Source organism: Fibrella musci, assembly GCF_041321105.1.
GTDB lineage: Bacteria > Bacteroidota > Bacteroidia > Cytophagales > Spirosomataceae > Fibrella > Fibrella musci.
The window spans coordinates 345,825-461,167 of record NZ_JBGGWD010000007.1 but is presented as its reverse complement, the minus strand read 5'-3'; the positions used below and the strand labels follow the sequence as shown (position 1 = coordinate 461,167).

The window sequence follows — 115,343 nt, the reverse complement described above, 5'->3', positions numbered from 1 at the left end:
GGTGCCCGGCTCCGTAGTTACCTCGTTTGGTTCGGCCACAGCCAGCGCACCCGGCCTGTTGTGGGACCTGTCGAGCCTGCCCGCCTCTGCTACGGTCACCATGACCTATCAGGCCAGCCTGACGGCCGAAGGGGTGCTGTTCAACTATGCAACTATTCCGGGGTCAAGCACGACGTCGGTTTGCCTCACGGTGCCCATTCATCTGTGCGCCGGTGTGCCGTTTGAGTTCGAACTGTCGGCTCCGGCCAGCTTCTCGGCTTACCAGTGGAGCCGCAACGGGCAACCCATTCCGGGGGCTACCAGCGCCACCCTCAGCGTGACGGCGGCAGGCGAATACAGCGTAGCGGCGATCAACTCGGGCGGGTGTTCTGATGGCTCCTGCTGCCCGTTCGTGATCGTCGAAGATCCATTGCCCAGCCTCTCGGCCGTGACGCAGTCGGCACGTTGCGTAGGAACGACACCGCAAAATGACGCCGCCATAACGCTGGTCAGCAGCAATAGCGCCGCCGTTACTTACAATGTCAGCCTGGGTAGTAGTTTCACGGCCACCGTACCGTTGTTCAGTTCGCCACAACCGTTATCGGCCGTGGTGGGTGGTATACTGGTCGCGAATCAACCCAACCCGGCCACCCCCACCGACTATACGGTTCGCGTGTATTCAGCGAACGGCTGCTTTACCGATACCGTCGTTACCCTGCAACCAACGGTCTGTGCCTGTCCACCACCGCGCTGCGCGCCGATTGTCGTACGAAAAACCAAAACGGGTGGCGTAGCCGTGCGGCCATAGCCATAAGTTCGTAAACGGTAGTTAGAACAGGCGGGCGATCCAGTGACTGGATTGCCCGCTTTGGTGTGTAGGCAGTAACTTTCCGTCAAAAAAAAGCTATATGCGACGATCGTTGCCGCTACTCGTTAGCCTGCTGCTGATTCAACTGTTTTCCGGAGCGCAGGCGCAAATGATAAACCAGACCACGAAAGACTGGATCCAACTATCGGGCGACCCGGTTCCGTTGACGAGCGGAGTAATTTCCAGCTTCAACCATTACAATAAACAACTGCTGGGTACGTCTTACGAAGACAGCACCTTTCAGGCAGGTAATATCCGGTTTTATGGCAAGGTCCCCGGCACCCGCCTTGACTCGCTGATTGGGGTACCGGTGCGGCATGATCTGTTGACCCAGCAACTCGAAATTCTGGCCGGCCCCAACAACATTCGGGTGGCACAGGCTCCGCAGGTGCGGCAGTTTACGATCAATAACCGCAAGCTACAGGCAGCTACATATTACGTCAACGTCCGCGAGTTTCGGGGCGAAGCCGACGTGCTGCTGGGCTTTTTTGAAGTGCTGACCACGGGCCGGGCCACGCTGCTGCGGTATCCGTCGGCCATTATCCGCAAGAGCGATTACAACGTGGCGCTTAGTGTTGGCAACAAAGACGATGCGCTGGAGCTGAAGCAGGCCTGGTACGTGGCGAAGGGACCCAAAGCCGTTTTGTTTACGCCTGGTAAACGAGGCATCCTCAGTCTGTTTGCCGACAAAGAAGCCGAGATGACAACGTACCTGAAAACGCAAAAACCCGACCTGAAAAGTCGGGCGGGGCTAACGGCTACCGTGGCCTATTACAATTCGTTATAATGTACAATGAATAATGAATGTACAATGAATAATGTACGATGTACAATGAATAATGTACAATGCACAATGGTCCTGTTCCAAAGTGGGCTTGCGCCAGCGGTACGTGACAGCCCCATTGTACATTATTCATTGTACATCGTACATTATTTACTCTGATCTAATTCCTCTTCGAAATTTCGTCGCGGATTTTGGCAGCGCGTTCGTATTCTTCGTTGCCAAGGGCTTCGTCGAGCATGCGTTGCAGCTCATCGACGGTCATGTCTTTCAACTGCTCACCAAACGCGCGGGGTGAACGGCTCGACGCGCGCACCAGCTCTTCCTGGTCCTCATCTTCCTCTTCCGACGTAGCCGTGATGCCCGCTTCTGACAGGATCGACTCGTAGGTGTAGATCGACACGCCAAACCGGATACCGATGGCGATGGCATCCGACGGGCGGGCGTCGACGACCGTTTCTTGAACGCCGTCTGAGCAAACGATGCGTGCGAAGAAAATGCCTTCCCGCAGGTCGGAGATAACGATTTCGCGAACCGTGAAGCCGAAATTTTTGGCGAATTGCTTGAAGAGATCGTGTGTCATTGGCCGGTTGGGCACAATTTTCTCGATCTCGATGGCGATGGCCTGCGCTTCAAACATACCGATGATGATGGGCAAGCGACGATTGCCATATTCTTCACCCAGTACCAATGCAAACGAACCCGACTGCGACTGGCTGGGCGACAAGCCTAATATTTCTAATTTAATCTTTTCCACGTCGCAAAATTAACCGTTGTGACGTTCGTTTGTTCACGGTAGAATAAGAAGTTCAGGGTTCAACGCCCAAGGTTCAACGGTTTAGGTTTGCAAGCCCGCCTAATTACGTTGAACCTTGGGCGTTGAACCTTGAACTTCTTATTTCACCTTCACCAGCAGCGTCACAATGTTGGCTGTCAGGCCGGTACTGCGGAGGTAATGGCCGTAGCGCAGTTCAAGCGACTGCCAGGGCCGGATACCCAACACACCGCCGGGGGGAGCCATGCGAATGCCCGTGCCGACAAATTGCGTGGAAATGTTGCCGATATCGTAGTCGCTGGTATGATACAGCAACTTCGGATCATGCTGCCCGTAAGGCCGGAAATAGTTGACCGCCGTTTGCGTATGAAACCGGTAAAACGGACTGATCGACAGGAAGGCCGTGAGTTTAATAGGCACTTCCACATTCGCCGTATGCGCCACCATGCCCCAATCATCGACGTAGAACCGGTAGAATGTGCGCAAAATGGCGTGGTCGCCCTGAAAATAATTGGCCCGGATACTTACCGGGAATTTCAACCGGGTGCCAGGCAGCCGTTCGGTCGTAACGGTGCCGTCGGTGAAATAAACGCGGTGAAACGGCGTGCTGAGTAATCCCTGCTGAAACGACGGCTCGAACGTACCCAGCACCTGCAACCGCTTGTTAATCACCTGCGACACCGACAGCGCCAGATTGAACGTCTGCCGGGGTTTGCTGTCGACCCGCGTCCGGTCGCTGTGGGAGCCGGAACCGTAGTACGAGGGGCGCAGTTCGGCGGGCAGAATAGCGTCGTAGGTGTCGAGAAAGGCGCTGGCGCGCACACTCACTTCCCGGTTGCGGTCGGCCGAGAGCTTGGCAAACTGCGCCGTAAACCCGTGCGACCGGTAATCGTATTCCGTCGAATACGCATAGCTGAAGCCCTTCGTCACGCGGGTGGTTGGATTGAACACCCGCCACGAGACCGACGGGTAAATGTGCACATCGCTACGCGAAGCTCCCGAAAAAACGGGGTCGATGTTATCCGACGAGGCCGAGGTATAATAGTCGATGTTGGCGTCGATATTCAGGTAATGCTGCCGCCCTTTCCGGTCCACGGCCGACAACGTCAGGTCGAATGAGTTGGCAACGTCGGTCAGTTTCTCGGTGCCAATACCGCCCGTGATGGCGGAGTTGTTGCCGTCCTGATGGTAGTAGCTCGACACAAAATTGATTTCTTCCAGCTTCAACCCGCGGCTTTCATACGGAGCCGTTGTGGGCGTGGTTTTCGTGGCGGGAGTAGCCCGGCGCGGTGCTGCGCCGTTGGCCGGGCCAATGCTGTTCTCGTAATAAATGGGACCGCCAGAGCGGGTGGTGTCGCGTTTGACCTGCGCCCAGCCCGTGGTGAGGGCCAGCAGGGTAGCTACGGTGAGTACGACTTTTTTCATGGTAGGTTGTCAGGTACGTCGTAATGGGCTAGTTGCAGCCGCAGCCCCCGCTACTTTTGCCGCCGCTGGCACCCGAAGGCCCTTCCCGGTAGAGATAGAAACTGCTCTCGAACTTCTCTGATTTGCGGTTAGCGAGTTCCATTTCCGAGTCGTTGAGGCGGTTTTTCTGGTATTCTTTCACCGTAACGCAACTGGTGGCCGTGAGCGAAAGCGCCGCGCCGAACCCGAGCGCAAGCAGTCTGTTTGTGTTCCTGTTCATGCGGTTAGTCTGATATTTTTTGACGTAAACAGCCGGTCGTGATCGTCGATCACAATGCAGCCGATGTTGGGCAGTTGGTCGATCAGGTGCAGCCCAACCTGCGGGCCCATCACCATAATGGGCGTAGCCAGTGCGTCGGCCAGTTCGGCATTGGGCGCAATGATGGTTACGCTTTTCAGGCCCGTCACCGGGTAGCCCGTGCGCGGATCGATGGTGTGGCTGTACCGTTTGCCGCCGATAAGCACGTATTTCTCGTAATCGCCCGACGTAGCCACGGCATAACCGCTGATGCTGAGTCGGGAAAAGGCCGTCTGCCGCGCATTGGGGTCAGCGATGCCGATGGTCCACGGTTGGCCGTTGGGTTGGGTGCCCCAGGCGGTAAGGTCGCCCGATGCATTCACCACCCCCGACTGAACACCTAGCTGTTGCATCACGTACCTGGCGCGCTCGGCGGCATACCCTTTACCAATACCCCCGAAGCCGATGCGCATACCCGATTCGACCAGCATGACGCTCTGCTCCGCCGCATCGAGCCGTACTTTGCGGTAGTCGATGAGTTGCACCGACTGACGTACCTGTTCGGGGTCGGGCAGGGCATCCATCGTTGTGTCGAAGTTCCAGAGCCGTTTATCGATGCCGCCATAGGTAATGTCAAACGCGCCCTGCGTCAGGCTCGACAGCTTCAGCGACCGCTCGATCAGCGCAAACACCTCGGCATCGACCACCACCGGCGCAATCCCGGCCATCGCGTTGATCTGATTGGTTTGGCTATCAGGCCGGAACGTCGTGAGCAGCGCTTCAATGCGGCTTACCTCGGCAATGGCCGCATCAATGGCGGCTTCTGCGCTGGCGCGCCCGTCAGGTACGTTGTCGGTTACGGCGCTGAACTCGAATCGGTTGCCCATGAGCCGCAGCACTTTTTTGTGCAGCCGCCCGGCCGAATCAGTGAGCAGTGGGGGCAGCGTCGATGTCATTGACGAGGGATTGCAGCGTCAGCGAAGCCGGATAGCCCGACCAGTTGCGTAGGACCTTGCCATCGGCATCGAGCAGCACCGTCAGCGGAAACTGACCGTCGGGGTTATAGCGTTCAGCCAGACTCTCGTTGTGGGCGGTTTGCTCGGGACTGAGTTGGTTTTTCTTCGCCCGTGGGAAATCGGCCCGGAGCAAAACCAAGTGTTTGTCGGCATAGGTCGTGAACGCCTCCGATTCGTAAATCTCTTTTTTCAGCTTGATGCAGGGCCCGCACCAGTCGGAACCCGAGAAATAGAGCAGAATCAGTTTGTGGCCCGCTTTGGCGTCGACCTTTGCCTGCTCCATGTTGGTTTGCCACAGCGGGGCGAAGCGCGGCGCTGTCAGCAGGTTCAGAAAAAGCGTGAGTGCAAGTACGGTTTTCATGGTTGGTTAGCTGTATACCACCAGCGTTTTGCCGTCGGTAAGGGTTTTATAAGCGGTAATGCCCCGGCCCGCCAAGCTATTTTTCGCAGACCCGTCGAGGTTGAAACGCGCACCGTGTGCTGTGCAGTAAAACTCCGTACTGTTGAGAATAACCTGCCGCTTGGGTTCGTGGCTACAGGTTTGCGTGACGGCCGCGAAAGCCGTCGATGAAATCCGGCCCACGGTGATCCCGCTGCGTTGGATATAACCACCCACTCGCGACAGCGCCGACTCGTTGGCTAGTGTCAGGGTGAGTAGCGGGTTTTTGACGCCCAGAATATCCGATGTGCTGCCCGTGGCGCTCACCGGCGTCGCTACGGTGGTGCTTGTGCCACCCCCCACGGCTTGCCCATCCTTGGTCAGGGTTAATGCATCCACGTAGGTGTCTTCCTCGTGAACGCAGGAGGTAAGAATGGCCATCAGCGCCGCCCCCCGAAACCCCATGTTTTTAAGAAACGTATATCGATTCATACTTACCAGGTTTGTAATCAATTATACGTAGGAAAAGGGTAGGGTGTTGCAGGGATTAGGTACTAAATAAAAAGGCCACCGCTACGAGCGGTGGCCTTTTCGTTCAAACCTTATAGGCCTAGGCGGCCCCGTTCAAAACCTATAAGGTTTAGAAAAATAGCCTTACAACGCCTGTACTGCTTTGGTCAGGCGGGGCAGCACCTCGAACACATCGCCCACGATACCGTAGTCGGCCGATTTGAAGAATGGCGCTTCGGGATCTTTGTTGATCACCACAATCACCTTCGATGAGTTGACGCCCGCCAGGTGCTGAATGGCTCCAGAGATACCCGCCGCGATGTACAGATTGGGGCTGACTTTGATGCCCGTTTGGCCCACGTGCTCGTGGTGAGGACGCCAGTCGAGGTCAGAAACAGGCTTCGAGCAGGCCGTAGCGGCGTGCAGAGCCTTAGCCAGATCTTCCACGATGCCCCAGTTTTCGGGCCCTTTCAGACCGCGCCCGGCCGATACCACCAGGTCGGCTTCGGGCAGCAGAATGTCGCCCGTTGCTTTTTCGGTGTTGGTTACTTTCAGCACGAAGTCGCCGTCATTCAGGGTGGGGGAGAAGGCCTCCACCTGCGCCGAAGCCTCGGTTTCTTCGGGCGTGATCGTGTTCTTCTTGATTGCCAGGATTTTTACGTCGGCTTTCAATTCGTTGAACGCAAATGCTTTACCCGTATAAATACTCGTTTTTACGCGGAAGCCATTGCTCAGATCGGGCAGGTCGATCACGTTGGGCGCCAGGCCCGCTTTGAGCTTACCAGCCAGCCGGGCGGCCATGGCATCGCCCAGCGACGACTTGGCCAGCACCACGACCTTCGCGCCTTCCTGTTGTGCGGCGGCGGCCACCACCGAAGCGTAGGCCATGCCGTTCACTTCGTTCAGCTTGTTGTCGGCAGCGTGCAGCACCTTGGTGGCACCAAAGCGGCCCGCCGTGGCGAGTTCGCCCTGATCGGCCGCGCCGATCACGACGGCCGTTGCCGACGTACCCAGCATGCCGGCTACTTTTGATCCGTAAAAAATGGCCTCCTGTGAGGACTTCTTGAGCTTCCCTTCGTCGAGCTCAGCAAAGATTAAGACAGACATATGTTTTCTTGAGAGTAGGTGTAGGAATGGATAATGTACAATGCACAATGTATAATGCACAGTAAGTTGGGATTCGTTAGGTACGTTCCCAAGCGAAGCCATTGTGCATTATACATCGTGCATTGTACATTATTCATTCAGTTTAGATCACTTTCGCTTCGGTGCGCAGGAGCTGGATGAGCTTCTCGGCCTCGTCGGCGGGAATCATCTTAACGGCACCGCGCGGTGCGGGTAGTTCGTAGCTGGCCACGGCGGTGAGCGAGTCGGTTCCGGCGGGCTGCACCACTTTCAGCGGCTTGGTCCGGGCAGTCATGATGCCGCGCATGTTCGGGATTTTCCATTCGGCGATGGGCTCCTGACAGCCGAGTACCAGCGGCAATTGCGCTTCGATGTCTTCCTTACCCCCTTCAATTTCGCGGGTCATCTTGGCGGTGCTACCGTCTACGTCGAGCCGCATAACGGGCGAAATCGACGGGATGCCCAGCATTTCACCCACGATGCCGTGTACCTGACCGCCGTTGTAGTCGATCGATTCACGACCCATCAGAATGAGGTCATATTGCGTTTCTTTGGCGGCAGCGGCAATCTGTTCGGCCACAAAATAGGCGTCGGTCGGCTCGGCGTTGACCCGGATGGCGTCGTCGGCCCCGATGGCGAGACACTTGCGGATGACCGGCTCGGCATCGGCTTCCCCTACGTTGAACACCGTCACGGAAGCGCCCAGCTTCTCTTTCAACTCGACGGCCCGCGCCAGCGCGTAGTCGTCGTAGGGCCCGGTGATAAACTGCACCCCCGCCTTGTTGAACTTCGTGTTATTATCAGTGAAAGTAATTTTGGTCGTCGTGTCGGGCACGCTCGTCACGCACACTAAGATTTTCATGCGGATTCTGGTTTTTTGTGTTGAGGTGATGGGAACCGCAGCGGCGGACCGTGCGGATGACGTAGATTTTTGGGATGATCGCGGATTTTAGATGACTATGATCAATTCATTCGACTCATTTACGCCGTCCTAATCCCGGAAATTCACGTCATCTGCGGGCCAATTCACCTTTTGACTCGGCGAAATTAAACAGGTCTTTCAAATAATAGTATGCATGCATACTAATTTTTTAACAATTATGAATCAGGATCGGATCCAACAACTCCTTCAATTTGTACAGGAAGAACCCGGCGAACCCTTTAATGTTTACGCCCTGGGTATGGAATACCTGGCCGAGAACCCGGCGCAGGCCCAGCACTATTTCGAGCGGCTACTGACCGATCACCCGCAGTATCTGCCCACCTACTACCACGCTGCCCAACTCTACGTCGAGCTGGGCAACCGCTCCAAAGCCGCCGAGCTCTACGATTTCGGTCTGATGCTGGCCAAACAGCAAGGCGACCAGAAAACCTTCGACGAGCTCAACCGTGCCTACCGCAACTTCCAGGATGAAGAAGAGGAGTTGTAAAGAGTGAACGAGCGAAAGCGTGAAAGCGGCTGACGCTAACTAAATAGATGCGTCAGCCGCTTTCACGCTTTCGCTCGTTCACTCTTTAACTTCGCCCGCATGAAGATCACACGCATTACTCTTTACCAATACAATATCCCGCTGAAAGCGCCCATTGCCATTTCGCTGGGCATCATCGACGCGGCGCGGAACCTGCTGGTGCAGATCGACACCGACGAAGGCCTGACTGGCTGGGGCGAAGGCTCGCCGTTCTGGATGATCGTGGGCGAAACGCAGGCGTCGGGCTGGGCGGCGGCGGCTGACCTGTCGCGGCTGCTGCTGGGGCGCGATCCGCTCGATCTGGAAGGTTGTTTGCAGTCGATGCTGCGGTATCTGCCCGGCCACCCCACCACGCGCTCGGCCTTTGACATGGCACTGTACGATCTGGCCGCCAAACGGGCTAACATGCCTCTCTATCAGTTTCTGGGTGGCAGCAATCGCCCGCTCGTTACCGACGAAACCATCTACATCAACGACCCCGACCGCATGGCCGACGATGCCCGCCGCATTGCCGCCAACGGTGCCGAAGCCATCAAAATCAAAGTGGGCACCACTGCTCAGGCCGACCTCGACCGGCTGGCCTCCATCCGGCAGGTGATTCCCTACGAACTGCCCATTCGCCTCGACGCCAATCAGGGTTGGGACGTACCCACGGCCCGTACCGTGTTGCAGGCCGTCGGCGACTGGAACGTGCAATACTGTGAGCAACCCCTGCGCCGCACCGATGTGGCGGGACTTCGTCACCTGCGGCAGCGCGTCAACGTACCCATCATGGCCGACGAAGCCGTTTTCGACGCTACCGACGCGCTGCGGCTCGTGCGCGAAGAGGCCGTCGATTACCTCAATATCAAGCTCTCGAAAAGCGGCGGTATCTGGGAGGCGTTGAAGATCAATGCCATTGCCGAGGCGGCGGGTATGGCCTGCATGATTGGCTGTATGTCGGAGTCGCGACTGGCGCTCACGGCGAAAGCGCATGTTGCGGCCGCCCGCCAGAACATCCGTTTCTGCGATCTCGACGCCTGTTTCGAACACGCCGAAGACCCGGTGCAGGGCGGTATCATGTACAACGGCTACCAGATCACGATCCCCGACGTACCTGGCATCGGTGCCGACGTCAACCCGGCGTTTCTGGCAAACTGTGTAAAGAGCGAAATCGAATTATGAATTAGGAAATAGGCAATATGAAATAAAGAAGTGTGCGTTGCGAATGACGAACTGGTAGCGCTAATTCATAACGCACATTCCTTCGTTCATAAGCCTGCGTACCCATGCCCATCTCCATCACCACCACCCAAACCGACGACGATCTGCGGGGCTTGCTGGCCTTGCAACAGCGCAATCAGGTACGTAACGTGCCGCCCGAATTGCAGCAACAACAGGGCTTCGTAACGCTTGTCTACTCCTTTGAGCAGATGAAACGGATGCATGAGGCCGCCCCCAGCGTGATTGCTAAAGACGGCGATGAGGTGGTAGGCTACGCCATCACGGCCGTGCCTCAGGTACGTCCCTTTGTGCCGGAACTGGGTACGTTGTTCGACCTGATCGATAGCCTCGACTACGAGGGTAAGCCATTGGGTACGTACCCGTATTATGTGGTGGGGCAGGTGTGCGTTGCCAGCGGCTACCGGGGGCAAGGCCTTTTCGACGCCATGTATGCTCACCACAAAACGCTCTATCAGGCTCAGTTCCGGCTGTTTATCACCGACATTTCGGCGCGTAACGCCCGCTCATTGCGCGCTCACGAACGCGTAGGCTTCCGCTCCATCCATACCTTCCACGAACCCGCCGCTAATGAAATTTGGCACGTCGTGGTGTGGGACTGGCATCATTGAGTGAATGCGCGATTGGGTGAATGAGTGAAGGGGGCTGACGCGTCTATTATGCCCATGTCAGTCTTTTCGCTCATTCACCCAATCGCGCATTCACTCAATACCCTCCTACGTATAATTCGTAATCGACTTTACGTATTGCGAAGGTGTTTGGCCGGTGACGGTGCGGAACTGCCGGTTGAAGTTGGACAGCGTACGGAAACCGCTCTCGTAGCAGATTTGGGAAATAGACAAATCGCTGTTGGTGAGTAGCTTACAGGCGTGGCCGATCCGTACTTCCGACACGAAGTCGACAAACGTTTTGTTGGTGCGCGTCTTGAAATAACGGCAAAAAGCCGAGGGCGTCAGGCCAGCCACGTCGGCCACATCTTCCAGTTTGATGGTGTCGTGAAAATGCGTGAGCACGTAGGTATGCACGGCCTGCATCCGCCGATACGCCAACGTCGAAGCGCTGTTTTCGTCGGTGTCGGCGGGCTTCATCGGGTTCACGTAATTGGCGTTCGTGATAAACTCCGTGTCGTTGGCGTGCGAGAGCGTGTCGAGCAGCGACAGAAACGACAATACCCGCCGGAAATTGGCCGGCTGTTTCAGAAGGGCCCGCATCGCGGCGGCGGTTTGATCGTGAGTCGCGCCCGACCAGCAGATACCCCGTCGGCTGTCGGTCAGGAGGCGCCGGAGCTGCACCATTTCGGGGTGGTTGAAAAAGTCGGCCCCGAGGCAGTCGTCAGTGAAATAAATAACCAATCCGCGCGTCAGCAGGCCCGACGATGGGTCGAAATAGGGCTGATCGCTGCGCCAGAGGTGGGGCAGATCCGGGCCCAGCATCACCAGGTCGCCGGGACCAAACGGGCGGATCGAATCACCAATAAATCGGGTGCCCGTGCCTTCCTCCACCAGAAAGAGCTGGTAGTGCGGGTGGAAGTGCCAGTTAGGGTCGAAATGAGATTCGACCAGCTCTTTCACGATAAATGAACCGATGGTCGATTCAAGATCTTTACGCAGGGCAGACTTCATATGCAGAGCAAGCTAAACGGTAACAAAAAGGCGAAAAACGGCTCGATTTAAGCGCAAATTAGCCGACTATGACGATCAAATTGGTGAGTAGCGGCGAAAATACAGTCAATATTAGCTAATCTGTACCTAACTGTCATCATCCTGAAGTAGTAGATTTGTGAAATCATTCCTTGAAAGAACAATACTTTCAGGAAAACACATTCGCTATGAATCAGCTCGGCATGAACCTCTTCATCTGGACAATGACGATGGACGAGGACCTCTCCGATACGCTGGCGTTTCTGGCCGATACCGGCTTTGATTTCGTCGAAATGCCCGTTGGCACCACTCCCGGTGCATCACCCGATCTGGCCAAATGGCAACGGCTGGGACAGCAGGCCGCCCGTTTGGGGCTGGGCGTGCAAACCTGCTCGCTGCTGCCGCCCGACCTCTGCCTCATTAGCCCCGATGCGGCCACGCGCCGGGCGGGGATAACGTACCTGAAACAGGTTGTCGATTGCTCGGTGGCAGCCGGGTCGCGTATCCTGATGGGGCCGTTGTTTGCCGGGTTCAAGGCGTTTGCCGGTCGGCCCGCCACAGCCGACGAATGGGCGTGGTCGGTCGAGAGCATGCGGGCGGTTGCCGAACACGCGCACGAACAGGGCGTGACCCTGGCTATCGAATCGTTGAACCGCTTTGAGACGTACCTGCTCACCTGCGCGGCTGATACCCGCCGCTACATCGAGGCCGTTGACCACCCCGCCTGCCGGGCTGCGTTCGACACGTTTCACGCCAACATTGAGGAAAAGAGCGTAAGCGCGGCCATCCACACGCTGGCGCCCTATCTGGTTCACGTGCAGCTCTCCGAAAACGACCGCTCGACACCGGGACAGGGACAGATCGACTTCAAGACGGTGCTGGGTACGTTGGCTGACGTCGACTACGAAGGCCCGATTGCCATCGAAGCCTTTGGCCCGAACCCGCCCGAACTGGCTGCTGCCACGCATATCTTCCGCCCGATGTTTACCTCCCCCGAGCAACTGGCGCGGGATGGGTACGAATTCATTGTAGAGACGCAATCCCTTGCGTCTCAGCGCCGAGTGGTTTTCTAGGCGACAACAACACAATTCTGAACCTCTGTATCAAAAAGCCCTTTAGCGCTGAGACACAATCCCTTGCGTCTCTACTCTACAGTACATTATGAAAATCAATATCGCCATTGTAGGCCTCGGATTTGGGGCCGAATTCATTCCCATTTATCAACGGCACCCCAACGCCAACATGTACGCAATCTGCCAGCGTAACGTCGAGAATCTCAATAAAATCGGCGATATGTATAGTATCGAAAAGCGGTACAGCGATTACGACGAACTCCTGGCCGACCCCAACGTCGACGCGGTGCACATCAACTCGCCCATTCCCAACCACGCCGAACAAAGCCTGAAAGCCTTGCGGGCGGGCAAACACGTGGCCTGCACGGTGCCGATGGCAACGACCGTGGAGGAGTGCCTGGAAATTGTGAAAACCACGCGCGAAACGGGCAAAAAATACATGATGATGGAGACCGTCGTGTATGCCCGTGAGTTTCTGTTCGTGAAAGAATTGTATGAAAAAGGCGAGCTCGGGAAGGTACAGTTTCTGAAGGCCTCGCATCAGCAGGACATGGACGGTTGGCCCGACTATTGGCCCGGCCTGCCCCCGATGCACTACGCCACGCACTGCGTTGGGCCGGTGGCTGGGTTGTTGCGCCTCGAAGCCGAATACGTATCGTGTTTTGGGTCGGGCACCATCCGCCCCGAACTGGCGGCCATTCATAACTCGCCGTTTGCGGTGGAATCGGCGCATATCAAGTTTAAAGACAGCGATTTGTCGGCCTACGTCTACCGGTCGCTGTTCGACGTGGCGCGGCAGTACCGCGAAAGCTTTGAGGTGTATGGCGACAAGAAGTCGTTTGAGTGGCCGCTGATCGAAGACGAGCAGCCGGTGATTCATACGGCCAAAAAGCCCGAGCCGGAAATCCCCGAACACGTAACCGTGCCCGACTACGCGCACCTGCTGCCTGAAGCCATTCAACGCTTCACGACCAAAGGTGTTTACGATGCCGATGAGTCGCAGCACCTGTCGTTTACGCAAGGTGGTGGCCACGGTGGCTCACACCCGCACATGGTCCACGAGTTTCTGACGGCCCTCGTGGAAGACCGCGACCCGTTCCCTAACGCGGCCCAATCGGCCAACTGGACGAGCGTGGGAATTCTGGCACACCAGTCGGCGCTGAAAGGCGGCGAACTGATTCGCCTGCCCGATTTTAATGCATAACCAGCCGCCGGGTCGGGGTATCGAATGCCCCGGCCCGGCGTAGCTGACGGCGGCCCGCTACCGACTGCGTACGCCTGCTTCCTATTGGCTCCTCTCTTACAGTAAAAACAATGACTACATCCATGAATCGTGCTCTGTTAGTAACGGCGTTGGTAACGCTGACGCTGACGAATTGCCGCCGTACACCAACGCAGGTTATGCGGGATGTGGACGGCAAGACGACCACCAGCAAGGCAACCCGGCTGGATGGCTCCCGGCGGGATGGGCCTCGGCGTACGGAGATTCTGTTCCTCGGCGATAATGGCCACCACCGGCCGGTCGAACGGGTGCCGCAACTGATGGCTGCCCTGGGCGACCGGGGCATCAACATTACCTATACCGATCAGCTCAACGACCTCAACCCCGACAACCTGTCGAAATACGACGGGCTGCTCATCTTCGCCAACTGGGATAGCATCCCGAAACCGCAGGAGCGGGCGTTGCTCGATTTTGTGGCATCGGGCAAAGGGCTGATTCCCGTGCACTGTGCGTCGTTCTGCTTCCGCAACTCGGCCGAATACGTCGATAAAGTGGTGGGTGGGCAGTTCTGGCGGCACCGCATGGACACCATCCAGACCCGCACGGTCGACGCCAACAGCGAGATTATGGCCGGCCTGCCGCCCATCAAAGCCTACGACGAAACGTACCTGCACACGCACCTGCAACCCGACAACCACGTGCTGGCGGTGCGCGACATTAAGGCTGATCAGGCCAAAGACAAGCCTGGCCAGAAAGACGAACCCTACACCTGGACACGTACCTACGGCAAAGGCCGCGTTTTCTACACGGCTTATGGCCACGACGAACGTACCTGGAGCCAGCCGGGTTTCCAGCAGTTGCTCGAACGGGGCATTCTGTGGTCGGTTGGCGATGCGGTGAAAAAACTGCACGATGACCTGAAACCGCAGGCGTTTGCCTACAAAGAGGCGAAACTGCCTAACTACGAAAAACGGCCCGGTGTGCAACTGGAGCAGTTGCCCCTCTCGCCCGAAGAGTCGATGAAGCACATTCAGGTGCCCGCCGACTTTTCGCTGAGTTTGTTTGCGCATGAGCCCAACGTGATGCACCCCATCGCCATGACCTGGGACGACCGGGGTCGGCTCTACGTGCTGATCACCAAAGATTACCCCAATGAGCGCAAGCCGGAGGGCGGGTCGGACTCGATTGTCATGTGCGAAGACACCAATGGCGATGGCAAGGCCGATAAGTTCACCAATTACGCCGACGGCCTGAGCATCCCGACGGGTATGGTGTGGGCCAATGGGGGGCTGATTGTCTCGCAGGCGCCGCACATGCTCTTTCTGCGCGATACCAACGGCGACGACCGCGTCGACGAAAAGAAAATCCTGTTCACGGGTTTCGGTACGTTCGATACGCACGCTGGACCCAGCAACCTGCACTACGGTTTCGACAACTGGATCTGGGGTAGCGTGGGTTACTCAGGGTTCAAAGGGAAAGGTACGGCCGATAAAGACAGCCTTCAGTTTGGACAGGCGCTGTTCCGGTTCCGCCCCGATGGCTCGCACGTCGAGTTCATGACCGGTACGTCCAACAACACCTGGGGCATGGGCTTCAACGAGACGGGCGATGTGTTTGGCTCAACGGCCAACAACTCGCACGGCTGGTACATGGCCATCCCGAACCGCGACTATAACGCCCGGCAGGGCAGTGTGCCGGGTGGCCGCAGCACCGACACGCACAAAGACATGAAGCCCATCACCGAGAAGGTGCGACAGGTCGACGTGTTTGGTGGCTTCACGGCGGCGGCGGGGCATAACTTCTATACGGCGCGGGCATTCCCCAAAGCCTACTGGAATGAGATCGCCTTCGTGAGCGAGCCTACGGGCCACATCGTGCACCAGAACCGGATGAAGAAAACCGGCACTGACTACGAAGACGTGGAACCCACCGCCGGGCAGGGCTTCAACCTGATGGCCGGGGCCGATGAGTGGTTTGCGCCGGTGTTTGCGCAGGTAGGTCCCGATGGGGCCGTCTGGGTGGCCGACTGGTATAGCTACATCATTCAGCACAATCCGGTGCCGCAGGGCTTCAAAAATGGCTCAGGTAACGCCTACGAAACTGACCTGCGCGATTTCACCCACGGCCGTATCTACCGCGTTGGCTACAACAAAGCGCCCAATCAGGTAACGCCCACCTTGAGCGTGAATGACCCGGCGGGGCTGGTGGCGGCACTGTCCAACACTAACCAGTTCTGGCGGATGAAAGCCCAGCGGCTGTTGGTGGAGCGGGGTAACAAAGACGTAGTGCCGCAGCTGTGGGCCGTCGCCAACAACCCGACCGTCGATGAGATCGGCATCAACGCGCCGGCCATTCACGCCCTCTGGACGTTGCACGGGCTGGGTGCCATTACGCCATCTGACCTTGAAAAAGCCCTGAAACACCCCTGTGCGCACGTCAGAAAAACGGCTGTGCAGGTGATGCCGCGCGATGCTGCCGGTGCCAACATGCTGCTGGCGCGCAATACGCTGAACGATGGCGAACCGCTGGTGGTGCTGCAATCCCTGCTGGCCCTGAGCGAAGCCCCCGTTTCGCCAGCCATCGACGACGCCGTGCTGACCCGCCTGCGCCAGACCACCGCCAACGACGACCGCTGGTTGCCCGATGCCTTTGCCTGTGCGCTTAACCGCAACGGAGCGGCCCTGTTGCGCCAGTGGTTGGGCAGCATCAAAGAGTCGGGTGGAACCCATACGCAGCAACACGATCATAGCGCGATGGATCATAGCCAGCATATGGCGACAGCGCAAACGGCTTCGACGCAAAGCGGACCGGCAATGGTTGCCAATACGCAACGGGCCGAGGGCATCGATCTGGTTGTTGATCGGGTTTCGATGCAGCCTAGCTCGCCATTGGTTCGCGAGGCCGCCCGCACGACCATCTACATTCGGAATCAGGGCAGTGTGGCCTTGCCCAAAGGAACGGCCGTGCCGCTGACAATGCGCTTTCAGGCTAAAGACGCCAACAATAAGCAGAAAATCGACTACGTCAGCTATACCTTCACCGATGGCATCGCTCCCGGCGAAACCGTCGGCATTAGCCGGGTCAATAACGGTCCCTGGGTGGGCGATCTGGCTCTGAGTGGCGAACGCGCGGGCGACTATACCCTGGCAATTACCATCGATAAAGAGCAGAAGCTATCGGAGAGTAACGTCAGAAATAACATGTACACGGCCACGATGACCGTTAAGGCACCGGCGCAGCTGAAGACGGTGGCGCTGGAGCGGGCGGCCCGTGCCTATGCCTCGACCGCCTCGCCCGACTCGATTGCGGCCATGTTGACGAAAGCAACGACTCTCGGTGAAGATAATGCCAATGCCCTGGTAAAAGGCCTGTCGGAAGGCTACGACTACCGGCAGCGCCGGAAAGCGAACCCCGCTACAGGTACGTTGCTGGCCAGTGTGGCAGAAGGAATTCCGGCCGACGCCCGCCCGCGGATGAACCGCCTGCTTGAAGCCTGGGGCCTGCGCGACGCCAACGCCGACCTTGATCCCAACGCGCAGATCGTTCGCCTGAAAACCGTGCGCGAAGAAATGCGCTTCGACCAGACGAGCTTTACGGTGAAGGCTGGTAAGCAGGTGGTGATCGTACTGGAAAACCCCGACGCCATGCAACACAATCTGGTGGTGGGCAAACCGAAGTCACTGGAACGTATCGGTAAACTGGCCGACGACATGATCACGGCCAAAGACGGTGCCGAGCGGAACTACGTACCCAGCACCCCCGACGTGCTGGCGGCAACGGCGCTGGTAAACCCCTCACAGACGGTTCGGCTGACGTTTAAAGCCCCCGATCAACCCGGTGAATATCCCTACCTCTGTACCTTCCCCGGCCACTGGCGCCTGATGAAAGGCATCATGAAAGTAGAGAAAGACGGCGCTGCATCGGCTGCCAAGTAAGACTGCTGTTTCAGTACCTTGAATTGACCACGCCGCTCACCCTGACCAACGGTCACGATGTAAACGCCGACTAGAAACTGGCTTAGATCAAGCTGGTGCGAGAGCCGCTTCTCAACGAGGCGGCTCTCTGTCGTTTAAGTGATTTATGGGTTAGTTGTCGCTAAGTCGCCCGATTGCAGCGGGTCTTCCATCAACAAAAGTGTAGCAGCCAAATGGCATACAGGGGCGTACCTGGCACGCTACTAAGAGGAGTGCCAGGCTGACTGGAAAGAGTATGGTAGTAGCCAGCCTGATAAGGCCTCGACACAGAGAAGTCAGTGGTCCATTCCCTAACTCTTTCGATCCAAATAAGGTCTATTGGCGTAATGTAGATAGCTGCCCGGCACATCGTCGTGTGGCTTAACTCAAACAAACGTTATGCCTTATATTCAGACCAATGATTCGCGCTTTGGCGAGCCGGTAAGCATCTTTTATCAAGATTGGGGCGGTGCCTCAGCTACCTCAACGACGTCGGCAACAGGTACGTTGTCGGCTCCGGCCAGCACGCAACCGACGGTGCTGCTTATTCATGGATGGCCCCTGAGCCACGAGATGTGGGACTACCAGATGACCGCCTTAGCCGAACAGGGTATTCGTGTGGTGGCGTATGACCGGCGCGGATTTGGTAAATCATCGAAGCCCTGGGGTGGATATGACTACGACACACTGACCGACGACCTCAAAGCGGTTATCGACGAACTGAACCTCGACAATATCGTACTGGTCGGCTTCTCGATGGGTGGTGGCGAAGTGGTCCGGTATTTCAGCCGTCATGGTGGGGCCAAAGTGTCCAAAGCGGTATTGATCAGCGCCGTAACGCCGTTCCTGCTTCAGACCGACGACAACCCGGATGGCGTGGATAAAGATACGTTCGACACGATGGTTGAAAACCTGCGTTCCGACCGGGCCGATTTCCTGCAAACCTTCGGCAAGCAATTCTATGGCGTGGGCATGCTCAGCAAGCCCGTTAGCCAGGCTCATCTGGACGGCGACTTTATGCGCACGTACCTAGCCTCGCCCAAAGCGACGATCGAATGTGTACGCTCGTTCTCGGAAACCGATTTCCGCGACGAAATGCGGAGCATCACGGTCCCCACGCTGATCATCCACGGTGACGCCGACAAAACGGTGCCCATCGAATCATCGGGTGAGAAATCAGCCGAATTGCTGCCTACAGCTATCTACAAGGTGTATGACGGTGCCCCCCACGGCCTGTTCGTTACCGAGAAAGACATGCTCACGCAGGATCTGCTTTCGTTCGTGCTGGAGTCATCGTATCAGGCTGCGCCTGCCGGCGAGGTGACCTACTAGGCTGCGCGTTCACAACAAAAGCCGGGGCTTAACAAGCATGTCTTGTTAAGCCCCGGCTTTTGTTGTTAGGTGCTTGTTTAAGCGTTGCTCATCGTTCTGGCACTTACCAGGGCGCTTTGAGGGAAGCGGATTTTAAATTCGCTACCTTCGCCCACTTCGCTGTTGAGTTCGAGGCGCCAGTTATGGGCTTCGATAATGCGTTGGACATAGCTCAGGCCCAGCCCAAACCCTTTGACACTCAGCTGGTGATGTTCGCCAACGCGGAAGAAGGGTTTAAATATTTTCTGCTGAAGGTGCTTTGGAATACCCACCCCCCGGTCGATAACCGATACCATCAGCCCCGTTGCGTCCGATTCGGTATGAATGGTCAGTTCGGGTTCGCCGGGGCTGTATTTGATGGCATTGTCGAGGAGGTTGTGCAGCACATTGGTCAGGTGCAGGCGGTCGGCCATGAGCACATGCCGGGTAGCGTGCAAACTGATCTTCAGATAGGGGCCGTGCCGTTCCGAAATGGATTGAATCAGCGTGTGAATGTCAATCGTGTCGAGCGTCAACGTCAGCCGGTTCCGGTCGGCCCGGGCAAGGCTCAGCATTACGTCTACCTGTAGCTGTAAGCGCTCGGTTTCTTCCTGAATGATGTGGACGTATTTGTCCATCCGCTCGGGCGACGATTTGCCGAAGGGGGTCGCCAGAATGTCGGCCGCCATTTTAATGGCCGAAATGGGCGTCTGAAATTCGTGGACGATGGTGTCCAGAACTTCTTTATGAATATACGGGACGTTGTGATCGTGGGCGTTGATCCAGACGAAGTAGCCCAGAATGCTGATCACCAGTGCAATCGGTGACCAAACGAGCCACCCCAACCGAAATGAGGCCGGGCCGAAACGGTCGAGCAGGAGAAAAGCTACAACGATCGCTAATCCATAATACCAGTTACGCTGGGCATAGGTAGCAACATTCTTCATAGGCAACCATACAATACGATAGCACGGATTGAATAAAGCGTGATAATCTGTTACGGGCGGCTGTATCTGTAAAGGTATAGATAATTGCTACATACAAATTGGTGTACACAGGCTATACAAAGAAAAAGCCCGCTGTGGCGGGCTAAAAATGCATATATATTCATTTATTTATCTTACGACGCTTCGGGCGTGGCTTCAGCGGGCTTAGACTCAACGGCAGGAGTCGGCTTTTTCGCCGCAGTCGAGCGGGTCGATGTGCCTCCTGACGGCTTCTTGGCTGGTGTTGCCGACTTGGTTGGGGTCGTGGCGGGCAGGGCCACGGCTTTAGGCGTAGTGGTGGCTGCTGCTGCTTTTTCGTCTTTCTTCGCCTGACTACGGGTGGCGTTTTTGGCAGCCTTAACCGCGTTTTTCTCCGCCTTGCCCTCGTCTTTTTTCACCTTCTTGGCTACTTTTTTCTCGGCTTTTTTAGTTGCTTTGGCTTTGGCCTTTTCTGCCTTACCCATCAGCTTCCCGAGGCGCTTTGCCAGTTTATCGGCCGATTTTTCGATGGCCTTCTTTACTTTCTTCGCCGCATCGCCCGTATCGCCGAGGGTTGCTTCGAGTGCATTGATGATACCCTCAGCAATGGAGTGCTTCTGAGCTTGTTTTTCGGTATTTTTTGCCATGGTTGTGTTAGAAAAAAATCTACAAAGAAATAGGCAATTTTCAGCAGAAACAAAAGCCTAATGTTAAGTTTTTGTTATGCTTTCGACGAATCGATAGCAGATAATGCCGGCTGTAACGGCTATGTTGAGTGAGTGCTTGGTGCCATACTGTGGGATCTCAAGAACCAGATCGGCCCGCTGAATCACGCTGTCACGTACGCCTGTCACCTCGTTACCGAACACAAAGGCGTAGCGTTTGTTTGGCTCCGGTATGAAATCGGGGAGCAATACGCGTTGTTCGGCCTGTTCTACGGCTACCACCACGTACCCATTGGCCTGAAGGTCAGCTACCAGCGTGTCGACATCCGGGGCGTGTTCCCAGGCTACCGACTCGGTGGCACCCAACGCCGTCTTGGTAATATCGCGGTGGGGGGGCGTGCCGGTAATGCCCGCCAGATAGAGCTTTTCGGCCCGGAAGGCGTCGGCCGTGCGAAATACCGACCCCACATTGTTCAAACTGCGGATATCATCGAGGATCAGGCAGTACGGAAATTTCTCGGTGGCTCTGAAATCGTCGACCGACAGCCGATTCAGTTCGTCGAGCGCTAGTTTGCGAATCATGGGGGTAAAGATAGCACGGGGCTGGGGGCACGGGGCAAAGTGTTGTTAACAGAACTCTCCATGCCTCGTGCCCCAAGCCCTATGCCCCACACTACCACACCGCCCGGCGGAAGGCTTCGGGGCGACGTACCCAGATGCCCGTGCCGTCCTGTTCGATCAGGCCATCCTGTTTAAACTCGCTCAGCAATCGAATCAGCGACTCGGTTGCCGTGCCTACCACCGCCGCCAGGTCATCGCGGGAGAGGCGAATGGGTTCGTTGGGGTGCTGATTTTGCAGGCGGAGTAGTGTATCGGCTACGCGGCGGCGCAACGACCCGTAGGCCATCCCCAGCAATTGCTCTTCGCGGTCGCTGATGCGTCCCGCCAGCAGCCGAATCAGCTCCCGGCCCAGATCAGGGCTGGTGAGCAGTAACTGCCGGAACTCGTCGCTGGGTACGTAGATAAGCTCACTGTCTTCGAGCGTCACGGCCGAATCGGTGTAATCGGTTTCTTCGAGCAGCGCTACGTACCCAAAAAAATCGCCAGCCTGATACAGCCCTGTAATGAGTTCCTTGCCGTCGGGATTCGTGCGGGTGGTTTTCACCTTGCCCACTTTCAGGTAATAGAGGCGGGTTGGTCCATCGCCTTCGGCGTAGATATACTGCCGCTTTCGGATGGGGTGGGGTTTCCGGTTGGCGATCAGGTCTTCGAGCTTGATGTGTTCGACGGGCGTGTCGGCCGCGCCCGACGGAGCACCCAGTGTGCGAAAGCGGTTCAGACGCCCTTCGATGGCCCGTAGCAGTTCTGATTCGTCGAAGGGTTTGGTCAGGTAGTCGTCGGCGCCCAGTTCCATCCCTTTCCGAAAATCGTTGCGTTCGGTTTTGGCCGTTAGAAAGATAAACGGGATACCCGCCAGCTGCGGGTTTTTGTTGAATATCTGTAAGACGCCATAGCCATCGAGTACCGGCATCATGATGTCGCAAATGACCAGGTCGGGGCGGGTAGCTAGTGCGGCTTCTACGCCGATTTTGCCGTTTTCGGCAGCCAGCACCGTATAGCCAGACAGGGTCAGAATCTCGGCCGTGTTGTCGCGAATAATGTCGTTATCCTCAATGAGCAAGATGGTTTCCATGAGGCTGAAGGCTAAAAAGAGGTTGAGTGAGGTTCTGTGGTGCCATTGGTGGGGATCGTCAGGGTAACGGTGGTGCCTTTGCCCAGTTCGCTATGCAGGCCAATCTGCCCGCCCATCAGGTCGACGTATTTGCCGACAATATGCAGGCCCAGACCGGTGCCAGGTACGTTCACGACGTTTTTGGCGCGAAAAAACCGCTCGAAGAGGTGCTCCTGATCGTCGGGCGGAATGCCCACGCCTTCGTCCTGTACTGTCAGGGTCAGGTACCCGTCGGCGCAGCTGGCCTCGACGTGCACGGTCGCGCCTTCGCCCGAATACTTCACGGCGTTGGACAGCAGGTTCACCAGTATTTTCCGCAGCAGCGATGAGTCGATCCAGATCGGATTGAGGCACTGAAGTGTCGCCTGGATCGTTTGACCCGCTTTACGCAGGCCATCGAGACTATTAATGGTTTCGTCCACCAGCACCGACAAGGCGACCTGCGCCGGGTGGGCTTCGATCTTGCCTTCTTCCAGCCGCCCCAGCGATAAAAACTCTTCGAGAATGTCGTTAAGCTGGTTGACCGACGCCCGGATGCGGTCGAGGTGTTTCTGGCGGTTGGCCTGTTGGGTCGTGTCGGGGTATTTTTCGATCAGCGCGGCCGAGGTGAGCACGGCCGTCAGCGGTGTACGGAACTCGTGCGACGCCATCGACACGAAGCGCGATTTCAGCTCGCCCAGCTCCCGCTCGGCGGCCAGGGCGGTAGCCAGTTCGTCTTTCGACTGTTCGAGCTGAGTCAGCGTGTCGAGCAGCGCCTGGGTACGTTCGGCCACGGTTTGTTCGAGGCTGGCGTTGAGCCGTTCGATGCGGTTTTTCTGCTCGATCAGGGCGCGTTCGGCTTCGCGCTTGTAGGTAATGTCGATGATGTAGGCGACCGAATACAGCTCGTTTTCGAGCCGGAAGTAGCTTAGACTGATTTCGACGGGAAACACCGTGCCGTCGCGGCGGCGGGCGTGGAGGTCGCGGTTATGACCCATGGCCCGCACCGACGGGTTCTGATTGAACGAGTGCCGCAGTTTCTCGTGGTAATGACTGACTTCACTTGGTACCAGTACCTCGATTGGTTGCCCAACCAGTTCGTCGCCGGCATAATCGAACAACTGCCGCGCCAGGTCATTCACCGACACAATATCTCCCCGTTGATTGGCCACAATAATGGCTACGGTGGCGTTGGTAAAAACGGCCTCGTAGCGCTGTCGGCTGTGCTGTAAAGCCAATTCCGTTTGCTGTAAACGGTCGGCCAGTGCGGGTGGATTCGGGTCGGGATTCATCTACGGTTTGCTCAGACGACTGCCAGCAAAGGTAGCGTACTTAAACGGGCCACGCGTTGGGTTTCGCCTTCCACAAACAAGTTTCGTATCCAGTTGTGAGGTTGTGGTAACATCATCAGCAGATCAGCCTGCCGCGCCTGCGCCGCGTGCAACAGCGTTTCGTATAGCAACTGACCAGACGTATCGGTATCGGGCAGCACCGTGAGCGTGTGCCCCTGCCGTTCCAGCAGGGTTCGCAACTGCGCAATTCGATGGGCAACGGCGGGGGTGTCGGTTTCGTCGTGTACGCACAACCCGTGAACCGTGCAGCCAAACCGGCGGGCAAATGTCAGGGCGGCTTCGAGCGTCAGGGCGTCGGGTGGCGTGTCGATACTGATGGCGAGGGCGGCATTTTCGACGCTCGTCAGTGGTGAGTCTGGTGGTAGCAGTAAAAGCGGTACCCGCGTTTCGGCCACCATGTCGGTTGCCACGCTGCCCATCAGTTGCGCACTTTGCGGAGCCGATCCTACTGTCGCCATCACCAGCAGTTCGGCCTGTTCGGCGATGGCGACGTCGTTGATGACCGTGCGGGTGTAGCCCTCGCGGGCCATGCAGCGAATGGGGAGATCGGGGCCGATTTGCCCATGAAGTTGGTGGGCCAGCTCGCGCAGGGCATGAAGGCTGCTATCGTGCATCGCCTGGCTGCTCAACGGAAAGTCGCCTGTCTCGGCCGGGTTGGTTGGCCAGAACCGGTAGGCGTTGAGCAGGATGAGTTCACACTGCCACGATTGCGCCAGCCGGGCGGCGGTCTGCGCGGCCTGATTCGCCGGGTGTGAAAAATCGGTCGCCAGAACGATGGATTTCATAAGGGACTGTTTTACAGTAGGTTGTAAGCAATCAGCACGACGTGAATCAGGAAGCTAATGGCAAACCCACCGAAGACGTAGCGAACGGGCAGCGCCGACAGAATCGGGATCAGCACGCCGAGGAAGCTCAGAAAGGCCACTAGAAAATGCCAGTCGGGTGCGCCGGTGCTCGAGATGAGCAGCAGCAGCGTGGGCGTCAGCAGACAGCCCTGCACCAGCGCCGCCGTAGCCGACCAGCCAAAGCGGTTGAAGTCAGCTTTTTCCAGAAAAGCGTCGAGCGCTGAAGGGGCATGCGTTTCGGTGGTCGATGAGGCGGTCAGAGGAGCAAGCGATTCCATAACAAGCAGGTGTTTTGTGTTCGAATTGATACCCCAAAACAAGCTTGTTCCTACGCCGTCCGGGCTGACGGTCCTCAGGTACGTTCCTGAGTTTCGTCAGGTACGTTGCCCGGCCCTGCACAGGCTGTCGAGGTCAGGTACGTGGCGCGTTCCGGTGCGGGATCGCTGCAACTAATCGCCCAAATCTGGGCCGAATTGGCTAAATTTGTGTAAACTACTTTAGTCAGCCTTAGTGAAAACTGCCGCCTCTGCCAAGCCCGTAAAACCTGCCAAAGAAACTCCGCTCAACAAGCAGTACAACATCATCAAAGCCAAATACCCCGGTGCTTTGCTGCTGTTTCGGGTGGGCGATTTCTACGAAACGTTTGGCGAAGATGCCGTGAAAGCCAGCAAGATTCTGGGTATCACGCTCACCAAACGCAACAACGGTGGGTCCAACGAAGAACTGGCCGGTTTCCCGCACCATTCGCTCGACACGCACCTGCCCAAACTGGTGCGGGCGGGTGAGCGCGTCGCCATCTGCGATCAGCTCGAAGACCCGGCGATGGCCAAAGGCATCGTGAAGCGCGGCGTCACGGAGCTGGTAACGCCCGGCGTGTCGTTCAACGACAACGTGCTCGATACCCGCCGCAACAACTACCTGGCCGCCGTGCATTTTGGCAAAGGCAGTGCCGGACAGGCCGACGATGCCTTCGGCGTGGCGTTTCTGGATATTTCGACGGGCGAATTTCTGGCCTCGCAGGGTAACGCCGCTTATATCGACAAGCTGTTGCAAAGTTTCAACCCGGCCGAGGTGCTCTATTGCAAGCGCAACCGTTCGGAGTTTGGCGCGCTCTTCGGTGACAAGTTTCACACCTACACGCTCGAAGACTGGGCCTTTACCTACGACTTCGCCTATAATTACCTCAGGCAGCATTTTCAGACCACGTCGCTCAAAGGATTCGGCATCGAGGGGCTGCCCGACGGCATTGTGGCGGCGGGAGTAATCCTGCATTACCTCAACGAGACCGAACACAAAGACCTTCAGCACATTCAGCGCGTTACGCGGCTGGAAGAAGACCGGTATGTCTGGCTCGACCGGTTCACGATCCGCAACCTCGAACTGGTATCGTCGCAGCAGGAAGGCGGCGTGCCGCTGATCCAGATTCTCGATCAGACGGTCACGCCGATGGGCGCGCGCCTGCTGCGGAAGTGGCTCATGCTGCCGCTGAAAGACCGCGCCCTGATTGATGAACGGCTCAATCTGGTAGCGCTGCTGCACGACGACCCCGACCTGCTTGAGACTATGCTCACGCACCTGAAGCAGATTGGTGATCTGGAGCGGCTGGTCTCGAAAGTGGCGGTGCGGCGCATCAGTCCCCGCGAAATGGTGCAGTTGAAACGCTCGCTGCAACACGTGCTGCCGATCAAGGAAATGCTGATCACGGCCCTCAGTCAGCACGCCGACGCTCCCTCGCTGAAGAAATACGCCGACCAGCTCAACCCGCTTTCGTTCCTGCTCGACCGTATCGAGGCCGAACTGCGCGACGACGCGCCGGTGCTGTCGACCCAGGGCAACATGATCCGGACGGGCGTGAACTCCGACCTTGACGAGCTGCATAAACTGGCTTATTCGGGTAAAGAATACCTGGCCAAGTTGCAGGACCGGGAGATCGAGCGCACGGGCATCAGCTCGCTCAAGATTTCGTATAACAAGGTGTTTGGCTATTACCTCGAAGTGACCAACGCCCACAAAAACCGCGTACCCGACGACTGGATTCGGAAGCAGACCCTGGTGAACGCCGAGCGCTACATCACGCCTGAACTGAAGGAATATGAAGACAAGATTCTGACCGCCGAAGAGCAGATTTTCAGCATTGAGTCGCGGATGTTTAGTGAACTGGTAACTGCTACGGGCGAATATGTGGCCGCCATTCAGCAGAATGCCCGCGTAATTTCGGTGCTCGACGTGCTTTCGTCGTTCGCCAAAGTGGCTGTGAAGAACAGGTACGTTCGGCCGATGCTCAACGACGGGAAAGCACTGTCGATCAAAGACGGGCGCCATGCCGTGATCGAGCAGCAGCTGCCCCCCGGCGAACCCTACGTACCCAACGATGTGTACCTCGACGACGAAACGCAACAAATCATCGTCATTACCGGGCCCAACATGGCGGGGAAATCGGCCCTGTTGCGGCAGGTGGCGCTGATTGTGCTGATGGCGCAGGCGGGCAGTTTCGTGCCTGCTTCCTCGGCTGAACTAGGGTTGGTCGATAAAATTTTCACGCGGGTGGGAGCCTCGGATAACCTGTCGCGCGGCGAAAGCACATTCATGGTCGAGATGACCGAGACGGCCAGTATCCTCAACAACCTGAGCGAGCGCAGCCTGGTACTGATGGACGAAATCGGGCGCGGTACCAGCACCTACGATGGCGTTTCCATCGCCTGGGCCATTACCGAATACCTGCACAATACCGACTGCCGCCCCAAAACGCTGTTCGCCACTCACTACCATGAACTAAACGAACTCGCCGCTGATCTGCCCCGTATCCGCAACTTCAATGTGGCGGTGAAAGAAGTAGGGAACAAGGTTATTTTCCTGCGAAAGCTGCGCGAGGGCGGCTCCGAACACTCCTTCGGGATTCACGTGGCGCAGATGGCCGGTATGCCCGGTAGCGTGGTGAAACGGGCCGCTGTGATTCTGAAACAACTGGAGGCGTCGCATCAGCGGGAAGGCAACAAAGAGGCGATCCGGGAAGCGAGCCAGCCTACCGAACGTGAGTTGGCCTTGCGCATCATCGAAGCGGGTGACCCCAAATCGGAAGCCATCAAAGACAAACTTCGCAGCATCGACGTTAACCGCCTTACGCCCATCGAGGCGCTACTGAAACTGAACGAGTTATTAACTATGTTGGCGTAATATCGACCAATAATGGCTAGCCTGATGAACCAATCGTTCCACCCCCAATACATTACCGACGAGCAGGGCCATCGAGTCTCTGTTGTGGTACCCATCCAGCAATGGCAGGCTATGCTCGACGAACTGGAAGAACTCGATGATATTCGGCTTTACGATGAAGTAAAAGCCAGAAACGAGCCAACCATCACGCTGGCTGATTATAAACGACAGCGAAAGCATCCCAATGGCTGAGTACACCATTGTTTTGACTCGTACCGCCCAGAAACAGCTAGACAAACTGCCTACTGTAACGGCGGATCTATTGCTGGCGGCCATTGAATTGCTGGCGAGTGATCCACGGCCAGATGGCTGTAAAAAACTGAAAGGCCGATTGGGTTATCGCATTCGAAAAGGTGACTACCGGATTCTGTACGACATTCAGGATTCAGTGCTCATCGTTAACGTAATTGCCATTGGCCATCGACGGGACATTTACGAGTAGGTATTGGTAAGTGAGTGCGTATACAGGTAAACTTACGCCCATCGAGGCGCTGCTGAAACTGAACGAGTTATTAACGATGCTGGCGTGAACAGTTCCGGACAAAACTAGCGTAATGAATAGGTAAAGGTGTTGGTAATCAGAGTGGGTAGATAGAATAAGTAGGCGTTTTTGGTGATTTGTATCTTTCAAGTCAACTTTTTAGATTCGCCTCCTTCACCTAAACACTATCAATTTCATGAAAACAGCCTTCCTTTCCGTATCGCTGCTCTTATTCGCTTGCTTAAATGTTACTGCGCAGACCACACCCACGGCTACCGACATCCTTACTAATTACATAAAAGCAATCGGTGGGCAACAGGCATTACTGAACGTCCGTGACATTGCCTCACAGGCAACCATGGCTTTAGGGAATGCTGCCATGCAGGTAGCGATCAAAAAGAAAGCGCCCAGACAGGCGACAACGGTGGTAACCAATCCTAAAGGAGAAATTTTATTTCAACAGGTCTCAGATGGCAAACGAATTGCAGAGGGACCTCCCCAGAAGATTGTGGTTGTGACTAACTCGTTCGTACCTGTACGATTGATCAACGAAAGCCTTTTTCCGGAACTACTCTATACCGAGGCGGGCGTTAAATCGGCTTACGCGGGTAAAGAAACTGTCAACGGAAAAGAAGTACACAAACTGACTCACGCACTGGCCGACGGATCGAGCTGGAGCACCTTCTTCGACGTGGCAACCGGTTTGAAAGTGCAGGTGGTAACGCCCGTCGCTACGGGTCAGGATATTATGCAATTAGCTGATTATCGGGACGTTGGCGGTGTGAAATTTCCATTTTCGGTGAAGCTCGCCAGCGGCCCTTAGGTAACCTACGATCGCATCGCGATCAATCAAGGCATAAGCGACGCATCGTTCACGATTAAGTAAGCCGCACGATTCCTGCCATAAAGAGGCATATTACTCACCGCAGCCAACGTACCTGAGAGGATCATTGGCTGCGGTTGTTTCGTTAAGCCGATCGATATGGGTTGAGAGGGGGCGTGGTAAAAGAGCCCCGCGGCAGTGAGTATGTTTTGTGGCTTGTGGGGAAGCTTGCACCAAACAACTTGCCGTTATGCTAAGTTGATTATAGGCAATATTAAGTCGATGGTTAAACCCTCGGCTTAACAGCCTGTCAAACCGACAAACAATCGCGTTTGACCGCGGATAAACAACATAGCCATGAAAACGAATCAACGTTTTGTCGCTCTTGCCCTGTTGGCGGCCTTTATGACTAGTTCATTTGCCAACGCCCAGGAAAATCAGAGCATATTTAAGCGTAAGTGGAACCCCGAAGCCAAAGGCACAGCCATCGGTGCTGGTGTAGGCGGTGTAGCCGGGGCCATCATTCATAAACGAGACCGCAAGGTAGGGGCCGGTGTTGGCCTTGCCGTTGGTGCTGCTGCCGGGTATGGTGTCGGTAAAATTATCAGCAACAAACAAAAACGGGCTGCGGCTGCTGCCCGCGCTGCCGAGCAACGCGAATATGCGGCCCGCACAGCGCCGGCTCGCCAGGTAAGCACTGGCGCCAGTTCGCGTTCGGTCGCTCGCAAGGCCACTGTACCGGCGGCGGTTGCTGCACCGGTAGTGTCGCAGCAAGCACTGGCTGAAACTGAAATGACCCCCGCCGAAATGACGGCTAGCCTGACCCGTAACGGGTACTTGCTCAACACGTCATTTGGCGAGCCCAATACGGCCTATCCTGAGTCGGAGTATCGCCGTAAGAGCTGGTAATCGACCGGCTGATCTGTTCTCCCGCAAGGCCATTTAGCCTTGCGGGCTATTTCCATCACCAATTCAACACACAGTTATGAAAACGATCATCCCTATGCTGGCCCTGGTGGCCACGCTGGCTTCTTGTGCCAAATCGGGCGAACCTGCCAACGTGCAGGCACTCAATCAACAGTTTGTGCAGGCCTGGAACAGTAAAGAAACGGATAAGGTCATCGGCATGCTCGACGACAACGTACAGTTTGCCCAAGGCGAAACCCGGTTTTCGGGTAAATCGGAAGTCGGTGAAAAGTGGGTACGTGCCACTATCAACACCATCAGTGATTTGCGCCTGAGCCCGCGTAGCAGTGTAGCCGACTCCCAAATCGCCTACGAAGCAGGTACGTTCACAGTCGATGTATTGCCTGAAGTGGCCGGTGAACCCCGCGGCGTTGGCGAAGGCAACGTGATGTTACTCTGGAAAAAAGCCGCCGACGAAAGCTGGAAACTCAGCTACGCCCAACTGGAAGATTTGCCGGTGAGGGTGAAATAAATAAAAGAGTTCAATGTGTAACGGCCAAGGTTCAATGTAGTTGACGCTATAGTATTACGCGTCAGCCACGTTGAACCTTGGCCGTTACACATTGAACGCATACTTATGCTGCCCGCAGGCCGCTCCAGTCCTTCCCGAAGCGGAACGTAGTCATGGGTAGGGGCGTGAAGAACGACGAGTAGTCGTCGGGGCGGGAAAGCAGTTCTTTGTAAAGCAGCACCCGGAAGAGGTAATAACGTGTTTCGCGGGGGAGCTTCAGCTGATAATAATCGCAGTGAGCCTGTTTCTGCAACTGCCGTTTAACGTACCCAGGCCCGACATTATAAGCGGCAGCGACCAGCGACCACGAGCCGAACAGGTCATACAGTTTGCGGAGGTACTTACAGGCGGCGATGGTCGCTTTTTTTGCGTTAAAGCGTTCGTCGGTGCGGCCACCTACCCGCAGGCCAAGCTCGCGTGCCGTGCCGGGCATCAGCTGCCAGTAGCCACCCGCGCCTTTCGACGACACAGCCTTCGCCTTCAGGCCACTTTCGGCCAGCGGGATATACCGGAAATCGGGTGGGATATCATACGCTTTCAACGTGGAGTCGATCAGCGGGAAAAAGGCGTCGGCGCGTTCGCGCAGGTCGCCAAGGCTAGCCGTGTGGGGCCGAAACAACGTAAAGACGTGTTTCCAGCGCGATAGCACATCGGCGTTGTCGAGCGGCATGGTTTCGCCGCAAAAATTCACATCTAAAAGCGGAAACTCAACGTCGTTGGGGGCTGTGCTCAACAGGACCGGTTGCAAGGCAGAAAGCCGTTCGGGCTGTTCGTTCTGAATCTTTTTTGGCGCAAGAGGTGCGTGGGTGATTTTCGTTGCCGCAATCGCTGCGGGGCGAATCATGGCCATCAACAAAGAGAAGCCAACTCGTTTAATCAAAGCATTTCAAACTTGGTGATAAAAAGACAACGCCCTATCAGGCCTGATTAGTGCGTTGATACTCAACCAACTGGTTAGTATACGCTAGAGAGCCGCACAAAAAATGCCGCCAAAACGGCCCTTACAGGCCGTGTGGCGGCATTTTCACCGTGTGTTAAAAAAACTTATTGTTTCGGCTTCTCAAAGATCGATTCGTCGACGGCAGGGTTGGCTTCGAAGGCCGTCAGCTTCACCGTGGCGGCCTGCCCCATCGCTTCCGTTTTGGCCCGGTAGGGGAGGGTCAGCGCACCGGCTTTCCGGTAGTCGTCATAGGCGATGTTGGTATCGATGGTTTGGCCCATCGCGCTTACTTTACCCTTCCGGCCTGTAATCAGGTACGTTGTCGGATCGACATAGACCGTTGCCGGGTTGCCCTGAATTGTAGTCGTCAGCGCATACACCGACTGTCCGTCAACAGTCTCTTTGCCCACTAGGTCAATCTTATCGCCTTTGGCCGATGCCGTTGCCAGTTCAAGGCCCGGCAGCATCATGTTGTCGGTGACCATCTTCAGTTGCGCGGCCGGAATGTCTCGGGGCGCCTCGGACCCCTGTTTCACCCAGCCCGTTTCACCTTTGGTCACGACCGTGATGTTGTTGCCCATCATGTTCATGTTGATGCGGGCGGCTTTGTCGAAAATAACCGTGGCCGTGGCGTCGATGCTCTGGCCGGGTGCAATGGTTGATTGCGTATATTTCGCTGATTTGAATGCCTTAAGCGCCTCCTGACCGCCCAGCGCGGCAATGTGTTTGCTAACGATTTCGCTCGCCGTTTGCGCGAATGCGCCTACCGACAGCAGCACCGACCCCGCCAGAACGGAGGTCAGCGTAAACAAGTGTTTCTTCATGAAATTGGTTTATTGGACGTTGACGGTTGGACAAGAGGCCGTAACCACGCGGTGCCCATTAACTAACGTCTGGTATTCTACGAAATTACTCGACTTTACGTACAATGGTCATGGCCGACGCGACAATACTCGACAGGTCGCCGAAATTGGCGGGCAAAATCAGCGTGTTGGTTGCCTTGGCCAGGTTGCCAAATTGCGCCACAGCCTGCTCGGCCACGCGTAGCTGCACGGCGCTGGCACCACCTTCTGCCTGAATGGCGAGGGCAATCTTCTGAATACTTTCGGCGGTGGCATCGGCTACCGATTTAATAGCTTCGGCTTGCCCGGCAGCTTCGTTGATCTGCCGCAGCCGTACCCCTTCCGACTCCAGCACCACTTTCTGCTTCTGTCCCTCGGCCACATTAATTGCCGATTGCTTTTGCCCTTCCGACTCCAGAATGACGGCCCGCTTCTCGCGCTCGGCCTGCATCTGCTTTTCCATGGCGTTGAGTACCGTCTGGGGCGGCGTGATATTCTTGATCTCATAACGCAGCACCTTTACCCCCCAGCCAATGGCGGCTTCGTCGATAGCGGCCACCACGGCCTGATTGATGGTCGTGCGCTCCTCGAACGTCTTGTCGAGCTCGATTTTACCCATCTCACTCCGCATGGTCGTCTGCGATAGCTGACTCACGGCAAACCGGTAGTCGCTGATACCGTACGACGCTTTCTGCGGGTCGATGATTTGGATGAAAATGACGCCATCGACACGTACCTGCACGTTGTCGCGGGTGATACAGATCTGCTCAGGAATATCCAGCGCCGTCTCTTTCAGGCTGTGTTTGTAGGCGACCCGATCCACGAACGGGATGATAAAATTGACGCCCGGCTGCAAAACGGCGAAGAATTTGCCCAGCCGCTCGACCACATACGCATTTTGCTGCGGTACCACTTTGACCGTCGAAAACACAACGACGAGCGCCAGTACAACGAGGGTAATAAAGAAGTAGCTCATGGAAAGCTGTTTGTTTAGGTTGACGGCGTAAACATAGACAGTGTAGCAGCAAGGAAAAATGAGCTAGGTTGAAAGGTAGGCCCGTCTGTGTAAGCGGTTAATCGGTGCGCATGAGCGGGCGGAAAATAGCGATCTCAGATCAGCTATTGTACCGATTAGATTTATTCTTTCTTTTGTCCGGTGATATATAAATAGTCTTATGAATCGACTTTACGTACTACTGCTGTTGAGTTTAGCCCCTTTGCTCACATTAGGGCAGGGCAAAAAGACTGCCATCACCGCTGACTTTCTGGGAAATACGATGGTTGGTGCCAATGTGCATCGCAATGTCGGTAAGGTGGTTAACTACATCGGCAGGCAGACAGGCTTCTACAGCGCCAGCCTGGGGCTTGGGTACGTTGTGGATGGGCTGTTTACACTGCCGCATGGGCTAACGGTCAATCTGGGTGCCAAAAGTAGCTATGGCGAAATCGGATATGCGGGTACGTACTTTTTTCGGTTTAGCAAGGAGGCCGAGGCGGTACCAGTTAGTACCAACAATGGCATACCCCTATGTGGGTGCGTAACGAAAGAAGCTGGCCCCAGCGAACGCCTTTATTTACCGGCCCTGCACCTGGGGTATCGGTATCAGGCAACCGGTGGGTTTGTCTTCCGGTTGTACGGGGCTGTAGGTATGACCAACAGTCGATTTTATGAAACGTTTCCCCGTGTGATGCCAGGTCTGTCAGCTGGTTGGTCGTTCTGATTACCTACGTGAAAACGGTCTTCAGCTTCTTTTCCAGGTCGGTTTCCAGTTTGAGCAGGCCTTCCTGATTGGGCAGGTACGTTAGCGCACGGTGATGGCGCAGGTCGAAGGGGATGTCGGCCACTGACTGCGTAATCGGGATGACGATTTTGCCCAATGTATGCGCCACGCCGGTTTCGTAGAAGACGTTGGGGTTCCGATCGGTGAAGTCGGTAATAACGGCGTGTGACGTAAAAATCAGGTCGAACACGTCCTGAATCAGAATGCTGTTTTCCCAGATGTCGTCGGCACGTTTGCACACGATGCCGAGCCGTTCACACACATTGCGGATAGCCTGATACGTACCGGCAAAGCGCCCCTCAAACGGCATCATCACCGACAGCACGTTGGTCTCGACGGCTTTATCGGGAATCTGAAACACATCGGGTACAAACCGGATCACTCGCTCAGGAATGGAACGGCGGTGCGTCGACACGAAATCGGTAACCACCTCGCGGGCTACCAGTTCAGCCTGTCGGATGGTGGGTTGGGCGGCCCTCGTTTTGCGATCGGCTATGTACTCGTCAAGAGTATCGAGGTGCTGCGGATTCAGGCTGATGAGTTTGAGCAGCACTTGCAGGCTGTTGCCATCGTAGTCGTCATCGTCAAAATCGAGGCTTCGCAGCAAGCGCGGATGATCTTCGATCAGATCGAGGCTGTCGGTGAGGTAAGCCAGTTTATACCAATCCATTTTGGTAAACTGCTCACGGACGAAATCGTGCAGGGCAAATAGGCGCTGCGTCTGTAGTTTCGTAGGTACAAACATACCGGGCTGGGTAAAGCTATATATTTCAAATGTGATATATTTTACAATTATATAATATAGTTGTGATATAAAGAAAAAGGGTTTGATGTTTGTCGTTTACCGTTTGACGTTGCCCGCGGAGTCCACACTAGTGAGAAACCGAGCAACGTCAAACGGTAAACGACAAACATCAAACCCTTCGCCTGCTTTACAATTGCCTCGAAATCACGAGTTTCTGAATTTCACTGGTGCCTTCGCCGATGGTGCACAGTTTGGCATCGCGGTAGAATTTTTCGACGGGAAAATCTTTGATATACCCGTAACCGCCCAGAATTTGCACGGCTTCGTTGGCCACACGCACCGCCGCTTCCGACGCAAATAATTTGGCCATCGCCGATACTTTCGTCACCGACTGATGGTTGTTTTTCAATTCAGACGCCTGCTCGATCAATAAGCGGCTGGCTTCGATATCGGTAGCCATATCAGCCAGCTTGAACGAGATACCTTGGAAATTGAAAATCGGCTGGCCGAATTGTTGGCGTTCGCGGGCATAGGCTAACGCCGCTTCGTAGGCACCCTGCGCAATGCCGAGGCTGAGGGCGGCAATGGAAATACGGCCACCGTCCAGAATTTTCAGCGACTGCACAAAGCCGTCACCCACCTCGCCCAGCCGTTGGCTGTCGGCAATACGGCAATCTTCGAAGATCATTTCGGCGGTTTCGGAAGCTCGCATACCGAGCTTATTTTCCTTTTTTCCACCTCTAAAACCCGGCGTGCCGCGTTCGACCACGAAAGCCGTGGCATTGCGGGGCGTGTTGGGCTCACCCGTGCGGGCAATCACAACGGCCACATCGCCCGACCGGCCGTGCGTAATGAAGTTTTTGGCTCCGTTCAGCAGCCAGTCGCCGTTGTCGAGCCGGACGGCGCGGGTGCGCATGTTGCCGGCGTCGGAACCCGTGTTGGGTTCGGTAAGGCCCCAGGCTCCCAGGTGTTGGCCTGTAGCCAGCCGGGGCAGGTACGTTTCCTTCTGCGCCTCGTTGCCAAACATCAGGATGTGATTGGTGCAGAGTGAATTGTGGGCAGCCATTGAGAGGCCAACGGCCCCATCTACTTTGGAGAGCTCCACAATGGCGGCCACGTACTCGTGGTAGCCGAGCCCCGCCCCGCCATATTGTTCTGGCACGAGCATACCCATCAGGCCGAGTTCGCCTAATTGATGGAAGACATCGACGGGAAAATGCTGGGTTTCGTCCCATTCGCTTACGTGTGGGGCAATGGCGCGCTGGGCGAAATCACGAACGGATTCACGAATCAACTGTACCGTGTCTGGTGAGTGAGTGGCCAATGGGTTTTGGACAATTTCAGTGGTCATAGGGCTGGTTTTCAAAAACCTAGTTATTGATGAAGAATCGGATAAGGTATATAGTATTAACGGAATTCAAAAGCCGTTGTTTTTGAAGGGCCTTTGGCAAAAAACAGGCCAGATGGTTAAAAATGTATTGTTCAGAATTATATAGTTTATTCCTTAAAAAATTCCATATTTAGTATGCCTTACCAGATTTAAACCGATTGCAATCGGTTCCATAAAAAAATGCTATAGGCCATTAAATCAGTGGCTTTTCAGGCAGAATAGGGCGATTCCCAAAAACATCTATTTTTGTAGCCGCTAGATGGTCATACCAAAAAAGTACAAAATCAGGTGTGGCCAGAACAGACATTGCAAGTCAATACGATATAATTCGTCTATATGAAAATAGCTGTAGTAGGTACGGGGTATGTGGGGCTGGTTACAGGCACCTGCTTCGCCGAAACCGGTAACCAGGTAACCTGCGTCGACATCGACGAACGTAAGGTTGAAAAACTCAACAATCGCATTATCCCCATTTATGAACCGGGTCTTGACGTACTGTTCTACCGCAACGTGGAAGAGGGGCGTCTCAAGTTCACGACGAATCTGGTAGAAGGGATCAAAGGTGCCGAGGTGATTTTCCTGGCCCTGCCCACGCCTCCGGGTGAAGATGGCTCGGCCGATCTGAAATACATTCTAGGGGTTGCCAACGACCTCGGTCCGATTCTGGAGCAGTATGCGGTTATCGTCGATAAGAGCACGGTGCCCGTTGGTACGGCTGAGAAAGTACACGCCGGGATTGCCAAAAACGCGAAGGTCGATTTCGACGTAGTATCAAACCCCGAATTCCTGCGGGAGGGTGTGGCCGTGGAAGATTTCATGAAGCCCGACCGCGTGGTCATCGGCACGAAGTCAGACAAAGCGAAGGCTGTTATGAACCGGTTGTACGCGCCGCTGGTGCGTCAGGGTAACCCCGTGATTTTCATGGATGAGCGCTCTGCCGAGATGACCAAATACGCCGCCAACGCGTTTCTGGCAACCAAGATTACGTTCATGAACGAAATCGCCAACCTGTGTGAGAAAGTAGGCGCCAACGTCGACGATATCCGCAAGGGCATCGGTACTGATAGCCGCATCGGCAAGCGTTTTCTGTTTGCCGGGATCGGATATGGTGGTAGCTGCTTCCCTAAAGACGTGCAGGCGCTGGCCAAAACGGCGCAGGAATATGACTATGATTTCCGGGTGCTGAAATCGGTCATGGACGTAAACGCCGGGCAGAAGAAGCGGCTGTTGCCCGTGATCAAGCAGCATTTTGGTGGCGACCTGAAAGGCAAAACCATTGCGATCTGGGGCCTGGCCTTCAAACCCTACACCGACGATATTCGGGAAGCACCTGCGCTCGATAACATCCGCGATCTGCTGGCTGAAGGTGCCAAAATCACGGCGTATGACCCCGAAGCGATGGAAAACGTGCGCAATATCCTGGGGAATCAGGTCACGTTTGCGCACACATCCTACGCTGCCCTCGATGACGCCGATGCGCTGGTGATCATGACCGAGTGGCCGATGTTCCGCACGCCGGAATTTGAGAAGATGAACCTGTTGCTCAAAAACAAAGTCATCTTCGACGGGCGTAATGTGTACGAACTCGATCAGATGCGCGAACTGGGCTATACGTACTATTCGATTGGCCGCGAAGCCGTAACGCATTAATTGGTAACGCAAAGGCGCGAAGGTTTCGCAACGATCGCGAGGAGAGATTAACTACTTATCTTCGCGACGTTAGCGCTATCCTTTGCGCCTTTTCGTACAAAAAACAGAACCATGAAACGAGTTTTAATTACTGGTGGGGCGGGGTTCCTGGGGTCGCACCTGTGTGATCGCTTTATCAAAGAGGGCTACCACGTGATCGCGATGGATAACCTCATCACGGGCGACATGCGGAACATCGAACACCTGTTCAAGCTGCCCAACTTCGAGTTTTATCACCACGACGTGTCGAAGTTCATCCACGTACCTGGCGAACTTGACTACATCCTGCACTTTGCCTCACCCGCCAGCCCGATTGATTACCTGAAAATTCCGATTCAGACACTGAAAGTGGGGTCACTGGGTATTCACAACTGCCTGGGTCTGGCTCGGGTGAAGAAAGCCCGCGTGCTGATTGCGTCGACGTCGGAAGTCTACGGTGACCCGAACGTACACCCCCAAAATGAAGATTACTGGGGTAACGTAAACCCGGTTGGGCCACGTGGCGTATACGACGAAGCTAAGCGTTTCCAAGAAGCCATGACAATGGCCTACCATACGTACCACGGCCTGGAAACCCGTATCGTTCGGATCTTCAACACTTACGGCCCCCGGATGCGCCTCAACGACGGCCGGGTACTGCCCGCCTTCATCGGACAAGCGTTGCGCGGTGAGGATCTGACGGTGTTTGGTGACGGCTCGCAAACGCGCTCGTTCTGCTACGTCGATGACCTCGTTGAGGGGATTTATCGGCTGCTCCTGAGCGACTATGCTTATCCGGTCAACGTGGGTAACCCCGCCGAGATCACGATCAAAGAGTTTGGCGAAGAGATTATCAAGCTGACAGGTACGTCGCAGAAGCTGGTATGCAAGCCCCTGCCGACCGACGATCCCAAACAACGCCGCCCTGACATTACGCGGGCGAAAGAACTGCTGGGCTGGGAGCCGAAAGTATCGCGGGAAGAAGGTCTGAAGATCACGTATGAGTACTTCAAGAGCCTGCCCGAAGAAGAGTTGTATGCGGCTGCTTACAACCGGGAATTTGTAAAAAAATAAGTAGCTATTGCGCCGATATCTATCTTTACGGCCGGTAAGGTCTACACGGACGATCCGGTGAGCCTACCCTTTAGCTGTCTTTAAAAACCTGCAAGCCTCTCGTTTGCAGGTTTTTTGTTGGTAATTCTAAACGCAAAGGCCGCCAAGGGTACGCGAAGAGCGCAAAGAACATAGTTACAGTTAGCAACCAGTACTATATTCTTCGCGCTCTTCGCGTACCCTTGGCGGCCTTTGCGTTCACTACTACACGGCGAGGATGTCTTTCTCTTTGGCTACGAAGGTTTCGTCGACGCGGGCGATGAAAGCATCGGTGAGCTTCTGCACGCGCTCTTCGCCCTGCTTCACGGCGTCTTCCGACACGCCTTCCTTCGTCAGTTTCCGAATGGCGTCGTTGGTGTCTTTCCGGATGTTACGCACGTTGACCTTGGCCACCTCGATCTCCTGCTTCACGCGCTTCACCAGATCGCGGCGGCGCTCTTCCGTCAGGGGCGGCACGCTCAGCCGAATCAGTTCGCCATCGTTCATGGGAGCGAGGCCAATGTTGCTGTTGCGAATGGCCTTCTCGATTTCACCGATCAGCTTTCGTTCGAACGGCTTGATGGCGATCGTGCGGGCGTCGGGTGTCGTGACCGAAGCCACGTTGCTGATGGGCGACAGCACCCCGTAGTATTCGACCTGAATGCCGCCAAGCATATCGGGCGATGCTTTTCCCGCCCGGATTTTGTTCAGTTCGATCGACAAATGCTTGAGCGCCTTTTCCATCGTCTCCTTCGCATCGTCAAGATATAACTCAATCTCTTCCATTTTTCTTTAAGTCTGGAAAGTCTTCTCTAAGTCTAGAAAGTCATTCGAAGGATAGTGCGGAGTCTGGAAAGTCGCTACTAGATAGTGAAAAGACGACTTTCCAGACTCCGCACTTGTGACTCTTATTCTGGTAAATCGACGGTGATTAACGTACCTACGTCTTCGCCCTGCGCGAGCCGGAGCAGACTACCGGTTTCGTTCATGTTGAAGACAATGATGGGCAGGTTGTTTTCCTGACAGAGCGTAAAGGCGGTGAGGTCCATCACGCTCAGCTTCTTTTCGTAAACATCCTGGAAGGTAATGTGCGTGTAGCGGGTGGCGGTCTTGTCTTTTACCGGGTCGGCCGTGTAGACGCCATCGACTTTGGTCCCTTTCAGCACCACGTCGGCTTCGATCTCGTTGGCGCGCAGGGCGGCGGTGCTGTCGGTGGTGAAGTAGGGGTTACCCGTACCGGCTCCGAAAATGACGATACGCCCTTTTTCAAGGTGCCGAATCGCCCGCCGACGCACGTAAGGTTCGCAGATTTGCTCCATCTTGATGGCCGACATCACGCGGGTGTACATGCCCTGCTTTTCGAAGGCACTTTGCAGGGCCATGGCGTTGATGACCGTCGCGAGCATACCCATGTAGTCGCCCTGCACCCGGTCGATACCCGAGCGCTCGCCCGATACGCCCCGGAAGATGTTACCACCTCCAATGACCACGGCGACCTGCACGCCCATATCAACAACCTGCTTAATTTCTTTGGCATAACGCTCCAGAATAACAGGGTCGATGTTGTAGCCATTAGGGCCAGCGAGCGCCTCGCCACTCAGCTTGAGCAGAATGCGTTTATATTTTAGTGGATCAGCCATATTACGGGGTTATCCGTGAAGAATTTTTTGCGGGGGCAAAGATAGAAGAAAGGGCCAAACGGATAATCCGGTAGCGCGCAAACGTACCTGTACTTTCCCGAAAAAGGCCTGAATGACCCACCATGTCTGATAAGCGCTATTTAAGTGATTTTTAAAACTGCAGCAGCACCTGACCTTTCTCGACCTTAATGGCCTGTACGGTGCCGTCGCCGGGGGCTTTGATCACGTTTTCCATTTTCATCGCTTCCAGAATCAGCACGGTGTCGCCCTTGCTGACCGTGTCGCCGGGCTGCACCGATATACCCACGATGAGGCCGGGCATCGGAGCCTTGATGTCGTTAACCTTGCTGGCGGCGGCGTTGCTGAAAGCAGGCGCATTAGCGATTAAATAAAATGGCGGTTACTGAACTAACTTGGCCCACTTTGATTTCGGCTGTGCTTTTGTCAATGTCGCCTTCGTACATAACGTCATTATACGTGTACGTACCCGAGTAGCCAACTGCGACTACCCATACGTACCATTTGTTATCTATATTGGCCTTGTAGGCTGCTTTGCCTTGTAAGTCAGTGACCAATTGAGCAAACGAAGTGTCTTTGCGACTACCAGTGAAGTAACTGCCAACCGTACCCAAAACGCTGACATGTATTCCCTGCAAAGGTTTACGGCTTTCGTCCACAACCAACATATCGATTTCTGTTGGTCCTACCTCCGGTTGAGGCGAGTTGTGTTTGCAGGCTGCTAGCAACACAAGCAGACCCATTACCCAACTCATGGTTTTCATAAAGTTTTGCCTTGATGACTGCCTGCTTTGGTAGATTGATCAGTATCCCACTAAAGCAGGCAGTCAATGATATTAACGAATCAAAACGATTTTTCCTGTCAGGATGCGCTTGTTGCTGACGCTGCGGACCACGAACGTACCTGAGTCTTGTCCCCGCATCGAGATTGGCTTATTATGCGTTTGACTTGCGCCCATCACCTTATTCGTGTACACCACCCGGCCCTGTAAATCCACGACCGTCAATTGAGCAACTTCCTGCGCGTCCAGTTGGAAAGTGCTGAATCACAAACGTGACCTGACTTTACCTATGATTAAGCGCCTAAGTCGTGGACTTAACGTCCCGATTTAGCGGCTTATCGGCACATACTAAAACTGCACCAGCACCTGCCCTTTCTCAACGCGAGCTCCTTTTTCGACCTTGATAGCCTGTACGGTGCCGTCGCCGGGGGCTTTGATCACGTTTTCCATTTTCATCGCTTCCAGAATCAGCACGGTGTCGCCCTTGCTGACCGTGTCGCCGGGCTGCACCGATATACCCACGATGAGGCCGGGCATCGGGGCTTTGATGTCGTTGACTTTGTTGGCGGCGGCGTTACTCATGCCCATTTTTTCGAGCAGCAGGTCGAAGCGGTCTTTCACCTGCACCTCATGGATGTTGCCGTTGATTTTCAGCCGAACGGTTTTCGTCGTTGCATCGATCGCCACAACCTCCACCGAATACGACTGATTGTCGCGGATAATGTGGTAGGTACGTTCGTTCAGCTTCGACAGGTCCCAGTTAAAAGGCTGGTCGTTGAGCGTAATGCCCGACGGGCTTAGGTCGATACGAACCGGTTCGGCGTTGTTGACGGAAGCAGTATACATGCGTTGTACGAGGTTCAAGGGCCAAAGTTGGCGTTGCAAGTAACAATGCCTTTAGCAATGTAGGGCAACCTTTGACCTTGGAATTGAACAGACAACTTATTTCTTGTTCACCAGATAAATGCCCAACAGGCTGATGGTGAGGCCAGCATATTGCTGGATATAGATGGTCTCGCCGTCGAAGAGACCCCACACGATCGCTACGACGGGGATCAGGTACGTTACCGAGGCGGCAAACACGCCCGATGCCAATTGAATAACCCGGTTGAACAGCACAGACGATACGCCCGACGCCATACCACCCAGAAACAGGATGGCACCCAGCGGAATTAGGGTATCGGTCTGCTGAGCGCGGCTCAGGAAATCGGTCGAGAGCAGGCTGATTCCCGCCACCGGGCCAATAAAGGCAAAGGTCCACGGAATGGCGACCAACGCGGGCAGGTGAGCCAGATACTTGGCAATCAGGTTGGTGTTGATCCCATACATGACCGTCGCCAGCATGACCAGCAGGGCGTACCCGTTGATCGAAAATGAGCCACTTCCGCCAAAAAAGACGAGAATCATGGAGCCGATAAAGCCCAACAAAATGCCCCAGACCTGATTGGCCCGAAACGTCTGTCCAAACACCAACGTACCCAGCAGCAACACAAACAAGGGGCTGAGGGAATTGAGCGTACCGGACAGGGCACTGCTGATGTGCGCCCCCGCTTCGGCAAAGAGAAAAGCAGGAAGCAGGTAACCCACCACGCCCGACACTAACAGCGCGACCCAGCGTTGGCGCAAGGCATCACGGACGTCGGGACGACGACTTTGAGTCAGTATCAGCGGCAGAAAAAACAGAAAGGCGAAGAAGATGCGGCCCGACGCAATCTGCTCCGAACTGAAGACCGCCAGCGCCTTCTTCATCATAATAAACGAACTCCCCCAGATCAGCGCAATGGTCGTCAGCAGCACCCACGCCAGCAGCGGACGCTTCTCTGTTTTGATGGTCGGCTCGTGAATCGTGGTGGTGGACATGGAAAGGGTTAGTGAATGCACAATGTATAATGAACGATGCACAATGGCGGGCCTATCGACTTATCGCTTAGGCGTCTATAACTGGGCGTTAGTGGTATGCCACCGAACCATCGTGCATCGTTCATTATACATTGTACATTTCCTCGTAGGCCTCGCTCACTTCATGCAGAATGCTCAATACCTCGTCGTGCGTGTCGACCAGCACCAGGCGGGTGCGGAAGGGCTTGAAATCGGGCAGGCCTTTGAAATAGTTGGCGTAATGGCGGCGCATCTCCACGATCCCCACGCGCGGGCCTTTCCAGCGCACCGAGAAATCGAGGTGTTTGCGGCAGGCTTCGATCCGATCCTGTACCGTTGGCGCAGGGCGGTGTTGGCCGGTGGCGATGTAATGCTTGATTTCGTTGAAAATCCACGGGTAGCCGATGCTTGCGCGGCCAATCATCACGCCATCGACGCCATACCGGTTTTTGTACTCCACCGCTTTTTCGGGCGAATCAATATCGCCGTTGCCGAAGATCGGGATCGTGATGCGCGGATTTTCTTTCACCCGGCCAATCAACGTCCAGTCGGCGTCGCCTTTGTAGAGTTGGGCGCGGGTACGTCCGTGAATGGTCAGGGCTTGAATACCGATGTCCTGCAACCGTTCGGCGACTTCCAGAATATTCTTGGTACCATCGTCCCAGCCGAGGCGGGTTTTTACCGTGACGGGCAGGTGCGTGGCGTCGACGACGGCCTTGGTCATCTGCACCATCTTCGGAATGTCCTGCAACAGCGCGGCACCGGCACCCCGGCACGCTACCTGTTTCACAGGGCAGCCGTAATTAATGTCGATGAGGTCGGGATTGGCGCGGGTGGCAATTTTGGCGCATTCGCCCATCGTCTGCACGTCGGAGCCAAACAGTTGAATGCCAATGGGCCGCTCGTATTCGAATATGTCGAGTTTCTGCACGCTTTTCGCCGCATCCCGAATCAATCCCTCCGATGAGATGAACTCGGTATACATCAAATCGGCGCCGTTTTCTTTACAAACCGCGCGGAATGGCGGGTCGCTGACATCCTCCATGGGCGCCAGCAACAACGGAAAATCGCTTAGTTCAATTGGGCCAATCTTTACCATAATCGCTGAATGTACAATGAGCAATGCGGTCCGCCGCTGCGGTACGATGCATAATGGCGTAACGCGAGACAGTATCGTTGTGGCTAACTGGTCATTGTGCATCATACCGCAGCGGCGGACCGCATCATTCATTGTACATTAATTCCACGAAATTAGTTTTTGGACGATTCGTAGATCGAACGCCCTGTGTGGTTCGCCGTGTCAGAAACAGACTGTAAATTTACCGGATATTATGACTGACCTGAACGCTTCGTATCGACTAACTCCCGAGCCGCAACCCCTGCGGTCGTTGCTTTTACTCATCGGTTTCATTTTGTTGGGCGGTGCTGTGGGCGGCGCGCTGGCGGTAGCGATTCTGGGTGTAGCCTCGGCAACGAGTGGTGGCGAGGTGACTATGATGGACGTCTTGCAGGCGCCCAACACCGTACCCAATGGCTGGTGGTGGCTGATGGCCGTGCAGTCGGTCAGTCACGTGTGCACATTTCTGCTACCGGCGTTGCTCTACTGGAAACTAATCGACCGGCGCGAGTTGGGGGCGTTAAGCTTTCGTCCAGCCAATCAGGTTAATCCGTTAAGCTGGCCGCTGGTAGTGGTGCTGGGCATCGCGTTTATGCCGTTCAATGGGCTGCTAATCGAATGGAATCAGCACATCAGCCTGCCCGATGCGCTGAAGCCCCTTGAGCAATGGATGCGTGAAAAGGAAGATCAGGCCGCCGAACTGACTAAATTTCTGACTGATTTCCGCACCGTACCGCAGCTACTCCTGGCGATCATCGTGATTGGGGTGCTGCCCGCCATCGGCGAAGAAGTGCTGTTTCGGGGTGTACTCCAGCGGAAATTCATTGTCTGGACGGGCAACATTCACGCAGGCATCTGGCTGGCCGCAGCAGTGTTCAGCGCCATTCACGTGCAGTTCTACGGCTTTGTGCCCCGCATGTTGCTGGGGGCTCTGTTCGGCTATCTGTATGTGTGGTCGGGCAATTTGTGGGTGCCCATTCTGGCTCACTTTGTGAACAACGGTTTCACGGTGTTCATGTACTTTTTGTACCAGAACAATTACACCAGCCTGAACGTAGACGATACCGAATCGGTACCGGCTACAATGGCGATTGCCTCGTTGCTGGTGTCGGTAATTTTGCTGGTTGTTTTCCGAAAACAAAACGGCAGTCGGCAGCCAATTGAGTTATAGGCAGTAGGGAATCGGCGCTGAAGCACTTACCCGTAAAACAGATCAGAACGCCGCAGCCGACTGATACGCACGAATTGTATGAATAAAGATTGGGAGAAGGTACTAACCACGAAACTGCCTCATCAGGCGGCGCTAGCCAAAGCGAAGCTGGCCGAGCAGGACATCGACGCGGTGATTATCAATAAACAGAGTAGTGCATATCCGATGTTCGGCATGCACGAAGTATACGTACCTGTAAAAAACGCCATCATCGCCCGCCTGATTATCGAGCATGAGACAACAAATAGCTAGCATGTCCAACCTGCAACAACGCGTGATCGCCGCGATTGTTGGAGTGGCCACCATCTTGTTTTGCCTGTATTACAGCGTTTACACCTTTGCGCTGCTCTTTCTGGTAATCAGCGCCCTGACGCAGATCGAATTCTACAAACTACTGGGTCTCGACGGCAATCAGCCGCTCACCTATTACGGCACGGTGGTGGGCTGCCTTATCAGCGTGCTGACGTTTCTGGTTGAAACGGGGATCGTGCAGGAGTCGGCCTATTACCTCATCAGTCCGGCGTCGTCGATGATTTTTCTGATCAAGCTGTACAAGAAGAAAGACATGAAGCCCTTCACCAACATCGGCTTCACCTTCCTGGGTATCATCTACGTGGGCGTGCCGTTTGCGCTGCTGAATGTATTGGCCCTGCGCACGGGTGTTTACCAGCCTAACGTGGTGCTGGGTTGCCTGCTGCTGCTGTGGGCGTCGGACATCGGTGCCTATTTCGCCGGTACTAAGTTTGGTCGCCGCAAGCTGTTTGAGCGGGTTTCGCCTAAAAAATCGTGGGAGGGCAGCATCGGTGGTGCCGTCGCGGCCGGGATCGTAGCGCTTGGCCTGACGGTCTACGCCAACGAATTGCCCGCCTGGCAATGGTACTGCATCGGGGCCATCATCGTGGTGACGGGTACGTATGGCGATCTGGTCGAATCGCTGTTCAAGCGCAGCATTGCCATCAAAGATTCGGGCACGAGCATCCCCGGTCACGGCGGCTTCTTGGACCGTTTCGACGGGCTTTTGCTGGCTGCTCCGTTTATCCTAACATTCCTTAAATTGTTCGCTTAAACCACCGTTTGCAACCGCAGGTACGTTTACTTTGTTAAGGTGTAGTTGGTCTGAAGGGCTGAAAACGAAGGCCTAATGCCCATTTAATGGCGCTGATCGACAACCAGACTATTATTGCAACGCTCGACAGGTCTGTGGGGTCTTGCTGTTACTTATGAATCAATCGATTGCACGCTATATAGGTTGTTTACTGCTGCTACTGAGCCTGCTGGGTACGTTCTCCGACGCCCTCGCGCAGGGGCAGGACAGCCAGATTACCTTCACGGGGATCATTACGGGCGGTAAAAACAGCGAACCCCTGCCGCTGGCCCGCATCTTTATCCCCCGCGCTGGCAAGGGTGTGCTGTCGGCCTCCAACGGTTATTTTGCCCTGCCCGTTTACCCCGGCGATAGCGTGATTTTTAGCTACGTGGGCTACAAAACGCAGTACCACATTATTCCGCGCCGCCTTACCGAACAAACCTATTCGGCCGTTGTTGCTTTGCAGGAAGACGTAAAGCTGCTGTCGGAAGTGAAAGTTTATCCGTACCCGACGGAAGAGTTATTCAAGCAGGCGCTCATCAACATGAAACTGCCCGATCAGAAAGACCGGGATGCATTGGCCAAGAACACCGATGCGCAGGCGCTATTGCGCGCCTCAGCGGCTACGCCCATGGGAGCGCTTTCGAACCACCAGTACTTCATGAATCAGCAGTTTCTGGGTCGGGAGTCGTTTGCCAATCGGGGTTCGGTCACTACTTTCCCGTTCCTGAACCCATTTGCGTGGGCCAACTTTATCAAGTCGGTGAAGCGGGGCGATTTCAACACGAAGGAGTACCGGCAGGGCCTGAACAACGCGCCGCCGGAGAACATCCGGCGCGACGACATTATGAAGAACTAGGCTGTCTGCCGATTCATCTTCTGATCGTCTCTATTCCACGTAGTCCAACTCTTTGCCGTAGGTCTCTTCGAGCGTAGTCAGCGACCAGGCGGCGAGGCCGAAACAAACCGCACCGACAAGCGCGGCGGCTCCCAACGGCCCTAGAGCAGGAACGGTTTTCAGCGATTGATAAGCCGGAATCGACAGCAGTGTCGTTGCCCGTACATTATTGGCGACAGAAGTAGTGGCCGTAGCCCGCAGGTTGGTACCGAAGCTTTCGGCCGTTACGGTCAGGAACATGGCGATATAGCCAATGCCGAAGCCGAGCAGGCCGCAGACGAGGTAAAATAGCGCCGCCGAGCCAATGAGCCCCGACAGGTAGACGATCACGAAGACACCTGTAAAGGCCATCATCCAGCCAATAGCCCCCCGCCGCGACTTCAGCCACTGACTGAATACCCCGCTGAACAGATCGCCCGCCACCATGCCGATGTAGGTGTACATCACGCATTTGCCGGGAATGATGGCCTCCGTGATCCCCAACGCTTTGCCAAACTCATTGCCAAACGTGGCTAGCAGCCCGATCACAAAGTAGGTAGGGAGCGAAATGCCCATGCAGCGCAGATAGCGCAGAAACCGATCGCGGTTTGCGAAGAAAGCGCCGAAGTTACCCCGCCGGACAGTCGTTTGCTGCACCTGCCGGAACATGCCCGATTCGAACACGCTCACGCGAAGCAGCAACAAGACCAGCCCCAGCCCGCCGCCAATCAGGTACGTTAGCCGCCAGTTACCCGACGCGCTCACGGTCAGGAAAGCCGCCACGGCACCCAGCAATCCAACCCCGGCGACGACACTCGTGCCATAACCGCGCAACTGTCGGGGCAGGATTTCGCTCACCAGTGTAATGCCTGCACCCAGTTCGCCCGCCAGCCCGAGCCCCGCCAGGAACCGCAGCCACGCATAGGTGTCGGCCGACTGAACGTACCCACAGGCGATATTGGCCAGCGAGTAGGTGATGATCGAACCAAACAGCACCGATAACCGGCCTCGTTTATCGCCCAGAATGCCCCATAGAATGCCGCCCAGCAGCAAACCCGCCTGCTGAAAATTGTAGATGCGCCCTCCAATGAGCGAAATATCCTTCTCGCTCAATCCCAACTCGGTCAGGCTGGGAACCCGCACGATGTTGAACAGCAACAGGTCGTAGACGTCGACAAAATAGCCAAGCGCCGCCACCAATACGGGCAGGCTCAGCACGGTGCGTAGGGGAGAGATCTGCATAGAAAGGGGGAAATAACGAATGCACAATGTACGATGAACAATGTATAATGGGCTGACGCGTGGGTATTCCTGCGTCAGCCCATTATACATTGTTCATCGTACATTGTGCATTCAGTACGGTACGCTACATATTAATCGCCCGGTTGTCGGTAGCGGCCAGACAGGCCTCTTTGAAGGCTTCAGTATAGGTCGGGTGGGCGTGCGACATCCGGCTGATGTCTTCAGCGGAAGCGCGGTACTCCATCGCCACAACGGCTTCGCCTATGATGTCGGCGGCGCGGGGGCCAATGATATGCACACCCAGGATCTCGTCGGTCTCTTTGTGGGCCAGCACTTTCACCAGGCCATCAACATCCATCGACGCCCGGGCGCGGCCCAGCGCTTTGAACGGGAATGTACCCAGCTTATAAGGCACGGCCTTGGTTTTCAGCTCCTCTTCGGTATAGCCTACCGCCGCCACTTCGGGCCAGGTGTAGACCACATTCGGAATGAGCACGTAATTGACGTGGGGCTTCTGCCCGGCGATGGTTTCGGCAATGAATACGCCTTCTTCTTCGGCTTTGTGGGCCAGCATCGCGCCCCGGATCACGTCGCCCAGCGCGTAGATATGCGGTACTTTTGTCCGCAGGTGGTCATCTACCTCGACTTTGCCCCGCTGATCGGTCGCCAGGCCAGCCGCTTCCAGATTCAGGCCATCCGTGTAAGGCCGACGGCCTACTGATACCAGGCAATAGTCGCCCGTCAGGGTAATTTGCTCGCCTTTCGGCGTATCAACGCTCACGACTACCTCGTTACCCGTATTCTCGACTTTCGTGACTTTGTGATTGAAGTAGAAGTCGGCACCCAGCTTTTTCACGGCTTTCTGCAACTCTTTCCCCATCGTCTTGTCCATGGTCGGAATCATCGAATCGGCAAACTCAACGAACGAGACTTTGGCCCCAATCCGCGCGTAAACCGATCCGAGTTCGGCCCCGATAACCCCCGCGCCAATGATGATCAGGTGCTTGGGAACCTCAGGCAGCTTCAACGCTTCGGTGCTGGTGATGACGCGCTGTTTGTCGATCGGCATCGAGGGGAACGAAAGCGGCTTTGACCCCGTAGCGATCACGATGTTTTTCCCACTGATCGTCTCCTCACCGCTGCCGTCCGACTTCACGATTTTCACCGTATTGGCATCGACAAACGAGCCCATGCCGTAATAGGTATCGATCTTATTTTTCTTCATCAGGAAGGCAATGCCCTTCGTCGTCTGATCGACCACGTCCTGCTTCCGCTTAATCATCTGCGGCAGATCGACGGCCAGTTGATCGAGCTTGATGCCGTGCTCGGCAAACGTGTGGCTGGCGTTGTAAAAATGCTCCGATGAGTCGAGCAGGGCTTTGGAGGGGATACATCCCACGTTGAGGCAGGTGCCGCCCAGGGCGTTGTATTTCTCGATGATGGCTGTTTTCAGCCCAAGTTGAGCGCAACGGATGGCGCCCGTGTAGCCGCCCGGCCCCGAGCCGATGACAATAACGTCGTATGCTTGCATGGAATTCTGAATTGTCTCGTACGAATTGACGCGTGAAGTAACGTCCTGTTTGACAACAGTAATAGCGTTATAAAAATTTTCTCACGCTTTAGGCCGCTTAAACGTGGCCAGGATATGTGACGTGGCTGAGCCGCTGTCGAACACGCCGACACTTTTGGTCTCGATGGGAACGAGCGATATCAACTCCCAGCCTTGCTCGCCGAAGCCATTTAGCTTATCCTGAAAGTCGCCTAGTTCATCCATTTGGAAGCGAAACGATAGGTATTCCCACATAGTCATAAAACAGTTTGACGTTTGAAGTTTGTCGTTTAAAGTTATGGCCATAGCGTAGGCAACAACGTTAAACGACAAACCCCAAACGTCAAACTGGTAATTTAAATGCCCAACAAAATACGGGTCGGATCTTCGAGCAGTTGCTTCACGCGAACCAGGAAGCTAACCGATTCTTTGCCGTCGATGATGCGGTGGTCATAGCTGAGGGCTACGTACATGATCGGCCGAACAACGATCTCGCCATTCACGACAACGGCCCGCTCCACGATGTTGTGCATCCCCAGAATGGCCGACTGCGGCGCGTTGATGATCGGCGTTGAGAGCATCGACCCGAAAATGCCGCCGTTGGTGATCGTAAACGTACCCCCCTGCATCTGTTCGATGGTCAGCTTGTTGTCACGCGCCAAACCCGCGAGCCGGATGATTTCCTTCTCGATACCGTCGAAGGATAGCTGCTCGGCGTTGCGAATGACGGGTACCACCAGACCGCGTTCCGACGACACCGCGATTGAAATGTCGCAGAAATCGTTGTACACCATCTGATCGCCGTCGATCATGGCGTTCACCGCCGGGAACTCCTGCAACGCGATGCAGACCGCCTTGGTGAAGAACGACATGAAGCCGAGGCCCACGGCGTGCTTCTCTTTAAACTTGTCTTTGTACTTGGCGCGCAGATCCATGATCGGCTTCATGTCGACCTCGTTGAAGGTCGTCAGCATGGCCGTTTCGTTTTTCACGGCAACCAGGCGGCGGGCAATCGTTTTCCGCAACGAGGTCATTTTCTCGCGGCGCTGGGTACGTTGGCCGGTACGGTCCGGCGATCCGGCAGCGCTCGGAGTTTGAGGCGCGGGAGCTGGCGCTGCTGGCTTCGTTGGGGGGGCGGGCTGAGCCGGAGCCGGTTGCGGAGCAGGCGCGGTGCTTGCCTTTTGGGCGTCTTCTTTCGTGATCCGGCCACCAACGCCAGTACCAGCTACCTGCGCGGGTTCAACGCCTTTTTCGGCCAGAATTTTGGCGGCAGCGGGCGACGGGTAATTGGCGGCGTAGCTACCATTGCTGCTGCCGTTAGCGGCCTGTGGCTGGGCAGCCGGGGCGGCTGGTGCCGACGTACCTGACGGCTGAGCTGCCCCCGTTGACGCACTGGCTTCGATGCGGGCAATGGTCGCGCCGATGGGCAGTGTCTGGCCAGCTTCGGCGACAATGCGCAACGTACCTGCGGCTTCGGCGGGTAACTCAAACGTGGCTTTATCCGACTCCAGTTCGCAGAGGGTTTCGTCCATCGACACGCTGTCGCCGTCTTTTTTGCTCCAGGCGGCAATGGTCACTTCGGTGATCGACTCACCAACAGCCGGAATTTTTACTTCGATGGTGCTGGCAGCCGTTGAGGACTGCGTTGGTGCAGCGGCCGGTTCGGCCACGGCCTGTACGGCAGGCTGCGGCTCGTCGGCTGGTTTCGCCGGGGCCGGTTCCGCTTTGGCTGGTTCAGCCTTGGGGGCGTCTGCCGCCGGGGCTGAGGGGGCGGCGCCTGCGGCATCGATGGTGCAGATGGTCGCGCCAATGGGCAGCACATCGCCGGCCTGCGCCATAATGTGCAGCACACCTTCGGCTTCCGCCGGTAGTTCAAACGATGCTTTGTCGGAATCGAGCGTGCAAAGCACTTCGTCGACCTTCACCGAGTCGCCCTCTTTCTTCAACCATTCGCCTACCGTTACCTCCGTGATTGACTCACCTACAGCGGGCACTTTTACTTCAATAGCAGCCATTTTATGTGTTTGGAAGGGTTTTCAGTGGTCCGTTTTCAGTTGCGTTGGGCTTCCTGATCGCACCGTTGCCGAACAATGTGTTTTCGTTAATAAGCGAAACAACAAAATTCCTCCTGTAACAGGCAAGCGCAGCGGGAAAAAACACAACTGAAAACAGACCGCTAAAAACTGAACAACTCGTTTTATTCAAAAGCTTTCGCAACTAACTCGTTCTGCTCCTGCGTGTGCACTTTCGCAAAGCCGGTAGCGGGCGACGAAGCCGACTCACGACCGATGTAGCGGAGGTTACGCTCCCGCATCCGGCGCAGCATAAACGACCAGTAACCCATGTTTTCCGGCTCTTCCTGCACCCATACCAGCTCGGGCTTCTTGTATTGGCTCAGGGCGGCGTCGAGCTGCTTCACCGGAATCGGATACAGTTGCTCCATCCGAACGATCGCCACGTCGTCGCGCTTGTCGGCCTGTTGCTTGTCGAGCAGATCGTAGTAGACCTTGCCCGAGCAAAGCAGTACGCGCTTCACCTTTTTGGGGTCGGCGTAGGTATCGCCGATCACTTCGCGGAACGTACCTGAGGTCAGCTCGTCGATTGACGAAATGGCCTGCGGATGGCGCAGCAGCGATTTGGGCGACATGATCACCAACGGCTTACGGAACTCCCAAGCCAGTTGCCGACGCATCGCGTGGAAGATGTTGGCCGGTGTAGTGATGTTGGCCACCACCATGTTGTTTTCGGCGCAAAGTTGCAGGTAACGTTCGGGGCGGGCGTTTGAGTGCTCGGGGCCCTGGCCTTCGTAGCCGTGGGGCAACAGCATCACCACGCCGTTCTGAATACCCCACTTCGATTCACCCGCCGCAATGAACTGATCAATCATAACCTGGGCGCCGTTGGCAAAGTCGCCAAACTGCGCTTCCCAGATCACCAGCGCGTGCGGCGCGGCCATCGAGTACCCATATTCAAAACCCAGCACGCCGTATTCCGACAGCAGCGAGTTGTAAATCTGGATGGGCAGCTGCCCCTCCTGAATGTGGTTGAGGGGCGTATAGAGTTTGTTGTTGGTCGAGTCGTGCAACACGGCGTGGCGGTGGGAGAACGTACCCCGCTGCACATCCTGTCCGCTCAACCGGACCACTTTATTTTCAAGCAGAATCGAGCCGTAAGCCATCTGCTCCGCCACCGACCAGTTGACCATCTTCGTGTCGAAGATCATCTTCTTGCGGTCAGCCAGCAGCTTTTCGATCTGCTTCAGCGGCTTGAACCCTTCGGGAACCGTTACCAGCGCCTGCCCGATTTTCTCGATCGTCTCGGGCGAAATACCCGTTTGCGGCGATTGATCGAAGTCTTCCGGCTTAGCATAACGCAGGGCCGCCCATTGCTGATCGAGACGCAGCGGTTTGTAGGGCAAACCAGGTTTCTGCTTCACCATGTCGAGGCGATCCTGCAGGAGCTTCTTGAACTCCGCATCCATCCGGCCGGCCAGTTCGGCGTCCACGTCGCCGCGCTCAATCAGCAGTTTGCTGTACAGTTCGCGGGGGTTGTTGTGCTTCTCGATGACCGAGTACATCGTCGGTTGCGTAAACTTCGGCTCATCCGACTCATTGTGGCCGTACCGACGGTAGCATACCATATCGATAAACACGTCGCGCTTGAACATCTCGCGGAATTCAACGGCCAGTTTGGCGCAGAAAATTACCGCCTCGGGGTCGTCGCCGTTGACGTGAAAAATCGGTGCGTCGATGATCTTGGCCACGTCGGAACAATAGATCGACGAGCGGGCGTCATCGAAGTCGGTGGTGAAGCCAACCTGGTTGTTGATCACAAAATGCAACGTACCCCCGGTCTGGTAGCCGGGCAGTTTGGCCATCTGCGTTACCTCATACACAATACCCTGACCAGCCACGGCTGCGTCGCCGTGAATGAGAATCGGCATGATCTTGGCAAAATCACCGGCGTATTCTTCGTCGGCCTGCGCCCGCACAAACCCTTCGACGACCGGGTTAACGGCCTCCAGGTGCGACGGGTTCGGGGCCAGCTTCACGCTGATTTCCTTGCCCGCGGGCGTCTTGGTCAGGCTTGAGTAGCCAAGGTGGTATTTTACGTCGCCATCGCCGTGTACCTGCGACGGCACGCTGCCTTCGAACCCATCAAAAATGGCTTCGTAGGATTTACCCAGAATGTTGGTCAGCACGTTGAGCCGACCCCGGTGGGCCATCCCGATCATCACTTCCTCAACGCCCAGATCGGCCGCGCGGCTTATAATGGCATCAAGGGCGGGAATGGTCGTTTCGCCGCCTTCGAGCGAGAAACGCTTTTGGCCTAGGTATTTGGTGTGCAGGAAGTTCTCGAAAATACTCGCTTCATTCAGCTTTTCCAGAATCCGCTTTTTCTCGGCGGGCGTGGGGCTAAACGTCAGCGCTTCTTTTTCGATCTTGTTCCGCAGCCAGTTTTTAACGTCGATCTCGCGGATATACATGTACTCGAAGCCAATGCGGCCTGCGTAGATGGTTTCCAGCGACTCCATGATTTTACGCAGGGTGGCGGCACCAATACCGAGTAGCTTTCCGGCTTCAAACGTAGTGTCCAGATCGGCTTCCGACAGCGCGTAGTCGGCCAGACTTAGGCGGGGGTTACGGTCCTTACGTTGACCAATCGGGTTTGTTTTCGCCAAGAGGTGCCCGCGTGACCGATACGCTTTGATCAGGCTGGCGACTGATACTTCCTTTTCACTGTGTTTGGCATCAACGGGTACGGTTTGAGCGGCAGAGGCCACGCCGTTGGTGCCATTACCGTTCCCGTTGGCGGCATGTTCGCCATAGGCTAACGAGAACTCAAAGCCTTTAAAAAACTGCTGCCAACTGGTGTCGACCGAGGCGGGATCCTGCTTATACGACTGGTATAGCTGGTCGATATAAGCCGCATCGGAGTTGGCTACATATGAATACTGGTCCATGATTGGTTGCAACGCGCTGTTTAACCGACAAAGGTAAGGTAAAGCCTACGAATGGGTGGATACAACACTTGTTTTTATCCAACTTATGATCGGCACGAAGGCCTTTTTACGCATACAACCCTATTTAGGTGGAATTAGTTAGTAAGTGGCCCGCTGTTCTGGGCGATTCCTGCAATGACCGACAGGGGTTAAACGTTAACGAGTTTGATGCGACCAGATAAGGCCGGTAACGCTTTCGCACTGAGCTAATTCGTCAGGTTAATCTAGCCGTTGGGTAGATAAGCTAAGCGAATAGTGCAGAATAGGAACGTTATTCTGGCCCAAATTTGGCGTACTTAGCCGCTGTTCGTCCGACTATATGAAACAACTCTTCATACTGCTGTTGCTGCTTTACTCAACAACAGGTTGTGAGCCGTTCAATTTAGAGCGCAAAAATTTTGCTGATTGCAAGGCGCCTTCGGCCACCGTTGCCACCACCATCAACCGGCTTCAGGTCAACGTTACGCTGACCAACCCCAACCAGGAGTTCCGCACGGTCGAATGGGATTTTGGCGACGGCCGCAGCCTGCCACAGACCGGCACAAAAGCGGCTTATCTGTACGAACGCCCCGGCACCTATACCGTGCGGGCCAAACTCACCACACTGTGCAGCCAGACCGCCACGTCGTCGCGTACGGTCAACGTTACCGAATAAAAAGGGGGCTGCCCGTCGGAACCGACTAGCAACGTACCCACATCTACTCCCACGAACTGTTCGTCACTATGCCATCATCCTTACTTTATTCGGGCTTACTGCTGTTTGCTGCCTGTCTGATCGCGCTGGGCGCGTCGGCGCAGGGGCGGGTCAGCAATGTCCGTATGCGTGCCCTTAATCAACAGTCGATCGAGGTGTTGTATGACTTGCGGAATAGCCAGCCTACTGATTCGGTCTATATGCGTCTGCAGCGCCGCAACGGAAAGCTGATTGTACCCAGCCGGGCCTATGTCAGCGGCGACACGGGCATGCGGCAGACCGACGGGCGCGACCGGCGCATTGTCTGGAATCTGCGCCGCAACGGCTATACCCTGCGTGAAGAGTTGCGGGCGCTGGTGTTTGTGAAGCAACTGGGACTGCATGGAAACCCCATCATCGCCGACGTACCTGAGAAACGGACCAAAGAACCGCGTCGTCGGCCCGTCGAGCCCGATACCGTCTCCGCCGAGAATCGCCCGTATCGCGGCCCTGGTTGGGCCCTATTGTCGGCACTGGCGCCGGGTATCGGGAATATATTCGTGCAAACGCCCCGGCCCAAGGTGGGGTTGCGACCGCTTGTCACGGTGGCAGCTTATGGCCTGCTGATCTACGGGGCCGGGCAACAGGGTGAAGCCGCGCAGGCCTACGAAAACTACGAACTGTCGGGTAGCAATGACGTGGGCGAACCGTTCTACCAGCAAGCCAACGCGGCCCATCAGCGTTATTATATTGCCACACGGGCCGCCGCCGCGATCTGGGTTGCCGACATTGCTCTCACGGTACTGCGGGGTATCAAAAACCAGCGAGCCGACAAGCGTGGTCAGGCGGTGAGCGTCAATCTGTCGTATCAGGCCAACGTACCTGTTGCCGTTGTGCGTTATTCTTTTTAGCCATCATGCGTACGCTACTTTCTTTAAGCTACTTTCTGCTGATCACCGCCGTCGCCGTAGGGCAGAAAGCGCCCATTGTTTCGTCGGCCAGTAACTGGGCTGTGCTGGTCATCACACCCACTGATACCGTTGCCAAAGCCGGTAGCGAGGCGGTGGCGTCTGGTAAAACCAAATCGTCGAAAGCCACCCGGAATAAGGCAAAAACCACCACACCTTTACCGGCTCCGGTTGCCCCGGCCCCGGCTACCGAGCCGGTAAAGGTTGCGGAGACATCGGTGCCGGAGAAAACCCCCGCCGAACGTACCCCGCTGCCCAAACCATCTGCGGCGCCCAAAGGGACGTCGCGGTCGTTTCTGGAAACGTTTGCCGATAACCACAATGGCTGGCTGACAGGTCGCCGCAACGGTTTTGAACTCGAACTGGCCGACGACAACAGCTACTACATCCGCAGCCAGCGGCCCGTTGATAACGGGCAGAGTCTGGCCCGGCCCGGCCGCAGTTATATTAAACTGCCCGATAATCTGAACCTGAACCGGGCCGATACCTTCACGGTGTCAGTAGAAATGGTGATGCCGCCGGGTATCGCTCCCGATGCCGGTCTGCTCATCGGGGTGAAAGACACAAGCAATTACTGCCAGTTTCGGCTGCTTGATAAAAACAAAGTAGCGCTCTATACCCGCGTCAACGGTACATCACAGGCGGGGTACATGGCAGGCAAACCTACGCTGGCCAAGGTGCCCATCGATGTCAAGCGCAACACGCTGACGATCCGCCGAACGGGCGACCAACTGCACTTTTATATCAACGGGCGTGAGGTCGAAGACAGCCCGCATCCATTCAAGCCCTTTAAAGGCAATGGCGTCGGGTTCATCAGCTACGCCAATGCCGTAAAATTCCAGTACCTGACCGTGCAGTTAGGGAAATAGGTTCAAAGTCCAAGCGATCCGCCGCTCCGGGTCCAACATTGTCCCCAATTCTATTCCCTGATTCGGTCGCCGTTGCGGTCGATGTCGTAGCTGTTCCCGTTGATGCTGACGCGCGCCCGGCCGTCGTTATAGACTTCGATGGCGTCGTAAACGGGGAGCACCATCCAGCGTCCCTTGCGCCATAGGCCCCATTGCCCATCTTTTTTGGCGGGCCGCTCGCCATATTGCCCTACGTCGTTCAGTAATTCGTCGTATGGCTGATCACGCGGCGAGGTCGTTGTCGATGGGCGTACCGGTTCATTGGCGCGTGTATCCGGCACGGGGGTTGCATTCGTTGTCCGGCGTTTCTTCTTCGGACGGCGACTAGCGCGTTCATCCGGCTGGGTACGTTCTGCGCGCGCCACTGAGTCGACCCGATCGGTGGTCGCCTGCTTCTCTTCGCTCGGCGATTTTCCACTTTTTATCAGGAAAATGACGAAGCCAATGAGCCCGCCCGCAATCAACAAAGCAAAGAGCATGTCGCGCAGGCCGGTGGACCCCGCAGGTTGGGGAGGCGTCGGTGCTGCAACCGGCGGCGGTGGGAGCGGAGCGGTAGTAGCGACCGCCGGTTGCTTCGGGTTGTTTTCCCACCAGACGAGGTGCCGCCAGTCGGTCGAGGTGAGTTTGTCGCGCAGGGTTGCTCCGGTCGGCTCGGTTTCGGATGCGTAAAAATTGTCGCGCAGGTATGCCAGTACGGCTTCGGCCAGTTTGGCCTCGTCGTAATCGATAGTGCGAAACAGGGTGCGAATCACCGCTGCCGGAATATGTTCCTTATAATCGTCTAAACTATGACGCACCTTTTGGCGCATCACCTCGGCAGCATCGGGCGTAGAAACTGGCGGAGGCGTCGGCTCGGTCGAACGCGTGGGCGCAACGGGCTGAACCGGATGCGGTGTCGATTCGGCGTCGGGAAGCTGGGCCAGGATACGGGGCACCCATTGTTCCGTCACAAACGACCGCGATAGCCCCAACCGCTCGGCTTCAAGCGCAAAACCGCCAATCTGCACGTCGGAAAGTCGTTTTTGCGTATCGGTGGCAATTTTTCGGATGACCGCCTGTAAATCCAGAATTTTGCTGAACTGCGCGTTGAGTGGGCGAGCCACGTCGTCTACCAGCCGCAGGAAATCGGTGATACCCAGGTCGCGCGCTTCGGTGGGCAGTCCGGTCCGGTTCCATTGCCAGTCGGCGATGTTGCCTTCGTGTAAAACCAGTTCGTTCTTGATGCGTTCGCGTAATTCGTCCAGCGACATAGGTATAATGGGGCCGTCAAGCGGAGGCAATCGGGTTGCCCGACCGTTTGGCTACGAAGGTAACGCGCAATCGGGCGTTTTGCCGTGAATCGCGGCCTGCATTACGCAGAATATGCCTGTCTGACTAGAAACTTGCCCCTGGGTACAAGTACGAGCAACCGGGTTATCGACCAAAGGCTGCACACGTTATGGCCTGACTAGTTATCAGACGGTAGCTGTAGTCAGGAACCGTTTGGGAAGCCCGATAGTTAACCCGGTTGACGATTTATACGCATTGCATGAAACAACAGCTACTGATTTGGTTGTTACTTGCCCCACTCTGCTCAGTTGGACAAACTACCGATACCCTTCAACGCCCGCCGCAACTCGACGCATCGGACCTGGCCAAACGCTGGTTTGGTATCAAGCTCGTTCCCGGCAACGACTCAACGCTCTCGAAACCCCAATGGGCCGTGTTGCCCTCGCTCAACTACCAGCCGGCTACCGGCGTGGCAGTCGGCGCCATTTTGACGACCTCTTTTTACCCGGCTCAAGCACCCCGTACCCGGCTCTCGACGGCGCATTTATACGCGGGTTATTCGCAGTTTAATCAGGTATTGGTCACGGCGATCAGCAACCTCTGGACGCGCGGCCATCGGTTCAATATTCAGGGCGACTGGCGTTTCTACAATTTCCCGACAACCACCTACGGCCTGGGCAATCAGACCCAACTGTCTGATGCCAGTAATCTGGATTACAACCACATCCGATTTTACCAGATGGTGTACCGGGCCATTGCCCGCGATTACATGGTCGGGGTGGGTTATTTGCTCGACTACCATTTCGACATAAAAAACACTAGCCTCACCGGCCAACCCACGGATTATGAGCGATACGGCCGCCAGGTACGTTCCACCTCGTCGGGTCTGGCGGTAGGGCTGCTGCGTGACCGCCGCGATAACCTGAACAACCCCACGGGCGGTTCGTATTTTCTGTTCCAGTATCGGCACTACGATACCTGGCTGGGCAGTAATGTCGACTACGATGCCATTTGGCTCGATTACCGCCGCTACGTACCGCTGGGAGGGCGTCTGGAAAAACAACTGGCGTTCTGGGGGTTCAACTGGACGACGTTTGGTAAAGGGGTGCCGTACCTCGACCTGCCCAGCACGGGCTGGGACACCTATAACAATAGCGGACGGGGCTACGCGATGGGGCGGTTCCGCGGTCCAGCCCTGGTCTATGTCGAAGCCGAATACCGAACCGAACTGACGGATAACGGCCTTTTGGGTGCGGTGTTGTTTGCCAATGCCCAGACGGTGCATAACTGGTTTGGCGATCCGCTCAAAACTACGCAGGAAACCGCAGCGCTCCACGCGACCAAAATCTGGCCAGGGGTTGGTGGTGGGCTCCGGGTGAAAGTCAATAAAAACGCCCGCACCAATCTGGCCATCGACTATGGCTTTGGTGCGGGCGGTTCGCATGGGCTGTATTTTAACCTCAACGAGGTGTTTTAGCGAATACGGATGCTGGCTTGGGCCTCGTCGGTCTCGCCTTGCCCGTAGCCATTACCCGGTGCAGAGCCAACTACGGGCTCGATCACGTCGGCAATCTGAGCCTTCAACTCACCTGCTGCTGTTGGCTTCCACAAAAGTTTGAGGGTAGCCACTCCACCCGCCGGGATAGTGGGAATCAAACCGTTCAGCATTTGGCTATCCACTACCTGCCAGCCCGTTTGCGAAGCGGGGGCTAGTACACCGTTGGGGAGCTGTACCCGAACAATGACCGATGTGGCTCGAAGGCCCCCCTGATTGCGTACGGTCAATGTGGTCGTCACGACTTCTTGTTGGGCTACATCGACCAGTAACTTGTCGAGTGAAAGCTGAAGGCTTAGAGCTACGGCTGCTGGGTTAGGCGTGGGTTGGCTGCTTCGCAACTGTGGAAGCGGCACCTGATTGGGGTTGGCCGATACAACCCACAGATCACTGGTCTGATCAGCGGTGCGGATATCTGCTATGGCTATGTCGTCTTGCCCATCACCAGTTCCCGAATTGGGCTGGCTGTCGGGGTCGGGGGTTTGAGTAGCGGCTATTTGTACGGCTGTCGCTAACGTACCTGGACTGGTCACGTTGGCCTGAAAAACGTACGTTTGGCTACTCTGAGCTGGCACCGTACCTGCTGGAATGCTCACCAAACCATTGCTGTATGTGACCCCCGCCGAGCCACCCGGCGCAAATTGCAGACCCGCTGGCAATCGGCTCTGCAATTGAACGCCGGTGGCTTCGTCGGGCCCCTCATTGGTCGCATTAATGGAGAAACTGACAAGATCGCCAAGCTTCGGCGTGCGGTTGCTGACAGCCATTGCCAAGGCTAGATCGGCCTTGCCTGAACCGACCGTTACGACGCCGTTACCCGATGCCGTACCCGGCCCACAGGCATTAGCTAGAGTGGCGAGGGAATAGGTGGTCGTGGTGGTTGGGACAACCGATAGTGAGTAGGGGCTCTGCACGATCCCCCCCACAGTTTGCCCATTGCTCAGGGTTACCGACCAGGGGGCAGCCCCCGAAAACGTAATTGGTAACACGGCCGTCTGGCCGGCGTTGACCAGCGCACTACCCGTAAGGGTTGCGGCCGTTGGCTCCCCGATGCGAATATCGACCGGATCCGACTCCGCAGTGCAACCATCCTGTTGCTGAACTAGTACGTACCGCCCCGACTGCGTTGCGTAGTATTGATTATCAGGCGCGTTAGGAATCACGACTCCGTTCCGCTTCCATTGGAGTGGGGTAGTATACACGTCGGCACGGAGCAGAATGGCGGCATTGGCACAGCGGTCCGGCGTTGATGAATATAACGTAACCACTGGTTTTGGTAGAGCACCCGTCTGGATGTAAACACCTTTTGATACGCCTGAGCAGGTTCCGTTGGTCATACTAAGGCTGTAAAGGCCTGTGGTAGTGGCTGTTAGGGCTGAATAGGTCGCTCCCGTGATGGGTACGTTATCTTTCAACCACTGAAAGGAGTAACTACCGTCATTGCCGCCCGACTGATACAGGTAATTGTAGGCACAAGCTTGATTGAGGCCGCTTGCCGTTTTGACGAGTGGGACAATGGCCGTCGAAAAAGTGAATGACTGCGTTGCAGAGGTGGTTGCGCAATTACCATTGTAGTCAACCCGAACGGTATAATCGCCACTGCTCGATACGGGATAGTTAGAATAAATTGCGCCCGGGATATCAATTCCATTGCGCTGCCACTGCAGTGATAGTCCGTAACCGCGTTCGGCGTACAGTGATCGGCTTTCGCCTGGGCAAAGCTTTCGGGCACCATCGTACGAAATGATAACCGGGAGTTGTGTGCCTAGCTTTCGAACCAGCGTATTGGAGACGGTCTGGCAGTTTCCAAGCTGCACGACCGCGTAAAAGACGCCTTCACCCTGAACGAATACTGATGATTGTGTAGCGCCATTGATTGCCACTCCATTCTTGTACCATTGAATAGCTGTGTAGCTGCCACTGTTATCAAGGTAGATATATGAGCCTTGATTGGCTGAGCAGACAACGGTGTCCCTAGCACTAGAAAAGTAAATTGACGCCGTAATCGAAGTCCCAAACTCGTAGTACGAGTACGACGATCCGGCCTCGGAAGCACAGCCGCCATCCTGCATTTGTGCCGAGTAGCGACCGGTCTGCGTGGCGCTATACGTCGACGATGTAGCCCCGCTGATGACGGCGCCATCTCGCTTCCATTGGTACGTGGCGTTGTCTCCAATGTACGTTGTGCGAAGGGCTACCCGCTGTCCGGCACATTGCGGTGTTACCGACGAACTGCTTGATATAAAGAAACTTGCTGATGACGAGTGGGAGACCTGATAGTTGCCTGTCCTGACAGAACAGGCACCATTTGTTACTGTACAGGAATAGAAGCCGGCTTGCGTGGTCGTAAGCGAAGCCGAGGTGGCGCCGTCAAGCAGGATGCTATCTTTAGCCCAGCGGTATTGTAGCGGTATATCTGTAATTGGGCTATAATCGGTCGATCTCGCCAGTACAGTTAGCGTAGCCCGAGCACCGAGGCAAACTACGCCCATACCGTTATTATCCGCTCGGTCTCTGATGAAAGCGGAGTCAATGTTGCCAATGATTAGTGGATCGCTTGCAGTCGAAGCTACTTCCGGGTTTGTTGATAGCACCTTTACCCGGTAACCCGTGCCATAGGATAAGGCGTCGTATCCCATGGGCAGAGTGGCCGAAATAGGACTGCTACTTCCCCGGCCAATCAGGCGCTGAGTAGTAAAATCGCCCGCTCCATCAGACACCCATACTTCGTAGCTGTTAGATGAATTAAACGTACCTGAGGTAGTAAAACTAATCGAGAGTTCACTACCGGCGCAGAGCGTCCGGCTGGATACATTTGTTACCGTTATTGTAGGGATCGTGTAGGGAATGGCAAAGGCATCGGTTGTCCAGATACCCCGGCCAACGGTAGCCGCTGCCAATTTGCCATCGGTGGGACGATGCCGTAACTGGTTAACCCGCAACGCTGGTAATCCATCCGAAAAGGCCCAAGTGGGGTTGGCCGCCGTGATGGTGGTAGTTGTCCAGAGTCCCAAATCTGTTCCTAGCAGTACCTGCTGCCGGTTCTGGGGATTAAACAGGGCCGATCTGACAGGTATGTCTGGCAGGCCATGGCTGATCAAGTCTTTACCTTGCCAGTTGGCGCCCCCATCGGCCGTATACCAGACCGACTGCACCCCAAAGTTGGAGAAGGTTACGAGTAGCTCGCTGGTGCTGGCACCAATGTCAATGCACGATACCGATACCTGTCCAAAGGCTCCATCGTCGATGCGTGTGCTGGTGGGCGTTGGCTGGTTTAGGCTGGTTAGTTTATATAGCTTGCCACCCGTGCAGCCCACAAATAACGTCGATCCATCAGGGCTCAATTTCAGGTACGTAGGCTGATCCTTCTGGTCTGCCAGCGTGATCGTTGTGCTGACAGGGGTAGCGCCGACGCCCGTTGTTCGGCGGATGATTGAGCGGTTGTTTTCCTGCGTACAGACATACAGGGTGTTGGCCTGGCTATCGTAATCAGCCACAAACGAATTGTAATTGAAAGAGGGCAGCGTCTGAAACGTATTACCGTTAAAAATGTATAGACTCGAATACCCGCTGATTAGTTGAATCGATGGTTCATCTGTATCGATATAAGGAACACTCAGGCTGGATGTGCTTAGGAAGTAGTTGCCGACCTTGCCAATACCGGCGGAGTTTGTTGTAGTAAAGCCCATCGGCTGCAAATTGGCGAGGAAGTAGTTATTGCCGGGGCTGTTCTTCATCGCCAGCGAATAAGATAGGGCGGCCCGCAACCCTTCAGAACGGGTCGCGGACGTTGGGTTAGTTACCGCCGGGCTTCCTGCTGCTGGTAAGTAATAGATCGCTTGACGGGCTATATCCACCAAGTCATCACTGCTGGGTAAAAAATAAGTAGCTGTCTGGTTATATAACGTATTACCGGCTCCATTGATCATCATCCAGTTAGCGCCCCCATCAGTGCTTCTAAAGAGCCCGCCGCCACCAGCAAAGACAACGTCAGCGCGGGTAGGGTGAGCCGTGAGTGTCATGTAGCGATAGCCATTGCCCTCAGTAAAGTGACCGCCCCAACTGAACGTCGGGATGGGTACATTGGTCCAGGTAGCACCTGCATCGGTGCTCTTCTTGAACCAGCTAATGTCCTGCTCATAGCGGGTCGAATTATACTGTCTGGAAACAGCGTAGAGCACCTGTCCCGCCCCGTTCGTCGACTGGACCAAGGTCAGTTCGGAGCGCTCACCTGTTGTGCCAGGCGGGGTAATTTCCGTCCAGGCGGTGGCTTCAACATTGGTCGATTTGAAGACGCGACTGGGCCAGAAGCTAGCGTAGAGTATGCCATCTGAGGCAATCTCCAGATCACTCACCAAGTCATTATAAGAATTGCCCGTTGCTGTACCGAAGCCAATGCCTTGGTTTGGAGCAAGTATGTTTTGCCAGCTTGCTCCCCCATCTGTCGACTTAATTACCCCGTAGCGCGAAGCAACAAACACATGCCCACTGTTATTGACAATAATGCGCGAGACATAGTCAAAGGAACGGCTGAGGCTGGGTGAATTATCATTTGGAACTGTGCTGCTAAGTCGGCTCCAGGTCTGCCCGCCGTCAGTGGTTTTCCAGATACCGGCACCTATCGTGTAGTTCGTGTCACCAGTGCCAGCATACATAATCTGAGAGTTAGACGGATCTGTTGCCAGTGCACCGACTACATAAGCCGCTATATCGTTATTAACCGGTGTCCATAGGCTGGCTGGGTTGGTGATGTCGTTATTATACCACAACCCACCTACGGCCAACCCAGCCCACACTTTCTTCTTGGCCGGGTCGTTCGGGTCTGCTAATACTACACGGGCATCATACGAATTGTTGGGGCCGCGCTCCTGCCAGGTGATATTAGGAATCCCCCCCTGATTCGGCAACGTACCCAGCCTGCGGTCGTTTGTCAGTTTTTCGCGGGCTTGCGTAATCCGTTCGTAGGGCACTGTCCCTGTGGCCGGGTCAATCATCCGCCGTTGTTCCTCGGCCAACTGCCGCTGGACCGTGTCGCGCGGATCAATAAAGGGGCTGGACGTTGGTAGGGTTTGTGCGTAAGTAGTTAATGAGATGCAACTGGCAAACAATAGCCTCATAATGAGACTTGGCAACGTAAAAAAACGCATAGATTGATGCAGTGAGGAAGGATTGTAAATCGGGTTACAAACTACATCAAATCAGTCGATTTTTTAATTGGTAGATACAAATAAAGCCATCCCGGTATACTGATCGTCTACAATCAGGGTATACCGAGATGGCTTGGTTTTTTACAAGCTATAGCTTATTACTACGAGATCACGTTCCAGAGATGGGCGGGAGCCAGCTTGTTTTTGAGCTTGTGCTCGCCGACGCTTTCGCAGTGAAACGACTCTTTTACTTTTTCGTAACAGGCCTGGGTAATCAAGATTTGCCCGGCCGAAGCGGTCGATTGCAGGCGGGAAGCGGTGTTGACGATGTCGCCAATGACGGTATAATCGAGGCGACGCAGAGCTACCGAACCGATATTCCCTGAGACCACTTCGCCGCTATTGAGGCCAATCGACACTTCGGGCTGGTAAGGTTTACCCGACAATTCTTCCTGGATGGCGGCGATGTTCGACCGGATGGCCAGACAGGCTTCGATGGCGCGGTCGGTGTGAAATTCGCCCTGGAAAACGGCCATAACGGCGTCGCCCATAAACTTGTCGACGTACCCGCCCTGATTCAGGATTTCCTTCACCATCACGTCGAAATACTTGTTGATCAGGGCAACCACGGTTTCGGGCGTTTCGCGTTCGGCAATGGCCGTAAACCCGCAGATGTCGACAAAAACAATGGTGGCGGTACTGGTCTCGCTGGCCGTTAGCGACTGCTCAAACTCCGAGCGAGTCATGAACTTCAGCACGCTTTCGTCCACGTACATCCGCAGGATGTTGTTCTCCTTCACGGCCTGTAACGTTTGTCGCAGGTCGTGCACGTGCCGAATGGTCTTCTGCATCGTCAGTTCGAGGTCTTCGAAGTTGACGGGCTTGCACACGAAATCGTAGGCACCCCGGTTCATGGCCGTCCGGATATTCTCCATGTCACCATAGGCCGATACCATCACCGCTTTAAGAATCGGGTTCAGTTCAGCCAGTTTGGTCAACAGGGTGAGCCCGTCCATTTCGGGCATGTTAATATCCGACAACACCACGTCGATGTCGGGGTTACGTTGAATCTGGGCTATGGCCTCAAGGCCGTTCTGAGCAAACGAAAACTCATATTGTTGTTCGCGTATCTGACGGCGGAACTTCTGCTTAATCAGTAGTTCGAGGTCCGGTTCATCATCAACAACGAGTATTTTAGCTTTCATGCAGGGTGTATGCTTTGCGTAGCTAAAGTTAGGCATAGCCGTTCAAGGTTCAATGGCCGAGGTTCAAAGTTGTCGATCCGCCTGATGAGCGGCGAAAAACAACGTTGGACTTCGGCCATTGAACCTTAAACGAGGCTACTCCGGAGCGTGCTTACAGCCCGTCGACCGTGCGCTTCACGAAGGCCGTGAGGCTGGGGCCGGTGAGCCGGTTCTGCGCCAGCAGCGCCAGGTCATAGAGCTGCTGCGTGAGCTTGGTTTGGGCTTCCCCGTCGGTCGAGAGCAGCTTCTGCGCCAGTGGGTGGTTGGCGTTGACTACCACGTTGTACCCGCCCGGCAGGTTGCCAAACATATTGGCCTCGCCCGACAGCGCCGACATATCTTTCATCCGCCGCATAAACTCGGGCATCGTGATCGAGACGGGCAATTCGTCGGTAGGCAACGATTCGACGCTTACCGTCAGTGACTTATCATTGAGGGTTTGCTCGAACAGTTCCTTCAGCTGGGTACGTTCTTCTTCTGACAGTACACTCTCGCTGGCCACGCCCGAGTCGATCAGTTTGTCGAGCGTATCGGCATCGACCCGCTTGAATGTCGTCTTCTCGAGCTTGTATTCCAGCGCGTTGATGTAGTGCGCGTCGATGATCGTATCCATCAACAGCACGTCGTATCCCCGCCGCTTCGCTGACTCCACGTAGGCGTCCTGCTGATTGCGGTCGGTGGTATACAGGAACACAACCTGCTCGCTCTTGTCGGTCTGGTTGGCCTGTACGTGTTCGCGGTACTCGTTGAGCGTGAAGTACTTGCCATCGGTGTTTTTCACCAGCGCAAAGTCTTTGGCTTTGTCGTAAAACTTATCGTCGCTCAGTGAGCCGTATTTCACGAAAATAGCGATGTCGTCATACTTGGCTTCGAAGCCAGCCCGGTCGTTGACAAACAGTTCGTTGAGTTTGTCGGCCACTTTGCGGGTGATGTAGCCATTGATTTTCTTGACGTTGCTATCGGCTTGCAGGAAGCTCCGCGACACGTTGAGCGGAATATCGGGCGAGTCGATCACCCCGTGCAGCATCATCAGGAAGTCGGGCACCACGTCTTTTACCTCGTCGGTGATAAACACCTGACGGCTGTAGAGCTGAATTTTCTCCCGCTTCATCTGGAACTTGTCGCCGTCGAGTTTGGGGAAATACAGCACGCCCGTCAGGTTGAACGGGTAATCGACGTTGAGGTGAATCCAGAAGAGTGGCTCCGGCGACATGGGGTACAGGTCGCGGTAGAATGTCTTGTAATCTTCGTCGGTCAGGTCGGCGGGCGATTTGGTCCAGATCGGCGTCGTGGTGTTGATCACCTCCCCGTCAAACTCAACCGGAATGGGCAGAAACTTGCCGTATTTTTCCAGAATGCCTTTGAGCCGGTATTTATCCAGAAACTCCTCCGAATCGTCGGCGATGTGCAGGATAATATCGGTGCCGCGGTCGGCACGCTCGGTCTCGGTGAGTTCATACTCGGTTGAGCCATCGCATATCCAACGCACGGCCTGCGCACCCGGCTGATACGATTTGGTAATGATTTCGACTTCGCGGGCTACCATAAAGGCCGAATAGAACCCCAGACCGAAATGGCCAATGATGTTGGTTTCGCCTGCCGTTGCCTTGTCTTTGTATTTTTCGACGAACTCCGTAGCGCCCGAGAACGCAATCTGGTTGATGTATTTCTTGACCTCGTCGGCGGTCATGCCGATACCCCGGTCGCTGATGGTGATGGTTTTGGCGTCTTTGTCGAAAGCTACCGTAATCTTCAGTTCACCGACTTCGTCGTTGTATTCGCCGTAATTGGCCAGCTTTTGCAGTTTCTGGCTGGCATCAACGGCGTTACTGACCAATTCGCGCAGGAAAATTTCGTGGTCAGAATACAGAAACTTCTTGATGATTGGGAAAATGTTCTCCGTGTGAATGGAGATCTGGCCCCGGGTGGATGCTCCCGCCGTAAATTCTCCTTTTTCGTGTAGGGTTTCCATAGAATGTATGAATCGATTAACAGACACACCTCATCAGGGTACCGACCATACGTACCCAGGTACGTGGTCACGCTGCCGATGAAGCCTGCCAGATGACGTTTGTCTGCCTTTCACCAAAAGCCGTTCCAGAGCGCAAAAGGCTGTCAGATTGACAGCCACGAAAAACCCCTCACCAATGGCGAGGGGCGAATGGGAATCGGAAAGCCAGGTACGTTACGACTTGTTCAAAAAGGCCTGCCGACACAGGTCCTGGTAGGAGAGGTTGCTCTGGCGGGCCTCGCGGTAAAGCATGTTGAAACGTTCTACCGTTTGCTGAGGCACTTCTACCCCAAACAAGTCGAGCAGGCGGCTTACTTCGTTGGCGATGGGCTCGGGCGAACTGCCCATGTTATCCTGCACATATACACTCACCGTTTTTACGTCGCCTTCGGGCGTTTCGAGAGTCAATGGAATCTCGGTAGCGCCATTTTGCCAGTTTTTGTCTAACCGAGCCAGTTTGACCGGCGACAGCGCCTCCTGGCTGTATCGGCGCTTGAGCCGTTGATAGGCCGGTGTATAGTGTAGCTGGAAGGCGTAGGTATACCATTTTTCGGCCGAGGTCCAGTCCGACGAGCCATTTAGCTGTTCCTGCAAGAAAGCAATGGCATAATACAGAAAACCCTGATCGGCCCGGTTGGTGATCAGATCCTCGCGCAGTCGCTGAATGGCCAGGATGGGTGAGTGGGCAACGTCGCCCAGATAATCGGCCAGGGTTTGATTCATCACCGAAGCCACACTGTCAGCTGCAAATGGCTCCAGAAAAGGTTCGACCCGCTGATTGAATACTTGGGCGAGTTTGGCTTTCCCAATAGTTGGCTGTGCAACCTTTGTTGCCGAGGCAGAGAGTTCATGGCTTAGCAATGGGCTGGCCATCAGGGAGGCGGTGAGTGGTGCTGCGGCTGCCAGCTGATCTTGCTGAGGAGCAGGTACGTTGGTGATAGCGGGCTCGATGGGGCGTTCAAGCGGAATGAGGCTGTACAGGTCAACCGATGTACCGTACACCTCGTTTAACCGGCGGCTTTCAGCGGCATAGGGTTTTGCTTTGTCGGCCGGATACGTTTCAACGAATACCGCGGCGGTCTGGTAATTACCGTTGGCCAGCTTGAACTCGATGGTATGGCTCCGGCGGCCGGCGTCGCGGTTTTGCTGGATACGGTGGATTTCTGCCTTGCCATCTACGCCGGGAATCGCGCCGCGTTCATACAACCGAGTCAATTTGACCGCAGCGATGTGGTTGTGCATCTGTTCGGCGTAGGCATACCATTTCTGGGCTTCGGTCAGGTTGACCGGCGTACCTAATCCTTTTTCATGGATGTAGCCCAGGGCGAAATAAGCAAACGAACCGGCTTCTTTTCGGAGGCTCTCGGTGTAATCCTGAATGGCGGCTTTGTAAAGCTTGCTGCTGATAAACGGATCGTGCGCAACGGCCTGTTCGTAGGCGTCGAGCATCAGCTGCGTTTGCTTGGCTGCCCGGTGCAATTCGCTGATGAACAAGTAAACCTCCATCTGATCGGGTTGCATCGTTACGGCCTTCTGATAGGCAGCGAGGCTTTCCTGAAAACGGCTCTGCATCTGCATGGCGTACCCCAGCAACACATAGTGCTGTGCCGTGGCTTTCGACGAAGCAATCAGTTCGTTTACCTGCTTTTCAATCTGCCGGTAGGGCATCACGGCCCGAAGAACCGATATGGTATGGCTGGGCTGAAACAGGCCTTCTGCCAGCAAGTCGAGGCTTCTCAGATAAGCGCGCAGGGCCTGATCGGTAAGCCCCTGGCCCCAGCGGGCGTCGCCCAGCAGCGTCCAGTAACAGGCCGATTTGGGGGCTAGCGCGAGGGCCGCCGTTGCTTCGCGGCTGGCGTCGTCGTACCGTTTTGTTTGGCAATAAATGGCCGACAGCATAGCGCGCACGTCGGGCTGCGTGCTATCGGCAGTTGCCAGCGTCTGGAAGGAGACCGCCGCACTGTCCAGCTGTTTGATACTGTATTGCTTATAGGCCTTGGTCGTAAGATTCTGCCCTACAAGTACTTGCGCCTGAGTTGCTATCAACAAGAAGCAAAAGCTGAAAACGCGCATAATAAATTCGTTAGCGTAGAGGCTCAATTTGCACTAGTCGAACACGTGTATTTACTTAAGTATATATCGGGCTCGTCTTTGTTAAAATCAAGTTACATGTACGCCATTTTATTAGCAAATTTTAGACCAGTTTCTTCGTAAACGGAAGTGCAACCGGATTATTCGCTAATTGGTTAATAGTCAGTACATTGAAGTGGTATGGGTCGACACTGGTTGTTCAATAATATGAACATAAATGGGGTTGTTATAAGTGGCCACGTGCTTCGATTTGGTAGCCACCTAGTTACTCATATGTTAGGGTGATAAACTGTTATAAGTTATCGCTCCTTTTTTGAGTAATACATTCGTCGTGGTTTGGGTTAGTGCGCCTACTTAAGCCGATCGTTAATTAACTGTTCATGCGCAAGCCACACCCGGTCAATACTCATTTTATAGACTGCCTTTACGAAGGTGGTCACACTAAAAGTAGGTAAGCGGTACAGGATATCGCCCGCTACTGTGCCAAATCGCCTGCAGAGCGAACACCAACGCAGCTGGGTACGTTGGTAGCGTATGACGACACCGCCGTACATCGACATTTCATTGGCCGACATGGAAACCATACGCCAGCAGCCGGGAGCTCTGGTCGTGGACGTGCGCGACGAATGGGAATTTGATGAATTCAACCTTGGCGACATCAACGTACCGTTGGCAGACATACGTACCCGGCGGACCGAGCTTTTACCGTACGATCCGCTCATTGTGCTCTGTACCAACGGGGTACGTAGTCGGGTGGCTGCCAAGGATTTATTACGCCATCCCGACTTCAGCCAGAAACAAATCTACCATGTGGCAGGGGGACTTGTCGCGGCTGAGTAAGCATGGCTTGAGCCTACAAGGAGCGGATAGGCCTTGCAAGGCTAGGTCACGATTAAGAAGTCTGACTTAGCGGCCCCTTTCTCGACGGGAGGCAAATAAATCTGCATCAGCTCATGCACGTTGATGCGGATTGTCTGCGAAATCTGGTTAAGCGGCAGATTATTGCGCTCAATACCGAACGGGTCCTGGATCTCTTCGCCAATAATTTCCAGCCCCACCATGACATAAGAAACCGCCATAACGGCCGGGATGGTCAGGTAGCCGTACTCATCGACAATCGTGAAGGGCATGATGCCGATGTAGAAAAGAATAAAGAGCTTGATAAAGAAGCTGTAGGAGAACGGGATAGGGGTACTGCGGATACGCTCGCAAATACCGGCCACATCCAGCAGGACAACGATCAGGTTGTTCAGATTAATAAGCTGCGGATCGGTCAGCAGGCCTTCCCGGTACAGGTTTTCGGTTCGTTGACGTAGCTGCGCGACAATACCGTTGGGTACGTGGTCATACAGATTCAGGGTGCTCAGTTGCCCCTGCGTGCTCTCTTCCAACTCCCCCGCATTGCTGGGTCGGTCGTTACGCAGGTGATTTTTCAGAGCAAAGGCGAAGTTGGCAATCCCTTTGGTAAAAAACAGGCGGTCGTCGTGGCGTTGAGCAGGTAGTAGGGCGCTCAGGTACGCTGCCAGATTACGGCTGGTGTTGACGAGTGTGCCCCAGGTACGTCGGCCTTCGTAAAAACGGTCATAGGCCGTGTTGGTGCGGAAGAGGATCAACAAACTCAGCAGAATGCCCATCGTCGACAGAAATTCACTGGGTGTGTCTTTCAGGCGCAGGTCGACAAAGCGGATTTCGACCGTGGTAATCGTGACGACATACACAAAAACCCAGATTAAACGCTTCAGCAGCGAGCGGGCAGTAGAGCCGGTATGAAAGTGCCATATGGCCCGGAACCAGTCGTCTTTCTGGTAGATAATCATAACAATTGGACAGCAGGCGTGATAAAACCCTATACGCCTAACTGCTCAACCTACTAAACTGTTAGCTCACCCGTAAAGACGCGCTTGGCTGGGCCAATCAGGTAGATATCGGAGAACCGACCGTCGGGTTGTGGGCTGAATGACACCTGCAAGGCGCCTCCCACCACCTGGATTGCTACCGGGCTTGGCAGGCCGTGGTGCCGATAGGCGGCCAGTGCCGCCGCCGTAACCCCCGTGCCACAGGAATAGGTCTCGTCTTCAACGCCCCGCTCGTAGGTACGTACCGACAGACTTCGGCCATCGTCTGTCAGTTGGGTGAAGTTGACGTTGGTCCCACCCGGTGCAAAGGCGGCGCTGTAGCGGATTGCCCGCCCTTCGGCCACCACGTCATATTCGTCGACGTCATCGACAAACTGAACCACGTGGGGCGAGCCCGTATTCAGAAACGTATGGTCGGGTTGTACAGCCATGTCCGCCACGTCGCTCATGTGCAGATGAACCAGTTCCCCGCGTACCTCGGCCGTGTGTTCGCCATCGACCGCCAGAAAACGGGTAGTGCTGTCGAAAAGCCTTAAATCGTGCGCAAACCGGACAATACACCGGCCTCCATTACCACACATGCTGCCTTCGGCACCATCTGCGTTGAAATAAACCATTCGGAAATCGTAGTCGGGATGGTTTTGCAGTAAAATGAGCCCGTCGGCACCAATGCCAAAGCGCCGGTGGCACAGGTGCGCAATCAGGGCCTGATCGTGGGCTGGAAAGGTCTGTGCCCGATCATCGATCAGCACGAAATCATTGCCGGTTCCCTGGTATTTGTAGAAAGTCATGGCGGACAGTGTATAGTCTTCAGTTTACAGTCTGACGTTTTCCGTTCGCAGTTAATTCAGCCTGAGGTCCTCTTTTTCGTCAATTGCAAACGTCAAACTGAACACACCAAACGAAAAAAGGCTACCCGTATGGAGTAGCCTTCTTGGTTGTATGCGGAAGTGCAGTGCTTATGCGGCTACGGCTTTCTTTACGATGCGCTCCTTAACACGAGCAGCCTTACCCTGACGACCACGGAGGTAGAACAGACGGGCACGGCGTACTTTACCGAGGCGCACTACTTCGATCTTGTCGACGTTTGGCGACAGCACGGGGAAGATACGCTCAACACCAACACCGTTTGAAATCTTACGAACCGTGAAGGTTTCGCCGTTGGTGTTCGGGTTGCGGCGCTGGATGACCGTACCCGTGAAAACCTGGATACGCTCTTTGTTACCTTCGCGAATTTTTACGTGAACGTTTACCGTATCACCGGCGCGGAACACAGGAAGATCGGCCCGCCGTTGGGCGTTGTCGGCTTCCACTAATTTTATCAGATCACTCATGACCGTATTGTATATCGTCAGTAGATTTTTCAGAATCGAGGCGCAAAGATAGTATTTTATTCCTTGATTGAAAATAGTTTTGCCGAATACAGCCTTGCATTGCAGCGAGTTGCCGCTGCTTTCTGCCTTATTATGAAGATTTTGGACGTTGAGCAGATTCGCCAACTTGATAAATATACCATTGACCATGAACCGATAGCCCCCATTCAGTTGATGGAACGGGCTTCCCAAGCCTTCGTCGACTGGTTCAGAATGCGCTTCGATGCCCTGACGCCCGTGAAGATTTTCTGTGGTCTGGGTAACAACGGTGGCGATGGACTGGCGATTGCGCGGCTACTCCTCCAGGCCAACTACATTGTTGAGGTGTTTGTGGTGCGGCACGCGCCCCGCGAGTCCGACGATTTTGCGCATAACCACCGGCGGCTGAAACTGCTGATCAACCCGCACTACGTTGAAAAGCCGGGCGACATGCCTACACTGCGGCAGAAAGACGTGGTGATCGATGCCATTCTTGGCTCGGGTATATCGAGGCCGGTGGAGGGAATCGTCAAAGTAGTTGTGGAGGCGATTAACCGGGCACCAGCGCAGGTGGTAGCGGTCGACATCGCCAGTGGCCTGTATGCCAATCAGCCCAATCAACCCGGCGAAGTGGCCATTCAGCCCGACTACACGGTGACGTTTGAACTACCCAAGCTGGCGATGCTGCTGCCCGGTAATGCCCGGTGGGTAGGCGAGTGGCACATGGTCGATATTGGCCTGCATCAGCGCTTTATCGATCAGGCCCCCACGCCATTTTATTACACGACCGACGATGAAGCACGCTTGTTGCTACGGCGTCGCGACAAATTCTCGCACAAGGGTACGTTTGGTCATGCTCTGTTGCTGGCGGGAAGCTACGGGAAGATGGGCGCGGCGGTGCTGGCTGCCCGTGCCTGCCTGCGGTCGGGGGTGGGCCTGCTAACTGTACAGGTGCCGCGCTGCGGCTATGATGTGCTACAAACGGCCGTACCGGAGGCCATGTGCCGCCCTGATGTAAACGAGCGCGTCCTGACGGGGCCGAGCGAGGTAGACGGACCGGCGTTGGCCGATTATTCGGCGCTTGGGCTGGGGCCAGGTATCGGCAAAGCGCCAGAGACTGTACGGTTTCTGCGCGAAGTGATGACCGCTTTTAACCGCCCGATGGTGATCGATGCCGACGCGCTGAATCTGATTGCCGAACACCGCGACCTGATGGGTCTATTGCCCGAAAACAGCATCTTGACGCCCCATCCAAAAGAGTTTGAACGGTTGACCCAGCGCTGGCAGAACGATTACGATAAGCTCGAACTGTTGCGCGATTTCGCCCAGCGCAAGCAGGTGATCGTGGTATTGAAAGGGGCTTATACGGCTGTGGCACTACCGAACGGCGAAGTACATTTCAACTCAACCGGCAACCCCGGTATGAGTACGGGCGGTACGGGCGATGTGCTGACTGGCGTGCTGACCGCTTTACTTGCCCAGGGGTATGACCCTGTCGAAGCAGCCGTGTTAGGCGTGTTTGCGCATGGGCAGGCAGGTGATGTGGCCGCACGCGAACGGGGGCAGATAGGCCTGACAGCATCTGATGTGATTGATGGGCTGCGGTGGGATTAGTGTGGCGAGTTCTCCCAATCCTTGTAGATAAATTTCTACACCAATCAAGAGTGTGTCTATTAACTAGATAGGCCATTCACTAAACTTTTACGGACCCAAATACGCCACTCAATCAACCACGTAGTTGTACGTGGCCTGCTTCCGTACTTCTGCGCTATAGCCGTTTTGGTGTGGGCACCATCTTTGTTGACTGCTTACTAAGCTCAACTAAACGCAACCACGACCATGGCAAACTACACACAACGAGAATGGCGCATGGGCCAGTCGGCTCCTAAAACGCGTACCGACTTAGGTCAGACGGCTACCCTTGGTGGTATCACGCTGGCGCTGTTCGCCTACATCGTTTACCATTTCATCTATCCGCTGGTTGCGAAAGGGCTTCTCTTTTAGCGAAAAACTTGCCGAAAAACAGTTCTTTTCAATAGCAAAGCCCGGTTCTATCTGAATCGGGCTTTTGTTTTAGCGAAGCAACAGGTACGTTGCCCAGGCCGATACGTAAGCTAGAACGCTCATGTACCCCAGCTGTACAAGAGGCCATTTCCAGCCTTTGGTTTCGCGGTAGGTGGTGGCGATGGTGCTCATGCACATCATGGCGAAAACGTAAAACACCAGCAGCGACCACGCCACAGCGGGCGTATACATGGGGCCACCCGTCTCGGGGTTGCGCTCAGCTTTCAGCCGTTGGCGGATGGTCGTGTCGTCATCAGAACCCGCGCCAAGGCTGTAGATCGTCGACATAGTACCGACAAACACTTCGCGGGCGGAAAACGAAGCCAGTAGGGCCACCCCAATTTTCCAGTCGTAACCCAACGGTCTGATGGCTGGTTCGATGAAGTGTCCAAACCGGCCAGCGTAGGAAGCTTCCAGACGTTGCGCGGCAACCGCATTATCAACTACGTCGGTGGGCTGGTTCGTGAGGGAGGAACGTACCCGGCGTTCGGCCTCGTCGAGACTATTGCCAGGCCCGTAGCTTGCCAGCACCCACAGGATGATGGAAATAGCTAGAATGACTCGGCCCGCTTCCAGCACGAACGACCTTACGCTTTCCCAAACGGTCAGGCCGACGTGGTTCCAGCGTGGGGCTTTGAAAGTGGGCAGCTCCATCACAAACAGGCTGCGTTCCTTTGTTTTCAGCACCAGTTTAAACACCCAGGCCGCCGCCAGCGCCGACACCAATCCGAGCAGATACAGGCTCATCAGGGCCAATCCCTGCAAATTGAACAAGCCTAGTACCCGCCGGTCGGGCACAACGAGGGCAATCAGGATGGTGTAGATAGGCAGGCGTGCCGAGCAACTCATGAGCGGCGTCACCAGAATGGTGATGAGCCGGTCGCGGCGGGAGCCGATCGCGCGCGTGGCCATAATGGCTGGTACGGCGCAGGCAACGCCCGAAATGAGCGGTACAACCGATCGACCGTTCAACCCGAATTTTCGCATGATCCGATCCATCAAGACCATCACCCGCGACATATAACCCGATTCTTCGAGCAACGATACGAGCAGAAACAGAAAAGCGATCTGCGGAATAAATACCAGAATGCCGCCGATGCCCGCCAGTACGCCATCGGTGAGTAAATCGGTTAGCGGGCCAACCGGGAGATTATCTTTCAGAGTGCCATTGAGCCAGGCAACGCCCTCGTCAATAGCATCCATAAAGGGCGTGGCCCACGCAAAAATGACCTGAAAAATCAGCAGCAGAATCAGCCCGAAAATGGCGTAGCCCCACACCGGATGCAGCAAAACCCGGTCGAGGCGTTGGCTCCAGGTGGATTGGTTGGCCGGGCGGCTGTCGGTAACGGCATCAGTAATAATGCCCGCGATGAGTTCGTAGCGGCGGATTGTTTCGCGTACCTGAAAAGCTGGTTCGCTGAATTGGTATTTGTTAATGAGGTGGTCGAGCCCTTCGCGTTGCTGTTTGGTTAAGAACGTAAACCCATCATGCTGAATGATGTATTGCAGCGCGAGGTAATTGTTGCTCAGGTTGTACTGCTGCTTTGTCTCCGCAATGAGTCCGGGCCGCGTTAGGTCGGGCCGCGTCAGGCTGGGTCTTGCCAGGTTGGTTTGAACGGGTTCTTCCAGGCCAGCATCAGGCTCCGGCAGGTCGGGGCGGGTTAGGCTATCCAGCGTAGAGCCTGGCATAACCGGGTCAGGTACGTTGCTGGTAATACCTTCGGCCAGTATCGGGTCGGTTTCGGGGTCGAAGAAAAGCGATTCGGCAATGACCGGCTCATCGAGCTGCTGCAAAATCGCCTTACGAAGCAGATCAAGCCCTTCGCCGGTTCGCGCATTGATCCGCACCACGGGTATGCCCAGGCGCATAGACAACCGGACAGCATTGACCTCCTGTTGCTGCTGCCGGGCCACGTCGAGCATATTCAAAGCCAGCACCGTAGGTACGCGCAGGTCCATGATCTGCGTAAAGAGCAGTAGGTTTCGGCGTAGGTTTGACGCGTCGAGCACCACTACCGCCACATCCGGATAGTCCGGGTGAGCGGGATTGGCCAGAATGTCGGTGACAATCTGTTCGTCGAGCGATTTGGGGTAGATGGAATAAACGCCGGGTAAGTCTACGACGGTGGCTTCGAGCTGAGGCGTCAGCGACATCACGCCCGACTTCTTGTCCATCGTTACGCCGGGGAAATTGCCGGTTTTCTGACGGAGGCCCGTAAGCTGATTAAAAAGAGACGATTTTCCGGCGTTGGGATTACCCACTAACGCCAGGACGGGCGACGTTTTCAAAGGAACAAACGACCCTGAAGGGCCGCACTACTCAACAACAATGGTGGCGGCTTCGGCCCGGCGCATCGACAGGCAGTAGCCCGACACGTTCAGGCAAATGGGGTCACCGAGGGGGGCTTTGCAATGCAGACAAACCTCTTCGCCTGGTAAACAGCCCATTTCGAGCAGTTTAATCGACGCCCACTGATCGCTAAACGATTTGATCCGGGCGCGTTCGCCGGGTTTCAGATCTGCTACCGTTCGATTACTCATGGTGTCGTTTATTTAGACTTCGTTTAAACTAACGCAAGTTTACAGCGGAAAGTTTTTCTTTCCAAAAGGTGATGGGCTCTTATTTGTCAGCCGCTATTCTGATCGCCGTCAGGGACGGGGCGCGGATACCGCCTGACAGACCGTTGGACGATAGGTTTTGGCAGTTCAGGCGAGTCAACAAACGTTTCAGGTAGTTTGTGTTACATTCGATTAACGAAATCACGAATTTTGCCGTTAACGAAATGGGCAAAGCGCTACACCGGTTTTGTAGGCGTTTTTCGTTGCTGATACGGCCCCCGTTTACCCACCCCTGAATGCAGTCGTTCGTTAAGATACTCCTGAAAACGCTGTTGCTGCTGGTGCTGGCATTGGCGACGCTATGGGTGTTGTTGCAGTTGCCACCGGTGCAGACGATGGTGGTGCAGCGAGCGGCCAAGTGGGCCACCGAGAAGCTGGGCATGGATGTGAGCATTGGGCGGGCGTCGATCAAGTGGTTCGATACGCTCACGCTCGAAGACGTTCAGGTACGTGACTATGAACACCGGCCCATGATTCGCATCGGGCGGCTCGAGGTCGACTACAACCTGCAAAACCTGCTCGATTCGTCGGCGCATAACCTGCACCTCGACGAGGCGGTGCTTTACCGGCCCGACGTGCAACTGGTGTATAATCCTAAAACGGGTGATCTGAATCTCGACGAGTTTATTGCGGCCATTGAGCGGCTTACGTCGGACCCCAACGCGCCACCCAGCGATGTGCATACGCCCTTTACCATCGGCCGGGTTACGCTGGTTGACGGGCAGTTTTCGCTCGACGACCCGAATGAGCCGCGCATGAAGAACCCCGCCGATTTTGACTATAATCATTTTCGGCTGACGGGTATTCAGGGCAAGGCACGCAATTTTCTGGTCCTGGGCGATACCATCGCCATCGAAACACAAGGGCTTCAGACGGTCGACAAACGGTCGGGGCTGCGGGTGAAAAAACTGGACACACGGTTTCTGTATTCCGCCAAGAAAATGGAATTCGCCAACCTGTATCTGGCGGTTAACAACTCGGTGATTCGCAACTACGTATCCTTCCTATATAATAGGGCGGGCGATATGGGCGATTTCAACGAAAAAGTGGCCATTCGGGCGCAATTCAAAAACAGCCTTGTGCAGTCGGCTGATCTGGGCGCTTTTTCGGAATATGTACGTGGCCTGAACGAAACCTGGCGGCTGACCGGCAACCTGCGCGGTCGGGTGGTCGATCTGGCGCTGGTCGATACTGATCTGCGGTTTGGGGCGGGCGGCCGGAGCCGGTTGGTAGGTGATCTGGCGTTTGTGGGCCTGCCCGAAACCGATAAGAACCTTAGGGTTAATCTGCGGATACAGCCGTCGCTGATTACGATGGCCGATATCCGGCAGTATTATCCTGACCCGGCGTTTAATCAGACGATGGGCAAGCTGGGAACGGTGGCCTTCAACACCAATTTTGCCGGTACGTTCAGCAATTTCACCATGAAAGGGCAGTTCAGTACGGCGCTGGGTCGGGTAGGGGGGGACCTGAAGCTTAAGCTGGCCGACGATCCCAACCAAACGACTTACGCCGCCGACCTGATTGCCGATAATTTTCAGTTAGGTCAACTGATCGATCAACCGGGCACCCTACAGGCTGTAACGGGTCGGGGTCGCCTGGTGGGCCACGGCACTGATCTGAGCCGGGCCGCCGCCGACGTAGACGGGCAGTTTGCCCGGTTGGGCTTTGGCGGTTATGACTATAAAAATGTGGTGGTGCAGGGCAACCTACAGAAAGCTTATTTTGATGGGCATGTGGCATTGCGCGACCCGAATGCCAAGCTGGACCTCGACGGGGAGTTTGACCTGCGCGGCCCGCGGAACCGCTTCGATGTGCGGGGTACGTTGCAGGAAGCCGATCTGCGCGCGCTGGGCTTCACGCGCGATTCGCTGGCGATCAGCACGTTTGTGCGCGCTGAGCTGGAAGGCAATACCATTGATCAGCTGACCGGCACGGCCAATTTTCTGAACGCCAGCCTGACACTGAACCGGCGGCGGCTGGCGGTTGATTCGCTATCGGTCAGCTCGACGATTGAAGGGGCTGAGAATCGCTACCTGAACATCAACTCTGACTTTCTGACGGCTCGTTTGCAGGGCAACTACGCGCCACAGCGCACCATCGCCGATCTGCAAACGCTGATAGACGAGTACCGGCTCTATTTTACGGGCGATGCCGAAGGCCGTCAGGCGTATTATGCCAAGAAGCAACAGCGTTTCTTGCGCACCAATCCCACCCCGTATCACATCGATTACCTGACGACGATACGCGATGCACGTCCCTTGCTGGCTTTTCTGGGCTTGCCGGCTTACCTGGCGCCCGGCACTAAGCTGGTAGGACGCTACAATGCCGACAACACGCAGTTTATCACGGCCAATCTGACGACTGATTCGTTGTACTACGGCGGCTACGGGTTTGGTGTCACGGACCTTGACCTGAACACGTCGAAGTTTACGAATAGCGAAGAGGTACTGGCCTCAGCCATTCTAAACTCCGAACGGCAGAAGTTGGGCGGGTTGCTGCCCACGCAGGGGCTTGCCGTAGAGGCGGCGTGGGATGTCGACCACATTACGTTCACCAGCAGTGTACGCCAAACCGGCACGACTAACCAAGCCGACCTAAACGGAGAACTCCGGTTTAAAGGCGATGCTATTGACCTTACGTTCCGGCAGTCGAAGTTGAAACTACTTGACACCGACTGGACGCTGAACTCAGAAAGCCTGGTGCGGATGGTAGGCGACGAGTTTACGCTTCGGAACGTCACGGTGTCGAACCAGAATCAGTTTGTGACGGCCTCGGGCAAGGTATCGGCCGATTCGGCACAACGGCTGGTGTTGCAGGCGCGTGACTTTCAGCTGAGTTCGCTCAATCCGGTGCTCAATACAAAACTGGGTGGCTTGCTCAACGGAACGGTTACGCTGCGCGATCTATACCGGTCGGCTATTGTGGAAAGTCAGTTCAACGTATCGGAGCTGGCCTACGAAAATTCAATTATCGGCAACGTACTGGGGCAGGGAGCCTATGATCCGGCGCTGGAGCGGGTGAATGTAGACGTGCGCCTGATTCGGGATCGGATCGATGTACTGGCGCTGACAGGTACGTATACGCCACAGCTGAAAGTCAATTCGCTCAACCTGAGGGCGCTGTTGAACAACACCGAGTTGCGCCTCGTAGAGCCCTTCACGAAAGGATTGTTCTCCAACTTCGCCGGTACGATAGCCGGTCAGGTCGATATTAAAGGAACGCCCAACGCGCCCTTGCTTAGTGGAGCTATCGACGTACAGCGTGGACATGCCACCTTCGATTACCTGAAAGCCGATCTGTTTTTTGACAACAAAATCTATTTCGGCGAGAATGAGATTATCACGCGCCGGATGACGGTCCGCGATGCGGATGGAAATACGGCCATCATCCGCGGGGGTGTTTACCACGACAACTTTAAATACTTCCAGCTCGATTTTTCGGCTGATTTGCAGCGATTTAAGATCCTGAATACGACCGCCAAAGACAACGATGTCTTCTACGGACAAGGCATCGTGACGGGTAACGCCAAAATCTTCGGCCCGCTCAATAACCTGACCATCAACGCCGATGTGCGGAGCGATAAAGGCACGCGTATCTATATTCCGCTTGACGGGGCCGCCACCGTTGGCGAGCAGGATTACATTCAGTTTGTGAGCCGCCGCGCCCGTACCGATACGGTCAAAACGGCCAACACATCGGCGGTCGATGTGTCGGGGATCAAGATGGATTTCAAGTTCGACATTACGCCTGATGCGTATTGCGAAGTGCAGTTTGACAAGCAGGCGGGCGATATCATTCGTATGAATGGCGAAGGGCGGATTGCCATGCGGATCGACACGAAGGGCGATTTTACGATGACAGGTACGTATGGTATCACGCAGGGTGACTACACCTTTACGTTCCAGAACCTGATCAACAAAAAATTCCTGATTCGACCCAACAGCAGCCTCACCTGGACCGGCGACCCCTACGGTGCGATGCTCGACCTGACAGCGGCCTATACCCAATCGACGGCGTTGGGCGCTTTGCTACCGGCAACAAACAGCAACGATGTGTCGGCCAATTCATCGGACCGGACGCGGCGTTATCCGGTCGATTTGCTCATCCGGCTGACGGGTTTACTGACCAAGCCAGACATTAGTTTTGATCTGAACGTGAAGGAATATCCAGCCTCATCGACCTTCCGGCAGGCGGTGACGGCGTTTGAAAACCGGCTTCATAGCAACGAACAGGAATTGAATCGGCAGGTAAGTAGTCTTTTGCTGTTCAATCAGCTGATCCCCGAAGGATCGAACCTGTTCAACTCCGACGGGATTGGTAATGCGCTGGGTGAGATTGTCTCGAACCGGTTGAGCCAACTGTTCTCCAACGTAGATGAAAAGCTGGACGTCGGCGTTTCGCTGGGTAACGTAAATTCGCTGCTGGGTACACCCACTGGTTCACAACAGGCTGATAATCTACTGAACAACTTACAGTTGCGGTTTTCGTACCGGCTTCTGAATGACCGTTTGCGGGTTAGCCGTGATGGCGGGTTTACGTACGGGCAGAGCCAGGCAAGCGCTGCCAGCCTGCTCGGCGAATGGACTATTGAATACCTGATCTCGCCGGACGGGCGCTTACGGGCTAAGGTATATAATCGGAATCAGCAGAGTGCATCAGGGCAGTATGTCACTACGGCTACGCTAACGCCGAGTGGTGGGGTCAGTCTGCTGTATACCCGGTCGTTCAACCACCTGCTGGGAACCCGCTCACCCAAACCCGGCATTCCACAAACCGAGCCCGAACAACCTGCTCCCCCAACTACCGGTACGCAACCGTTAGCAACGCCACCTTCATCGGCATCGATGGATTTATCGGGAAATCAGTAACAACTACTCTTTGTTTACCGTCACGCGCACCGTGTTGATGCGGGTACCCTGCACGGATTCGACAACCAGCGTATAAGGCGCTACTTCAAACACATCACCAGCCTTGGGAATATCTTCATTGATCGATAAGATGAGCCCGCCCAGCGTGTCATAATCCCCCTCGGGTAGTGACCAGCCGTACTTGTCGTTCAGGTCGTCGATTTCGTGGCGGGCCGAGAGGCGATAGGTACGTTCGTCGATCTGCTGTTCGGCCCAGTCTTCGTTGACATCGTATTCGTCCTGAATTTCGCCGAAAATCTGCTCGACAATGTCTTCGACGGTAATCAGGCCGGCCGTACCGCCAAACTCATCGACGACCAGCGCGAGGCTTTTTCGCTCGTTCAGAAACCGCACCAGTAGGTCACGCGCGGCCATCGTCTCGGGCACCATCAGAATGGGCGACAGCACGGCTTCGATCGAATGCGGGTTGCCAAACAGACCCAGCACGTGGCAATAGCCAATGACATCGTCGATGTTGTCGCGGTACACCAGAATTTTGGAATGACCACTCTCCTGAAACGCCAGTCTGAGATTATCTACGGTGTCGTCGGCGGCGACGGCGGCAATTTCGGTGCGCGGTACCAGACAATCACGTACCCGAACGTCGCGAAACTCGATCGCATTATTGAAAATGCGGGCATCAACTTCCACTTCCTGCTCAGTTTCATGCGGGTGGGTTGCGTTTGGCCGTTGGTTGAGTTGTTGCAGGTAATTGTTCAGATCGGTAAGACCAAACACAGGGCGCAGTTCGTCGATGTCATGCCGGAGGACGTACCGGTTAAACAGCCGCGCCATACCCACTAGCACCTGCACAATGGGCGCAATGCCTTTATAGATCACCCACAGCGGAACCGCCAGTTTTTCCAGAAAGGCATCGGGGTGAATCAGCGCGAGGCTTTTGGGTACGTAGTCGGCAAAGGGTAGAAAAATGAGCGTCAGAATCAGCGTTTCGAGGGCCAGCAGGGCCACGGGGCTGTCGAGGTTATCGGGCAGGGCCGCTTCGAGCACAGGGTTCAATGTCGTTACACCCAACACAGCATACAGCACCAGAAACAGGGTGTTACCCGTAAGAGTGGTACCAATGAACAGAATAGGGTTTTTCAGGAAACCCGACACGAGTTTTTCACTCAGTGGGCCCTGCTTGCTATGCAGGTCAAAATAAAGCCGGTTGACAGACGTATACGCTGTCTCGACGGCGGCAAAGAAACCTGTGGCCACCAGCGCCAGTAACGCACCAATCAGAAGCGAATATTCCATAGGGTATTGGCCTAAAAACGATGCTGACGCACAAGGGTTTGCGCGTCAGCATCGTTTTTTATTCTTATTTCTTGCCGGGTTGCGGCTTTGTCTTTTTAATGGTGCCCGCCTTCTTGCGGTCGTCTGCCATTTGTCGGATGGTAGGCGATACGTCTTTATTCGCCTGTCGGTCGCGCTGCCGGAAATACTGGAAGGCAAACAGGAAAATAAGGGCAAAAAGCAATAGGTCGTAACTACCCGAGAAGCCCACGCGCATGACCTCGAGCAGCCAAATTAGCAAAGCACCAACGAACGCAAAAAGCAGCAGGGAGTCGCGAAGTTTCATACAGGTACTGCCCAGGTTATAACCCCGGCATGGCTATAAATGAGTCGCTTACTTAACAACCGAAACAGGAGCTTCGGTGTTGCGTTTGCTCTTTTGCGTGTCCTTCTCGTCTCGTTCTATCATTATCCGGTTTTCACGGTAACGCCGAACCGACGCCATCGTAAAGCCGACCACCAGCACCATCGTACCGATCCAAAGCAGATTGATGAGTGGCTTCTCCGACGCTTTCATGACCACATAATCGCGTTGGGTGCGGTTGGCTGCAAATGTGAACTTACCGGTTTGGGGATCGATGCTGTTCAGTGAGAGCCTAACACCCAGTTCATCACTGGTTTCGGCCGGGTGCGCCACCATGCCTTCCCGGATGATAAAGGCGGGCTGCATCAGCACCTCGCGATCTTTGTCGAGGATACGTACCTGAGCTTTCACCGCTGCATCGCCGGGGCCGAGCGTCACACCTTCGACTTCATTGGTCCGCATGACGTTGTCCAGAATCGCTACGTAATCGTTCAGGAAAAACGTGTCTTTCATCGCCACGGCATACGTCTCGGTCTTCGCCCACTGATTTTCGGCGTTCGGGTCGGGTACTGACGAGACAAACGTGTACAGGTCACGACCCACCTTGCGCTTGATGTCGGGTGAGGCGAGCAAGCCCATCCGTTCGTTTACCTGCGCACGGGGATACAGCGAGAATACCTTACCGTTCGGATCGCGGTATTCGATTTCGTAATATGTGTTTTCGGGGTAAAGGGCTACCGTATCGCCCTTGGCGTGGTAGGTTTTGCCATTGAGGGTCAGATCCTGCTTGGCAACGCCGTGAAAATCGCCTTCGATAACCTCGATCGCCTTGCGGGGAACGTACCCAGGCATATCGCGCACTTCCATACGCTGACCACGATATGTGATTTGGTAGTCGCCCATCCGCTCCGACTGATTGAGCCACAGCAGTACATTCTCTTTGTTCTCGCGGTTGTCGTTTTTGGTAAACTCTTCATTGCGCGAGATCATCAGGCCGCTGTTATTGAGCGATACCACTTTCGAGTAGCCCGACGAGAACAGAATTCCAATGAGCATGAGGGCTACGCCAATGTGGGAAACGGCCCCGCCCGACAGCCGGTAGTTACCCCGGATAATACCCAGCAGAATCGACCCGTTGGCCATAACGGCAAAGAGCGCGGTGGTGAGCAGCACCATGTAGACAGGGTTTTTCACGCCACCCAGCACGATCATCGCGGCCGATACCAGCAGGGTCAGAATCAGCGGGTTCATGAGGTTGTTCATGCTGCCTTTCTCGGCCTTGCGCCACCACACGTACTGGCCCACGCCCGTCAGGACAGCGATCACACTGAAAAACCAGATCTGAAACTTGTTGTAGTGCGCGACCTGATCGGCCGGCAGAGCCAGATTAGAGGCTTTGCCAAACAACTCAGCGACTTTGTTATAAACCGGAATTGATGTGGTCGACAGCACCTGAAAACCCGCCAGACACAGCACGACAGCGCCCAAAAACAGCCAGAACTCTTTCGTGTAGACCGAAACCTCTTGCTCATCGGCCGGAACGAGGTGCCATTTGGCCACTACCAGCGCAATCGAAAGCCCAACAAAAACCAGCAGGTAAACCAGCAATTGTCCCGATAGTCCCAAGTCAGTAAACGAGTGCACCGAAGCGTTACCCAGAATACCCGACCGGGCCAGGAAGGTTGAATAAATGATGAGCAGGAACTGCGTAATCGTAAGGATGATCGCGGTTTTCAGGCCGGTGCTGCTCTTCTTGGCAATCAACATGGTGTGCATGCCCGCCACCATGATCAGCCAGGGAACATAGACGGCGTTCTCGACGGGGTCCCAGTTCCAGTAACCGCCAAAGTTGAGAGTTTCGTAAGCCCAGTAACCACCCATCAGAATCCCGACGCCCAAAACGACGGACCCAACGAGCATCCAGGGCAGCGAGGGACGTACCCAGCCCAGGGGTTGGTTACGCCACAAACCCGCTATGCAATAAGCAAAAGGCACCAGGGCCAACCCGAAACCCAAAAACAGGGTTGGCGGGTGAATCACCATCCAGTAGTTCTGCAAGAGGGGGTTCAGGCCTTTACCGTCTTCAGGCACGAACATGGGGTCCATGGTGAAGACCGGCGCGTCGGGCATGGCTTCTTTCAACAACAGGAAAGGCGACGAGCCAATTTTCAAATCGCCAAACACGACGCCCAGAATCATCGACGCCAGAAACGCCTGCACCAGTGCAAACACGGTCAGCATGGGGCCTTCCCAGCGGCTACCGGCGGTGCGCGTCAGTACAATACCAATGGCCGCGTTCCAGAAAAGCCACAGCAGGAAACTCCCTTCCTGACCCTCCCAGAAGCAGGAGATCATGAAGTGCACCGGCAACGCCAGCGACGAGTGGCTCCAGGCATACTGGTACTCAAAGCGATGGTTGTAGATGATGTAAAACAAGCTGGCGACCACACCCACGATGGCGGCACCGTGCACATAAAAAGCCGATCGGGCCAGCTGTTTCCAGTGTGCTTCTTCCGCAGGCGTATCGGCAGCCAACGTTGTTTTCAGATATGCAAACGTGGCCACCAATGCCGTTACAAACGACACGATCACAAACAAATGGCCCAGATTCCCTACGGATAAATCCATAAATCAGAAATTGTTCAACGTCCAATGTTTAAGGTCCGGGGCGGTTTACTGAAATGCAGTCTCGAACAATGAACGTTGAACTATAGTATGATTATAGCTTCGCTGTTTTTGCTTCGTGCTCGGTTGTTTCCAGCTTACCTTCCTGGTACTTCGACGGGCATTTGAGCAGAATCTTCTGCGCCTGAAAATGATCGCCCTGCATGGCACCAATCACCACCACCTGCTCCGAACGATCAAAGTCGGCGGGTTTAGGGCTGTGGTAAACACACTTCTGCACGCGGTTTTCGTTATCGACCAGCGTAAACTCAAAGTGGTTGGGGTCGACCTGAGGCTGGTAGCTCATGCCTTCGGCTTTGCCACTAGCGTCTTTTTTGAGTTTACCAACCACGTGTACCTGATCGGCGTCGCCATCCTGCGCCAGTTCAATGGCTTTCCCGAACGTAACGTAGGTACTGGCGTCACCGTAGGAGGTAACCACGATGCCGATAGCGATGGCGATAACTACGATGCCGACGATGTGAGAGAGTTTCATAGTATACGGTAGAATGAATGAACTCAAATAGTAGACCGATCGGCCGAGGCAGCCGACCGATTGGTTGATGGACGTTTCTGATCGTTTACTTCACGCTCCAGCTTGCCGATTTTGCTGTCGAGCCGAACCAGGTAGATCACGATACCCACAAACACGATGGCGATGACGGCCACGACAACCCATATTTTGCCATCGGCCCGGAGTTGATCGGCCATCTCGACCGGCTGTTGGGCCATAACCGACTGGCTACCCAGCAAGAGGGTCAGCAGCGGAAGAAAACGAAGTATTGATAAACGAGTCATTGGTCGGTGTCGTTGGCACATTTGAATCCGCCACCACTGACGAATGCCTCGTGCCTGAGACGAAAAAAGAATGGGCCGTACCCTTATTTTCCAACAAAGATACGGCCCGTTTTATTCCTCTCGACTGATAGATTTAAACCTCTTCCATGATTACCCGCAGGCGGCGGTAACGTACCCGGAGTTGGGTGATCCAGACGCCCAGCAGCGTGAAGCCAATAATGGCCGGGTAAAAGACCATCCGCATCTGATTATCCATGTCGTACTTGCCAAAAGCGGGGTTGCCGCCGTTGCCGGGATGTAGTGAATCAGTCTGGCGGGGTAGAATGAAAATCAGCGGAATGAAGACGCAGAACGCCAGAATATTGTATACCGCCGAGATGCGGGCCCGACGCTGTTCGTCGTCGAAGGCTCCGCGCAGCACCAGATACGCCATGTAAAGCAGCATGCTGACCGCCACACCGTTTAGCTTGGGATCGTTGGGCCAGGGGTCACCCCAAGTAAAGTTGGCCCACATTGAGCCGGTAGCGCACCCTAGTAGCCCGAAGACGATGGCTGTGTTGGCAAATTCCACCGAAAGCAGGTCGTCGTCCATCTGGTTTTTCTGAAGAAACCGAACCGCAAAAAACAACGAGGCCATCATGAGCGTGATCATGCCAAACCAGAGCGGCACGTGGAAATAAACGTTCCGAATGCTCTCGTTCAGAACCGGTTGACGGGGCGTCGGGCCTATCAATCCCCAGAAAAGCGTGTATGTCAGAATCAGGACCGCCAGGCCCTTCCACCAGTTTTGTTTCATAGAAATAATGTTCAATGGCCAAGGTCCAATGTTCAAAGATGGTTCTTGTTGACTATAGCTACGTTGGCCATTAGACCTTGAACGTTAAACGTAGTGTTTAACTCTTCCACAAAAACGGGAAGAGGAGGTAAGAAAGTGCCAGCACAATGGCGTCGATGGCCAGAATCGTCCGCAGTTCATCGAAACTAACGGAGCGGTCGAGGCCATCCATCGCATTCTTCGACACGTTTAACAGCAAAAGTAAAAGCGGTAAAATCACGGGAAAACTCAGAATAGCCATCAGCGTGGCTGCGTTTTCGGCTTTAGATGCGATGCCCGCCACCAGTGTCAGCGAGGCGGCAAAGCCGATAGCTCCCAGCAGCAGGCTACCCACATACAACAGGTGGTCTTCCACGGGACTGCCCAGCACAAAGGAATACACACTGTACCCCAACAGCGCCAGCACCAGCATTAGCCCGGTGTTGTACACAATTTTGGCGACGATGATTTGCTGCGGACTGGCCAGGGTGTGGTAGTAGAGCTGGCGCCCGGCTCGTTCCTGCACAAACGTTTTGGCAATGGCGTTGATCGCCGTAAACAACTGAATCAACCAGAAGAGCGTGTTCCAGACGATCGGCGATAATTCACCCCGTTTGGCATTGAAACTTAAATAGCAGATGAATACGGCCCCGACGATATACAGCAACATGCCGTTGAGCGCATACCGCTGCCGCCATTCGAGGCGAAATTCTTTCTCAATGAGTGTGCCGATCTGCGCTAAGGATTCCCGCATAGACCACAAAAGTACGGTAGAAGAAGCAAGTATGCTTTACTTATACAGGTACTATTCAGATTGGAAAGACAACAGCGCAGAGCGGTAAGTTTAGCGTAGTTCTGGCAGAGCATGCCGAGGACTGGCGATGAATTTTGCAGGCCTTTGGCTGACATTGTCCCGGCTCGCCCGATACACCGGCTGCGTGACATTACTTGCCAACTCCTGTCTTAGGAATGTTCGCTTGCTAGTAACCCAACGATTATGCGTGTTTATTCATCCCAGGTTTCTTCGCCGCAGAATGTTGCACTCCGCTCCAATGCTGGGCTTTACGAGCTGTCGGTCGTGGTGCCGTGCCTGAACGAAGCTGAAACGCTGGCGACATGCCTGGATGATATCTGGAAAGTGGCCGACTGCCACGATTTAGATATTGAAATTGTCGTGGTGGATAATGGCAGTACAGACGGTTCGGGGCAGATTGCTGAGGCAGGCGGTGCGCGTGTAGTAAAAGTTAAGCAACGGGGCTACGGCAATGCGCTAATCGGAGGGATTCGGGCGGCGCGTGGTCGCTACGTGATCTCGGTCGATGCCGATGGATCGTATGATGTCAACGACATGCCCCGATTGCTCGATCAGCTTCGGCTGGGCAATGATCTGGTGATGGGCAATCGGTTTCTGGGGGGTATTCAGAAGCGGGCTATGTCAGCGCTGGAGCGCTATCTGGGTAATCCGATCCTGTCCATTATCGGGCGGGTACTGTTCAACGTGACGCTGGGCGATTTTCATTGTGGATTGCGCGGGGTCAACCGGCAGGCCGCGTTGCGGTGGCAACTGGCTGAGCCCGGCATGGAGTTTACCAGCGAACTGATCGTGAAGGCCGCGCTTCACAAAGCCCGCATGGTGGAAGTGCCGGTTTCGCTACGGCCCGACGGCCGATCGCGCTCTCCTCATCTGCGCCCCCTGCGTGATGGTTGGCGGCACCTAAGCCTGATGGCCCGTTATTACCTGCGCCCACCCATCGGCTGATCGCCACCCGGCTGGGTACGTTGCCGCTCCGGTAGAAAAAGTTTTTGTCAAACAGTTGTACGAATGAGTTTCACTTGTTTACTTTGAATCACAAAGTACTTTCAGCACAATGTTGTATCCAGAGAAGTTTTTTGGAACACAGCAGTATCCCACCGTTTCGTCGTCACAGGGAGAGGGCCTTCGGGCACTCGCCTTGCTGACGGGAGCCTGCTTGGTTATGGCCTCGGCCCGTGGTTTTATCAGCCACAATTGGTGGTTCTTCGTCTGCCTGACCTGGAATCTGTTTTTAGCCTGGTTTCCGCTGGGCATCATGCTTGTACACCGCGATCTGCTCGAGTCGGGCTTTTTGAAGCGGGGTACGTTAGCCAAACGCGTCACGCTGGGCTTCTTGGCCTTCTGGCTGCTGTTTATGCCCAATGCCCCCTACATCATCACCGATTTGTTTCATTTGCGTCAGGTCGGGGGCGAATTGGTGTATTTCGACACACTGATGATGTTTCTGGGGGCGCTATCGGGGCTGTTGGCCGGTTTATACAGTACCTTGCTGGCGCACCGGGCGCTGCTGGGAATCACAGATCGGCTACTTTTGCAACCACTGCTGGTATGGGGGGCGATGCTGGGCTGTCAGGCGCTGGCGGGCTTTGGCATCTACCTGGGTCGGTTTATCCGCTGGAACAGCTGGGATCTGGCCACCAATCCGCTGCTGCTAACCCGAAGCCTGTGGGCCTCGCTCCACGATTCACTGGCGCAGAAAGTATCGCTGACCTACGGCCTCGGGCTGATGGTCATCTACGTCGCCTTTTATATGTATGCCAATGCTCGACGTTCGTAAAGTGTGGCGGAGCTTTCGGTATGCCGGTCAAGGCATTGTCGATTTGTTTCGGTACGAAAACAACGCCAAAGTTCATTTGCTGGCAGCGGGGGTAGCCATCGGGCTTGGGCTATGGCTGGGCCTGACCAATGTTGAGTGGGCGTTGCTCACCATGCAGATTGGATTGGTGTGGGCAGCTGAAGGGTTCAACACCGCCATCGAAAAACTGGCGGATCGCGTCACGACGGAACACGATCCGCTGATTCGGGCCACCAAAGATTTAGCGTCTGGGGCGGTTCTACTCGTTGCCATCATGGCGGTCGGGGTTGCCTTGTTTATCTTCGCGCCAAAACTGGCTCTCCTATACACGAATTGACCGAAATCTACCGACGTATTGCCTAAGACCTTTTATCGCTTTCCTACTCCCATGACAGAATCGCGCGAACATTTAGAAACGCTGACCGAAATACGGGGGCTGATGGAGCGGTCGACGAAGTTTTTGTCGCTCAGTGGCCTGTCGGGGGCATCGGCGGGACTGATTGCCCTGGTCGGCGGTATTGTGGCCTACCTGCGGCTGCGTACTAACTGGCTGACGGTTTTCGAGTCGGAACAGTACGCGCAGAACGGCCGCGCCATTCTGAGTTACCGGGATTTGTTCGAATTTCTGGCTATCGACGCGCTGGTCGTGCTGATTGGGTCGCTGCTGGCGGCCTGGTATTTCACCTCGCGCAAAGCCCGTCGGCAGGGACAAACCGTCTGGACGGCCGCCTCGCGGCGACTGTTGTGGGCGCTGCTGGTGCCGCTGGGCGTGGGCGGGCTGTTTTGCCTGGGCCTCGTCTACCACCGGCTGATCTGGCTGGTGTGCCCCACCATGCTGACGTTCTACGGCCTGACGCTCCTGAACGCCAGCCGGTATACCTACCGCGATCTGGAATACCTGGGTTTGTGCCAGATGGGTCTTGGTCTGATCGCCCTCTTTCTGACGGGCTACGGCCTGCTGATGTGGACGATTGGCTTCGGCGTGCTACACATTGTGTACGGAACGCTTATGTGGTACAAATATGACCGGCCCACGGCAGGGCGTACGACCGCATGACGAACGATCTGCTGGCCCGATTTAATAAAGCCTTCGAAAGTAAGGCACGCCTTAGCATCATGTCGGTGCTGATGGTCAACGACGCGGTCAGCTTCAACGAGTTGAAAGAACTACTGGGCCTCACCGACGGTAACTTGGCCACCCATCTGCGCGCCCTGGAAGAGCAGGGGTACGTGTTGGTGCAGAAGCAGTTTGTGGGCCGCAAGCCCAATACAACGTATCTGGCTACCGAAGCAGGCAAGCAAGCCTTTGCCGATCACCTCAACGCGCTGGAAGCCTTTATACGGGGGGCTGTGTGAGCTTATCGCATAAAAAGTAAGCCACTGGCGACAAATGATCGTTTATAGATCATACCTGTTTTCTCGCCCAGCTTACTACCATGCAAGATCCCGTTGTGCCGTTCGATCTGGAACGGATGTTTATCGACCAGTTCCCGATAACGTACCTGGGAGAGGTTGCCCTGCGCACGTTGATTATGTTCGTGATTTTGCTGACGGCCCTCACGGTGTCGGGCAAGCGCGAGGTGCGACAACTGTCTGTCTATGAGTTGGTACTGCTAATTGGGCTAGGCTCAGCTGCGGGCGATCCCATGTTCTACCATGATGTGCCACTGGGAGCCGCCATCGTGGTTTTTGTCGTAATGATGAGCGCCTATAAGTTCATCACACGCCTCAGCGATCGCAACAAGGCCGTCCGTGAGCGGCTGGAAGGCAAGCCCGTTTACGTTATTCAGGACGGTTGCATACTGACCCAAAATTTTGATGATGAAGATCTCGGTCAGGATGAACTGTTTGTCGATCTGCGGCAGGCTGGGCTGGAACACCTTGGACAAGTGCGGCTGGCTATACTGGAACCGAACGGCTCGCTGAGTGTCTATCCGTACGCCGACGATCAGGTACGTCCCGGTTTGCCCGTGTTACCACATTTGCTCAATGAACAAATTCGCCTGGTTGAAACAACGGGTCTGTATGCCTGCGCGAACTGCGGACACACGCTAATCAGGCAGCCGGGTCTCGATCAGTCGTTGCCTTGTCCGGCCTGCAAACACGAGCAGTGGGTTAAGACAATTGGCCCTGATCGTGGCGATACCGCTAAATAAGTTGATCCCTTTCGCCCCAATTTAATATACTAAATATGTCGCTGTATTCCGTTAGAAGCCCATATTGCGCCCTTTCGCTAAGGACAGGTTCCTCCGTTCGGTCAAAAAGTAGAATCTGGCAATGAAGGGGTTGCTTGTGTCGGAGTCAGTCGCGAACTTAGAAAAACTAAACAAATTGGTTAACCAGACGACAAGCACCTAACTATGTTCAATTTTGATAATACAATGCCCGGCGCCTGGCCCGGCCTGCGCGAGATTCCGCCTAGCCTGTCGCCCATCAGTATGAACAAGACGTTGTACGTCGCCAAGTTCACTGATGAGTTACCCATGCAGCCCGAGGCCGTTCCCGAACTGGAGTCGGTCGAGGATGTTATGGAGCACTTTAAGCCGGAAGTGACCGTGATGCTGGAAGACGGCGACGGGCAGCAGATGGCAGAAACCTTCAAATTTTCTCGACTGGGCGATTTTACGCCGGAGGGCATCGTAGACCAAAGCCTGTATTTGCAGGAACTGACCAACCAGATGAACGATCTGCAACGGATTAATCACCAGTTACGGTCGAATCGGATGTTGCAGTATGCGCTGCAAAACCCACAGGCAAAGAGCACTATGCTGGCGATGATGCAGCAGATGATCGACGAAATTGATCAGGCCGACTAATCCGAAACGATCAATCCAACCTGCTTCTCTCCCCCAACAACATGGCTGAACAGCGCACAAACCAACCGGCGGCTCAACAGGCTGCCGAACGCGAGGCCGCAACCTCACGGACGTTTACGCAAAATATTGCCGAGCTACAACAGCTCAAATTCGGCGGTTTCAAACTGCTCGAAACCACGATCGAGGGCGCCGATAGCCTGAACCCGGAACGCCGCGCCAAACGCGAGATCTTTCTGAAAGAGAATGATCGGCGGCGCGACCGGCAAGCTCTGAAAAAGCGCCTTGAACTCTGGAAAGAAATCCTGTCGACCGAAGGTGCCAGCGTAGCCGATATGGCTGAAACGACGCAGCAGAAGTTCGACACGACCGAAGCGCTTTATAAGCAGAATATCAAAGAAGTCATCGAGAACAGCCGCGAGCTCGAGGCGACCTATCGCGGGCTGGCGTTGTACTTTGCCAACTCACATCAGAGCGGGTTTAAAGTTCGGAATGTCGTATTCGTCAACGCCGGCCTGAGCCAACTCGACCCGGCCAACGTGTACAACAACGACATGATCGACTTTATCCGCAACGAAGTGCATCAGGTCTATAACCGCTTCGATTTGCAGGAAAGCTATTCGCTCATGGTGATTCCAGGCTATCTGGGTAAAAAAACCGTAGTCGATGCCTGGGCCAAGATTGCCTCTGACCATAAGCTTATGCTCATCACCGACTACCGGAACATGGGCGATCTAAAAGACACGATCAAGGAATTTCAGCGTGAGCGGCTCTCGCAGGACGTACCCCGGTTTGCCAACGTCATCATGACCGTAAACCACCTGGTTGGGCGTGGAAAATATGATGAATTCGAAGAGGAGGATGACCTGTATATCGATCCCTCAACGGCCTTGGCAGGCAAGATGCACCAGAACCTGATTTCGCAGGTATCGGCTGGTTTGCAGTTTGGTGCCCTCGAAGAAGTCGACGGGGTTCGGATGGATCTGCTCAAAACTGAGGTAGGCGAACTGGAAGGGCTTGGGCTGGTGCCCATGACCAAAGAGTTTGCCCGGATCATCCCGTTCTCGGGTAAAACGCTTTTCGCCGGTAACAACGTAGGCCTGAAAACCTATTCGGTTGTGCGGGTTTTCGACTGGCTGATGAAGGTCATGATGAACTTCCTCAACAAGCGCGCCATGGAAAACTGGAGCGGCAAGGTGGAAAAGCAACTGACCGACGAGATTGTGGCCTTCCTTGACCGCATTAAAGGCCCGGGCAAGATCATCGACAAATTTGATCCGCCTAAATTCCGGCAAGACCCGATCCAACCCGATCGAATTATTGTGGACCTGAACATCACGCCGTTCTTCCCCGCCAAAACGTTCATTATCAACCTGACCGGCGAACGGGGCCGCAACGAAGAAACGGGTCGTCGTAACGATTTCAAAGCCGAAGTGCGGTAACGAATCCTTTTTTGGGCAAAAGCAGGTAGCGTATCCGGTATACGCCTGCTATGCTTTTGCCCAGTTCTTTTTGCGCCACCTTTCTCTAGGAATACGTGCCGTTAACTAACTCAAATGACGGGTGTGTATGGCGCTCTTAGTAAATTTAGATTGCAAAATCGGTCATATAGCGAGCGCTACAGATCAGCGGCAGTCACCACTTACCATAGTTTAGTTTGCTGGGCCTAACCTATCGGCAGGTCATCGTTACTAGTCAAAAACACGCGCTACTCGTGGCTGCATCAGAGACGGGTTCGTAATGTTCAGGCCAATCGAAAACGCTTATGGCTCAACAGGTTAAACCAGAGATTGTAATTGGGGGTACAACACTGGAGCATTTCACCCATTTGCAAATCGACCAGTCGCTTTTCACGCATCATACGTTTCAGATTGCCGTACCCTTTGAGGTACTGGAGAGTAAGAATGACTTCTTCTTTAAGAAGTCGCACAGCTCGATGGTTGGCAAACCAGCGTCCATCAAGTTCAAGCCAATCTATAAAAACGTCTCGGCTGATTTTCAGTTTGCGGGTATTGTTACGGAACTGACGCTGATTAACAATAGCGACATGACCAACAGTTTCCTCATCAAAGGGCATAGTCCGACGTTTTTGATGGAAGACGGCGTACAACGCCGGGCATGGGTGGAGAAAGACCTAAGCACGATCGTCAACGATGTATTGGGGGCTTATTCATTCAATAAAGGCGTCAACGTCAACTTCAAGGATAAGATTGACTATAAAACGCAATACGACGAAAGCAACTGGGATTTCCTGCGGCGAGTTTGTCAGGAATACGGCGAATGGTGCTACTACACAGGTAGTAAGTTGATTGTCGGTGAGACACCCCTGAAAGAAGAGCCGTTCGTGGCCGACGGTGTGCAGCATTTTTCGATGTCGGTAGGGGTGAAGCCCAATCAGATCGAGATGATGCACTATAACTACAAAAAGCACGAACGCTACAGTGGCAAAAGCAAGCCGCTGAGCGCGCTGGGTACGTTCGGTACGTTTGCGTATCAGACATCGTCGTCGTTATTCGGGAATTCGTCGTTGTTATGGCCCCTGCGCGACGCCCAATCGAAGGGTGACGTTGACTCGGCCGTTGATGCGATGAATAAAACCAACGCCACCGACATGGTACGGTTCAACGGGCATGGCGAAAACCCGAATTTGGGGGTAGGCGTTGTGGTAAACGTAACGGCGCAGAAATTAGAAAAACCCAACGTATTTAAGCAGGAAAGCGGCGGTAAATACCGAATCAATCACATCACGCACACGGTGGATGAGGTGGGTAATTACGCCAATGATTTCGAGGCAGTACCCTACTCAGCCGAAGCGCCGCCGCGTAATCCGTATGTGCACACACCGACGGCTTTACCGGAAATTGCCACGGTTAAATTCAACAATGATCCGCTGCAGTTAGGTCGTGTAAAAGTTGAGTTTCACTGGCCGAATCAGCTGGTGGCTAAATCAAGCTGGATCCGGGTGGCATTTCCATACACAGGGAGTGATCGTGGCTCGTTATTCATTCCGGAAGTAGACGATCAGGTGGTAATCAGCTATGAGGCTAATCACGTTGATTTTCCAATGGTTGTTGGTAGCATTTACCATAAAAGCCCGAGTACAAATTATTGGTTTCCCAACAATGAGCAGAAAATTATTCGCACAAAAGGGGGGAATAAAATTGTGATGAAAGATAAACCTGGTGAACAGGAATTTTTTATCACCAATGCCAATAATAAAAATGTGGGTTTACACGTCTCGTTTAAAGGCGATGGTAAAATTCAGATCTATGCTGAGAATGGTGAAATTGAAGTGAGAGCAAAGAATATTAAAATGCATGCAAAAGAAAATATTGAGTTGCAGGCAAAAAATATTCAGATGCAGGCTAGTCAGAATGCAAGCTTGAAATCAGGTAGTAACACCGAAATAAACGGGACAACTACCGATGTGAAAGGCAGCACCGTGAACGTGAAAGGAACAATGGTGAAAATTAATTAGCACGAATAGTAGTATCCGAATCATAAATCAAGTTTCAACCAAACCAATTTACAACTATGGCTGCATCAGCAGTTGCCGCATACTTTACCGCCGGTGGTGGCGAAGTAGAAGTCGTGCACCTCTCTTACGAGTTGTCGCGTTCGATTGATATGAAAGGTCGTCCCTCATCAGTAACGCAGGGCGGCGTAATCCACGTAGAGTTGGCTTCGTCGGCTGAAGACACCGAGCTGGCCAACTGGCTGGCTAACTCGTACCTGGAAAAAGACGGCACCATTCGGTTTGTCGATCAGGATCAGGCTACGCTGAAGACCGTTGAGTTTAGCAAAGGCCGTTGCATCAAGTATGCTGAGCGTTTCGACAAGAAGCCCGCTCAGGAAACGACTGACCGTCCGGCTGCCACGTTCACGCTGACGATCTCAGCCGAGAAGATCACCTTTGCTGGCGCTGAGCACGACAATAACTGGTCGGACAAAGCATAAGCGTATTAGACCGTACTTGGTTCGCCCGTCAGGATATGTACACCTTGGCGGGCGAACTATATATACAATCTGCATCTGAATAAGGATAAGTAGTATTTAAGCTATTTGTATATAATGATAGCTATAAGCCACATCTGATTGCACAAGTGATATTGGTTGACTGGCCTTTTGTATAACCCCCTTTATCATGTCTGGGCCAACATCAACAGCTGAAGCGCTTCAGTTGCCAACACAAACGATTCCGCGTACGTATCTGATCAGGACCGACACGGAAAGGTATGTAGGGGATTTGTCTTATCACAACGTAAGCGAAGCCAGATTACAGCTCGTTCGGCCTGAAAGTAGTCGGGTTGAACTGCGTAGCCTGTCGTACCGGCAAACAAATAATGAAGGTGAAAACCGGATGGATGCTGCCTTGGCACAGCTCCGTCATACGCTCTCGCTAACACTTTGGCCCAGTGGGCGAATCGATTCGATTGAAAATCAGCCTGAACTTCTGGACCGTTACAAGACGATTCGGGCCAGCTGGCAAAAACAGCACCCAGCCGACAAGGACTTTTCACCTGCCCATCTGGAAGCGATAGGGCGCGTTTTTGCCGATCCTGATCATCTGATCCGCACCATTAGTCAGGCACCTGAACTGGAGTTGTTGCTTCCTGCCATCTACGATCGCACCTATACGTATAATCAGCCAGTGGCTGGGCCACCAGCCTTTATCACACCCTTGACGGGCTCGCTGGTAATGCCTCTGAAGACTACTATCGTTCGCCGAAAGCCCCACTATCCCGACGTAGCTCTCGACCTGATGTTGACGGGAGAACTCGATGAAAAACAGTTTCCGTTTGACGAGGCACGGCGATGGTTACAAACGTTAACGGGCGTTGTTGACATCGATCCCACCCCCGCTATTCAGTACATACTGACATTTGAATTCGACAGGCAACATAACCTGCTTCACGCGGGCCGCTTCGTAACCTGCATTTACGAGCATGTAGCCATGAGCAAGGTGATCACCCAGGTTGGTCCTGCCGAAGCGGCTATCTATCCCGCCAAATCTTAAACCATGTCTGAGAAGAAATACGTCCCCGACGGCACCTTCACGACCTGCGACAAAGGAGCAGGCTTTAGTACGCTGGGGGTACTGCCGACGAGTTCGCAACTCTATGGCAAGCTACTTGCCAACGAGAACGATAAGATTACGGCGGTCAATATCAGGCCGATGGGGCTCTGCTCCATCACTAAAGTGGTATGTGTGCCTGCTCCATTAATGTGGATGTCGGTAAAGAACAACGTGCAGCGCGACGGAGGGCGTCTGTTGCAGGAAGATTCAACCATTCAGTGCACGATCGGTGGCAAAATCAGCCTGTCGTTCATCATGCCTGCCGGAGGGACGGACGAGAACGAAGAACTTGGCTTCTGGGACAAACTGGGGCAGCAATACAACGATATCACGGGTAATATTGAAAAATGGAATGAAGAAAATCTAGGCCCTCTAGGCAGTTACCTGAACTTCCAGATGGGGGTGGCTGAAGGCTTCGTAAAAGGAGCGGTGGGGTTGGTGGAAGGTGTATGGGGGCTCGCCAAATTTGCCGGTCGCATGGCTACCGACCCTGTGGGGACAACGGTAAGCACGGCCAAGGCAGCCTGGCAGGCGGGCGGTGCTGCCATTGACTGGGCCAGTAAAGGCGAAAACTGGCAAAATCTCGGCCACAGCATTGCCAATGCGTCGCCTCGGGATTGGGGCAATGTGGTGGGGCAGGTAGGGTTTGAAATCGCCGCTACAGCCGCTACAGGCGGCGCAGCGCAGGCAGCGCGGGCAGGTCGATTGGGCGCCGCGGCCGTGCGGGGTATGGAAATGGCCGATAAACTAGGTGATGCCGCTAAGCTGAGCCGGTTGGCAAGCGGGGCAAGTCGTGTCGCAAGTAAAGTAGCCCCCAGAGTGTTGGGAGCCGTAACCGATGGCGCGAAGGCAGTGGGGCGGGCAGGGCGGCAGGCGTTGGATAAATTACCGCAGCCCGTCAAGTGTGCGCTTCGATTGGAACCCGTTGATATGGGGTCGGGCACGATGCTGTCTATGCTTACCGACGTGTCTTTGCCGGGGCCAATCCCGTTTGAGTGGCAACGTACCTGGTATTCGCGCTCCGATTACAACGGACCTATGGGGTATGGCTGGCACCATCGGTACGATCTGGCGCTGCGCCTGGAAAGTGAAAGCGATGTGGCTGTGCTACGGATGGCCGATGGTCGCCAGACTGACTTTGCCCCGCCCGTACTGGCCGGCGAACCCGTTTTCGACCGCAGTAACCGCCTGAGCCTCTACCGGCCCGCAGAGGCCCAACAGCCGTGGCGGGTCTGGCACCACGACGAGCGCGTCTGGTATGTGTTCGACGTACCCCGCCCCGACGGCCCCATGCAGCCGTTGCAGCGTATTGAAAACCGGACGGGGCAGGCCATCCAGTTCAGTTACACGGTGGCGGGCCATCTGGCCCGGATTCTCGATTCGGCAGGGCGAGAACTTACCCTCGACACCGACGCCCGTGGTCGCATTACGGCCCTATACGGACCCGACCCCGAGCAGCCCTCGGAGCGTATGCTGCTGATGGCCTACAGCTACGATGCGGAAGGCAACATGGCGACCTACACCAATGCTGAGGGGTACCAATCGGTGATGCACTATAAGGGGCACCTGATGGTCAAGAAAACGAGCCCCAGTGGCTTATCGTTCTATTGGGAATATGACGGCCCTGATCATCTCGCCCGTTGTATTCACAGCTGGGGCGACGGTGGCCTGCATGAGGGCTGGCTTAGTTATCCCGATGAAGAAACAACCATCCTGACCACTCGTGATGGTAAAACGACGTTTACGCACTACCGAGGTCTTGTCACCGACGAAGTCGACCCGCTGGGGCGGCACAAGCAGTGGCTTTATAACGGATTCGATGAACTGGAAGTTGAACGCGACGGGGCCGGTAACGCCACCACCTACGATTATGACCGGTGGGGGAACCTGACTGCGTTGCAACATGCCGACGGCGCCACCGAAGCCTGGCAGTATGATCCCGAAACCGGCGAACGGCTGCTGGCGTCGACCAATGCCCGCGGTGGTAGCTATACGTACCTGTACGATGAAGCGGGCAATTTGTCGGCGCGCACCGACCCCATGAGCCATGCTACCCGTTACCAGTACGACGGGCAGGGGCGGCTTACCAGCCTGACCAATGCGCTGGGCCAGACCACGCACCTACGCTACGACGCCCAGAGCAACCTCACGCACATTATAGCCCCTGACCAAACCATTCGCTCACGTACCTACGATGCGCTGGGGCGACTGGTTATCCTCACCGACGAGGCGGGCTATCAGCAGCAACGTACCTACGACCGGCTAGGGCAGTTGATCACAGTGGTTGAGCCTGATGGAAGCCGCCAGACGATGGCCTACGACAGCATGGGCAATGTGGTACAGGCCACGGGTGGGGGGCAGGCCGTCAGTTTTACGTATGTGGGACTGAGCCAGTTGGCATCACGTCAGCAGGGCGGCACGCGTATTGACTTCAGCTATGACCTTGATGAACGGCTTACGGGGCTACGCAATGAGAAAGGCGAGCAGTACCGTTTTGTGCTGGATCGGGTCGGGCAGGTAGTCGAAGAAATTGGCTTCGATGGGCTTACCCGCCATTACCAACGCGACGCGGCGGGGCGGGTGGCGCAGGTACGTCGCCCCGATGGCCGCACCACCGCCTACGCCTACGATGGCGTGGGGCGGGTGACGGGTGTGCGCTATGAAGAGGGACCCGACTCACCGGGCCTGGTGCAGACCTACCGCTACGACGGTATGGGTGCCCTGCTGGAAGCCCGCACCGGCAACAGCCGCGTGGTGCTCGAACGCGATGCGCTGGGCCGGGTGGTGGCTGAAGTGCAGGATGGCGAGCGTATCGAAAGTATCTACGACGCGCTGGGCCAACGTACCCACCTGACCTCCTCGCTGGGTGCCGACCTACACGTTGACTACGATGCGCTGGGGCAAATCAGGCAGTTGAGCAGTCGGGCGGGTCAGCAGGCCCCGCCCTGGCAGGTTGGCTTTTCCTACGACAGCCGGGGGCTGGAAGTACACCGGCAGCTCAGTGGCACTTCTCTGCGCTGGCAGTACGATGCACTGGGCCGGCCCACCGAGCAGGGCATCACGCTGGGCCGGGGTGGCGTTCAACGCCAGCGCCGCTACCACTGGCAGGGCTTCGACCAACTGGCCCGCATCGAGGACTCCCTGCTGGGAGCCACCACCTTCGGCTACAACGATCAGGGCTACCTCACTCAGGCCCGCTATGCCGATGGCGGCCACGACATCCGGCAGGCCGACGCGGTGGGCAACCTGTTTGGCACCACCAGCCAGCAGGACCGTCACTACGGAGCGGGTGGGCGGCTGCTGGCTGGTGCTGACGGCACGCGCTACCGCTATGACGGGGAGGGTAACCTCATCGAGAAGCAACTGCCCAACCGGCAGGGGAGCTGGCACTACCGCTGGGACAGTGCCGGTCAGCTCATTAGCATCAAGCGGCCCGATGGCTACACGGTGCAATGCCAGTATGACGCCTTGGGTCGACGGACCCACAAGTTGTTTCGGGGCAAGCTCACCCGCTGGGTATGGGACGGCGACGTGCCGCTGCACGAGTGGAGCCACTACACCCTCGATGGCCAGCCCACCAGCCCCGATGAACTGATTACGTGGCTGTTTGAGGATGGCAGCTTCGCCCCGCTGGCGCGGCTGACGCCCCAAGTACGTTATAGCGTGGTAACTGACCACCTGGGTACGCCTCTGGAGCTGGTCGATGAGGGGGGCAGTGTGGTGTGGGGGGCGCAGTTGGACAGCTACGGGCGGGTACGGCAAGGCACAGGCAAGGCCAGTCTATGCCCGTTTCGGTATCAGGGGCAGTACGAGGATGCAGAGACGGGGCTGTATTACAATCGCTTCAGATACTACTCGCCCCAGGAGGGAATGTACATTTCGCAGGATCCTATCGGGTTAGCTAGTGGAGAAGCTAATCTCTACGCCTACGCTTCAGATTCCAATCAGTTCATTGATCCCTACGGACTTAGCACTGGTGCCGGTTATGATCATGTAACTTACAGAGGTATAAAAAATGGAAAGCCTTATACAGGCTATGCTAGTGCACCAAGTACTCTAAATCTAACCGCCGAACAAATTGTTAGTCGAAGATACAGTGGTAATTTTGACGCATTTGGTGGTGTCGCACCTACGCCAGTCTATCATGGAAAGGGCATTAATGGTAAAAGAACAGCTCGCGGATTAGAACAGCATTATTTCGAAGAAGATGTGGCAAAGTATGGACGAAGCCGTGTTGCTAATAAGCAAAATCCGGTTGGTCCCAACAATGTGAATCGAAATAATTATCTCAACGCTAAGAATAAACATTTAGGCATCAATGGATGTCCATAATTATAACACCTGTATTGATGACACGCATTATTTGGAAAGAAGGTAAAGTAATTAGTATCCGTACTCGTGGAGAGAATTATGTTCTCGCTCAGATGGGTATTGAGCCATACCTAATCATCTTTAAATTGTTTAGTAAAGATGATAAGTGGGTAAAAATACGCCTTGATAGTAAATACGTTTTATTTAGCCATCCTGTTACTAGGCAGTTTTTAAAAAAATCTACTATCAACGAACAAAAACATATTGACCCACTGAAAGATTTTAAATTGCCAACTCGTTGGATTAAAGAAGATATGAGTAGCAGGAGTGTTGTCATCTGGCCTGGAACAGCAAACCAGATAGAGTTGATCTTGTTTGGAGAACATGGTGCTTCTCTGATCGAGTATGATGCTAACAAGCCAGGGTTTCAGGAGGAAAAAATAGTAATGAAGACAATTAGCCTTGACGATGTGGAATCTATAGAATCGCATGAGTTACGAAATATATCTATATACCCAGAGTTTAACGAGCGATTGTATTTATGTAGTCAATTTGGTGAAAATGTCGATCCGTATAAAGATCTACTTTTTGGTAGAGATTTACCATTGGATTATAAAAAGTATTTTCAGATTATATCTGGTACAGTACCACTTAGTGAACTAGGTTATTGATTGACTTTAGCTAACCTGTATAACAATTGGTAGTTTAGATATCACGGCAGTGCCGATGAGCTGATCACTTGGCTGTTCGAGGCCGACAGCTTCGCCCCGCTGGCGCGGCTGACGCCCCAAGTACGTTATAGCTTGGTAACTGACCACCTGGGTACGCCCCTGGAGCTGGTCGATGAGGGGGGCGGTGTGGTGTGGGGGGCGCAGTTGGACAGCTATGGGCGTATCCGGCAAGGCACCGGTAAGGCCAGTCTATGCCCGTTTCGGTATCAGGGGCAGTACGAGGATGTAGAGGCAGGGTGTACTATAACCGATTCCGCTACTATGCCCCCAGGAGGGGATGTACATCTCTCAGGATCCGATCAGATTGATGGGAGACAAATCTACCTTGTATGGATATGTAGGCGACATCAACGTAGAAATTGATGAACTGGGACTGCAAGGTGGGGGATAATACTTCTGGACAAGAAAAGCGAACGTAGGAGGTGAAACCAATCACGTGCCGGCTTGGAACTCGATAGAGAGAGCAAAGCAGATAAATCCTAATCTGCCAAATACGCCAACTCATGGCTCTACACCACATGGACACTCCCGACCATAGACGTATGACCAGTACAGGGAGCTCAAGGGCAGCTCGCAGGTGGCGACATCAGCAAGCAGACTTGATCGCAAGAAATAAATTTGGTAAGGCAATGGAGATGGATATTCGAGAAATTCGCCGCCGATATGGTAATACTTATAATACTCATGTTCGTGAAATGCTTGATTATGCACATAACCAGAATCTAATAACAGGAGCCGAGCGAAATCAGCTTGCCAGGAAACTTTGCCGAGGATAACAAAGAATATAATAATATATCACAACTAACAAACGGTCCTATGGATTTTGTCATTGAGCCTTATAAAGGCGCCCTGCCACTGGTATTTGGAATGAATCGCGAAGAAGTAAGTTCACTGTTTCCTCTGATTGAGAAGAGCAATATTGAAACGTTCGGCCCATCTCAAGTGAATCTTGGTAATGATATTTTTTTGAATTTCGAGAATGGTAAGCTTTCTGAGATAGAATTCTTTACAGCGAAGAATAACTATGATACAGGTGAAATAAGCGAACTGACTCCTGATTTAAATCTAACCCTGTACATCAACGGACAGCAGATGAATATCCTTCAATCTGACAATACGTTAGATTTACTTAATCAGATTGATAGGCCTATGTATGCAGAGGGCGTTTGGATATACCCGGCTATAGGCGCTACATTCTATGGGTATGACCGTTCTCAAGACTATCGTAGCCTTTGCTTATTCGACAAAACATTACTCTCATTTTACATGGATGGGGCGGAGGAAGGACCAATATCAACAGATCTTAGAGAAATTGACTGAATAAGCAGTAACGATTGTTGTTAATAAAATACGATGAATAGGCAGTTATTACACGCGTTATTGCTACGATGGGAAGGGTAACCTCATCGAGAAGCAACTGCCCAACCGGCAAGGGGCTTGGCACTACCGCTGGGACAGCGCCGGTCAGCTCATTAGCATCAAGCGGCCTGATAGCTACACCGTGCAGTGCCAGTATGATGCGCTGGGCCGATGCACCTATAAGCTGTTTCGGGATAAGTTGACTATTGGGCTTTTAGGCAACTCCAGCATTCTTAGCATCGCAATGAGTTTAGCGGCAAGCTCCGAACTCCATCGTGACGCCGATGAGCCGGGAGACAGATTGCCTGATCCAGTTGCGGCTGGGTGGAGAGCGGCTTCAGGGCATGACTTGTTCTGTATTGATTTACGGCAAACTTACTTTGCGAGCGATCAGGCTCAGCTCGTTGAGTTTTTCCGCCCGTGCATAGATTCATTGACAGGGGGTTATTTTTGTCGATTGACAAACCGACGCATAACGTACCTATGAAGAAGCAAACGGCTGCCAAAGCCTCTGCCAAATCGGCTACTAAACCTTCCCCCTCGACGCTTGCGCATATTGACCCCACGCTGGCCGACATAGCTGGTCAACAGCGCGTTCGGATTGAACGGGTGTCACCTGAGATCGCGGCGGGCTATGACCGGCCCGGTCGCTATCCCATCAAAGCTATCATTGGCGATATCATTCCGGTTGAAGCTGACATTGTAACGGATGGACACGACCTGTTGGCAGCGCGTCTGCTTTATCGCCATGCTGATGAGAAAACGTGGCAGGAAGCGCCTATGACGTTGCTCGTCAACGACCGTTGGTCGGGTTCGTTTACGGTCGAAAAGCTGGGGCGCTACCACTACACCATCGAAGCGTGGGTTGACCACATCGCCTCATGGCAGCACGAAATCGAGTTGAAAGTAAAGGATGGACAACGAATCAGCAGTGAGTTGAAAGCCGGTGCTGTTCTGGTCGACGGGATGGCTCAGCGGGCGGCTGGTGGGCCTAACGCCAACGCACACGATGCGGCCGAATTGCTCCGTGCGGCGGCGTTGTTCCGCGAAGGGGCCGATCACGTAGCCGATGCCGAGCCTGGCGATCCATATGCACGTGCCGTTGCGTTGGCCGAGAGCGACCATTTTTTACAGTGGGCGCAAACGTACCCAGAGCGGCAGCATCCGGCTCGCTACGCCGATCTGCCTAATGGCGTGAGCGTGGAGGTCGATCGGGCGGCGGCTGGCTTCAGCACCTGGTATTGTCTGTTCCCGCGTTCAGCAAGCCGGGAGGCAGGCGTCCATGGTACGTTCCGGGATGTAGAAGCCTTGTTGCCGCGCATTGCCGGTATGGGTTTCGATGTGCTGTACCTGCCGCCAATCCACCCCATTGGCACGGCCCATCGGAAAGGGAAAAACAACTCGGTAACCTGCCAGCCCGGTGAGCCCGGTGTACCCTACGGGATTGGTTCGGCTGAGGGGGGGCATGATGCGATTCATCCCGAATTGGGTACGGTCGATGATTTCAAGCATCTCATCACCGAAGCAAAGAACTACGGGATGGAAATTGCGATGGATCTGGCCATTCAATGCTCGCCCGATCACCCCTGGGCAACGGAGCATCCCGAATGGTTCAAGAAACGCCCTGATGGTACGATACAGTACGCCGAAAATCCGCCTAAAAAGTATCAGGACATTTACCCCGTCTACTTTGAAACGGAAGACTGGAAAGCACTTTGGGAAGAGCTGAAGCGGGTGCTGCTGGTCTGGGCTGAGTGGGGCGTCAAGATCGTGCGCGTTGATAATCCGCACACCAAGCCGTTTGGCTTTTGGGAGTGGGTGATTGCCGAGGTGAAGAAACACCACCCCGATATGCTGTTTCTGTCGGAAGCCTTTACGAAGCCTAAGGTGATGCAGCAACTGGCCAAAGTGGGTTTTGCCCATTCGTACACGTACTACACCTGGCGCAATACCAAAGCGGAGCTGCAACAGTACATGACCGAACTGACAGCCGGTGAAATGCAGCACTATTTCCGCCCGAATTTCTGGCCGACTACGCACGATATCAACCCGTACATCTTGCAGTCAGGCCACGAGCCGCAGTTTCTGATCCGGTATTTCCTGGCCGCAACGCTGTCGAGCAATTACGGTATCTACGGCCCCTCGTTTGAGTTGATGGAGCACGTACCTGTACCCAACAAAGAAGAGTACCTGAACTCGGAAAAATACGAAATCCGGCTGTGGGACTGGGATCGGACTAATAAGCTAACGTACCTGATTGGCCTGACCAACCGGCTACGGCGTACCAACGCAGCCCTGCAACGAACCAATAACCTGACGTTCTGCACCATCAATGACGACTTCCTGTTGGCGTACCTGAAAGTGACGGGCGACAACCGCCTGCTGACGGTCGTGAACATGGATGCCTATAACCGGCGCAGCGGTATGGTACAGGTGCCAATCTGGCAACTCGGCATCGCCCCCGACCAGCCTTATACGGTACACGATCTGCTTACCGACAATCGTTACACCTGGCAGGGTGAGTGGAATTTCGTTGAGCTCGACCCGTACATCCTGCCGATGCACCTGTTCCGGATTGAACTGTAAATAGTTTGAGGTTTGGTGTTTAAGGTTTAACGTTAGCTGGCGCCTTGGTAAGCTTGCGCCAGCCAACGTTAAACCTTAAACACCAAACCTCAAACCTTTTCAGTATCCCCCGTTATACTTCCGAATGGCCCATTCGGTGCCGGCTAGCGCCAGAATGAGGAAAAAGAGCCAGCGCCAGTTGATCAGCTCGTTGAGCGACTCGGTGCTGCTGAGGCGGGCGGGCGTGTCGCGGCTCGTGATGGCCTGCGCTACAGCACCCGCGTTGGCGCCCTGGTAAAATTGGCCACCCGTTTGGCCCGCCAGTTGCCGCAACATGGCGTGGTCAGCGGTGGTGTTGAGTGCCTCTAGTTGAACCGTTCGGACAATAAACTGTCCCGATGATTGCTCGGCCCGGTTGTTCAGCGTGGCCGTTGCCCGATAGCGATAAACCCCTTCGGGCAGGCGGCTGACGTCAAACCGGCTGCTGGCTTCGGTCGGCGTGAAGGTATAGGTCCGGGTAATGTCGCGCTCGTCGATCACTTCCAGCTTCACCGGTACGTCGTAGAGCCGTTCATAGATGTCGTTGTAAAGCTCTGTTTCGAACGAGACGGTTTCACCCGCCGTAAACTCATTTCGGATGGGGTAAACGCGCAGTTTGCGCCGATCTTCTTTCACCGAAATCAACTGCAACACCTTCTGCATCAGCTCGTCGATTACGTCTTGCTTGTCTGTTAGGGCGTATTCTTCGAGTCGCCATTGCCAGATGCCCTCACCCATCAACACGGCTGTTTTGCGAGCCCCCGTGGTATTCAGGGCGAGCAGGGGCTTGGCCGTTTTCACCGTCCCGATCTGTTGCCACAAGACCGTTTCGCTGCCGGGCTGAAGCTTGTACTCGCCGTAGGGCGACGTAAGCGGGGGCAGTTTATCGAGCAGCTCGAGCCGGGCCGGATCGAGGTTGAGTTGCTTAAAATTTGTATTGAAAAAAGCCGTCGCTTTGTCGGTTTGGTTGGGCGTTCCCTGAATGCTGACGACCGGATTCAGTGGATTCAACCCGGCGGTTGAGGTTTGCGTACCGATCACGAACAAAGTCGGCGTGTTTTTCGCGAGCAGCTTCGTCAGGGCCGCATTGCCCAGATTACTCAGGTCGGGCAACTGATGCAAAATCAGCAGATCATACGCCTTGTCGATCGGAATGCTCGTGCCCTCGGCCGTGGAGAGCGTACGCACGTCGACTTCGTAATTCTGATTTTTTTCGAGAATCGCCCGCAACGCCTTCAGGTCAGGGTGGGGGGCCAGGCCCAGTAGCAGCACTTTTTCGCGCCCGTCGATCACCTCGATATATACATCCTGCCGGTTGTTGGCCGTGCTGAATTCGCCCGCCTGCGGCAGCACCTCGACGGTCAGGCGTTGAACGCCTTTCTGGGTAGCCGATGTCTGAAAGGAAACCTGGGCAAAGCTGCTTGCCTGATCGAAGCGAACCGTTTGCCGACCCACTTCGCGCGTACCCTGCCGCAGCACAACCGTCGCGCTACGCCCCTGAAAGCCATTGCTGACCACATCGGCCTGCACCGGAAAGGCATTGTTGAGGTAAGCCACGCGGTTGGCGACGATGCCTTTCAGCGCCACGTCTTTCTTCGGAATGGTGTCGCCCAGCCCAACCGTCTGTACGGCGAAGGGATAGTTGCCAAAGGTGGGCGAAACACCCTGATTGGCGATCCCGTCGGAGACCAGAATAACGTCGGTCAGGTTGCGGCCTTCGTAGTCGGAGCGGATGCGCGACAGCATCCCCGACAGATCGGTTGTGCGCTGCCGAAAGGGCGTTTGGCTGAGGTCGTCGGGCGCAGTCGTATCGGAAAGGGTACGCACGGCCACGTCGAAACCCTTGTCGACCAACTGTTGCCGCGCCGATTGCAAAAACGTAAGGGTCTGATTCAACGCCGGTCTACCTGCGGCGGCTACCGATTCAGAATTGTCGATAGCCAGTACCACCGTGGGTTTTTCCCGGAAGGTCTGTGTGCTTCGGATCAGCGGGTTCAGCAAAAGGAACGCCAGCAGGGATACCACCACAAAACGCAGGATAGCCAGCCCCCACGTGAGCGTCCGGCTCCAGCCAGTTACAGGTACGTTGCTGCCTGCCGTTGTACCTGCCCGCTGCCAGGGTTGATAAAGCGCAGCGGCATAAATCACACCCGCCAGCAAACAGGCAAGAATCCAGACCGGCGACGTTTGAAAGATCAGGTTCATTCGTTACTGTATAATGCACAATGAACGATGTGCAATGACCGATGTTTTTTTGTTAACGTACCTAGCTGTTGTCAGCCCATTATGCATTGTACATCGCTCATTGTCCATTATACATTGTTCATTGTGCATTATACACTGTATTAGGTCAACATCCCGCCGTCTACTTGCAGCACCTGACCGGTGATGTAGCGGGAGAGGTCAGACGCCAGGAACAGGCAGGCATCGGCCACTTCGTCGGGTTGACCCCCACGTTTCAGCGGAATGCTTTGTTTCCATTCCTCAATCGATTTCTCGTTCAGTTCGCCCGTCATTTCGGTCTCGATAAAGCCCGGTGCGATGGCGTTTGAACGGATATTGCGCGAGCCCAATTCAAGCGCCACCGACTTGGTGAAGCCGATGATACCCGCTTTTGAGGCGGCGTAGTTAGCTTGCCCGGCGTTGCCCCGCAGACCAACCACCGACGTCAGGTTGATGATCGAACCGGCTTTGGCTTTCATCATGGGCCGAATGGCGGCTTTCGTCAGGTTGAAGACTGACTTGAGGTTAACCGTCAAGACCTCGTCCCACTGCTGCTCTGACATCCGCATCAGCAGCCCGTCGCGGGTGATACCGGCGTTGTTGATGAGCACGTCGAGGGTGCCAAAATCAGCCAGGACCTGCGTAACGAGATTATCGGCGGCTTTGAAATCAGACGCATCGGAGCGGTATCCTTTGGCTTTGATACCAAAAGCGGCGAGTTCGGCCTCGAGGGCTTGCCCTTTTTCAACGCTCGACAAATAGGTAAAGGCCACGTTGGCCCCTTCCTGCGCAAACCGGAGGGCAATAGCCCGCCCGATTCCGCGTGACGCACCCGTGATGAGGGCGACTTTTCCGGCAACTAAATTCATGAAATAGACTAATTGTATCGGCGGCTTTCCAACGCTTCCGTACGATCGGTGGTCATGTAACCATTCTGACTGACAACGTACCTGATCACGAAGCGCGATGACCGTTGAGCCAAAAATACAGTTTCGTCGCCGAAACGGATTACTTTTTCGTACCGGTTACCGTAGTTGTTTTCTTCAGGCCCGAATCTTCCGACACGCCGGTGTAGATAAACTCGCTATTCGTGGTGATCTGTCCCGTGGCCGAGTACTGCCCCGTGAAGGTGGTGCCGTTCAAAATGATAGCCTCCGTTTTCTTATCGACGACGGTAAAGTTGTTGCCACTCAGTTCAGCCGTCACACGTTCTTTAGTACCCGGAAAGTCAAAGTCGATGTAGAGCTGCGAAGCCTGCTGCGTGTTTTTGCTGACGGTCACGGTGCCACTGTTGCTTTCTGGATTCAATTCTTTACCGGCAAACGTGATACGGATATTGTAGCCAACAGCGTAAGCGCCAACCATGCGGTCGCGTGGGTCAACAGGGGTGATAACGTCGCCACCGCCCGATTTTTTGCAGGAAGCAAACAGACCGGCGCAGACGAAAAGAAGGAGTGCAAAGCGTTTCATGGAATTTGTGTCTATGGGTAATGAATCGGTGTCAAAAACCGTGCCTTTTGGCAACAGCTCTTTGTTGACAAGGTATCGAATCCGGCAGGCGTGAACAGGTACGTGTCTGGAACAGCAACCGTGTAGGATACCTACTTGCCAGTAATCGATAGTCACACACTAAACGAAGAAACCCGCCCAATTGAGATTAATCTGTGCATAACTCTTTCCTAAACTGATCGTACCGATGAATAAACTGCTTCTTTCTGTCCTGCTATTGCTGTTGACCGGATCGGTTATGGCCCAGCAACGCACCATTCGGGGACGCGTGATCGACGCTGCCGATCGAACCCCGCTGCCCGGCGTGATCATCGCACTGAAAGGCGAAGCGTTTGGCACTACGACCGACTCTAAAGGTCAGTTCAGGCTAACGATCCCGCTAGCGAGTAAAACGCTGCTGGCGAGCTACATTGGGTACGTTACCCAGCCGATCGACGTTCCGGCCACGACCGATTCTGTGCTGATTCGGCTGGTTGCCGACGGCAAAAGCCTCGACGAAGTGGTGGTGATGGGCTACGGGACCGCCGCGAAACGGGAGGCTATGGGCTCGGTAGCGACCGTTCCGGGTAGCCGAAGCCGAACGGCCTCTGCGCCCAGACGCGCTCATTATTCAACCGCGTCTGTTACCCCAAGCAGCAGTGTGTATAGTGCAACGAGCGCCGACCGCGAAGCCGGGCAACTGACGGCGGGCGAAATTCATGATTACAGCAAATGGACATTGTGGGGCGACATTGCCCAGAAGGAACTGCGCGACTACCGGACGCTATGGCGCGTGGCTCCCGCCGAACGGTATTCGGTGCAGGTGGTGTCGGCCAATGGTTTCCCGCTGATCGACGTACCCGTGCGGCTTTTCGACAACCAACGGCAACTGATCTGGGAAACCCGTACCGACAATACGGGCCGGAGCGAACTCTGGGCCAACCTGTTTCAGTCGGCCGACTCCACAGCGACGAATCGGGTTAAGGGCAAGGTGAGTGCCGAAGTGGTGGTGGCCGGAAAAACGTACACGCTGAACCGGCTCCAACTGTTTGGCAAAGGGGATAACACGCTCACCGTGGATCAGCCGTGTGGAGGAGCGGCCCAGACCGTCGACGTAGCGTTTGTGGTGGATGCTACCGGCTCGATGGGCGACGAGATTTCGTACCTCAAAGCCGAGCTGACTGACGTGATCAACCGCGCTAAACAGGCCGCGCCCAACAGCACCATCCGGCTCGGTAGTGTCTTCTACCGCGACCGCGCCGAGGAGTACCTGACCCGCCACGACGACTTCACCACGCAGCCCGATTCGGCTGTGGCATTCATCAAAGAACAGGAAGCCGGCGGGGGAGGCGATTACCCCGAAGCCGTCGATACGGCGCTTGCCGTTGCGCTCACGAAGCTATCGTGGAGCCCTGCTGCCAAAACCCGCCTGCTGTTTCTGGTACTCGACGCCCCTCCGCACGACGATGCGGCCTCGATTGCTTCGTTGCAACGGTCAGTAGCCAAAGCAGCGGCGATGGGCATCCGACTCATTCCGCTGGCGGCCAGTGGCATCGACAAAAGCACCGAATATCTGTTGCGCTCGATGGCGCTCGGCACCAACGGCACCTACGTGTTCCTGACCGACGATAGCGGCATTGGAAATCCGCACATTAAGCCCACCACCGACCAGTATACCGTCGAAAAACTGAACGCGCTGTTGGTGCGGCTCATTACCAAATTTACTCAGACGCCCGACTGCCAGCCGCCAACCGTCGCCAACGTACCCACGGCATCTCCACAGGTACGTTACACCGAGCAGGGCCAACCGGTCGACAGCACGGCCGCCCCGGCCCCGACGTTCCGGTACTTCCCCAACCCCACGCGCGATTATCTGACGATCGAAAACGCGGCGGCGATCGATGAACTGTTTGTCATGGACATCACGGGGAAGGTGCTGATGCGCGAAACCCCCAACCGACCCGTCGCCCGCCTCGATATGCAGGCGTACCCAACCGGCACGTACCTGTTCCGTTTCAACGCCACCCAACGCTGGCAAGCCGGACGGTTTATCCTGCACCGTTGATAATGCACAATTTATAATGTACAATGCACAATGGGCTGGCGCAGGAATACTATCGCGCCAGCCCA

The 115,343-nt window shown here is 55.0% G+C and carries 100 protein-coding genes and 1 pseudogene (1 of these 101 only partly in view); 47 read left to right on the top strand and 54 right to left on the bottom strand.

Annotation, left to right across the window (positions count from 1 at the left end; all coding sequences use genetic code 11):
• Positions 1-787, top strand: the end of a protein-coding gene (locus tag ACAW74_RS23970; protein ID WP_370700784.1) for an SdrD B-like domain-containing protein. The gene continues 3,242 nt to the left of window position 1, outside the view; only the last 787 of its 4,029 coding nucleotides appear in the window; the start codon falls outside the window, past its left edge; its stop codon occupies positions 785-787.
• 100 nt (positions 788-887) lie between these two features.
• Positions 888-1,634 carry a hypothetical protein gene (locus ACAW74_RS23965; protein WP_370700783.1) on the top strand — a complete coding sequence of 249 codons (747 nt, stop codon included), beginning with the start codon at positions 888-890 and terminating at the stop codon, positions 1,632-1,634.
• Between the two features lie 157 nt (positions 1,635-1,791).
• On the opposite strand, the gene ACAW74_RS23960 is transcribed toward ACAW74_RS23965, so the two are convergent.
• The 8 genes from ACAW74_RS23960 to ACAW74_RS23925 all read right to left on the bottom strand — a co-directional run bounded on the left by ACAW74_RS23960 (position 1,792) and on the right by ACAW74_RS23925 (position 7,997).
• Positions 1,792-2,385 (bottom strand): bifunctional nuclease family protein, encoded by a 594-nt coding sequence (locus ACAW74_RS23960; protein WP_041257691.1) that lies wholly within the window; start codon positions 2,383-2,385, stop codon positions 1,792-1,794.
• Between the two features lie 138 nt (positions 2,386-2,523).
• Positions 2,524-3,828, bottom strand: coding sequence for a DUF3570 domain-containing protein (locus ACAW74_RS23955; protein WP_370700782.1), 1,305 nt, complete (start codon positions 3,826-3,828; stop codon positions 2,524-2,526).
• A 28-nt stretch (positions 3,829-3,856) separates the two neighbouring features.
• Positions 3,857-4,087 (bottom strand): DUF4266 domain-containing protein, encoded by a 231-nt coding sequence (locus ACAW74_RS23950; protein WP_370700781.1) that lies wholly within the window; start codon positions 4,085-4,087, stop codon positions 3,857-3,859.
• Positions 4,084-5,061, bottom strand: coding sequence for an FAD:protein FMN transferase (locus ACAW74_RS23945; RefSeq protein ID WP_370700780.1), 978 nt, complete (start codon positions 5,059-5,061; stop codon positions 4,084-4,086). The genes ACAW74_RS23950 and ACAW74_RS23945 overlap by 4 nt, the downstream gene beginning before the upstream one ends.
• The gene (locus ACAW74_RS23940) at positions 5,030-5,482 is read right to left on the bottom strand and encodes a thioredoxin family protein (protein ID WP_370700779.1); all 453 of its coding nucleotides are present in this window, start codon (positions 5,480-5,482) and stop codon (positions 5,030-5,032) included. The genes ACAW74_RS23945 and ACAW74_RS23940 overlap by 32 nt, the downstream gene beginning before the upstream one ends.
• Positions 5,483-5,488: 6 nt before the next feature.
• Positions 5,489-5,992: a Rieske (2Fe-2S) protein gene (locus ACAW74_RS23935; protein ID WP_370700778.1), complete on the bottom strand. Its 504-nt coding sequence runs from the start codon at positions 5,990-5,992 to the stop codon at positions 5,489-5,491.
• A gap of 162 nt (positions 5,993-6,154) precedes the next feature.
• Entirely contained in the window at positions 6,155-7,117 is a 963-nt protein-coding gene (locus ACAW74_RS23930) for an electron transfer flavoprotein subunit alpha/FixB family protein (RefSeq protein WP_370700777.1), read from the bottom strand.
• A gap of 142 nt (positions 7,118-7,259) precedes the next feature.
• Positions 7,260-7,997, bottom strand: a complete 738-nt coding sequence (locus tag ACAW74_RS23925; RefSeq protein ID WP_370700776.1) for an electron transfer flavoprotein subunit beta/FixA family protein — start codon at positions 7,995-7,997, stop codon at positions 7,260-7,262.
• Positions 7,998-8,235: 238 nt separating this feature from the next.
• Between ACAW74_RS23925 and ACAW74_RS23920 the strand changes: the two genes are divergently transcribed.
• The 3 genes from ACAW74_RS23920 to ACAW74_RS23910 all read left to right on the top strand — a co-directional run bounded on the left by ACAW74_RS23920 (position 8,236) and on the right by ACAW74_RS23910 (position 10,436).
• Positions 8,236-8,565 carry a tetratricopeptide repeat protein gene (locus ACAW74_RS23920; RefSeq protein ID WP_370700775.1) on the top strand — a complete coding sequence of 110 codons (330 nt, stop codon included), beginning with the start codon at positions 8,236-8,238 and terminating at the stop codon, positions 8,563-8,565.
• Between the two features lie 99 nt (positions 8,566-8,664).
• A complete protein-coding gene (locus tag ACAW74_RS23915; protein ID WP_370700774.1) occupies positions 8,665-9,768 on the top strand; it encodes a mandelate racemase/muconate lactonizing enzyme family protein in 1,104 nt (367 codons plus the stop codon).
• 104 nt (positions 9,769-9,872) lie between these two features.
• Positions 9,873-10,436, top strand: coding sequence for a GNAT family N-acetyltransferase (locus ACAW74_RS23910; RefSeq protein ID WP_370700773.1), 564 nt, complete (start codon positions 9,873-9,875; stop codon positions 10,434-10,436).
• A gap of 105 nt (positions 10,437-10,541) precedes the next feature.
• Here the strand turns inward: ACAW74_RS23910 and ACAW74_RS23905 are convergent, their stop codons facing one another.
• Positions 10,542-11,447 carry an AraC family transcriptional regulator gene (locus ACAW74_RS23905; protein ID WP_370700772.1) on the bottom strand — a complete coding sequence of 302 codons (906 nt, stop codon included), beginning with the start codon at positions 11,445-11,447 and terminating at the stop codon, positions 10,542-10,544.
• Positions 11,448-11,653: 206 nt separating this feature from the next.
• On the opposite strand from ACAW74_RS23905, the gene ACAW74_RS23900 reads away from it, so the two are divergent.
• From ACAW74_RS23900 to ACAW74_RS23885, 4 genes are all read left to right on the top strand, one after another.
• Positions 11,654-12,538 (top strand): sugar phosphate isomerase/epimerase family protein, encoded by an 885-nt coding sequence (locus tag ACAW74_RS23900; RefSeq protein ID WP_370700771.1) that lies wholly within the window; start codon positions 11,654-11,656, stop codon positions 12,536-12,538.
• An 88-nt stretch (positions 12,539-12,626) separates the two neighbouring features.
• Positions 12,627-13,742, top strand: coding sequence for a Gfo/Idh/MocA family protein (locus tag ACAW74_RS23895; RefSeq protein ID WP_370700770.1), 1,116 nt, complete (start codon positions 12,627-12,629; stop codon positions 13,740-13,742).
• Positions 13,743-13,864: 122 nt separating this feature from the next.
• A complete protein-coding gene (locus tag ACAW74_RS23890; protein WP_370700769.1) occupies positions 13,865-17,695 on the top strand; it encodes a PVC-type heme-binding CxxCH protein in 3,831 nt (1,276 codons plus the stop codon).
• Between the two features lie 417 nt (positions 17,696-18,112).
• Complete coding sequence (locus tag ACAW74_RS23885) at positions 18,113-19,045, top strand: alpha/beta fold hydrolase (RefSeq protein ID WP_370700768.1); 933 nt, start codon at positions 18,113-18,115, stop codon at positions 19,043-19,045.
• A gap of 77 nt (positions 19,046-19,122) precedes the next feature.
• Here the strand turns inward: ACAW74_RS23885 and ACAW74_RS23880 are convergent, their stop codons facing one another.
• The 7 genes from ACAW74_RS23880 to ACAW74_RS23850 form a co-directional block, all read right to left on the bottom strand.
• A complete protein-coding gene (locus ACAW74_RS23880; RefSeq protein ID WP_370700767.1) occupies positions 19,123-20,010 on the bottom strand; it encodes a sensor histidine kinase in 888 nt (295 codons plus the stop codon).
• 173 nt (positions 20,011-20,183) lie between these two features.
• On the bottom strand, positions 20,184-20,675 hold the full coding sequence (locus tag ACAW74_RS23875) for a hypothetical protein (RefSeq protein WP_370700766.1): 492 nt from the start codon (positions 20,673-20,675) through the stop codon (positions 20,184-20,186).
• 63 nt (positions 20,676-20,738) lie between these two features.
• On the bottom strand, positions 20,739-21,275 hold the full coding sequence (locus tag ACAW74_RS23870) for an RNA methyltransferase (protein WP_370700765.1): 537 nt from the start codon (positions 21,273-21,275) through the stop codon (positions 20,739-20,741).
• A 91-nt stretch (positions 21,276-21,366) separates the two neighbouring features.
• Positions 21,367-22,386 (bottom strand): response regulator, encoded by a 1,020-nt coding sequence (locus ACAW74_RS23865; protein WP_370700764.1) that lies wholly within the window; start codon positions 22,384-22,386, stop codon positions 21,367-21,369.
• A gap of 11 nt (positions 22,387-22,397) precedes the next feature.
• On the bottom strand, positions 22,398-23,696 hold the full coding sequence (locus ACAW74_RS23860; RefSeq protein ID WP_370700763.1) for an ATP-binding protein: 1,299 nt from the start codon (positions 23,694-23,696) through the stop codon (positions 22,398-22,400).
• Between the two features lie 11 nt (positions 23,697-23,707).
• Complete coding sequence (locus ACAW74_RS23855; RefSeq protein WP_370700762.1) at positions 23,708-24,541, bottom strand: universal stress protein; 834 nt, start codon at positions 24,539-24,541, stop codon at positions 23,708-23,710.
• Between the two features lie 11 nt (positions 24,542-24,552).
• Positions 24,553-24,879 (bottom strand): hypothetical protein, encoded by a 327-nt coding sequence (locus ACAW74_RS23850; RefSeq protein ID WP_370700761.1) that lies wholly within the window; start codon positions 24,877-24,879, stop codon positions 24,553-24,555.
• A gap of 232 nt (positions 24,880-25,111) precedes the next feature.
• Between ACAW74_RS23850 and mutS the strand changes: the two genes are divergently transcribed.
• From mutS to ACAW74_RS23820, 6 genes are all read left to right on the top strand, one after another.
• Positions 25,112-27,775 (top strand): DNA mismatch repair protein MutS, encoded by a 2,664-nt coding sequence (mutS, locus tag ACAW74_RS23845; RefSeq protein ID WP_370700760.1) that lies wholly within the window; start codon positions 25,112-25,114, stop codon positions 27,773-27,775.
• Positions 27,776-27,799: 24 nt separating this feature from the next.
• On the top strand, positions 27,800-28,006 hold the full coding sequence (locus ACAW74_RS23840; protein WP_370700759.1) for a RelB antitoxin-like protein: 207 nt from the start codon (positions 27,800-27,802) through the stop codon (positions 28,004-28,006).
• Between the two features lie 13 nt (positions 28,007-28,019).
• Positions 28,020-28,256, top strand: coding sequence for a type II toxin-antitoxin system RelE family toxin (locus ACAW74_RS23835; protein ID WP_370700757.1), 237 nt, complete (start codon positions 28,020-28,022; stop codon positions 28,254-28,256).
• Positions 28,257-28,491: 235 nt separating this feature from the next.
• Complete coding sequence (locus ACAW74_RS23830) at positions 28,492-29,118, top strand: hypothetical protein (RefSeq protein ID WP_370700755.1); 627 nt, start codon at positions 28,492-28,494, stop codon at positions 29,116-29,118.
• Between the two features lie 357 nt (positions 29,119-29,475).
• Positions 29,476-30,027, top strand: coding sequence for a YMGG-like glycine zipper-containing protein (locus ACAW74_RS23825; RefSeq protein ID WP_370700754.1), 552 nt, complete (start codon positions 29,476-29,478; stop codon positions 30,025-30,027).
• A gap of 76 nt (positions 30,028-30,103) precedes the next feature.
• Positions 30,104-30,556, top strand: a complete 453-nt coding sequence (locus ACAW74_RS23820) for a YybH family protein (protein ID WP_370700753.1) — start codon at positions 30,104-30,106, stop codon at positions 30,554-30,556.
• 103 nt (positions 30,557-30,659) lie between these two features.
• Here the strand turns inward: ACAW74_RS23820 and ACAW74_RS23815 are convergent, their stop codons facing one another.
• From ACAW74_RS23815 to ACAW74_RS23805, 3 genes are all read right to left on the bottom strand, one after another.
• Entirely contained in the window at positions 30,660-31,439 is a 780-nt protein-coding gene (locus tag ACAW74_RS23815; protein WP_370700752.1) for a lytic transglycosylase domain-containing protein, read from the bottom strand.
• A 200-nt stretch (positions 31,440-31,639) separates the two neighbouring features.
• Entirely contained in the window at positions 31,640-32,359 is a 720-nt protein-coding gene (locus tag ACAW74_RS23810) for a LolA family protein (RefSeq protein WP_370700751.1), read from the bottom strand.
• Between the two features lie 85 nt (positions 32,360-32,444).
• Positions 32,445-33,353 carry an SPFH domain-containing protein gene (locus ACAW74_RS23805; RefSeq protein WP_370700750.1) on the bottom strand — a complete coding sequence of 303 codons (909 nt, stop codon included), beginning with the start codon at positions 33,351-33,353 and terminating at the stop codon, positions 32,445-32,447.
• 199 nt (positions 33,354-33,552) lie between these two features.
• On the opposite strand from ACAW74_RS23805, the gene ACAW74_RS23800 reads away from it, so the two are divergent.
• Positions 33,553-34,098: a hypothetical protein gene (locus tag ACAW74_RS23800; protein WP_370700749.1), complete on the top strand. Its 546-nt coding sequence runs from the start codon at positions 33,553-33,555 to the stop codon at positions 34,096-34,098.
• A gap of 4 nt (positions 34,099-34,102) precedes the next feature.
• Here ACAW74_RS23800 and ACAW74_RS23795 read toward each other — a convergent pair whose 3' ends face one another.
• Both ACAW74_RS23795 and ACAW74_RS23790 read right to left on the bottom strand, forming a co-directional pair.
• Positions 34,103-34,903: a hypothetical protein gene (locus tag ACAW74_RS23795; protein WP_370700748.1), complete on the bottom strand. Its 801-nt coding sequence runs from the start codon at positions 34,901-34,903 to the stop codon at positions 34,103-34,105.
• A gap of 187 nt (positions 34,904-35,090) precedes the next feature.
• Positions 35,091-36,254: an acyl-CoA dehydrogenase family protein gene (locus ACAW74_RS23790; protein ID WP_370700747.1), complete on the bottom strand. Its 1,164-nt coding sequence runs from the start codon at positions 36,252-36,254 to the stop codon at positions 35,091-35,093.
• A gap of 375 nt (positions 36,255-36,629) precedes the next feature.
• Between ACAW74_RS23790 and ACAW74_RS23785 the strand changes: the two genes are divergently transcribed.
• On the top strand, positions 36,630-37,943 hold the full coding sequence (locus tag ACAW74_RS23785; protein ID WP_370700746.1) for a UDP-glucose dehydrogenase family protein: 1,314 nt from the start codon (positions 36,630-36,632) through the stop codon (positions 37,941-37,943).
• A gap of 111 nt (positions 37,944-38,054) precedes the next feature.
• On the top strand, positions 38,055-39,035 hold the full coding sequence (locus ACAW74_RS23780) for a UDP-glucuronic acid decarboxylase family protein (protein WP_370700745.1): 981 nt from the start codon (positions 38,055-38,057) through the stop codon (positions 39,033-39,035).
• Between the two features lie 243 nt (positions 39,036-39,278).
• Here the strand turns inward: ACAW74_RS23780 and frr are convergent, their stop codons facing one another.
• From frr to dusB, 8 genes and pseudogenes are all read right to left on the bottom strand, one after another.
• Positions 39,279-39,839, bottom strand: coding sequence for a ribosome recycling factor (gene frr / locus ACAW74_RS23775; RefSeq protein WP_370700743.1), 561 nt, complete (start codon positions 39,837-39,839; stop codon positions 39,279-39,281).
• Positions 39,840-39,961: 122 nt separating this feature from the next.
• Positions 39,962-40,693, bottom strand: coding sequence for a UMP kinase (pyrH, locus tag ACAW74_RS23770; protein ID WP_370700742.1), 732 nt, complete (start codon positions 40,691-40,693; stop codon positions 39,962-39,964).
• Between the two features lie 151 nt (positions 40,694-40,844).
• A pseudogene (locus tag ACAW74_RS23765) lies at positions 40,845-41,060 on the bottom strand (biotin/lipoyl-containing protein); the annotation flags it as partial.
• A gap of 10 nt (positions 41,061-41,070) precedes the next feature.
• Positions 41,071-41,475 (bottom strand): hypothetical protein, encoded by a 405-nt coding sequence (locus ACAW74_RS23760; protein ID WP_370700741.1) that lies wholly within the window; start codon positions 41,473-41,475, stop codon positions 41,071-41,073.
• Between the two features lie 72 nt (positions 41,476-41,547).
• On the bottom strand, positions 41,548-41,742 hold the full coding sequence (locus tag ACAW74_RS23755) for a T9SS type A sorting domain-containing protein (RefSeq protein WP_370700906.1): 195 nt from the start codon (positions 41,740-41,742) through the stop codon (positions 41,548-41,550).
• A gap of 99 nt (positions 41,743-41,841) precedes the next feature.
• Complete coding sequence (locus tag ACAW74_RS23750) at positions 41,842-42,339, bottom strand: acyl-CoA carboxylase biotin carboxyl carrier protein subunit (RefSeq protein ID WP_370700740.1); 498 nt, start codon at positions 42,337-42,339, stop codon at positions 41,842-41,844.
• A 96-nt stretch (positions 42,340-42,435) separates the two neighbouring features.
• Positions 42,436-43,353, bottom strand: coding sequence for a DMT family transporter (locus ACAW74_RS23745; protein ID WP_370700739.1), 918 nt, complete (start codon positions 43,351-43,353; stop codon positions 42,436-42,438).
• 124 nt (positions 43,354-43,477) lie between these two features.
• Complete coding sequence (gene dusB / locus ACAW74_RS23740; protein WP_370700738.1) at positions 43,478-44,470, bottom strand: tRNA dihydrouridine synthase DusB; 993 nt, start codon at positions 44,468-44,470, stop codon at positions 43,478-43,480.
• A 232-nt stretch (positions 44,471-44,702) separates the two neighbouring features.
• Between dusB and ACAW74_RS23735 the strand changes: the two genes are divergently transcribed.
• The 4 genes from ACAW74_RS23735 to ACAW74_RS23720 all read left to right on the top strand — a co-directional run bounded on the left by ACAW74_RS23735 (position 44,703) and on the right by ACAW74_RS23720 (position 47,644).
• The gene (locus ACAW74_RS23735) at positions 44,703-45,659 is read left to right on the top strand and encodes a CPBP family intramembrane glutamic endopeptidase (protein ID WP_370700737.1); all 957 of its coding nucleotides are present in this window, start codon (positions 44,703-44,705) and stop codon (positions 45,657-45,659) included.
• A 78-nt stretch (positions 45,660-45,737) separates the two neighbouring features.
• A complete protein-coding gene (locus ACAW74_RS23730; protein WP_015330903.1) occupies positions 45,738-45,950 on the top strand; it encodes a hypothetical protein in 213 nt (70 codons plus the stop codon).
• Positions 45,931-46,764, top strand: coding sequence for a phosphatidate cytidylyltransferase (locus ACAW74_RS23725; RefSeq protein WP_370700736.1), 834 nt, complete (start codon positions 45,931-45,933; stop codon positions 46,762-46,764). The genes ACAW74_RS23730 and ACAW74_RS23725 overlap by 20 nt, the downstream gene beginning before the upstream one ends.
• A gap of 154 nt (positions 46,765-46,918) precedes the next feature.
• Entirely contained in the window at positions 46,919-47,644 is a 726-nt protein-coding gene (locus ACAW74_RS23720; protein WP_370700735.1) for a carboxypeptidase-like regulatory domain-containing protein, read from the top strand.
• Between the two features lie 30 nt (positions 47,645-47,674).
• Here ACAW74_RS23720 and ACAW74_RS23715 read toward each other — a convergent pair whose 3' ends face one another.
• The 5 genes from ACAW74_RS23715 to ACAW74_RS23695 all read right to left on the bottom strand — a co-directional run bounded on the left by ACAW74_RS23715 (position 47,675) and on the right by ACAW74_RS23695 (position 55,416).
• A complete protein-coding gene (locus ACAW74_RS23715) occupies positions 47,675-48,904 on the bottom strand; it encodes an MFS transporter (RefSeq protein WP_370700734.1) in 1,230 nt (409 codons plus the stop codon).
• Between the two features lie 124 nt (positions 48,905-49,028).
• Positions 49,029-50,435: a dihydrolipoyl dehydrogenase gene (lpdA, locus tag ACAW74_RS23710; RefSeq protein WP_370700733.1), complete on the bottom strand. Its 1,407-nt coding sequence runs from the start codon at positions 50,433-50,435 to the stop codon at positions 49,029-49,031.
• Between the two features lie 81 nt (positions 50,436-50,516).
• On the bottom strand, positions 50,517-50,708 hold the full coding sequence (locus ACAW74_RS23705) for a DUF4177 domain-containing protein (protein WP_370700732.1): 192 nt from the start codon (positions 50,706-50,708) through the stop codon (positions 50,517-50,519).
• Between the two features lie 101 nt (positions 50,709-50,809).
• Entirely contained in the window at positions 50,810-52,468 is a 1,659-nt protein-coding gene (odhB, locus tag ACAW74_RS23700) for a 2-oxoglutarate dehydrogenase complex dihydrolipoyllysine-residue succinyltransferase (protein ID WP_370700731.1), read from the bottom strand.
• Positions 52,469-52,650: 182 nt separating this feature from the next.
• Complete coding sequence (locus tag ACAW74_RS23695) at positions 52,651-55,416, bottom strand: 2-oxoglutarate dehydrogenase E1 component (protein ID WP_370700730.1); 2,766 nt, start codon at positions 55,414-55,416, stop codon at positions 52,651-52,653.
• A 358-nt stretch (positions 55,417-55,774) separates the two neighbouring features.
• On the opposite strand from ACAW74_RS23695, the gene ACAW74_RS23690 reads away from it, so the two are divergent.
• The 3 genes from ACAW74_RS23690 to ACAW74_RS23680 all read left to right on the top strand — a co-directional run bounded on the left by ACAW74_RS23690 (position 55,775) and on the right by ACAW74_RS23680 (position 57,965).
• Positions 55,775-56,110, top strand: coding sequence for a PKD domain-containing protein (locus ACAW74_RS23690; RefSeq protein ID WP_370700729.1), 336 nt, complete (start codon positions 55,775-55,777; stop codon positions 56,108-56,110).
• Positions 56,111-56,178: 68 nt separating this feature from the next.
• Entirely contained in the window at positions 56,179-57,039 is an 861-nt protein-coding gene (locus tag ACAW74_RS23685; RefSeq protein WP_370700728.1) for a hypothetical protein, read from the top strand.
• A gap of 5 nt (positions 57,040-57,044) precedes the next feature.
• Positions 57,045-57,965 carry a LamG-like jellyroll fold domain-containing protein gene (locus ACAW74_RS23680; RefSeq protein ID WP_370700727.1) on the top strand — a complete coding sequence of 307 codons (921 nt, stop codon included), beginning with the start codon at positions 57,045-57,047 and terminating at the stop codon, positions 57,963-57,965.
• 50 nt (positions 57,966-58,015) lie between these two features.
• Here ACAW74_RS23680 and ACAW74_RS23675 read toward each other — a convergent pair whose 3' ends face one another.
• The gene (locus ACAW74_RS23675; RefSeq protein WP_370700726.1) at positions 58,016-59,254 is read right to left on the bottom strand and encodes a WG repeat-containing protein; all 1,239 of its coding nucleotides are present in this window, start codon (positions 59,252-59,254) and stop codon (positions 58,016-58,018) included.
• Between the two features lie 278 nt (positions 59,255-59,532).
• On the opposite strand from ACAW74_RS23675, the gene ACAW74_RS23670 reads away from it, so the two are divergent.
• Positions 59,533-60,750 (top strand): BamA/TamA family outer membrane protein, encoded by a 1,218-nt coding sequence (locus tag ACAW74_RS23670; RefSeq protein ID WP_370700725.1) that lies wholly within the window; start codon positions 59,533-59,535, stop codon positions 60,748-60,750.
• On the opposite strand, the gene ACAW74_RS23665 is transcribed toward ACAW74_RS23670, so the two are convergent.
• The 4 genes from ACAW74_RS23665 to ACAW74_RS23650 all read right to left on the bottom strand — a co-directional run bounded on the left by ACAW74_RS23665 (position 60,747) and on the right by ACAW74_RS23650 (position 71,279).
• The gene (locus ACAW74_RS23665; RefSeq protein ID WP_370700724.1) at positions 60,747-65,945 is read right to left on the bottom strand and encodes a hypothetical protein; all 5,199 of its coding nucleotides are present in this window, start codon (positions 65,943-65,945) and stop codon (positions 60,747-60,749) included. The two genes, ACAW74_RS23670 and ACAW74_RS23665, sit on opposite strands and share 4 nt — an antisense overlap.
• Positions 65,946-66,136: 191 nt before the next feature.
• On the bottom strand, positions 66,137-67,180 hold the full coding sequence (locus ACAW74_RS23660; protein WP_041257715.1) for an adenylate/guanylate cyclase domain-containing protein: 1,044 nt from the start codon (positions 67,178-67,180) through the stop codon (positions 66,137-66,139).
• A 151-nt stretch (positions 67,181-67,331) separates the two neighbouring features.
• Positions 67,332-69,191, bottom strand: coding sequence for a molecular chaperone HtpG (htpG, locus tag ACAW74_RS23655; RefSeq protein ID WP_370700723.1), 1,860 nt, complete (start codon positions 69,189-69,191; stop codon positions 67,332-67,334).
• A gap of 213 nt (positions 69,192-69,404) precedes the next feature.
• Positions 69,405-71,279 carry a tetratricopeptide repeat protein gene (locus ACAW74_RS23650; RefSeq protein ID WP_370700722.1) on the bottom strand — a complete coding sequence of 625 codons (1,875 nt, stop codon included), beginning with the start codon at positions 71,277-71,279 and terminating at the stop codon, positions 69,405-69,407.
• 576 nt (positions 71,280-71,855) lie between these two features.
• On the opposite strand from ACAW74_RS23650, the gene ACAW74_RS23645 reads away from it, so the two are divergent.
• A complete protein-coding gene (locus ACAW74_RS23645) occupies positions 71,856-72,161 on the top strand; it encodes a rhodanese-like domain-containing protein (protein WP_370700721.1) in 306 nt (101 codons plus the stop codon).
• A 41-nt stretch (positions 72,162-72,202) separates the two neighbouring features.
• Here ACAW74_RS23645 and ACAW74_RS23640 read toward each other — a convergent pair whose 3' ends face one another.
• From ACAW74_RS23640 to rplS, 3 genes are all read right to left on the bottom strand, one after another.
• Positions 72,203-73,138 (bottom strand): bestrophin family protein, encoded by a 936-nt coding sequence (locus ACAW74_RS23640; RefSeq protein ID WP_370700720.1) that lies wholly within the window; start codon positions 73,136-73,138, stop codon positions 72,203-72,205.
• Between the two features lie 53 nt (positions 73,139-73,191).
• A complete protein-coding gene (dapF, locus tag ACAW74_RS23635; protein ID WP_370700718.1) occupies positions 73,192-73,968 on the bottom strand; it encodes a diaminopimelate epimerase in 777 nt (258 codons plus the stop codon).
• A 168-nt stretch (positions 73,969-74,136) separates the two neighbouring features.
• Positions 74,137-74,511, bottom strand: coding sequence for a 50S ribosomal protein L19 (gene rplS / locus ACAW74_RS23630; RefSeq protein ID WP_015330986.1), 375 nt, complete (start codon positions 74,509-74,511; stop codon positions 74,137-74,139).
• Between the two features lie 132 nt (positions 74,512-74,643).
• Here rplS and ACAW74_RS23625 point away from each other — a divergent pair, with 132 nt between their 5' ends.
• Both ACAW74_RS23625 and ACAW74_RS23620 read left to right on the top strand, forming a co-directional pair.
• Positions 74,644-76,143, top strand: a complete 1,500-nt coding sequence (locus ACAW74_RS23625) for an NAD(P)H-hydrate dehydratase (protein ID WP_370700717.1) — start codon at positions 74,644-74,646, stop codon at positions 76,141-76,143.
• Between the two features lie 225 nt (positions 76,144-76,368).
• Positions 76,369-76,533, top strand: a complete 165-nt coding sequence (locus tag ACAW74_RS23620) for a hypothetical protein (RefSeq protein ID WP_370700716.1) — start codon at positions 76,369-76,371, stop codon at positions 76,531-76,533.
• 69 nt (positions 76,534-76,602) lie between these two features.
• On the opposite strand, the gene feoB is transcribed toward ACAW74_RS23620, so the two are convergent.
• Together feoB and ACAW74_RS23610 are read right to left on the bottom strand one after the other, a co-directional pair.
• A complete protein-coding gene (gene feoB, locus ACAW74_RS23615; protein ID WP_370700715.1) occupies positions 76,603-78,882 on the bottom strand; it encodes a ferrous iron transport protein B in 2,280 nt (759 codons plus the stop codon).
• A 27-nt stretch (positions 78,883-78,909) separates the two neighbouring features.
• Positions 78,910-79,134 carry a FeoA family protein gene (locus ACAW74_RS23610; RefSeq protein ID WP_015330990.1) on the bottom strand — a complete coding sequence of 75 codons (225 nt, stop codon included), beginning with the start codon at positions 79,132-79,134 and terminating at the stop codon, positions 78,910-78,912.
• 314 nt (positions 79,135-79,448) lie between these two features.
• Between ACAW74_RS23610 and ACAW74_RS23605 the strand changes: the two genes are divergently transcribed.
• Entirely contained in the window at positions 79,449-84,083 is a 4,635-nt protein-coding gene (locus ACAW74_RS23605) for a translocation/assembly module TamB domain-containing protein (protein WP_370700714.1), read from the top strand.
• 3 nt (positions 84,084-84,086) lie between these two features.
• On the opposite strand, the gene ACAW74_RS23600 is transcribed toward ACAW74_RS23605, so the two are convergent.
• From ACAW74_RS23600 to ACAW74_RS23570, 7 genes are all read right to left on the bottom strand, one after another.
• Positions 84,087-85,379: a hemolysin family protein gene (locus ACAW74_RS23600; protein ID WP_370700713.1), complete on the bottom strand. Its 1,293-nt coding sequence runs from the start codon at positions 85,377-85,379 to the stop codon at positions 84,087-84,089.
• Positions 85,380-85,443: 64 nt separating this feature from the next.
• Positions 85,444-85,704: a hypothetical protein gene (locus ACAW74_RS23595; RefSeq protein ID WP_370700712.1), complete on the bottom strand. Its 261-nt coding sequence runs from the start codon at positions 85,702-85,704 to the stop codon at positions 85,444-85,446.
• 48 nt (positions 85,705-85,752) lie between these two features.
• Positions 85,753-88,350 (bottom strand): cytochrome c biogenesis protein CcsA, encoded by a 2,598-nt coding sequence (ccsA, locus tag ACAW74_RS23590; protein ID WP_370700711.1) that lies wholly within the window; start codon positions 88,348-88,350, stop codon positions 85,753-85,755.
• 91 nt (positions 88,351-88,441) lie between these two features.
• A complete protein-coding gene (locus tag ACAW74_RS23585; protein ID WP_370700710.1) occupies positions 88,442-88,882 on the bottom strand; it encodes a cytochrome c maturation protein CcmE domain-containing protein in 441 nt (146 codons plus the stop codon).
• 23 nt (positions 88,883-88,905) lie between these two features.
• On the bottom strand, positions 88,906-89,184 hold the full coding sequence (locus ACAW74_RS23580) for a CcmD family protein (protein ID WP_370700709.1): 279 nt from the start codon (positions 89,182-89,184) through the stop codon (positions 88,906-88,908).
• 133 nt (positions 89,185-89,317) lie between these two features.
• Positions 89,318-89,980, bottom strand: a complete 663-nt coding sequence (gene ccsA / locus ACAW74_RS23575) for a cytochrome c biogenesis protein CcsA (RefSeq protein ID WP_370700708.1) — start codon at positions 89,978-89,980, stop codon at positions 89,318-89,320.
• A 97-nt stretch (positions 89,981-90,077) separates the two neighbouring features.
• A complete protein-coding gene (locus ACAW74_RS23570; RefSeq protein WP_370700707.1) occupies positions 90,078-90,752 on the bottom strand; it encodes a heme exporter protein CcmB in 675 nt (224 codons plus the stop codon).
• 243 nt (positions 90,753-90,995) lie between these two features.
• Between ACAW74_RS23570 and ACAW74_RS23565 the strand changes: the two genes are divergently transcribed.
• From ACAW74_RS23565 to ACAW74_RS23485, 16 genes are all read left to right on the top strand, one after another.
• Entirely contained in the window at positions 90,996-91,757 is a 762-nt protein-coding gene (locus ACAW74_RS23565) for a glycosyltransferase family 2 protein (protein WP_370700706.1), read from the top strand.
• A 109-nt stretch (positions 91,758-91,866) separates the two neighbouring features.
• The gene (locus tag ACAW74_RS23560) at positions 91,867-92,589 is read left to right on the top strand and encodes a DUF1361 domain-containing protein (protein WP_370700705.1); all 723 of its coding nucleotides are present in this window, start codon (positions 91,867-91,869) and stop codon (positions 92,587-92,589) included.
• The gene (locus tag ACAW74_RS23555; RefSeq protein WP_370700703.1) at positions 92,573-92,944 is read left to right on the top strand and encodes a diacylglycerol kinase family protein; all 372 of its coding nucleotides are present in this window, start codon (positions 92,573-92,575) and stop codon (positions 92,942-92,944) included. The genes ACAW74_RS23560 and ACAW74_RS23555 overlap by 17 nt, the downstream gene beginning before the upstream one ends.
• Before the next feature lie 51 nt (positions 92,945-92,995).
• Positions 92,996-93,664, top strand: coding sequence for a hypothetical protein (locus ACAW74_RS23550; RefSeq protein ID WP_370700702.1), 669 nt, complete (start codon positions 92,996-92,998; stop codon positions 93,662-93,664).
• Positions 93,661-93,963, top strand: coding sequence for a winged helix-turn-helix domain-containing protein (locus tag ACAW74_RS23545; protein ID WP_015331003.1), 303 nt, complete (start codon positions 93,661-93,663; stop codon positions 93,961-93,963). Before ACAW74_RS23550 ends, ACAW74_RS23545 begins: the two co-directional genes overlap by 4 nt.
• An 80-nt stretch (positions 93,964-94,043) precedes the next feature.
• Positions 94,044-94,763, top strand: coding sequence for a DUF421 domain-containing protein (locus tag ACAW74_RS23540; RefSeq protein ID WP_370700701.1), 720 nt, complete (start codon positions 94,044-94,046; stop codon positions 94,761-94,763).
• Between the two features lie 204 nt (positions 94,764-94,967).
• A complete protein-coding gene (locus ACAW74_RS23535; RefSeq protein WP_370700700.1) occupies positions 94,968-95,423 on the top strand; it encodes a type VI secretion system contractile sheath small subunit in 456 nt (151 codons plus the stop codon).
• A gap of 41 nt (positions 95,424-95,464) precedes the next feature.
• Positions 95,465-96,862: a type VI secretion system contractile sheath protein TssC gene (locus ACAW74_RS23530; protein WP_370700699.1), complete on the top strand. Its 1,398-nt coding sequence runs from the start codon at positions 95,465-95,467 to the stop codon at positions 96,860-96,862.
• 323 nt (positions 96,863-97,185) lie between these two features.
• Positions 97,186-98,898, top strand: a complete 1,713-nt coding sequence (locus ACAW74_RS23525; RefSeq protein ID WP_370700698.1) for a type VI secretion system Vgr family protein — start codon at positions 97,186-97,188, stop codon at positions 98,896-98,898.
• Between the two features lie 56 nt (positions 98,899-98,954).
• A complete protein-coding gene (tssD, locus tag ACAW74_RS23520; protein ID WP_370700697.1) occupies positions 98,955-99,377 on the top strand; it encodes a type VI secretion system tube protein TssD in 423 nt (140 codons plus the stop codon).
• Positions 99,378-99,564: 187 nt separating this feature from the next.
• Positions 99,565-100,437: a hypothetical protein gene (locus ACAW74_RS23515; RefSeq protein ID WP_370700696.1), complete on the top strand. Its 873-nt coding sequence runs from the start codon at positions 99,565-99,567 to the stop codon at positions 100,435-100,437.
• A 3-nt stretch (positions 100,438-100,440) separates the two neighbouring features.
• On the top strand, positions 100,441-104,829 hold the full coding sequence (locus ACAW74_RS23510) for a DUF6531 domain-containing protein (RefSeq protein WP_370700695.1): 4,389 nt from the start codon (positions 100,441-100,443) through the stop codon (positions 104,827-104,829).
• Between the two features lie 17 nt (positions 104,830-104,846).
• On the top strand, positions 104,847-105,479 hold the full coding sequence (locus ACAW74_RS23505) for a DUF8309 domain-containing protein (RefSeq protein WP_370700694.1): 633 nt from the start codon (positions 104,847-104,849) through the stop codon (positions 105,477-105,479).
• 132 nt (positions 105,480-105,611) lie between these two features.
• Positions 105,612-105,902, top strand: a complete 291-nt coding sequence (locus ACAW74_RS23500; RefSeq protein WP_370700693.1) for an RHS repeat domain-containing protein — start codon at positions 105,612-105,614, stop codon at positions 105,900-105,902.
• Positions 105,903-106,355: 453 nt separating this feature from the next.
• A complete protein-coding gene (locus tag ACAW74_RS23495; protein WP_370700692.1) occupies positions 106,356-106,859 on the top strand; it encodes a hypothetical protein in 504 nt (167 codons plus the stop codon).
• A gap of 522 nt (positions 106,860-107,381) precedes the next feature.
• Positions 107,382-109,484, top strand: coding sequence for an alpha-1,4-glucan--maltose-1-phosphate maltosyltransferase (locus tag ACAW74_RS23485; RefSeq protein WP_370700691.1), 2,103 nt, complete (start codon positions 107,382-107,384; stop codon positions 109,482-109,484).
• 99 nt (positions 109,485-109,583) lie between these two features.
• Here the strand turns inward: ACAW74_RS23485 and ACAW74_RS23480 are convergent, their stop codons facing one another.
• From ACAW74_RS23480 to ACAW74_RS23470, 3 genes are all read right to left on the bottom strand, one after another.
• Positions 109,584-111,707, bottom strand: a complete 2,124-nt coding sequence (locus ACAW74_RS23480; protein WP_370700690.1) for a VWA domain-containing protein — start codon at positions 111,705-111,707, stop codon at positions 109,584-109,586.
• Positions 111,708-111,847: 140 nt separating this feature from the next.
• Positions 111,848-112,594 (bottom strand): 3-oxoacyl-[acyl-carrier-protein] reductase, encoded by a 747-nt coding sequence (gene fabG, locus ACAW74_RS23475; RefSeq protein WP_370700689.1) that lies wholly within the window; start codon positions 112,592-112,594, stop codon positions 111,848-111,850.
• 139 nt (positions 112,595-112,733) lie between these two features.
• Complete coding sequence (locus tag ACAW74_RS23470) at positions 112,734-113,195, bottom strand: hypothetical protein (RefSeq protein WP_370700687.1); 462 nt, start codon at positions 113,193-113,195, stop codon at positions 112,734-112,736.
• Positions 113,196-113,421: 226 nt separating this feature from the next.
• Between ACAW74_RS23470 and ACAW74_RS23465 the strand changes: the two genes are divergently transcribed.
• Positions 113,422-115,278 (top strand): carboxypeptidase-like regulatory domain-containing protein, encoded by a 1,857-nt coding sequence (locus tag ACAW74_RS23465; RefSeq protein WP_370700686.1) that lies wholly within the window; start codon positions 113,422-113,424, stop codon positions 115,276-115,278.
• The last annotated feature ends 65 nt before the right edge of the window (positions 115,279-115,343 follow it).

Excerpts from the sequence above, each read along its gene's own strand:
- ACAW74_RS23920 (WP_370700775.1), top strand. The coding sequence starts at position 8,236 with ATGAATCAGGATCGGATCCAACAACTCCTTCAATTTGTACAGGAAGAA.
- ACAW74_RS23820 (WP_370700753.1), top strand. The coding sequence starts at position 30,104 with ATGAAAACGATCATCCCTATGCTGGCCCTGGTGGCCACGCTGGCTTCT.
- ACAW74_RS23925 (WP_370700776.1), bottom strand. The coding sequence starts at position 7,997 with ATGAAAATCTTAGTGTGCGTGACGAGCGTGCCCGACACGACGACCAAA.
- ACAW74_RS23720 (WP_370700735.1), top strand. The coding sequence starts at position 46,919 with ATGAATCAATCGATTGCACGCTATATAGGTTGTTTACTGCTGCTACTG.
- ACAW74_RS23540 (WP_370700701.1), top strand. The coding sequence starts at position 94,044 with ATGCAAGATCCCGTTGTGCCGTTCGATCTGGAACGGATGTTTATCGAC.
- ACAW74_RS23850 (WP_370700761.1), bottom strand. The coding sequence starts at position 24,879 with ATGGAATCGCTTGCTCCTCTGACCGCCTCATCGACCACCGAAACGCAT.
- ACAW74_RS23805 (WP_370700750.1), bottom strand. The coding sequence starts at position 33,353 with ATGAGCTACTTCTTTATTACCCTCGTTGTACTGGCGCTCGTCGTTGTG.
- ACAW74_RS23640 (WP_370700720.1), bottom strand. The coding sequence starts at position 73,138 with ATGATTATCTACCAGAAAGACGACTGGTTCCGGGCCATATGGCACTTT.
- ACAW74_RS23830 (WP_370700755.1), top strand. The coding sequence starts at position 28,492 with ATGAAAACAGCCTTCCTTTCCGTATCGCTGCTCTTATTCGCTTGCTTA.
- ACAW74_RS23795 (WP_370700748.1), bottom strand. The coding sequence starts at position 34,903 with ATGTTTGTACCTACGAAACTACAGACGCAGCGCCTATTTGCCCTGCAC.
- ACAW74_RS23965 (WP_370700783.1), top strand. The coding sequence starts at position 888 with ATGCGACGATCGTTGCCGCTACTCGTTAGCCTGCTGCTGATTCAACTG.
- ACAW74_RS23940 (WP_370700779.1), bottom strand. The coding sequence starts at position 5,482 with ATGAAAACCGTACTTGCACTCACGCTTTTTCTGAACCTGCTGACAGCG.
- ACAW74_RS23750 (WP_370700740.1), bottom strand. The coding sequence starts at position 42,339 with ATGTATACTGCTTCCGTCAACAACGCCGAACCGGTTCGTATCGACCTA.
- ACAW74_RS23785 (WP_370700746.1), top strand. The coding sequence starts at position 36,630 with ATGAAAATAGCTGTAGTAGGTACGGGGTATGTGGGGCTGGTTACAGGC.
- ACAW74_RS23625 (WP_370700717.1), top strand. The coding sequence starts at position 74,644 with ATGAAGATTTTGGACGTTGAGCAGATTCGCCAACTTGATAAATATACC.
- ACAW74_RS23905 (WP_370700772.1), bottom strand. The coding sequence starts at position 11,447 with ATGAAGTCTGCCCTGCGTAAAGATCTTGAATCGACCATCGGTTCATTT.
- frr (WP_370700743.1), bottom strand. The coding sequence starts at position 39,839 with ATGGAAGAGATTGAGTTATATCTTGACGATGCGAAGGAGACGATGGAA.
- ACAW74_RS23595 (WP_370700712.1), bottom strand. The coding sequence starts at position 85,704 with ATGAAACTTCGCGACTCCCTGCTGCTTTTTGCGTTCGTTGGTGCTTTG.
- ACAW74_RS23690 (WP_370700729.1), top strand. The coding sequence starts at position 55,775 with ATGAAACAACTCTTCATACTGCTGTTGCTGCTTTACTCAACAACAGGT.
- ACAW74_RS23860 (WP_370700763.1), bottom strand. The coding sequence starts at position 23,696 with ATGAATCCCGACCCGAATCCACCCGCACTGGCCGACCGTTTACAGCAA.
- ACAW74_RS23495 (WP_370700692.1), top strand. The coding sequence starts at position 106,356 with ATGGATTTTGTCATTGAGCCTTATAAAGGCGCCCTGCCACTGGTATTT.
- pyrH (WP_370700742.1), bottom strand. The coding sequence starts at position 40,693 with ATGGCTGATCCACTAAAATATAAACGCATTCTGCTCAAGCTGAGTGGC.
- ACAW74_RS23545 (WP_015331003.1), top strand. The coding sequence starts at position 93,661 with ATGACGAACGATCTGCTGGCCCGATTTAATAAAGCCTTCGAAAGTAAG.
- ACAW74_RS23880 (WP_370700767.1), bottom strand. The coding sequence starts at position 20,010 with ATGAAGAATGTTGCTACCTATGCCCAGCGTAACTGGTATTATGGATTA.
- ACAW74_RS23610 (WP_015330990.1), bottom strand. The coding sequence starts at position 79,134 with ATGAGTAATCGAACGGTAGCAGATCTGAAACCCGGCGAACGCGCCCGG.
- ACAW74_RS23715 (WP_370700734.1), bottom strand. The coding sequence starts at position 48,904 with ATGCAGATCTCTCCCCTACGCACCGTGCTGAGCCTGCCCGTATTGGTG.
- tssD (WP_370700697.1), top strand. The coding sequence starts at position 98,955 with ATGGCTGCATCAGCAGTTGCCGCATACTTTACCGCCGGTGGTGGCGAA.
- ACAW74_RS23510 (WP_370700695.1), top strand. The coding sequence starts at position 100,441 with ATGTCTGAGAAGAAATACGTCCCCGACGGCACCTTCACGACCTGCGAC.
- ACAW74_RS23810 (WP_370700751.1), bottom strand. The coding sequence starts at position 32,359 with ATGAAGAAACACTTGTTTACGCTGACCTCCGTTCTGGCGGGGTCGGTG.
- ACAW74_RS23790 (WP_370700747.1), bottom strand. The coding sequence starts at position 36,254 with ATGACCACTGAAATTGTCCAAAACCCATTGGCCACTCACTCACCAGAC.
- ACAW74_RS23675 (WP_370700726.1), bottom strand. The coding sequence starts at position 59,254 with ATGTCGCTGGACGAATTACGCGAACGCATCAAGAACGAACTGGTTTTA.
- ACAW74_RS23945 (WP_370700780.1), bottom strand. The coding sequence starts at position 5,061 with ATGACATCGACGCTGCCCCCACTGCTCACTGATTCGGCCGGGCGGCTG.
- ACAW74_RS23815 (WP_370700752.1), bottom strand. The coding sequence starts at position 31,439 with ATGATTCGCCCCGCAGCGATTGCGGCAACGAAAATCACCCACGCACCT.
- ACAW74_RS23895 (WP_370700770.1), top strand. The coding sequence starts at position 12,627 with ATGAAAATCAATATCGCCATTGTAGGCCTCGGATTTGGGGCCGAATTC.
- ACAW74_RS23530 (WP_370700699.1), top strand. The coding sequence starts at position 95,465 with ATGGCTGAACAGCGCACAAACCAACCGGCGGCTCAACAGGCTGCCGAA.
- ACAW74_RS23705 (WP_370700732.1), bottom strand. The coding sequence starts at position 50,708 with ATGTGGGAATACCTATCGTTTCGCTTCCAAATGGATGAACTAGGCGAC.
- ACAW74_RS23745 (WP_370700739.1), bottom strand. The coding sequence starts at position 43,353 with ATGTCCACCACCACGATTCACGAGCCGACCATCAAAACAGAGAAGCGT.
- ACAW74_RS23930 (WP_370700777.1), bottom strand. The coding sequence starts at position 7,117 with ATGTCTGTCTTAATCTTTGCTGAGCTCGACGAAGGGAAGCTCAAGAAG.
- ACAW74_RS23955 (WP_370700782.1), bottom strand. The coding sequence starts at position 3,828 with ATGAAAAAAGTCGTACTCACCGTAGCTACCCTGCTGGCCCTCACCACG.
- ACAW74_RS23580 (WP_370700709.1), bottom strand. The coding sequence starts at position 89,184 with ATGACTCGTTTATCAATACTTCGTTTTCTTCCGCTGCTGACCCTCTTG.
- ACAW74_RS23535 (WP_370700700.1), top strand. The coding sequence starts at position 94,968 with ATGTTCAATTTTGATAATACAATGCCCGGCGCCTGGCCCGGCCTGCGC.
- htpG (WP_370700723.1), bottom strand. The coding sequence starts at position 69,191 with ATGGAAACCCTACACGAAAAAGGAGAATTTACGGCGGGAGCATCCACC.
- ACAW74_RS23585 (WP_370700710.1), bottom strand. The coding sequence starts at position 88,882 with ATGAAACTCTCTCACATCGTCGGCATCGTAGTTATCGCCATCGCTATC.
- lpdA (WP_370700733.1), bottom strand. The coding sequence starts at position 50,435 with ATGCAAGCATACGACGTTATTGTCATCGGCTCGGGGCCGGGCGGCTAC.
- ACAW74_RS23505 (WP_370700694.1), top strand. The coding sequence starts at position 104,847 with ATGACACGCATTATTTGGAAAGAAGGTAAAGTAATTAGTATCCGTACT.
- ACAW74_RS23730 (WP_015330903.1), top strand. The coding sequence starts at position 45,738 with ATGAATAAAGATTGGGAGAAGGTACTAACCACGAAACTGCCTCATCAG.
- ACAW74_RS23570 (WP_370700707.1), bottom strand. The coding sequence starts at position 90,752 with ATGCGGGAATCCTTAGCGCAGATCGGCACACTCATTGAGAAAGAATTT.
- ACAW74_RS23840 (WP_370700759.1), top strand. The coding sequence starts at position 27,800 with ATGAACCAATCGTTCCACCCCCAATACATTACCGACGAGCAGGGCCAT.
- ACAW74_RS23780 (WP_370700745.1), top strand. The coding sequence starts at position 38,055 with ATGAAACGAGTTTTAATTACTGGTGGGGCGGGGTTCCTGGGGTCGCAC.
- odhB (WP_370700731.1), bottom strand. The coding sequence starts at position 52,468 with ATGGCTGCTATTGAAGTAAAAGTGCCCGCTGTAGGTGAGTCAATCACG.
- ACAW74_RS23565 (WP_370700706.1), top strand. The coding sequence starts at position 90,996 with ATGCGTGTTTATTCATCCCAGGTTTCTTCGCCGCAGAATGTTGCACTC.
- ACAW74_RS23725 (WP_370700736.1), top strand. The coding sequence starts at position 45,931 with ATGAGACAACAAATAGCTAGCATGTCCAACCTGCAACAACGCGTGATC.
- ACAW74_RS23480 (WP_370700690.1), bottom strand. The coding sequence starts at position 111,707 with ATGAACCTGATCTTTCAAACGTCGCCGGTCTGGATTCTTGCCTGTTTG.
- ACAW74_RS23555 (WP_370700703.1), top strand. The coding sequence starts at position 92,573 with ATGCTCGACGTTCGTAAAGTGTGGCGGAGCTTTCGGTATGCCGGTCAA.
- ACAW74_RS23485 (WP_370700691.1), top strand. The coding sequence starts at position 107,382 with ATGAAGAAGCAAACGGCTGCCAAAGCCTCTGCCAAATCGGCTACTAAA.
- ACAW74_RS23660 (WP_041257715.1), bottom strand. The coding sequence starts at position 67,180 with ATGAAAGCTAAAATACTCGTTGTTGATGATGAACCGGACCTCGAACTA.
- dusB (WP_370700738.1), bottom strand. The coding sequence starts at position 44,470 with ATGGTAAAGATTGGCCCAATTGAACTAAGCGATTTTCCGTTGTTGCTG.
- ACAW74_RS23935 (WP_370700778.1), bottom strand. The coding sequence starts at position 5,992 with ATGAATCGATATACGTTTCTTAAAAACATGGGGTTTCGGGGGGCGGCG.
- ACAW74_RS23825 (WP_370700754.1), top strand. The coding sequence starts at position 29,476 with ATGAAAACGAATCAACGTTTTGTCGCTCTTGCCCTGTTGGCGGCCTTT.
- ACAW74_RS23470 (WP_370700687.1), bottom strand. The coding sequence starts at position 113,195 with ATGAAACGCTTTGCACTCCTTCTTTTCGTCTGCGCCGGTCTGTTTGCT.
- ccsA (WP_370700708.1), bottom strand. The coding sequence starts at position 89,980 with ATGAAACAAAACTGGTGGAAGGGCCTGGCGGTCCTGATTCTGACATAC.
- ACAW74_RS23665 (WP_370700724.1), bottom strand. The coding sequence starts at position 65,945 with ATGAGGCTATTGTTTGCCAGTTGCATCTCATTAACTACTTACGCACAA.
- ACAW74_RS23680 (WP_370700727.1), top strand. The coding sequence starts at position 57,045 with ATGCGTACGCTACTTTCTTTAAGCTACTTTCTGCTGATCACCGCCGTC.
- ACAW74_RS23550 (WP_370700702.1), top strand. The coding sequence starts at position 92,996 with ATGACAGAATCGCGCGAACATTTAGAAACGCTGACCGAAATACGGGGG.
- ACAW74_RS23620 (WP_370700716.1), top strand. The coding sequence starts at position 76,369 with ATGGCAAACTACACACAACGAGAATGGCGCATGGGCCAGTCGGCTCCT.
- dapF (WP_370700718.1), bottom strand. The coding sequence starts at position 73,968 with ATGACTTTCTACAAATACCAGGGAACCGGCAATGATTTCGTGCTGATC.
- ACAW74_RS23735 (WP_370700737.1), top strand. The coding sequence starts at position 44,703 with ATGACTGACCTGAACGCTTCGTATCGACTAACTCCCGAGCCGCAACCC.
- ACAW74_RS23800 (WP_370700749.1), top strand. The coding sequence starts at position 33,553 with ATGAATCGACTTTACGTACTACTGCTGTTGAGTTTAGCCCCTTTGCTC.
- ACAW74_RS23885 (WP_370700768.1), top strand. The coding sequence starts at position 18,113 with ATGCCTTATATTCAGACCAATGATTCGCGCTTTGGCGAGCCGGTAAGC.
- ACAW74_RS23870 (WP_370700765.1), bottom strand. The coding sequence starts at position 21,275 with ATGATTCGCAAACTAGCGCTCGACGAACTGAATCGGCTGTCGGTCGAC.
- ACAW74_RS23900 (WP_370700771.1), top strand. The coding sequence starts at position 11,654 with ATGAATCAGCTCGGCATGAACCTCTTCATCTGGACAATGACGATGGAC.
- ACAW74_RS23600 (WP_370700713.1), bottom strand. The coding sequence starts at position 85,379 with ATGGAATATTCGCTTCTGATTGGTGCGTTACTGGCGCTGGTGGCCACA.
- fabG (WP_370700689.1), bottom strand. The coding sequence starts at position 112,594 with ATGAATTTAGTTGCCGGAAAAGTCGCCCTCATCACGGGTGCGTCACGC.
- ACAW74_RS23695 (WP_370700730.1), bottom strand. The coding sequence starts at position 55,416 with ATGGACCAGTATTCATATGTAGCCAACTCCGATGCGGCTTATATCGAC.
- ACAW74_RS23645 (WP_370700721.1), top strand. The coding sequence starts at position 71,856 with ATGACGACACCGCCGTACATCGACATTTCATTGGCCGACATGGAAACC.
- ACAW74_RS23525 (WP_370700698.1), top strand. The coding sequence starts at position 97,186 with ATGGCTCAACAGGTTAAACCAGAGATTGTAATTGGGGGTACAACACTG.
- ACAW74_RS23890 (WP_370700769.1), top strand. The coding sequence starts at position 13,865 with ATGAATCGTGCTCTGTTAGTAACGGCGTTGGTAACGCTGACGCTGACG.
- ACAW74_RS23855 (WP_370700762.1), bottom strand. The coding sequence starts at position 24,541 with ATGAAATCCATCGTTCTGGCGACCGATTTTTCACACCCGGCGAATCAG.
- ACAW74_RS23910 (WP_370700773.1), top strand. The coding sequence starts at position 9,873 with ATGCCCATCTCCATCACCACCACCCAAACCGACGACGATCTGCGGGGC.
- ACAW74_RS23915 (WP_370700774.1), top strand. The coding sequence starts at position 8,665 with ATGAAGATCACACGCATTACTCTTTACCAATACAATATCCCGCTGAAA.
- ACAW74_RS23515 (WP_370700696.1), top strand. The coding sequence starts at position 99,565 with ATGTCTGGGCCAACATCAACAGCTGAAGCGCTTCAGTTGCCAACACAA.
- ACAW74_RS23950 (WP_370700781.1), bottom strand. The coding sequence starts at position 4,087 with ATGAACAGGAACACAAACAGACTGCTTGCGCTCGGGTTCGGCGCGGCG.
- rplS (WP_015330986.1), bottom strand. The coding sequence starts at position 74,511 with ATGAGTGATCTGATAAAATTAGTGGAAGCCGACAACGCCCAACGGCGG.
- ACAW74_RS23560 (WP_370700705.1), top strand. The coding sequence starts at position 91,867 with ATGTTGTATCCAGAGAAGTTTTTTGGAACACAGCAGTATCCCACCGTT.
- ccsA (WP_370700711.1), bottom strand. The coding sequence starts at position 88,350 with ATGGATTTATCCGTAGGGAATCTGGGCCATTTGTTTGTGATCGTGTCG.
- ACAW74_RS23605 (WP_370700714.1), top strand. The coding sequence starts at position 79,449 with ATGCAGTCGTTCGTTAAGATACTCCTGAAAACGCTGTTGCTGCTGGTG.
- ACAW74_RS23685 (WP_370700728.1), top strand. The coding sequence starts at position 56,179 with ATGCCATCATCCTTACTTTATTCGGGCTTACTGCTGTTTGCTGCCTGT.
- ACAW74_RS23865 (WP_370700764.1), bottom strand. The coding sequence starts at position 22,386 with ATGGAAACCATCTTGCTCATTGAGGATAACGACATTATTCGCGACAAC.
- ACAW74_RS23670 (WP_370700725.1), top strand. The coding sequence starts at position 59,533 with ATGAAACAACAGCTACTGATTTGGTTGTTACTTGCCCCACTCTGCTCA.
- ACAW74_RS23875 (WP_370700766.1), bottom strand. The coding sequence starts at position 20,675 with ATGGCAAAAAATACCGAAAAACAAGCTCAGAAGCACTCCATTGCTGAG.
- ACAW74_RS23760 (WP_370700741.1), bottom strand. The coding sequence starts at position 41,475 with ATGAAAACCATGAGTTGGGTAATGGGTCTGCTTGTGTTGCTAGCAGCC.
- ACAW74_RS23465 (WP_370700686.1), top strand. The coding sequence starts at position 113,422 with ATGAATAAACTGCTTCTTTCTGTCCTGCTATTGCTGTTGACCGGATCG.